Source organism: Fictibacillus sp. NRS-1165 (assembly GCF_050468105.1).
Taxonomy (GTDB): Bacteria; Bacillota; Bacilli; order Bacillales; family Fictibacillaceae; genus Fictibacillus_C; species Fictibacillus_C terrinigri.
This window is the reverse complement of record NZ_JBDPNU010000019.1, coordinates 173,015-288,056: the sequence shown is the minus strand read 5'-3', so window position 1 is coordinate 288,056 and position 115,042 is coordinate 173,015. Positions and strand designations below refer to the sequence as shown.

Here is a 115,042-nt window from a genome sequence, read left to right as displayed (position 1 = left end):
CCTTTTGCGCTTACTTTTGCAGAAGAAATGACCTTTTTGGACTTGTCTTTCACTTTGATCGTTCCGTTCGCTACAGATTTGCCGGTTACCGCTGTGGATTTTGTCGTTACTTTATCCACTTTTGGCATATCCGGAGCCGGCGCTTTTCCCACCACTGCTTTCAGGGCTGCTTTTTCAGAGCCAGAAGCATTGGCGATGGCCACGTGAAGCACTTGGCCTGCTTTTTGAACCGGAATTGTAACGGCGAACGTTCCTAACGCCGGTACCGTTGTTTTTCCGAGCACTTTTTTGCCGTTCATCACGGTCACTTTAGAGCCTTTTGCAGCAATTCCCGATACTTTATCCATGTTATCAAGCACTGGGTTCACTTTTGCGTTTAGTTTAACCGCGCTAAGTGCACTAAACGCATCCAGTCTTCCCCAGCCAGATGCTTCATCATAGCCTGGAACCGGTTTTGGCCCGGCATCCGGTTCGTCATAATAACCATCGCTCGGTTTATCGACTTCACCAAAGCCGATTTCATCCGCACTTTGTGTGAGGATTCGTTCCACTTCTTTTGCTTTTAAACGAGGGTTTTCAGACAGCAAAAGACCAGCGACCGCTGCAACGTGCGGTGTAGCCATCGATGTTCCAGACATGTACGTCACGTTTCCGTTCGGCACAAGGCTTGGAATGTTGGAGCCTGGGGCTACAAGATCAAGGCCTTCACCATAGTTGGAATAGTCGCTGACAACATCCATATCATTGGTGGCGCCGACACCGATCGCGTACTTCGATGAACCCGGATAGCTGACCATGGAATCTCCATCGTTTCCAGTTGCCGCGACAATGGTCGCCCCTTTGTCTGCCGCATATTTCAACGCATATTCAAGCACTCGGCTGTATCCGCCGCCAAGGCTGAGGTTGATCACCTTTGCACCTTTGTCCGCCGCGTATTTAATGCCCTTTGCGATCTGTTCGGTATCTCCTGATCCAGAAGCGTCAAGGACTTTAACCGGAAGAATTTGTGCCTTCTGATTGATTCCTGCCATCGAATAGCCATTGTCTGCTGCTGCAGAGATAATTCCGGACACGTGAGTCCCGTGGCCCATGTCATCCAATGGAGCTGCACCGGAAGTTACAAAGTTTTTCCCAAGGTCTTCACGCACTTTGTCCTTCAGGTCTGCAAGAGTATAATCTACTCCGGTATCAACGACCGCGATCAGTGTGCTGTTCAGGTTCGATTGGCCCGCCAGCTTTTTCATCGGCTCATAGCTGATGTCTGCCCCTTTGACGCCTTCATTTGCCCCTGTATTCTTCAATGACCACTGATCGTTGTATTGCACGTCATTGGACATGGAGTGATAATGCTGAACGGGTTCCACAAATTCAACTCCCGGCAGTTTTGCAAGCTTGGCAGCCGCAGCTTTTACTGAAGCTGCCGTACTTTTTGAAGTCGTGCTGTATTTGCCAGAAGCATTCCCTCCTGCGGCGTTCACCACATACATGTTGCCCAGCACCTTATCTTCAGATTGGAATGCCGATTTGGCAGCGGATTGAATGCCGTACGTTTGAAGCTTGCTGTTGAGTGACTTGCTGGTATAGCCGTCTTTCATTTTAACAATGAGCTTGCTGGACATGTCTTTTTCGTTCTGTCCTTGAGGAACAAGTCCTGCTTTTCCTAAAACATCGGACAGTTTCTCACCTGCAAGCGAAGAAACACCGACCTGTTCGCCGATTCTTTCAATATCACCTTTATAGCTGTCCGGCGCTGCGTTCATCACGATGTCGTACAGCCCCTTGATGGAGCTTCCGTCTTTCTTCGTGAGGACATACGTGCTTTGTGCCCCGTTCGCTGCCAATTCATCAAATAAAGGTTTCAATGCCACAAGGTTGCTGTATACATCCTCGCGAAGATCCTGGCTGAACACCATTTTTCCAACGAGGAACGGTGCGGTTTTATAATAAAGGGAAGACAGGGATTTACCTTCCTCCGTCTTTGAAAGCAAGCCGTCACGCAGCTGGCGAAGCTGTGTTAAAAGGGCATTTCCTGATTTCTGCTGGCCGGCGCTCATTTCTACCGGACACTCTTCTTCCCCGGCCGATTCAACGGATGAAGGAAATTTAAGGCCTTTATAGCCAATCTTGTAATTTACCTGTTTCGCTTCAGCGGCTGCCGGCGGATCATCAGGTGTATCTTCACCGAGGTATTCGACCTTTATGTAATATGGTCCCTGCCATGCGTACGGCACGTTCAGTTTCACAGGTTTATCGGGTGTTTCTGGTGTCGTAAAGCTTCGGTACATACTGAAGGTTTCGTCATTTCCCGCTCTTTCTATGCTTGGATAGACGGAAATGTTTAAATTCGCATCACTAGTCAATGAAATTTGCATATGAGAATCTTTTTGAATATCCTGTTGATTCGGTGTGATCTTGTACCACTGTGTCTGTTCAGGCTGGTCGAGCGTTCCATCCACCGTTTGGTCTTTTTCGAGCGGCGCCGCTTTTTCAAGGGACGATCCGCCCTCAGCATTCGCTACGCGTGCTGCTGCTGGAGAAAACATGCCGGCAATCAGCGCGAATACGAGCAATAAGGCTGTCAAACGCGATGTCTTTCTCATTCTCATTCCAATGCCTCCTTTGTTTATGTTAAAAAATAAATGGGCCCTTTTTTGCCCATAACGCTATTTAAACACATCAGGAAGATTAATAGGCAAAATCTTCTAAAATTTACAGAAAAACATTCTATCTACCTACACAAACGGCTCCATTTTCCTAAAAATGGTAATTTATCCTTACTCCATGACCAAAACTAGCAAACCATGTTTTTTATAAAAATTTACATTCTACTGGATAGCACGTATGCCAGTCCCTTCTATTGATTTTTATGGAAAAGTTTGCTTTAGTTAAATAAAGAATCATAACAAGAATGACGGAGGATCCGCCAAAGAAAGGAAACGATCACCTTGTTCATTACACTAACCATGCTCCTGATCGGACTGATCTGCGGTTTTGTCGGTGTCGGCGGAGCAGGTTTTATCATTGCTATACTCGTGCTTTTTCACATCCCCATCCATACCGCGCTCGGCACATCGCTTGCCGCCATGGCGTTTACAACTCTTTCAGGAGCGTACAGCCACTTGAGGGAAGGAAATATTTCGCTTAAAGCTGGTGTTTGGACGGGCGGATTCGGTGCCATCGCTGCTTACTTCGGTTCCAAGCTGTCCTCCCTCATCCCAGGTGAACATCTGCATTATTTGACGGCTGGCATGCTGCTGCTGTCAGCCGTCCTGTTTATCTTGCGTTTCTTCATGATGAAGCGCAGAGTGGATGAAGTGATCGATGAAACACTCGGCTATCCTACCCTTCTGATAAAGGCGCTTGTTCTCGGTATGACCACAGGCCTTTTATCCGGAGCGTTCGGCATCGGGTCGGCTCCGTTCATCCAGATCGGACTTATGCTGCTTTTCGGCCTGTCCATCCGCCAATCGATCGGAACGACAATGCTCGTGATTCTGCCGATCGCGGCTGGCGGCGGGTTCGGTTACATCATAGAAGGCTATCTTGATCTCATGCTGCTGTTCCAGGTGCTGGCCGGCACGATGACAGGGGCCTATCTTGGGGCTAAACTGACGAAGTTCGCACCAAAACCAGTGCTGAAAACGGCGATGGTCGCGACGCCGGTCGTCGCTGCCCTGCTCATATTGTTCGAGTAGCTGTTTTTGCGGGATTTTGCAGGAAAAGGGGAAAAGAGCGATTCTGAAGCGTTTGCTTCAGTCAATCGCTCTTTTTTTGTTTGAGAGCGCAGAAAATTTGGTGGAACTTAGAAAACCTTCGTTAGTTTTTTGAGGAATACGCGCCGATTGGGGTAAACTACGCGTCAATCTAACACAAATACACGCCAATCTATCGATTTATGTTCAATCTGTGGATACACACAATCATTTGACATCGCCGCAGCAGCCATCCCACGGCACAAAAAGAGGAGGCACCCTGGGAACCTCCCTAAAACCTCTATATTAACTTGCTGACATCGAGATAGCCTTTGCCTTGAGTATTGCCCGGAAATCCCCAGTCTTTGGCGCTATCCAGCAGCTTTTCTTTTACCTCATCCGGTGACAGATCCGGATTCTGCTGAAGAACGAGTGCCGCCGCACCCGCGCAGATCGGCGTTGCCATGGATGTGCCGGAAAGTGAGCAATAATCCTCATCTACACGGCTGCTCTTTGAGAGCTTGTCCAAGTAAGAACCAGGCGCACGCAGTGAGACAATGTTAACGCCCGGCGTCAAAAGGTCGGGCTTTGTTAAGCCATCAATCGTTGGTCCTCTGCTCGAAAAATCGGCAGGAATATCATCGCTCCGATCTACCGTATTGAGATCGTCCATCGCACCTACCGTAATGACTTTTGGGCTGATTCCAGGACTGGAGATGGTATTATCATCCGGGCCTTCGTTACCGGCAGCAACACAGACAACCAGCCCCTGCTGCCATGCTTTTTCGACTATTTTTACGACTGGATCCTCTGCAGCGGGCTGTGTCGCCTCGCTTCCAAGAGACATGGAGATGATTCTAATGCCATACTTGTCTTTATTATCGATGCACCATTGCACACCGGCAATAACAGCAGACAGTGAACCAGAGCCCATCTTGTCCAGCACCTTTACACCAACAATATTGGCTTCCGGCGCAGGACCTTTGTATTTTCCATCTGACAAGAAGCCGTTTCCAGCCGCATCCCCCGCACAGTGTGTGCCATGCCCGTTATCATCATAGGCATCTGTTTCTTCGTTCACTAAATCCTTGAACGCTGTGATGCGGCCTTTGAGATCGTCATGGGGATAGACCCCAGTATCGACAATCGCAATTGTCACATCTTTTCCGGTGACTCCGGATGAATTCAGGACATCCGCCCGAATGGAAGGTGAAGCTTTGTCCAGCAGTGCTTTTACTTCGCGGTCATGATGTATTTTTTTAATATGAGTGCAGTTATTTAAAAGGTCCTCTATCCCATTGGCAGTTATTGTCGCAGCACAAAAGGGAATGCTTGAGAACTGATGATGGACCGCACACTTGCGATGTCCTGAAAGGATCTGATGAACCTGTTCCAGCCCTAGGGTGCAAGCGTCGCCTTCTTCATAAAATTCTATGATCACCGGCAGTTTATTTCTCTTTTTTAATCGGTTTTCGAGCGTGCTGTGAAGAAAACAAGGAACTTTTTTAAACGGCCGATATAGATTTACGAGCTGTAAACGCATCGACCGGTCCAGCTTATTGGCATGCTGGCGAACCATTTTTACCATAGAAAAACCAAACACCGTTTTTTCCCCCTTTGTTTAGAAGTTGTACTATTCTATGAAAAGTACTGAAAAGGGAAACGGTGTTCGTCCAAACTTTTACTAGATTTGTCGAAAATGATAGAAGTGCCCTCTAATAGACAGCTAGATAATCTTATTTTTTCGCAGGATCCTTCGGCCCATGCCCGCGCAGAATCTGAAGGAGGATATAGATCCCCCGGTTAATTTCAGGTTCTCTGAGCGCTTTTATCAATCCGAAAACCCTGCATTCTTTTCCGCATTGTATAACTTACAGTGAGATGGTCGATGCCTTCAAGGTCGAGCATGCCGAGCCATACTATTAAACGTGGGATGTTATGGAAGATGGTAGAGTTCGGTCTTTGGATGGCTCGTATTCAACTGCCAACGATCGTGCTGTTTGGAGATCATTGCTGTTCAGCATGGCTAAAAAAAGCCCGGCTCACTGTGAACAGTGGACCGGGCTTTTGTGAATTGGGCACTCTAGCAGGGTGTTCCTCTTCTACGTGCTTACACCGCTTGCTATCCTTTAAACCGGTACGAGGGCTTGCCTGCCACGCCTGGTTTACAGCGAAACAGTCCGCCGGCGAGCGGCTGCTTCTTAAGATCTTGCTCACTCAATTCTTTTCTTGCCGTGGTGATGTACAGTTCATCCAGCTTTTCACCGCCAAAGATGCAGCAGGTGACGTTGGAAGCTGGAACCTCGATTGTATCCAAAACTTCCCCGTTGGAGGGATCCACCCTGACCACACCCCAGCCGCCATAAAGGGCGATCCACAGCATTCCTTCTTCATCGATCGTCATGCCATCAGGCGCACCTTGTTTATCCGTAAAATCAATAACGGTTTGCCCCTCGCCTAACTCACCTGTTTCTTTGTTATAACTATAGGCCTTCACCTTCATGGTCGAGGTATCGATGAAATAGAAAAGGGTTTCGTCCGGGCTCCACGCCATGCCGTTGGAGATGGTCAAATCGGTGAATATCTTTTCCACCTTTTTATCTTGATTGAGTACGTACAGCGAGGCCGCCCCTTTTTCCTCATCGAATGCAATCGTTCCGGCTAAAAAGCGTCCCGCCGGGTCACACTTTCCGTCGTTAAAGCGGTTCTCGGGAAGACGAGCCTCGGGATCCGCGATTTTACTCATACGCAAGGATTCATTCCCACCAAGTTCCAGATCATAAAACCCATGATGAGCTGCCAGCAGAAAACCACCGGATTCCTTAAAGGCCAGTGCCCCAGGATATTGATCGAGCCGGTATTTTGTCCTTTTTCCGGACTTTGGCTCAAATACATGAATGCATTTTCCATTTATATCCAGCCAGTACAGCTTACCTTCCCGTTCATTCCAGATCGGTCCTTCCCCAAGCGAGGCTTTTGCATCGTGTATCAAGTCCACTCTAGCTGTCATGGCGGCCATCACCCTGTTACTTCGGAAACGCATTTTTCAATCTCGGAAAGCTCCACTCTCCTGCCTTCTTTATGAGAGAGTGCAGCGGCTTCGTTCACCAGCGTCAGGCCCCGGATGTCTTCTTTCGTGATGGCAGGAGCCGTATGGCTCGTTATCGCGGCGACCCATTGCTCCATCGCTGAAGGCAAGGCTTCTGGAAGCTGATCGGACATGATGACACCTTCTTTTTTTACCCGGTCACTGATCAGCTCTCTCGGCTCTCGGTTTTCCGTCAGCAAGGTTCCTTCGGTGCCGTATAATTCCAGCTGATCCGGACATCCGTAGGAAAGAAATCCTGTCTCAATGGTTCCGAGCGCGCCTGATTCAAACTCAAGGATGACAACTGCATTGTCATCCACGTCATAGCCGTTGGTCTGCTGCAGACGTGCGGTCACTGCTTTTACTTTTCTACCTAAGCGGTTTGAAAGATAGATAGGATGCGCCCCAAGGTCGATCAATGCCCCGCCGCCTGCTTCTTCTTTATTAAAGAATTGCCCAGGAAGCCATCCATTCCTGCTTTCCTCTGTAGGAACTGCACCATGATGGGCCACTCGGCAGCGGATCGATGTCAGTTTCCCGAGGCATCCCTCATCCAATATTTTTTGTGCGTAAAGGTAGAAGCGTTCGGTAAGCCTTGGCAAGGAAACCATCAATTGAACGCCTGCCTCCTCCGCCGCAGAAAAGATTTCATCGCATTCCTTTACGGTCGGAGCAAGCACTTTCTCCGTAAAAATATGCTTGCCGTGGTTTGCCGCAGCGGTAATGATCTCAGTGTGAGCGGTGGTTGGAGCTGCCACAATTACTCCATCGACCGATGAGTTGGATAGCACCTTCCCCAGGTCGGCCTCAAACGGTACGCCAAGTTCTTCCGCCCACTCTTCTCCCCGCTCTCTGTCTTCATCCCAAACGAGAGTAATGTTGATGCCTTTGTTTTCACTTGCTTCCTTCGCGTAATCCGCCGCATGAACATGCCATTTGCTTAATAGTGCCACATTGACCATCTTTTCCAGCTCCCTTTTATGTATGAATAAGTATGAATGTTACCGTACTCCTTAATCCCCTATATACCGACCCTGAAAACGGGGCGGCCAATTATTACCGGTCCATTTCCATGAGCCGGCACTCCATTTTCTTCTTCTCCTCCCCTTTTTCTTTAAAAATACTATATATGGTGCCAGGCACCCCGCTTTTGACCTATTTCAAAAGGCGGTGCCTGGCACCACCATTATGCTTTCTTTTTCTGCTCTTTTAATAGGCGAGCCCTAGCAGCAGGATCGGAAAGAGGAACTGGAAGGTATTCCAGCTGTTCACGAAAAAACACAAATAAAGGTGCCAAGTATGAGGATCCTTTCTTTCCTACTCGGCACCGAATTTCTGAACGTCTATTCGATATGCTGTATATTTTTGAGGGCTTCCTTTCTGCTCAGCGGCTGCAGTCCCGTAGCGTTCACAAACTCGACGACGAAACCGGGGTTCGTCTTCGCGTATTCCCTCAGCGCCCAGCCGATCGCTTTGCGGATAAAGAATTCTTTATTCTCCTTTTGCTGTTCAATGACATATTTTAAAATGTCTTCATCCGTCTCTTTTTTATACCCGAGCTGATAGAGAATAGCGGTCCGGTTCAGCCACATGTTCGGTGAATGGATCCACTTCTCCACCAGTTCCTGTTCACGATGCTTGAACGATTGTATGTAATGGCCCATATGGTGCTTGGCGATGTGATCCACCGTATCCCACCATGACTTTTCAGTGATCGTTGCCTCCAGTGCTTGAAGATCATGTTCCTGTATGTCCTTTCTCAGCTTGTCCACAAAAAACATGCCCGCATACTGCATTTCTCTTTCCCTGTAGTTCCAGCATTTTTTCGTCAGCTCCGGGATGCTCATATCCGGCAGCCCGTACATTTTCACATGATTCCTGATCACCTCTTTCATGATCGGTGACTTTAAGCCGTAGAAGGCAAATTTGTTCTTCATGTATGCCTGCATCTTCACAGCATCCGCCGCGGTCTGCCTGCTCCGTATTTCTTCATGCAAGGTCTCAAGATATGTCATGGCCATTTCCGTTCCCCCTCAACAGTTGTTCCCTAAATTATAACAGAAAGGGTGCCGGTGGGCGGGTGCCTGGCACCATCTTTTGATAGATGTCAAAATGCGGTGCCTGGCACCCTAGGTGAAACCGGCCTGTATGTTCAATATGCACATGTAAGAACCTGTTCCATCCTAAAAAAAGCAGGAGACCTGAGCCAAATGAACACTGGCCTGCATGACGATTACAGCTGGGAGCTGGTAAAAACACTTATGGCATTTCCAGAGGTCATTCAAAAAAGCCTCAGACTCTATGAACCTTCCCAGATCGCCAAGTACTTGATTGACGCAGCACAGGAATTTAACGCGTTTTACAGCCACGTCAGAGTACTGGAGGAGAATGAGGGCCTTGCCAGCCGTGTCTCACTGGTCAAGGCCGCAACCATCGTTTTAAAAGAAGGTTTGCGCCTCCTCGGCATTCAAGCACCCGAACAAATGTAAGGTTTACCCACTCTCTTTATCCCCTGGATAAGAGAGTTTTTTTATGTTGAGTAACTATTCCGAAAAAAACACTTGCATAAATGAACATAAAGTAACATAATTGAACAAAAGATAATGATAAGGATGAACAACATGCTGCCGTTAGAACGAAAACTAGAAATCTTAAAACGAACCGATAAACAAGGAAAAGTTCAAATTGAACAGCTGGTAGAAGAACTCAACGTTTCCGGTATGACGATCAGAAGGGATCTGGCCCAGCTGGCAAAAGAGGGCAAGCTTATCCGGACCCACGGCGGGGCTGTTGCAGTGAATCCGCTCATCCCGGAAACTCCCTACCAAAACAAGTCGATGACAAGGATGAATCAAAAACATCTGATCGCCAAGTATGCAGCAGGTCTGATTCCGGAAGGGGCACAGATTCTTTTAGACTCCGGAACAACAACTCTGGAGATTGCCAAAGTGATCAAATCAAGAGAAGACTTAACGATTGTGACCAACGATTTGAAGATTGCCGCTGAGCTCATTGAAAGCCCGTCGGAGGTCATTTGTACAGGGGGCACGCTGCAGCGGGGGATCGGCTCGTTCGTTGGCCCCCATGCACAGGACCTGCTCCATCAGATCCGAGTGGACCTTCTGTTCATGGGTACACACGCTATCAATCTGGAAAAGGGCCTGACTGCCCCTACGATGGAAAAGGCGCTGATTAAGAGATTGATGACTGCCGCCGCCACAACTACATGGGTCGTGGCCGACTCCCAAAAATTCAACAAAAGCTCTTTTGCTCAGATATGTTCACTGGAAAAGGTAGAAGGCATCATTACCGATGCGGAATTAACACATGAAGATACTGTGCGGTATGGAGAAGTGACCTCCATTTATACCGTAAAAGACAGCGAGGTGAATCATGGATGAGAATTGCAGTGATCTCGGATGATCTGACAGGCGCCAACGCGACAGGAGTACTTTTAAAAAAACAAGGCATATCAACAGCCACCATCCTGCACGGCTTCTCCCCTCAAACCGCCTATAACTATGACGCGATCTGCATTGACACAGACAGCCGCTACACACCGAAGCACGTAGCGTACCAACGGGTTTCAGAGCTTATCGGCAGTCTGTCCGGACAGGGCGTAGAGCTGTTTTGCAAGCGCATTGACAGTACCGCCCGGGGAAACATTGGCGGAGAAATTGACGCCTGCCTTGATACCTTGGGAGAAGATTCCGTTGCCGTTGTTTTGCCGTCCTACCCTGTGTCAGGCCGTACGACCGTAGGGGGCTACCTGCTTGTATACGGCACCCCTGTCCAGGAAACGGATGTGGCTAAGGATCCGCAAGCGCCGCTGAACGAGTCGCATGTTCCTTCCATTATCAGCAGACAAAGCTCAAAGCCAGTGGCCACTCTGGAGATGAATGAAGTGCTGCAAGGGGCGTTTAAACTATCTTCCCTTCTCCAGCAAAAAATAAATGAAGGCAGCCGGATTATCGTAGCCGATGCCGTGAACGAAGAACAGATAGCAGCTGTTGCCAAAGCCATGGCATCCCTTGATGAAACGTTCGTTCCAGTCGATCCTGGACCGCTCACTGCTGCATACGTAAAGGAAAAATACAACGATGCTCCCTTCACACCGAAAATCCTGCTTACGATCGGCAGCTGTACGAAGGTAACCGGAAGGCAGATCCATCATCTTGCTGAAAACCTTCCGCTGCATACTGTCACGATCGATCCGTTAAAGCTGGCTAGGGATCAAAATGGAGAAAGAGACGAAGAGATCGCAGAAGGAGTGGAGGAAGGGCTAAGATTGCTGCAGGATCAGTCTGTCGTGTTGGTGACAACCTTCCAGAAGGATGCCCCGCTGCTCGATCTTCAGGCACTTGCCAAAGAGAAGCACACAACCGAAGCATCGCTTGCCAAGAGAATTACAGACGGCCTTGCGATCGTCAGCCAGAGGATCATTCAAAAAAGCAGAACGAGCATCTCGGGATGTTTTTCAAGCGGAGGAGATGTGACCGCTTCCTTGTGTGCCGCAGGAAAAACGCACGGCATTCAGCTGCTAGACGAGGTCTTTCCGCTGGCCGCCTACGGAAGGTTTATCGGCGGCTACCTCGACGGCCTGCCTGTCGTAACAAAAGGCGGCATGGTAGGCAGTGAATCTGCCATTACAGATTCTGTTTTATTTTTACAGCGGCAGCTTACAACAAAACCACACGAAAAGGAGATATTATCATGACACAATCCAATGCTAAACCAATCATTGCCATTCCTATGGGGGATCCGGCCGGTATCGGACCCGAAATCAGTGTAAAAGCACTTTCGAAGAGGGAAATCTATGACCTTTGCCGCCCTGTTCTGATCGGAACGGCCTCTGTTGTTGAACAGGCGATGACCTTTACCGGTGTATCTCTTCAGCTGAATCCCATCAAGGATCCTGCGGAAGGAAAGTATGAATTCGGAACCATTGATATCGTCAACCTTGAGAATGTAGACATCAGCCAGCTGGAGATCGGAAAGGTCCAAGCGATGTGCGGCCAAGCTGCTTTTGACTATATTGAAAAGAGCATTGCCTTCGCGAACAATGGGCAGGTCGACGCCGTTGCTACCACGCCGATCAATAAAGAATCCTTGAAAGCCGCGAATGTTCCGTATATCGGCCATACCGAGATGCTTGCCGGCCTCACACAGGTGGACGATCCGTTAACGATGTTTGAAGTGCGCTCACTGCGTATTTTCTTCCTGACCAGGCACTTGTCATTGAAGGATGCGATCGGCCAGATTACCGCTGATCGGGTACATGACTATTTAGTCCGCTGTGACGAAGCCCTTCAGCGACTCGGCATCGAGGAACGAAAAATTGCCGTAGCTGGCCTCAACCCTCACAGCGGTGAGCATGGGCTGTTCGGCTCCGAGGAGCTGGATGAGATTGAACCGGGAATCGAGCGTGCAAAGCAGGAGGGCATCAAAGCATTCGGCCCCGTCCCTGCGGATTCCGTTTTCCATCAGGCGCTCCACGGCAAATATGATGCGGTGCTCTCGCTCTATCATGATCAGGGACATATCGCTGCTAAGATGACGGACTTCGAACGCACGATATCGATCACGAACGGCTTGCCGTTCCTTCGTACATCAGTGGACCATGGTACGGCGTTTGATATTGCTGGCCAAGGCATCGCGGGCTCTGTCAGCATGGAAGAAGCGATCAAGCTTGCTGCTCAATATTCTGTTCACTTTCGTACACAGAAAGTTTGAATTTGAAAAACGAGAGAGGATCAACGCCTCTCTCTTCTTTTCAAAAATTTAATTGTAAACGGTTTCTTATAACATTTTCAAAATCAGGAGGGGTTAAAAATGGCTTCAGCAAAATGGGGTAAGATCATACCAGTCGCGTTTGTCATGTACATGCTCGCTTACATGGACAGAATCAATATCGGCGTTCTCATGCCGTACATTCAAAAAGATCTGGACATTTCTGCGTCAGCTGCCGGAGATATTGCAGGAATTTTCTTTGTCGGTTATTTAATCCTGCAGATTCCGGGAGGCATTTTGGCCACAAAGTGGTCGGCGAAAAAATTTATTTTCATCCTGATGATCCTATGGGGACTCGCCGCGATGGCGACTGGCTTCGTTCAGACGGAGGGCCAGCTGAAATTGGTGCGTTTTCTTTTAGGTGTTGCAGAAGGCGGAGTCTGGCCGGCTGTGCTTGTCCTCCTCGCCAATTGGTTTACGTTGAAAGAACGCGCAAGAGCGAATGCGTTCTGGATGGCCTGCCTTCCCGTTTCTGCGGTATTGATGGCTCCCCTGTCAGGCGTACTGCTTAAACATTTTGACTGGCAGACGGTTCTGATTTTGGAGGGTGCTCCCCCGTTGATCTGGGCATTTGTCTGGTATGCTCTTGTCAAAGATAAGCCGGCTGAAGCCAAATGGATGAGTGACCAGGAACGAAAAGAGCTGATGGCTGATCTCGAAAACGAGCAAAAAGGCGCCGTCAAGTCAGCCGGCTATGGCGCAGCATTCAAGAACATGACCGTATGGGGACTCGTCGTGATGTATTTTTTCTGGATGACCGGCTTCTACGGCTATACCTTATGGGTGCCGAGCGTCGTCGGCACGTTTACGAAGGACTCCGCCATTATGGGCTGGCTGACAGCGGTCCCTTTTACATGCGCACTCATCGGGATGGTTCTTAACTCTTATTGGTCTGACCGGCGCATGAATCGCGTCCAGCACGTGGTCATTCCTTTGCTGATCGGTGCTGGTGCGATGGTTGCCGGACAATTTGTGGAATCCCCTGTCCTTCAGATGATCTTGCTATCCATTACAGCGATTGGTGTCTATGCACCATACGGGCCGCTTTGGGCGATTCCTACAGCTATCATTCCTGCTGGCATTGTCGGAGCAGCGCTCGGCTTGCAAAACGCAATCGGCAACCTCGGCGGCTATAACGGTCCAAAGTTTGTCGGGCTGTTTAAAGATTTAACAGGCAGTTTCCACGCGGGATTCTATTTCCTGGCTGCTTCACTCGTACTGGCAGCGATTATCACCCTGATCCTTGGAAGGTCCATTCAGACCAGCCAGAAGGTTTCGCCAGGCTCTTCAAAAATGAATAAGATCTCGTAGCCTAATCGTTGTTTCAGTGCTTCGTTTTAATTTTTAAATCGGAATCGTTACATTCGGAACGAAACATCAATATTAGAGAAGCGGAAAGCCCCGAAGAAAAGCCAAAATGGCTGTTCCTTCGGGGCTTTTTCGTTAATGCAGTAGCTGCTGGACCGTCATACGATAAAGAGCCAGTCCCACTAATTAGCGCAAACTTTATTAAAACAGCCGGCCTTCTTTTGTTTGGTTCCCCTCTATCCTTAGTGAATGAATACTGTGGGCTGCAGTGGCTTGAAATGTTCCATGCTGGCTTGAAGTAAAGGTTTGCTTTCAAGTGATATTTCCGGTCTCGCCATTCAATGGCTAAAGACCCTTCCCCACGAGGATGTCATAGCGAAGAGTACGGATCGGCATGTGTAAAGCACATCGAGTATTTGGCCTGCAGATCCGATAGGATCGCTTACGTTGCTCCGTCCATTATTCAATGGTAAAATATATCCATTTTTGTGACCCTATTTATTCAACGGCATCCTTTGAGCAGGTACACTGTCAATGAACCCCATAAAAAAAGAAAAATTGAAATTTACTAAAATCTTTTGAATTAACCCTTGAAATTTTATGTAGGCATGTTATCATCGAATAATGTATTCGACACCGAATTCGACATTAAACGACATGGAGTAAATATTCATAATATTCTAATTCGGAGGTTTTTTTCGTGTCTAACAAAGTTCAATCTTCACATACATTGGTTATCGGCCTTATGTTATTTGCTCTTTTCTTTGGAGCGGGCAACTTAATCTTTCCGGCGATGCTCGGACAAACCGCAGGAAGCAATGTTTGGATTGCTACCGCTGGTTTCTTGATCACTGGAGTCGGTGTACCGCTGCTCGGCGTTTTCGCTTTTGGTATATCCGGAAGCGACGACCTCCGGGCGATGGGAAATCGTGTACACCCGTGGTTCAGTGCCGTCTACAGTTTTGTTCTTTATCTGGCGATCGGCCCGCTCTTTGCATTGCCAAGAGCCGGAAGTGTTTCGTTTGAAATCGGCGTTAAGCCTTTTTTGCCGGAAAACAGCGGCCATTTGCCGTTATTGGTTTTCACGGTCATCTTTTTCAGTATCACGTGCGTACTATCGCTCAATCCATCTAAAATTGTGGATATTGTAGGCAAGGTTTTAACACCGATCAAGCTTACCTTTATCGGAGTATTAGTGGCAGCTGCTTTTATTCATCCGATCGGACCGATTCAGGCGCCAACGAAGGATTTTGTCCAAAACTCTTTCTTTAAAGGGTTTCAGGAAGGCTACCTGACGATGGACACATTGGCGGCTTTCGTTTTTGGCATCATCATCATCAATGCCATCAAGGAAAAAAGGGGAAGCGATAAAAAAGTCATCGCAAGAACGTGCGCGAAAGCAGCCATTATCGCAGCTGCAGTATTGGCGATCGTATATACATCTTTATCTTATATGGGAGCTTCCAGCGTTTCGAAGCTTGGAAATTTAAGCAATGGCGGAGAGGTTTTATCCGCTGTAGCCAATTATTATTTCGGCTCACTCGGAAATCTATTTTTGGGACTGATGATCACGGTCGCCTGTCTGACGACGAGTGTTGGACTGGTTACCGCATGTTCGGCTTATTTTCACAGCGTTTTCCCGAAAATTTCGTACAAGACACTGGCCATCGTACTTTCAGCGTTCAGTGCATTAACCGCAAATCTTGGTTTGAACGAATTGATCGCAATCTCAGTACCGGTTCTCACCGCGATCTATCCGCTGGCGATCATGCTCATTTTCTTAAGCTTTGCCCACCATCTTTTTAAAGGGCGTGCTGAAGTGTATCAAGGAAGCTTGCTGCTTACCTTTATCGTTAGTTTATTTGATGGATTAAATGCAGCCCACCTGCCGATCGATGGTGTAAATGACTTTTTCACAAGCATCCTCCCTCTCTACGACACAGGGCTTGGATGGATTCTTCCCGCGATCGCGGGGGCTCTTATAGGCTATGTTGTTAGTCTTCTAAGATCGAGTGGCAAGGTTCTTCACTCTCATAAAGAAACCAGAAAAGTATCTTAAACTTAATTTGGATAAAAAAAAGCTGAATGAGCGTTCTCATTCAGCTTTTTTGTGTTCATTTCACCTGTGCGGCGCACCCTCTGCGTAATCAGAAGTCGTAAAGGCGCCCACTGGAGGCATTTGTTCCTGACTGGCCGATTGCCCTCCTCCGCTTATATAGGCATTGGTTGAAGCTACCCATGTTCCATATTCTCCCGCAAGCATCGAAGTTGGTTTCATGGAAAGACGCCCGTTGATCAAATAATGGCGGGTTGAAATCGGTGGATCATCATAGATGAACAGATTTCCTGCAAACGTGGCATAGGGTGAATCAAATGAGATCTGCCTTGAATTTTCTGTCCAATAGCCCTGAATCGGTATAGGGGCTCCCCGGAAATTGATGGTGCCATTGATTTTATTGCCTTCAATGGAGTTGAACACGACTGTTCCCCAAATGAGCGGCCTGCCGCCGACGTCCGCACTGACTCCCCATCTCGATGGGACTGGTAAGGTTATCATTGCGCTACCTCCCCTTTATGTTAAGAAATTCAGTCTTATTGCCAGTATATGTAGCGACAGGGAAATGGCTCATCGCTCGAAAAGTGATTTACTCCTGACGGATCAGCAGCTCTCCCGCACCCATGATCACGCTGCGGCCTCCAAATCTAACTTCCTTGTATTGAAAAATATTAATGCTAGGAGGGGATTGGTTTATGACATTGCTTCAGTATGAGGTTTTTAAGACCATCGTAGAGACAGAAAGTTTTACAAGAGCAGGGGAAAAACTCGGTCTTACTCAATCGGCGGTCAGTCATGCGATCCGGGGATTGGAAGCAGAATTGGAAATAACGTTAGTGAACAGAGGGCGCACCGGCATAACGTTAACGAGTGAAGGAAAGCGGATGATGGAATACATCCAGGAGATTTTGGATCTCACCGAACGGATGAAACAAGAAGCAGGGCTGCTTAACGGTTTAAAAGTCGGAACGATCCGCATCGGTACATTTCCAAGCGTATCGGCTAGCCTGCTGCCTTCGATCTTAAAAAATTTTCATCAAGACTTTCCGGGTATTCATACAAAGATCTACGAAGGGGGATACGAGGAGATCAGGCAAATGATCACTTCAGGAAAGATTGATATCGGTTTCCTCACGTCTTCTGCCTCAGATCACCTTGATTTTATTCCGATTATGGAGGATCACCTCAAGATCCTCCTCCCTGCCGGCCACAAGCTGAAAGGAGAAAAAGAATCAGCATCCATGAGATCAGCAATGAGCCTTTTATCATGCCAAAAGCCGGCTGCGATGAATTGATCAAGGAGCTATTTAAAGAGAACAAAATCCAGCCCCCTATCTTTTGCGAAATTGCAGACAACCAAACGATTATCGCTATCGTGGAAAACGAGCTGGGGGTCAGCATCGTCCCTGAACTGGTTCTGCAGGGTGGTGCCAGAACAAACGCTGCATCTGTCGCCATGAAAGAAAGCTGTTACCGAACCATCGGCTTAGCCGTTCACTCTCTTGACCGGCGGTCACCGGCAGCTGATGCTTTCATTCAACTGGCAAAAAAATCTATTTCTTAAGGCTGCTTTAGTTCTTATCTCCCCTAATTAAACGATATAATAAATTCAATCCTATTTTGTAAGAGGTGGCTATGAGAGAATTACAATCTCCTTTTTACCGAAGCATTAAGCTGAAAAGGGATAAGGTTCCGTCTTTTGGGGAGTTTCCGTTCAACCTGCCAGCCGTTAAGGCGCTGGAGGAATTGGCGCTCCATCCGAACGTGACCTTTGTCGTCGGAGAGAACGGGATGGGGAAATCGACGCTGCTCGAAGCAATAGCGGTCGCCATGGGCTTCAATGCGGAAGGCGGCTCCCTAAACTTTAATTTTACAACGTACGATTCCCATTCCCATCTCGATGATTACCTTACCGTTGTCAGAGGAACCGAGCGGCCGAAAGACGGATTCTTCCTGCGTGCCGAAAGCTTCTATAATGTGGCTTCCAATATTGAAGAGATGGACAATGAGTTTGCGTTCGGTCCAAAAGTTATTGATTCATTCGGCGGAAAGTCCCTTCACGAGCAGTCGCACGGGGAGGCGTTCTTCGCCACGTTCTTGAACCGGTTTCGAGGAAAGGGCATCTATATCCTGGACGAGCCTGAGGCCGCTCTCTCTCCGCTCCGGCAGCTGTCCATGGTCTCACGCATTCATGAGCTTGTCAATGACAACTCCCAGTTCATCATCGCGACTCACTCACCGATCATCATGTCGTATCCATCGGCTAAAATTGTCGAGCTGACCGAAGAGGGCTTGCAGGAGACATCGCTGGAAGAAACAAACCACTATCAGATCATGAAGCAATTTTTTGATGACCGAGACAGGATCATGCATCATTTATTGCAGCCATAAGCCCTCCGGCGAGGGAGGGCTTACTTGCCTGCGATGAAATGATGAACTGCGCGATCCAGTGACTGGTCCGCCTGCCGCAAGCGCTCTTTCTCGTTTTGATGTGTTTGATCCATCATGAAAAGCTCTTCCTCACGCTCCGAAATCATTCGCTTTACTTCTTCCGGATTTGGGCCGCCCTGAATTTTTCGGCGATGGACAAATTCGCGGGGACAGACGATGCCCCTCCACTCTTCTTCAGTTAAAGATGCAGGATAGACCGTGCTGATCCACTCGTTCGCTTCTGTGACTGGTATTTCGTTCAATTCTTTCCCTGCGGATGTACATTTTTTTGAAACGGCGCTCGCAATCTGATGCGCTTTTCTGAAAGGCACGCCTTTATCCCGGGCGAGCACATCCGAAAGCTCTGTAATTGTGATGCAGGATTGGTTCGCACGCTTTGATGTCTTTTGCGCATCCACTTCCATCGTTCGGATGACGGCATGCATGAGCTGCAGAACACGTGAAGCTTTCTCATAGCTGCGGTACAGATGAGGCTGCAGGTCATCTTCGGTATCCACGATGTCACCGAACGGGGTGTTATGGATCATCTGAATGGCCGCCAGTGCTTCACCGGCTGCTGAACTGGCGAGTGAGCGGGAATGCTCGATCGACACCGGATTCCGTTTTTGCGGCATGATGCTTGAAATCTGCACGTATGGATCGGCCACGCGGATCACTCCAAATTCCCGTGTGGCTTGAAGGAGCAGATCCTGAATCCAGCGGCCAGAATTGATCATGAGCGTCATGACAGCGCTCGCTGTTTCCAGGAGATAGTCCCCGCCAGCGATGGCATCATAGGAGTTTTCTACAATACCTCCAAATCCTAAAAGGTCTCGTACGCGGTCTCTGCTGATCGGAAAGCTTGTCGTGGCAAGCGCAGCTGCTCCAAGCGGTGACCGGTTGACACCTTCATAGGCAGACCAGAGCCGGCGAACGTCTCTATTGACGACATCATAGATCGCAAGCAGATAATGGCCAAGCGTTGTTGGCTGGGCGGGCTGAGTGTGGGTATAAGCGGTCATGACCGTCTCAGCATGGTCCTTCGCCTGCTCCAGAAGCGACCCGCCGAGCAGGAGCGCATGTTGGATGAGCGTAAGAATATGCCTTCGCAAGACCAGCCGGTACATCGCTACCCCCATGTCGTTTCGGCTCCGCGCCATATGGACTTTCCCGGCAAGATCTGCCCCTATTTCGTCTGCGAGCCGGCTTTCCATCATAAAAAACAAATCTTCATAGAGCGGGTCATAATTCAGCTGCCGGTAATCGATCTTCCTCACCTTCTCAACGCCGGCAAGAATGGCCTCCGCTTCTTCTTTCCCAAGGATATCCTGTTCTGCAAGCATCACCACATGTGCCCGGTGAATCGCAAACATCTCTTTAAACAGATAGTCCCGCTGATCGTTGAACACATGCCTCAGAAGATGTTCTTCATATGTTTTGCCGGGGAACGACACTCCTTCATCCCGGATAAATTCATCTTTTGTTTTCACGTCTTCGCCTCCTTGTTTTTAGAGAGAGCGCTCTGCTTTAATGCCAAAAAACTTATTGGATATGAACAGCACAAGACCGATTAAGCTGATCTGAATCATTCCATACGCGGCTGCCTGCCCCATATTAAACATTCGGAGCTGGTTCATGATTTCAATGGAGATCGGACGGTTGCTTAAGGTGTACAACAGGACCGAGGTTGGAAATTCCCCAACCGCCTCCACAAAAGCAAGCATTGTACCGGCCATTATTCCAGGCATGACCAGTGGAAGCACGACCCTTCGAAATAAGTAGAACCACCCTGCACCAAGGTTTCTCGCCGCTTCCTCAAGCGAGTCATCCAGCTGCTCAAGCGAAGCATTCGTTGAACGAACGACAAGTGGAATATGGCGGATAAAATATGCCAGCGGCAAAATCCAAAACGTCCCGACCAGGATGTTGCCAAACGTAAAGGGAGATGGTTCGTTAAATGCCAAAATCAGATTCATCCCCACTACAGTGGCGGGAAGCGCCCAAGGGAGCATCACCATGATATCCAGCATATTCTTGCCATAAAATTTTCGTTTCACGAGAACATACGAGGTCAGCACACCGAACACGAGATTTCCAAGCGTCGCAAGGAACGCCAGAATTAAACTATTCCGTACAGGATCCCAGATTTTCGGCTCGGTAAACAGAAATAAATAATTCTCAGTATTAAAAACGGATGGATACGTCTGATACGTCCATGTCCCATCAGGAACAAGGGACAGAATAAGGATTGTTGCATGGGGAAGCAGGAGGATGATTACGCCTAAAACCCCCAGGATCACCATCGACCCCCTCAAAAAAGGATTCTTAATCTCACTTCGATGGGCTCCGATTCCTTTCGTAGCCATTCTGTAATCGCGCCGGTTCTGATACCACCTCATAAACAGGAGAAAGGATATCGAAACGACGGATAAAATAACAGATTGTGCAGCCGCCATCTGCAGGTTGCCGTTTACTTTAGAAAAGTAGATTTGCAGACTCAGCACCCTGAACCCACCTGCCAGCAGGAAAGGTGCGCTAAAGGAAGCCATGGAGGTCATGAATACCAAAAGAGATGCACCGACAATGGCAGGCGTTAAAAGGGGAAGCGTTACTTTTCTAAATACGGTAAACCTTCCCGCTCCAAGGTTATAGGCCGCTTCCTCAAGGGATGGATCAATGCTGCGGATGGTGCTGGAGACTGTCATATAGAAGTACACATACATCGTGTAGGCATGAACAATGAGGATGCCCGAAACCCCGCCGATCTTAAACGGAACATGTTTCAGCCCGAGCAGGTCTTTTATTGCATTTGGCACCAGGCCGGACTCACCATAAAGGAACATAAACGCCATCACTCCGACAAGGGACGGAAGGACAATCGGCAGAATCGCGGCACTGGAAAAGAAGCTTCTCCCCGGAAATTCATACTTATTGAAGATGAAAGCCAGCGGCACGCCGATCAGTGCCGAGAACAGTACACTTAAAAGTGAAATATAGACGGAGTTCCACAGTGCCCGAAGGTTGGACCGACTTTCTGTACCAAAGAAGGTTTCATAGTTTTTAAGGTTCCATCCCCCTTTGTGATGGAAACTCTCGATCAGTGTGCGAAGAGATGGATAAAGGACATAGGCCACCAGGACGAGGATAACCGGAATAAGCAGGAGGAGTGTAAAACGCCGGTCACGGTTTTTCATGTGATCATACTCCTTGCCGGTTGATGCATGACGCGCGGAATCACTCTCACATGGGATTCCGGAAAACGCACCCACACTTTATCCCCCGGCTGAGGCTCACGTCGTGTCTGGTTATTCAGAATAAGGGCCTGAACGGTTTTTTCACCTAACGAGATAAAAAGATTAACAGATGCCCCGGTAAATTGAGCCAGCTCCACGTTTCCTTCATATACATTTTGCAGGTTAAGAGGCTCTTCATCAAACACTTCAACCGCTTCCGGGCGAATGGAAACAGACAGATGATGATCTCGCTCATAAGAAGAGAAAAGAGTCTCGGCCACCACCTTTTTATTCTTGTTTTCCTCCCAGGAAAACTGAAGGGTTTCCCCCGCCTTGCCATCCCAAATGACCGGAATCAGGTTGGTTTCTCCAATAAAGGTAGCCACAAAATCATTGGCTGGTTCATTATAAATTTCCTTAGGTGTTCCTACTTGCTGACACTCCCCAAAGTTAAAAACAGCGATCCGGTCACTCATGGATAACGCCTCAACCTGGTCATGGGTCACATAGATGGTGGTGATTCCATAATCCCGCTGTAAACGAAGGATTTCTGTCCTCATCTCATCCCTAAGACGTGCATCAAGATTACTCAGCGGTTCATCCAGCAGCAGGATTTCCGGTTCGATCACAAGGGAGCGGGCAAGCGCCACCCGCTGCTGCTGCCCCCCGCTGAGCTGGCTCACCTGCCGGCCTATAAATGCTTCAAGCCTGACCTTTTTAAGTGACTGCTCTACCTTTTTCTTGATCTCGGCTGATCCGAGCCTGCGCACCTTAAGGCCAAATGCAACGTTCTCAAATACCGTCATGTGAGGAAACAGAGCATAGTTTTGAAACACCATGCCTGTATTGCGTTTTTCGGGCACTACTCTTGTCATATCACGGTCTCCGAACAGCACTCTCCCGGTCGTAGGGTAATAGAATCCTGCTATCATTCGGAGGGTAGTTGTTTTTCCGCAGCCGCTCGGACCGAGAAACGTAAAGAACTCCCCCTTTTTGACTTCTAGATTCAGCTCCTTAACGGCTTGATAATCTTTAAACGATTTGGTTATATTCTCGAGCAATACAGATGACATTTACTGCTCCCTCTCTTCTGCCTGCCTTATTCTTTTTGCTCTTTTTCCTTGCTCTTAATGTTGTTGTCCCAGTATTCCATCCACTCATTGGATTTTTGCTCAAAAACCTTCCAGTCAATGTCCATCGGCTTAATTTTGGTCTCCTCAATCCATTTCGGCAGTTCGTCGATATCTGTTCGTGTTGGAATGCGGTAATGCTTTTCTGCCAGAGTTTTGTTCGCTTCCTTGGAGTTCACAAACTCATAAAAAGCTTTCGCCGCTTTAGGATGCTTCGCATTTTTGACGAGCGCGATCCCTTCGGTCAGGACAGGCGTGCCGCTCTCTGGGATGACAAAGTCAAACGGGTAGTTTTTTTCTTCTTTAAGCATGACAACATCAGGCATGGCCCATACCGAAACGGTGCCTTCACCCTTTGCTATCTTGCTGTACATGATTTCCGGATTCGCCGAATACTCCTTCGTGTTGGCATCCAGCTTCTCCAGCCATTCATATCCTGGTTTTGTATCCTTTGAATCCTTATAGTCGCGGTAGATCATGGCAGAGAAGATCGTTCTCATCGTACCGGATGCCAAAGGATAGCGGATGACAACCTTGTCTTTCCATTTCGGATCAAGAAGCTCATCCCAGTCCTTTGGAGCTTCCTTCTTGCTGAGCTTTTTATTGTTATACATAATAACTTCTGGAGTTTGGCTCGTTCCGCTCCATGCCCAGTCCTTATCATGGAATTCGTCTTTTAGCGCCTTCGCATACGTTGGTTTGTATGGCTCGAGAAGCGCTTCTCCTTTTGCCTGGTTAAACATTACGGAAGGAGCACCCCACCAGACGTCGGCCTGAGGATTTTTCTTCTCTGAACGCACTCGGTCCAATACTTCCTGTGAACCGATATCAAGCCATTCCACATCAACATTCGGGTTTTCTTTCTCAAATTTTTGTTCAAATTCCTGGAGGATATCCTTGCCATGAGGTGAATAGATGACCACCTTTTCTTCCAGATTCTTGCTCACTTTCCCTCCGCTTGCTTTTTCCGTTTGGTCAGCTGCCATACAGCCGCTTAAAAGAAGGGAAAGGCTAACGGCAGCACCCGCTGCACAGGCCATCACTTTTTTCCCGCCCATGAAAATCACTCCCCATCGTAAAATTAGAGTGAACAGGAGAGAATGAATCCCTCCTATCCACAGTTGATTTACTGCTCTCTTGAATAATCGATCAGGTTGGTGAACAACCGGTAACCGCCTGGGACATTGTTTTGAATTTGACGGTACCATACAAGATTGGTATATAAATAGCTGCCTTTTCCATAGTTCGCCATTAAAATGCCTCCATTAAACGGTGCCTCATTCGGATCCGCCATGCTTACAAATGTCTCGAACTGATCAGACCACTCGCTTGGATAATAGAGGCCCCGTTCTTGAATCCAGCCCTGCCAATCTTTATCCGTGATCTTGTTTGGCGTGTTGAACAGTGGATGTGCAGGCTTCAGCATCGTTACCTTTGCATTTTCATCCGTCACCCTCCACCTTATGGACGGGCTGCCGATCACGAGTTTATATGGAGCGGTTATTTCTGCATCCCATTTGTCTTCAGGCTTATGGTATTGGACAACGAGATGACCCCCATTTTTCACGAAATCCAGCAGCCTGCTGTTATTCTTCAGCAGGTCCTCACGGGAAAGGTAGGCACGGATGCCGATCACAATCGTATCGAACTGGGAGAGATCCATAGCTTCTAATTGCCCCTTATCCAATGAGACAACATTCATGCCCACAGCTCTGAGCTGGGATGACACATTATCAAATCCGCTCTCTACATATCCAATCCTTTTTGACGCGTCGAACTGAAGAGGAAAAGCAGCAGCTTTTGTTCCTGCATCATACAAGTAATAGAAGTTGCCGATATGCGGATAAGAAATATTTTGGACGGACGTGCCCAGTGTTTTGCCATTGACCGTCGCATCAGGCTTAAGGCGATAGCTTCCTTCCTTCACCTGAGCCGGCAATTGGACGGTAAACACGGCCGTTTTGACCTCGCCATGCTTATTGAAGGAAACCTTTTGGCCGTCATTGGCCACTTTCCAGCCATCAGGAACCTTCAAATGCAGGACTGCCTGTTCCTTTCCAGCTGTGTGGTTTTTCGCTTCCATTTTTACTTGAATGGATTTTTTTAAATCGGCAGTGTTAACAACCAGGCTTTCAGGATCACTTTTCACCGAAACGTCAGGCAAAACAGCTGCTGTTTGTTCGGGTTCCACACTTTTTTCCGCCTTTGTTCCATGCACCTTGTAGGTGACACTTGAAGTGATCACTGACGGTTCATAAGGCTGATAGTAAGAGGCATTCTTAGCTGCATTTATACTGAAAGCAAATGTTTTTGCCTCACCTGGTTTTAACTCCGCTCGATGCAGATGCTCCGAAACCTTCCATGTTTTTGGAATATGAAGGGCGGCTTTTACCGATCGAAGGATCTGTTTTCCATTATTTTTTACCGTTACTTTTACTTTTGCAGAGCCTCCCTGTACAAGAACAGGATGGTCAATCACGGTTTTGACGGTCACCTGAGAAGCTTCAGCCGCCAAATTCATCAGCTGGCTTTCCTTAATATCCAGGCGGAAGAGGAGATCATCTTTCGCTTCCCTTGAGAGCGAACTGCGCTTCACACGTTCTTCGAGCTGTCGGGTATGCTTGATCGCAGGATAAACATCCTCTGCAATTGCTTTTCGGTCGGGGTACAGCTCCACCAGATCGTCATAGTCGGATTGGAGATCCTTCAGCTTCTTTTTAACCCCTTTGTCTTTTACTGTACCGGCATACTCCCTTAAATCGTAAGGCAGATGATCAAAAAGGGACTGCTCCGTACCCGGGGCTCCCAGTCTGGAGTTTTCCAGCTTGAGATGAATCATTCTTGGCTCCGCAGGAATGTCACGGCCCATCCCCTGGCTCTTATGGAGAAAGCGTGATTCTTCCCCGATTTGCGGATACGTTTTACCGTAAACATCATCCATCATTCCGATTTGGAAAGAAGTCGTCGCACCTTTTTCATCAGAAGGCAGGTAAAGCTTTTTGAGCCCCCAAGGCTTCAGTCCTTCCTTGATCTGATCGGGGAACACTTTTGGATCCGCCGCATCCTTATAAGCTTTGAGTGTCAAGTAGTTCATCGTACGGTGATGCCCATGCTCTGTATCAACGTCAAGGAACGAAGGCATGATGATGTCCGGACGGTATGTACGAATCAATCGGATGACCCGCTCATAAGCTGTCTGCTCTCCCCATTTGGAGAGCGTTTCTTCTTTGGATTTTGAAAATCCGAAATCATAAATCTCATCGCTCGGCTTACGGCTGAGGTGATAGACCTTTACACCAGTCACCTTTGAAGCCTCGATCAGCTCCCTTGTACGGATAATGCCGAGAGCATCCCCCAGCTCGTTTCCGATTTCGTTCTGCCCTCCTTCTCCCCGATTGGCAATGAGGCTCGCGGTCCGGACTCCTTTTCCACGTGACAGGTAAGCGAGCAGATCACTTCGCTCATCATCCGGGTGAGCACCTGTATTCAAAAAACTGACGATCGTATCGAGCGGCTTTACCGCACTCCAGAGGTCTTTTGGTTTTTCCTCGGCTGATTCTCCCTGGGCATTGGCGGGAACCATCAATACGGACGTCATCAGGACAGACATGACAATGGCAATGATACGTTTCATGAACCCATCTCCTTTTTCACATCTCTTTTAAAACACTTTCCGTTTCCCGGAGCACAAGAGATACGGCACCGACAACCCCAAGATCTTCTCCAAACGCCGTTGTTTTAACAGGGGCCGATACCGATGCAAAATCTTGGATGATGTTCTGAATCCTTGGCATAAACCAATCCGCACTCTTTGAAATGCCACCTCCTAAAAGGACAATTTCAGGATTTATAATTGAAATCACGTTAGCTACTGCAAAGCCAATATGATCAATTACCTCGTTTATCACTTGCAATGCATCAGGGTCGCCTTGCCTGGCTTTCTGAAAAACATCCCTGGCTGTAAAATCTCGTGGAAATGAATGATCAGCCGGTCTCCCTTTCAGTTCATGCTGCATGCTCTGGACAATACCTGGGCCTCCTGTAAACCGCTCTAAAAAGCCATAGCCCTCATGCGGAGGAGGCAGATTTGCTCCCTTCGCTTTTGCTGCATCGGTGACCATATAGCCGATCTCACCTGCCGCCCATGTTGCGCCCCGGTAAAGCTGCCCGTTGATGATGATGCCGCAGCCCACTCCTGTTCCGATGGCGATCAGGACGACATTGCTCAACCCTTTTGCTGCCCCGAGCCATTGTTCACCGATCGCAGCGACGTTCACATCGTTATCAACCAGCACGGGCCATGGAAACAGCGCTTGGGCTTCTTTTCTCAAAGGATAATTCGACCAGCCGAGACTTGGCGCGTCAATAACAATTCCTCTATCCACATCAGTCATTCCTGGAGCACCGATCCCCATTCCAAGGATTTCTCCGTTCGTCATACCTTGTTTTTCTAAAAGCATTTCCACCCGCTCTTTAATCGCGTGTAAAAAACTCGAGTGAATATGGTTTTGTGTTGAAAACTCATCAACGTCCAGCAAGTTTCCATCAAGATCACTGATCCCTATCCTTACTTTTGTCCCACCAATATCCACACCGATCACGTAAGCAGCCCGGCAGTTAAATACAAGCTGAATGGGTTTTCTACCGCCTAAGCTCTTTGAAACACCTATACCGCTCTCTTTAATCCATTTTTCATTAAGCAATTCTTCCACGATTGCAGATACAGTAGGCTTGGAAAGCTGCAGCCTCTCAGCAATTTCAGTACGCGAGAGCGGTCCATCTCCTTTTATACAATGGAGGATGTTCCGTTTGTTCTTTTCTTTAATAAACGCGGTACCGCCCTTGTGTATAAATTTCATCATTTGTCTCCTTCATTAAAGTTTGACCATGACAGGTGACTTCTGCTTTTCAGATTAAAAATAATGGTGAGATATGAAATGGAAAGGATCTGGGTGAGTGGCTGGAGGATCATTGCAGGGTTGGTTAGTAAAGGTTCCTAACTTTCTTATTCATTTTAAAAATTAAAGTCTGAAAATTCAATATATAGTTAATCAATTTCCCAAAATGAGGAAATAGTAGCGGGAGGACCGGAGGATTCTTTCGAATCAATGAGAAAGGAATTGGGTTTTTTGCACTAAAAAAAGAGAAAAGGGAAAAAGCCCTTCTCTCTTTATCTTTTTGGCGCCAGCTCCACCGCCTGACGGAGCGCTTCGGTCATACTTTTTTCATCGGCCAGCCCTTTGCCGGCAATATCGAATGCCGTTCCGTGATCTACGCTCGTGCGTATGATCGGCAGCCCGACGGTGATGTTTACGCCTGCGTCCAGTCCAAGGACTTTGACGGGTCCGTGGCCCTGATCATGGTACATGGCAACGACAATGTCAAAATCCCCGCGGACCGTGCGGAAAAACAGGGTATCGGCAGGAAGCGGCCCTACTGCATTAACGCCTTCTTCCAGTGCTTTTTTCACTCCAGGAATGACTTTCTCTTCTTCTTCGCCATATCCGAACAGTCCGTTTTCTCCGGCATGCGGATTAATACCGCAGACCGCAATCTTCGGAGATTCAATCCCTGATTTTTTCAGCGTTTCATGCGCTAATTTAATCACTCGGTAGACCCGTTCAGGGTTAATTATTTTTACAGCGTCTATGATGCCGACATGGGTCGTGACATGGATTACTTTTAAATTCGGAGCGGAAAGCATCATCGAAAACTCTTTGGTGCCTGTCAACTCGGCCAATATTTCAGTGTGTCCCGGATACTTATGGCCTCCTTTGTGCAGTGCCTCCTTGTTCAATGGGGCTGTGCATATCGCATCGATCTTACCTTTATTCGCAAGGTCGATCGCCTTGCTTAAATATTCAAAAGCGGCATGTCCTGCAAGGGAAGAGACCTGTCCGACCGGGAGATCCGCAGGCAGCAGATCCAAATTCAGAGTGTAAACCGTACCATACTCGAAGTTAAGATGTTCAATCTCCTCTTCTGTAATATTTCGAATCGCAAGGCCGCTGTCCACGAAGCCTTTGGCCCGCTCCAAAATTTTGCTGTCGCCGATCACGAAAGGGCGGCATAGATCGTATATTTCCCGGTTCTCTAGACTTTTTAAGATGATTTCAGGACCTACACCTGCTGCATCTCCCATTGTAATACCGATGATACTTTTATTTTGATTCATGTTGTAACACCTCTCCTGTCATATGGTTCAACGCATGGACTAAAGAATCTTCATTGCCGAATCCCCCGGCCTTAGTTACCGCCCAAAACATGCGTTTTTTATCGCTTAGGATCCCCAGGGGAAGACCCGGCTCCAGCTCAGACCACAGTTCCATTTGTGCCATTCCGGCTTCTAAACATACTGCCTTTGCGGTGTCTCCACCAGTAAGCACCAACCCTGAGATATCAGGAAACCGGTCAAGCAAAGACCGGGCTATGATTCCAAGTTCCTTTGATATCCTTTCACCGATCTGATTCTTATGCAGGCCTAATTCACCGCCAAGCATCCGGGCAGCTTCCCGGTTTTCATGTGAACCATCCACATAGAGGACGAAATGGCGCATACCCGGGACCTGTTTTATGCTTTGAATCAGATTTTGCAGATCATAGGTCTTTTTCATTAAATCTGCTGGCTGCATTTCAATCATGAAGGAATCCGGCATTGTACTCACCTTTTCCAGCTGAACTTTCGTCGTCATGGATAAGCTGGCTGACACAGTAAGGGTTCGGCTTATCTCTGCCTTTGCCTTTTTCTCTCGCTTTGGCACTTCAAGCTTCAGGGCAGCCGGCAAGTACTCGATGAGACCTGCTGATCCCGCCCATAGAAGTTTTTTATGGAGAGAGGCAAAAATTTGAGCTGCTTTTTCCAGATGCTCTTCCTTCTCTGCATCACAAACAAACCACGTTTTCCCTTCATCCATCTCATCAAGCACGTTTGCTAAAACTTCTTTCGTTGAACGGGACAGCAATCCGCTGTCGATTGTGCCGATTTTATGTCCGGCGTACTTCCTCAATAGCGCCGGGATGCTGCTTTCTGTAACGGGCGTTTTTGGATCTTGTCCAAACTCCGTCTGCTCAACAAGTCTGCCGCGAACATATTGGCATCCATTGATCGTTTGCCTCTCCAATTTGGGGTAGGCTGCCGAAATGACAACAATCTCTGGTTGAACCGCGTCACACACAGCGGCCAGTTCGGCACCTATATTTCCACGGAGGGTGGAATCCATTTTCTTATACACATGGACGTCATGCAGGTTCTTCACATGCAATGAAGCCTCATAAACACGATGATACGCTTCTTCTTCGGTTAAAGCCCTGCTGTCAGTATCATAAATGGCTACATCCGTCTCACCATCAGGCTTTGTGTTGTTTTCCAGCCATACGGTCGATCGGAATCCCTGCTTCGATAGTTGTACGCCTGAGTCATTGGCTCCTGTCAGGTCATCTGCCAGTATAAATAATTGCATTGAAGAAAAACTCCTTTAAATTAAAACCGTTTAGTGTGTAAGATTCACATCTGTTGCCGTTTTCTTTGTTCGTTTTGCCAGCCATGCGGTTAAGATCGGTGTCAAAATTGCAGTTACGACAACCGCTGCTGTCACTTGAAGGGTCGCGACCGCAGCTATTTCCTTGTACCCTGTATACACCGCAGCAACCGCCAAAGGAACCGCAGAAGCGTTACCTGCTGTAGACGCAGCTGCTACACCAGCCACACCATCTCCCCCTGTAATCCGGTCGGCCAGGAATAGTACAATTCCAGTAATCACGACAACACCAAGACCAAGAATGATTCCTGAAGCTCCTGCCTGCACCACTTTGGTCAAATCAATTCCCGCTCCAAGAGCGAGTGCAAACAATGGGATGATTACGTCAGAAGCCTTACTCAAGAATGCTCTCATGTCTTCATCAAGGTTACCGAGAATCATACCCAGGATCAAAGGCAGAATCGCAAATACAAAGGCCAATAAAGGAAAACTTGCAAGACCTGCTACACCAAGAATGAGCATGGTGAAAAACGGACCTGATTCCAACGACATAATCGAATAAGCGGCAACGTCTTCATTCCGTTTGCCTAACTGCCCCATCAGCGCCATATATAATCCGCCGTTTGTATCGGAAAAAGCGGCTACAATGGCCAGTGCGGATAATCCTAGGAATAAATGGTTTTGATCTGGAGCGATGGCTTTTATGAGAAGGGCAACAATAAGTGCTGTCCCAATTTTACCAACCCATAAGGAAACGCCCTTTTTTAAGATATACCCGGTTGCTTCAAATCTGATGGTTGATCCGAGACAAACATAGAATGCCGCCAATAAAGCGGACGTACCTGTTAAAAGCCCGCCGGTAAAAGAGCTTTTAAACTCTGGCAGTTCAAACAAATCTGGAAAAAAAGTTTTAATCAGCGCCCCGATCAACAAAGGAACCAACATCATTCCGCCGGGAACACGCTCTATCGTTTTTTTAATTTTCATTTTATTACCCCGCCTTTTGCAATGTGTTTAATTTTTAAACATAAACCCTTACAGAAAACGTTTTCAATTATGATAGTACACCTTATTGTTTTAAATTTGCAATGGAAATGTTTTCATTCGTGCGAAAACGTTTAATTTTTAAACAATTATTTGTTAAAGAATAATGTTGTTATTTGATTTGCCCGAACATTTTACCGAGAGCGAGTGAGTTTTAATGGCGTTAGCGGACATAATTAACCAAATTAGAAATCTTAGCCGAAGAGACCAGCAGCGATAGAAGGAGTTCTTCACAAACTCATTAGGGAGTTCGGGAGAAACAGAGTCTGTATTCACTGATGTTATCAGAACAGAAACACAAAGACGGCTACACCTGCACCTATTGTCAATCCACTAATGTCATTCGGTTCGGTAAATATCAGGTAAAAACTATGATCAATACCATTGAACGTCAAAGATGCCGCTGCAAAGAGTGCGGAAAAACATTCACAGATATGACGAACACTCGTCTTCACAGAACTCATATGCCTGGTATATGGCTTCAGTTCATCGAATGTATGATTGAAGGGTTTTCCCTTCGGAAATCAGCTAAACTCAATGGTGCTCATTATGTGACGCTTTTTTATTGGAGGCATAAAATTCTAACTGCATTGAAACAGATGGATTTTGAACTTTTCGAAGGCATAGTAGAAATGGATGAAACCTATAAATGTTGTAGCGGCTAAATATCTAGACCATTATTTCAGCTGGTTCCAATTCTTAGACACCATCAAACATATAAAAGATAACTTTACGATAACCAAAATGGTTTTAGACAGTCAGTTAACACAACTTATGATAAACTAGGTTTATCAGAATTTTCCGAATAAAAGAACGTTCATTGTTCCGTTAAAGGGCCAGTTTAATTGAACAAGGAATTGGCATGACACCTTAATTAGTGAGCTATCTACAACACGCCGCAAATGAATTTTGACCAAAGGGATTATCTATTAAAGGGATTAAATTGGAGGGAATAGAAAATGGATGTAAAGACACTTTTGTTACAACAATGGGCAAGCTGCTTAGATGAAGAAGACTGGTTTCCACCACTTGAAAAAGTGCTAGAGGATATCACTTTTGAACAGGCAATTTGGAAACCAGCTGATGGGGCAATGAATTCCATTTGGGAATTAGTTTGTCATTTACTTTTCTATGAAAAGAGATTTCTGATGCGATTTCTTGGTGAAACAGCGAATGAACCACAGGCAGAAAATAATGAATCTACATTTCGATTACCAACTGAGACGTTAGAAAATTGGAAGGAAACAAAACAAGAATACTTTTATGTTCATCGTGAACTTGGAAAAATACTAGCAAAATCAGAACATGAAGATTTGTATAGACAGATCCCAGGAGAAGATAATTCATTAGTGCTTGAACTGAAGAGTTTAGCGATGCACGACGCATATCATATTGGGCAAATTGTATTCCTTAGTAAAATGCAAGGAGCTTGGGCGGGAAGACGGAGCTTTTAAAAAAGCTTCATCAGCTTTACAGTTATTCCATTATAGGGGGCTTTAATGGAATAAGAACGGGAACGTCCAAATCGGACGTTCCCATATTTTATGCCTGAAAAACAACAAACTACTTAACAAAGCCTTAAACAAAAAAAGAAGCTGAACTTAACTTTTCAGCTTCCTCCATAGGGTGGCACGGGTAATTCCTAGCCTTTTTGCCGCTCTTGTCTGATTAAAATCTTCTTCCTCGAGCACGACACGTATTATTTTTTCCTCAATCTCGTTTAATGTCCCTTTCAATACTTGATTCATACCTTGTTTGTTCTGATTCGTTGAATTCAACAGCTGCTGAATTCTTTTTTTCTCAAGAATATATCCCTTCTCCAACAGTACGGCATCTTTTATCAGGGCTTTTAGTTCCGCCACGTTTCCCGGCCAAGGATAGTGCTGCAATTCCTCAATGGCATCCTCTTTAATACGAACAGCGGATGTTCCAAGCTGTTGATGATAAAGCGCCATAAAATAAGTGGTGAGCTCCTGAAGATCTTCCTTGCGGTCTCGGAGTGCGGGCATTCTGATCCTCGTTACGTTTTCATGATAACTGAGTCTTCTCAAGGTTTCTTGTTCAGATGGAGAGCATGAAGCGATCACCGTCAGCCCCTGTTCCTTCAGCTGAAAAAGTTCCTGTATAAAGATATCTTCATGCTGTCCTTCCAGCAAGTGAAGCGAATGGACATAAACGGTGGAGATGCTTTCATTGATATCTTCGATCGGGAGTTCAATCAGATCAGCGGCTGATATGGAAGCCAACAGCGAACGATTTTCTCCATTTTCATAATGAAAGTACTTGGCCAGCAATCTCTTCCCCGTCCCTTCTTCCCCTATCAAAAGGATTGGACTTCCTGAAGGGGCTGAAAGCAGTAAAGATAAACACCCTGCCATCGCTTGACTTTGATTAATAAGGAAAGGCCGCTGTGTAATGGCTTCGATTTCAAGGCTCGATCGCTCGTTTAAGGTAACACTCTCCAAAAAGCACACCAAGTAGTTTATCTCCATGATGTTTCTCATATTTATCGTTATTTTAAACTGCTCTTCGCCGTTTTGCATCACCCGATGATACGTTTTGTTTTGAGTGTATTGCTGCAGACGCAGATCTTCCAGCTGTTGATCTGACAACGGCCTTTTTGAAAAAACAGCCCAGTTTTCGTAAACGACTGAACCGTTTTCCGTAAAGACGAGCATGTCGGGCTGTGCAAGTTTCAAAATTTCCCGCTGAAGAGTGGATTCAAGCGATTTCTTTTCCACTAGTTTATATACAGAAACCGCACGTTGGAATGAATCCAATATGGCTTCTTTTCCTGACTGAATCAGTATGCCGTTCAAACCGTTATTTGAAGCCGCATTAACCGTCACCACATCCCCCATGATGAGCTCATATCCCTCTTTTTTGAGCTGCTGAACGAGAGGAACGGTTTCCTGTTCTTCCTCAATCGTAAATACTTCCATTGAAATATCCAATAAATCGGTAATCGCCTGGGCTCCCATCGTAATATTAGAGAAGCCGACAATCGCTTTTTTGCCGTTAAAATCATTGGCGAGCGTGAGAACTCTCAGCATGTCGTAGCCGGAAACATGAACATCAACAACCGGGATATTAACTTCTTCTTCAATTATTTTTGCAGTGCCTCCCCGGCTGATGATCACATCGAACCCTTGCCTTTCAGCTTCTTTCGCGACCGCAGCCCCTTCCTGAAGATTGCCGATTTGAATATGTACATCTAACTCGTCCTGCTCTTGCTTGCATTCCTCAATTAAATTCTTCATCGTGGCATACGGAGCCACAAACAAGGCTTTTATTTTCATATCCGATTACACCCGCAGTATTTTGGTGCCAGACACCGGGATTACACATGTGTGTAATTCGGGTGCCTGGCACCATTATTGTTAACTATCCTTCAACTAATACTAGAGATTTGTCCTCGTAATTGCGTTCGATGTGTTTCTCGCCCCATTCACAAAGGGAATCGAGAATCTCCTTCAGGGACCAGCCGTAATCAGTAAGGAAGTATTCCACTTTTGGAGGGATCTGCTGGTAGATCATTCGTTCGATGACGCCGTCGGCTTCAAGCTCGCGAAGCTGCTGCGTCAGCATCTTTTGTGTGATTCCAGGCATGGAACGTTTCAGTTCACTCGTTCTTTTTGTGCCTTTTGTAAGGTGGCAAAGAATAACGACCTTCCATTTGCCGCCGATGACTTCCAACGCCGCCTCAACCGGAATGTTATATTTCTTCATTCTCGTCTTTCCTCCTTTAATAGTTACTTTTTTATACTATGGATCAAAACAAACCCTATAAGTAATAATCAACCGTATAAGACTTCCCGTATCATACCACAGGTTCACTTCTGTTTCAATACTTCCTGTATAGGCACCTTTAAGTACCTATGGCACCCTCGGGTTCCTACCGCACCAAGAGGTGGCTGCGGTACTTGAAAGTGCGTACTTCTCAATGCTTCCGCTAGGCTCCATAATAACCCTAGTCAGCCGCACAGCATCTTTGGCGCGCCTGTGCGCTGAATTTGCTGACAGCACTCATTTCTATCAAGTTGAAGGGGGATTTATTATGGTTTCAAATACTGTTTCACATAAAACACAGCCATCAGAGAAAAAAGGAACATTCGCGCTTCTCGCACTCGCGATCAGCGCGTTCGGAATTGGAACAACAGAGTTTGTCCCAGTTGGACTGCTTTCATCTTTGGCTGATGACTTAAATGTATCCATTACACTAGCCGGTATGCTTATTTCCGGTTACGCACTCGGTGTTGCATTCGGTGCTCCGATTCTTACGGCAGCTACAAGCCGTTTAAATAGGAAGACACTCTTGCTTCTTCTTATGCTCGTATTTATCGTTGGAAACACGGCGGCATCGTTAAGCCACAGCTTTGCATTATTGCTGGTCGCTCGTGTCATTACCGCTTTTTCACACGGCGTGTTCTTTTCCATCGGATCCACCATCGCCGCCGATCTTGTCCCTCAGGATAAACGCGCGAGTGCGATCGCGATCATGTTTACCGGTCTGACCGTAGCGACCGTAACCGGTGTTCCGCTCGGGACGTTTATCGGCCAGACATTCGGCTGGAGAGCAACTTTCGCTGCCGTTGCCTTGCTTGGGGTCATCGCCTTTATCGCTAGTCTGTTTTTGATTCCTAATCATTTAAAAAGTGCATCAAAAGCTTCATTCAGCGACCAGTTTAAACTGATCACCAACGGAAGGCTTCTGCTCGCGTTTGCCATTACAGCGCTTGGTTATGGCGGAACATTCGTAGCCTTTACGTTTTTGGCGCCTATTTTAGAAAAAATTACAGGCTACCATCCTAAAACCGTAGGCATCATTCTGCTCGTCTATGGTTTGGCGATCGCGATGGGAAATACGATTGGCGGAAAAGCAGCCAACAAGAACCCCATCCGTGCCTTGTTATGGATGTTTATTATTCAAGCCATCGTTTTGTTCGTCCTTTCCTTTACTGCTCCTCTAAAAGTAATGGGAACAGTAACGATCGTCATTATGGGTCTGTTTGCATTTATGAATGTTCCTGGCTTGCAGGTCTATGTCGTTCAGCTCGCTGAAAAATATGTTCCATCCGCTGTCGATGTAGCTTCTGCCATCAACATTGCAGCGTTTAACGTAGGTATCGCCATCGGTGCCTATGTCGGCGGGCTTGTTGTGGATTCCATCGGCTTGATTCATACGCCATGGGTTGGCGGACTGATGGTCGTTGGAGCCGTGCTCCTGACTGCTTGGAGCGGTACGCTCGAACGAAGAACTTCAAATCAATAAGAAAAAGAGGAGTGCTCAGCTGCACTCCTCTTTTTTTACGTTCAAAGACAAAGAATTAAACCAGCTGCTCGCTTTTCTGTCCTGCATACGCCACGGCAATCTTGGCCGCTACTTCTGCATTATGTTTAACGAGTGCGATGTTGGTCTCGAGGCTTTTTCCTTCGGTCAGCTGTTTTATGCTGTCCAACAGAAACGGCGTTACATTTTTACCTGTGATTTTCAGTTCATCTGCCTTTTGAAGCGCTTCCAAAATAACAGATTCAATTTGATCATGATACATTGCGTGGGCAGCCGGCACTGGATTGGAGATGACAATTCCGCCGTTCAGCTTCAGGTCCCACTTCGTCTTCAGCACTTTTCCGACTTCCTCCGGCTCATCCAAGCGAAAATCGACGCCAAAGCCGCTCTCTCTTGAATAAAAGGAAGGAAATTCCTCCGTTTTAAAGCCGACAACCGGCACCCCTTTTGTTTCAAGGTATTCCAATGTTCTTCCGATGTCCAGGATCGATTTTACCCCGGCACAGATCACGCCGACGTTCGTATGTGAAAGCTCTGTCAAATCCGCAGAGATATCCATGGTGGTTTCTGCTCCGCGGTGCACGCCGCCGATTCCACCCGTTGCAAAAATGCGGATGCCTGCTAAATCTGCCGCGATCATCGTAGCTGCGACTGTCGTTGCCCCCATCTTTCCGGAGGACAGGATATACGGAAAATCTCTTCGGCTTACTTTTTCCACCTGCTCGTTCGTTGCAAACTCTTCAAGCTCTTCGTCGTTCAGCCCAATTTTTATTTTTCCATTCATTATGCCGATCGTAGCAGGCACAGCCCCATTGTTTCTGATGATCTGCTCTACTTCTCTCGCCATCTGTACGTTTTGCGGATATGGCATGCCATGTGAGATGATCGTCGTTTCAAGAGCAACAACAGGCTTGCCCATCTCCAATGCTTTTTTCACTTCTTCTGTATAGGTCAGATACTGATGCATTCGGTTTCCTCCACGAGTTGTGTAATGGTTTCTTCTGTCAGATGCGGGTATACGGACATGCCGGTCTGCAAGGTTAATGAAGCCAGTGCCAGACCGTAGCGGCACGCTTTGACAAAACCTTCGTTCTGAAAAAGGCCGAACAGATACCCAGCTGCAAATGCGTCTCCTGCCCCCGTCACATCCACTGTATTCACGGGGAAGGCCGGAAGATGAAGAGATTCATTTTCTGAAGCAGCATACACTCCCTCGCTTCCAAGGGTGATGATGACATTTTTCACACCACGCTCCTGAATGGACTTACTTGCTTTTTTGCAGTCATCCATGCTTTCGATTTTCATGCCGGCAATCATTTCGGCTTCTTCCTTATTTGGCAGGATACTGTGAATGCCATCCAGCGATTTCATCAGCTTTTTGGCCTTAAGGTTCGATACTGGATCAACCATGACAGGTATCCCCTCCAGTTTGCAGCGCTCTGTAATATAGAACAGTGTTTTTTCCGGCAGGTTCGTATCCAGAACGACCATGCTGGAAAGCGCGATATGGGGCCACTTTTCCATGATAAACGGTACTGTCATCTGTTCATAAATGTTCATGTCTGCAAGCGCAACGGCCAGATCCCCGTTTTTTCCCAGGAGTGCCGTATAGGTCCCGGTGGATTGCCCGCTGTCCCGTTGCACCTGGCTGATATTCACCCCATGTTTCCCTGTGTTTTTAAGAACCCAGTCACCTTCCTTGTCGTGGCCGACATAGCTTATGAGACTGACATTGCACCCAAGCCTTCCGAGATTCTCACTGATATTGCGGACGACGCCTCCGCACGTCTCCGTGATGGAAACGGGATTTGATGTTTCGTACTGAATGGACTCCTTGCATAAAGCTTTTCGGTCTAGATGAGCCCCGCCAATACAGGTTATCCCTCTAAGCTCTGGCAAAATATAAGCCCGGCCCTTAATTCTTCCGCTCTTCAACAAGCTGGATATATAACCCGCTACAGCTGAGCGGGACAGGCTGAGTTCATCAGCGATCTCCTGCTGGCTGATAAATGGATTTCTCTGAATAATGCTGATGATTTGAGACTCTTTCGTCATTGAAACACCTTCCTTTTTATCCATAATCTTCTAAATTGCCAACTTTAGTTTATCTCTCAAACAAAAGTTTGTCCATGATTTTATCTGAAAGTTTAGAAAAAAGGGAAGTTAGGAAGTCTTTTCTGTGTGTCTTCTAAGCTTCACCAGAGCCTGCTTTCTCCAAGATTTTACCGCGTGAATGCTGACTCCCTCTTCCTCTGCGATCTCTGTCTCTTTCATTTGGCGGAAAATTTTTTTCACGACCCATTTTCGCTGGTTCAGCGTTAGCCCAGAAAGATAGAACTCCAACATTTCATTTTCAAGAGGAAGAACACCGCCTTCAAAGTGGATCGTTTCTGTCAGCCCGAGACAAAATTCTGCATGAACGGCTTTATATTGAGCTTCCTTTTTTAATTGATCCAGCATTTTTCCTCTCACCGTTCGATAGGCGAATGGCCCGAACTCTCCCTTCCTGCTGTCAAACCTCTTGTAAGCCTCCCAAAGCCCAATGAGTCCTACTTGGTAATACTCATCATAATGCCGGGTAATACCCAGCGAATCAATCTGTGATTTGATTAATGGTTCGAATTGAGCGGCCAAACGGTCAAAATTGAATTCCACCTGTTTCATCCTTAAGAAAGACACGTGCCTTACGTTTTATTCCGCCGGTAATCTAAAGATAATGCTCCGTTTTCAGGCTGTCATTTGATCAAAAGTGCAAAACGGAACAGGAAATATGGTGAAAATGACGTTTTGAATGAAGGTAACGGGGGTTTTCGAAAGGCCTTTATGAGGGGGATAGCCCGAAAGAACCTGTGGATTCCGCCGCTGTTAAAGCTGCTATGGATACGGTGATCGCACAGAACATCTTCATTTCAAACGGCGGTGATTTTGTCAAAAAGAAAGGCGCCCGCATCACAGAACGCACCTCAAGTGATATCGTGCTTCCATAACGCAACAGTTGAAGGATGGAATAAACCCCAATCGGCCGTCATGCCGGTTGGGGTATCTTGCTGAAAGGAGGTAAAAACATGGAAACATGGCTCTCCTTTGTAAGCGATGTGGGCTTTCCAGTGATGGTGACGCTGTATCTTCTGCACAGGATCGAAGGCAAGCTTGATACACTGAGCCAATCCATCATGTCCCTGGCCGAACGGGTGCAAAGATAGCAAAAAAAGCCTGTCATTCTCATCTTGGCTGAGAGACAGGCTTTTAATCATTGATTATTTTTCATATCAATAAGCGTCTTGGCTGTGGCCTTTTTCTTCTGCTTTACGCGGTGCATCCTCTACTCCTTCTGCACCCATCGGCTCCCTGCTGGAGGTGTTTTCCGCATTGGCTTTCTTGAGCCCTTCCTCTACCCTTCTTCCATAATCCTCATCTGCCAAATTCTTAAGAGAAGCGGGCTTGCCGTATTTAATGCTGCAGGTTTTTTGCAAGGGCAATCGCGCCGCAAAGCCCGGCATTATCGCCAAGACCTGGAGGGACGATATAGTCTTGAATGGTTTCCTCGGTAAGCAGCGGATGCTGTACATAGCTGTTGAGCGTCTCAAGCACCTTTTTGCGGACGAGCGGGAAAAGCTGCTGCTGCTTCATCACACCTCCGCCGAGAACCATTTTTTTCGGGGAAAGAATGAGAATATAGTTTACAAGAGCCTGGGCAAGGTAATGGGCCTCAAACTCCCAAACCTTTTCGTTTCCTGCAAGTTCGATCCCCTTCTGGCCCCATCGTTTCTCAACAGCCGGGCCTGCTGCCATTCCTTCCAAACAATCTTTATGGTACGGGCAGCTTCCTTCAAAATGATCTTCGGGATGGCGCCTCACTAGGATGTGCCCCATCTCAGGGTGCGTAAGACCGTGAAGCAGCCTGCTCTCCGTGATTGCACCTACCCCAATGCCTGTCCCAACAGTCATGTAGATGCATGAGTCCAATCCCTTTGCTGCCCCCCACTCCAATTCGCCAAGCGCGGCAGCGTTTACATCAGTATCAAACGCAACAGGAACATGGATATGTTTCTGAATTTCCCCGACCAGGTTGTACTGTGCCCAATGAGGCTTTGGCGTGCTTGTAATGTAGCCATATGTACCGCTGTTCTTATCAAGGTCGACAGGCCCAAAAGAGCCGATCCCCATCGCACCGATCTCTTGATCGCGGAAAAATTCAATAACCTGGCTGATCGTTTCCTCCGGAGTGGTCGTCGGTATGCTGATCCGTTCAAACACCTCTCCGTTTTCATCGCCGATCCCGCAAATAAACTTCGTGCCTCCCGCTTCTATCGCTCCAAGTTTCATATCTTTTCCTCCCCGAGCTTTTATTTGTGCCATTTTATTGGTGCCTGGCAACTGTTTTTTTAACTGCTGTGAGATGCAATAAACGTTGCGTTTCCTTTAAGAGAGAATTTCTTCACAGTAGAAGGCACGATGAAATGGTCACCCTTCTTAAAGGAAGACGTGCCGTTTTGCGTCTCGATCTCTCCTTCCCCATCGAGAACACTGACTAGCATGTACATTGGGTTTTCTAGATTCGAAGAGGTGCCGTCCAGTTCCCAATGGTAAACGGTAAAATAAGATTCTTTAATCAATTTTTTCACCATCAAATCACCCTGTTTATCTTCAACAGGCTGAAAGTGGGCGTCCACATGCGGAATCATCGCTACTTCAATCGATTGTTTAATATGAAGATCTCTCGTGTTGCCTTGATCGTCTTTTCGGTCGTAATCATACACTCTGTAGGTAACGTCAGAGCTCTGCTGGGTTTCAAGAATCATCGTCCCTGCCCCGATCGCATGGATCGTGCCGTTCGGAACATATACGAAGTCACCCGGTTCTATTTTCTTTTTACGAAGAAGCTTGTCCCACTGCCCGTCGTCGACCATCGATTGAAACTCGTCCTTGGATTTTGCATGATGGCCGTAAACGAGCTCGGATCCTTCCTCACAATCTATAATATACCAGCATTCGGTCTTTCCGAACGCCTCATGTTCCACTCGCTGTGCATATTCATCATCCGGATGCACTTGAACAGAAAGATCTGTTTTAGCATCCAAAATTTTAACGAGCAAAGGAAAGTCGTCGCCTTCCTGGCCGGCAAACAGACCCCTGTGCTTTTGCCACGCTTCGTTCAGGGTCATACCTTTTAGCGGGCCATTCAATATTTTGCTCGGACCGTTGGGATGGGCTGAAATCCCCCAGCATTCTCCCGTTGTTTCAGACGGAATCTGATAGCCGAACGTTTCTCTCAGCTTCGTTCCTCCCCATATCCGGTCTTTAAACACCGGCTGCAAAAAAATCGGTTCCGCGTACATACCAACATCCCCTCATAGTTTCATCCAATACAATAGATACAGCTTCTATTTTACCTTATTGAGGAGGGATAGTGAAACGTAGAGCGCGGGGATTTTCGATGGAAAATAAACACACTTTTTCTTAGTATTGAAAGAATGCATGAATCGAGCGGTGCCTGCGGACAATGTGCAGGCGCTGTTTCGTGGTTTTGGGTTTCCTTCTTTCCTTCGCCGGTGCTATTTTCTCGCTGCTATCACTCGGTGTCATATCACTCGGTGTCAGGCACCGTCGTTACACACATATGTAAATGCGGTGCCTGGCACCGCATTTCTTAGCTCTTATATGTTTTGCTTCCCCAATAAAAGATGCTATGGCCGTTCCATCGGATTCGTTCTGCCTTGCCATTGTATCTTTGCTCGTAATGAAGATGTGCACCAGTGGAACCACCCGTGCTTCCTACTGCTCCAATCTTTTGGCCCTGCGAGACCCTCTTTCCGACCGATACATTCACACCGCTTAAATGGCCGTACAAGGTCTGCCAGCCGCCCCCATGGTCAATGACAATGTATCTTCCATAACTGCGGCCACCCAGATTTTTCACTTTAATGACTCTCCCGGCAGCAGAAGCGATCACCGTATCTCCCTCATCATACAGACGGTTGAGATCGACTGCATTTTGTGGATTATGATTCATCCTCGTCTGCCCGATCCAAACTTGTCCTGCCGGAAATGGAATCCGGAAAACGGGAGATGCATCGGCTTTCTTAAATGGTGTCTCAAGCAAAACAGCTGCCGTGCAGATTGGAAGGATAAAGAAAAGCAACTGCTTAATTCTTTTCACTCCTTGTATCCTCCTTTTTCATTTGATGGGATGTGCACTTGTTTAGGCATGTCTTATTTTAGGGTGCAGTAAAATCCGTCAAATTACTGATGGGAAAAGGTGTAAAAAAGGGTGCCAGGCACCGCATATTACACACATGTGTAATGGAGGTGCCTGACACCAAATTAAATAATTCCTTGTTTCCCCAGGGATGACTGAGCGCTGTTTTTTGAAATTAAACTTAGAATAACGTAAGCCGCTAGAGAAAGTACGACTGGCACTACAACGGTATGCATTCCCCACAGGTTCGGAGCGAATGTATCGAGAAGGACGTAGGAAAGTACACCTGTCACGATGGAACCTACAGCACCGGCTGCGTTTCCTCTCTTCCAATAAAGACCAAGGACGACCGGCCATATAAATGCTGCTTCCAGACCGCCAAAGGAAAACAAATTCAGCCAAATCAGCAGGTCCGGAGGATAAAGAGACACGATGAATACCAGGATTCCGATAATGGCAGTCACTGAAAAACTCAAGCGTTTAACCGATTGCTGACTGGCTTCCGGTTTAATGTAATTGATATAGATATCTTTAACAATGGAGGAGCTTACGATCAACAGGATGGCGTTCACCGTTGACATGACCGCAGCAAGCGGTGCTGCGAGCACTATACCCGCAAGCCATCCTGGCAATACCTTCAGTGCGAGCATCGGCATCACCTTATCTCCGATTTCCACTCCTGGTATGACGACTCTTCCAAACACTCCAGTCAAATGCATCCCCAGCATGATGAACCCGATGACAAACGTCCCGATGATCATCGCCTGGTGCATCGCTTTTGAATTTTTATAGGACATGGCCCGGACCGAGATTTGCGGGAGGCCAACGACCCCAATGCCCACAAGCAGCCAGAACGAGGAAACGTAAAGCGGCGTCAAAGACTTGTCCGCGCCGAAGGGTGTGATCAAATTCGGATTCTCAGCAGCAAGGGTCGAGATGATATGGGGAACCCCTCCACCTGCAATGATCGTTCCTGCCAATATAATGAGTGTTCCGACAAACATGACAATTCCCATTAATGTATCTGTAATGACAACTGCACGAAAGCCGCCTGCTATGACATAAACGAGGACGGAAAACGAAAAGATCAGCAGGGCCACAGGGTAAGAAACACCAGTGAACGACTCGATGAGCCGGCCGCCGCCTATCCACTGCGCAGCGGTTGACGAGAACAAAAAGATGCTGATGCTTGCTGCGGACAAAATAACGACCCACTTGTTTTCATATCGTGCTTTCAGAAAATCAATCAGCGTGACCGCGTCGATCTTTCTTGCAACAATGGCAAACTTTTTCCCAAGGACAGCGAGGGTGAAGTAACCCGTAACAAGCTGTGCCATCGCTAGCAGCACCCAGCCAAGGCCGAGCTTATAGGCGATTCCCGGACCGCCGATGAAGCTGCTCGCACTTCCATATGTAGCTACCATGGTCATCGCGAGAACGAAGCCGCCCAGATGCCTGCCGCCCAGGAAATAGTCCTGTAAAAACCCTGAACCACTTTCAACCTTGCGTGAGGTGTACATCCCAACGAGAAACATACCGATCAAAAAGGCAAGTAAAGGAACAATAACTTCCCAGTTCATCTCTTTTCCTCCTTCAGGTTCTCCCGATCAGGTTCATCTTCGAAGGGAACCTCTGTGAAGAAAAATTTAACCATGATATATACGAGGATGGAAAATACGATAAAGCCGGCGACGCAGCTATAGAAGAACCATGCTGGCAAACCCCATATGTAGTGATATTCCTTCACAGGTTTTCCGCCAAGCCCGTAGGAAAAAGCGTACCACCAGATGAAGTTCAGAACGGCAAGCCCGATGCCCATCAAGGCTTCCCGATTGGATATTTTAAATCGCGGATCCATCTTAACAGCTCCTTTCAGAATCCGTCAGTTTTTGTAGATCATTGTGTCTATTATGCCATAATATCCTGTCATTTTCTCGGTGATGTCGTGTACGTGGTGCCTGGCACCACGTTTTGACATTTGTGTAAAGGCGGTGCCTGGCACCACGTTTTGACATTTGTGTAAAGGCGGTGCCTGGCACCATAAACGGCATCTCAAAATAAAACAGCCTAGCTCCTTTAAGCTACGCCGTCGTATTCTTTACTTGATCGGCTCGATTTGACCGCGCAGTTCCCCGCCCGGACTAAACTCCGAAAAAACATTCACATAAACATTACCTTCGTTAATCTCTTCCACAAGCTTAGACAGGGGCTGTCCCTGAAGTGGGCCAATTAATTCTTTATTGGTGATGCAACCTGTTATGATTCCTGTATTCAAGCTGATGCTAGGTTTAATATGGGCCAGCAGATAAGCGACGACAGGACCACTTTTACCTGCTTGTCCCAAATGAACGCGTGCTTGAGTTAACTTCCTTATATTGTTAACCTGAAGCCGGTAGTGGAGCTTGGTTCCATTGGAGCTTAGGACAAATTCAGTGTTTCCAGTTGCCCGGGTACCAACAGGAGGAACTTCATGTTCGCCTTTTAATCTGCATAAAAAATGTTTCAACAACAATCCAGCCACTCCTTTCCGATAGCTATTGACAGTATATTCAGGAGCGGCAATTAAGCTTGTTTATTTATCTAGGTTTAAAAAATAATTTGCATTTTGTTTTGTAAAATTCCCTCGCCTTTGTTCTTGCATTTCCCGGGACATTTTTTTACAAAAACAAACAAAGAAGCGTGATTCCTCTCTTTCCTCGTAAAAAATCCATAAAAACTATCAAAATTTTCAAAAAATATACTATATATTGAGAAAATTAAATAGACACTGTCCTATATCTAGTATAAAATGGGAATATATAGAGATGTTTCTCTGAACGTGAAGTTATAAAACATTTTTCTGTATAGGGGGAATGGATATGACTCAACAAAATATACTAACATTGAAACTTGAGATCGACGCCATCCGCTTAACAATGTACGTAATGAGCACCCGCGTAAACAACCTTGCAGACCCACTTCTTGTACAGTTAAGCCAGTTGCTCGACCAAAAACTAAACGAACTGAACCAATGTGCATAAAGCTGTCACCCTTTTTGGGGACAGCTTTTTTAGTGCTTGGTGCCAGGCACCGCGATTTTACACTTATGTAACAGCGGTGCCTGGCACCAATTAGTAACGAAGGCTAATCTATGAACCGTTCTCGGATCTCGGGTGTGGGGATCATGCAGTGGTCCTTTCTGCCGAACCATCTGTAACGGTTTTTGGCGATCCAGAAATACAGTCCATCGCGCAGCGGCTTAGGGATAACGACAAGGATATAGGCAGCAATCCACAGGCCTCCGAGATCCCTGGCAATCTCGAGTGCTGCCGTGGATTTTTGATAGATGCGGCAATCTTTTATATAAACTAGACTTTCAAAATCTTGTTGAGGAAGACGGAATTCACGGAGCAGCTCCTGACCGGCATCCGATTGCAGAGAACCGAAGGAAATCCGCCCCTTCTTATCCTGTCTGATCAAGAAATTAACAATCCCGTTGCAGAAGTTGCAGACACCATCAAATAATAGAATAGAGCCGTCCCGCTGTTTTTCCACTAACGTTTCCTCCCCTTTTACTTCAAATTTAACCCGTTGCTCAAAACCAGCTCATAAGGACGTTCTCCTCTTTCTCTGAGGAGATCTTGAGCTGGCCCCTCGCCAAGAGGAGAGCAAAAATGAAGTCTGCAGCCGTCCAGTTCCAGTACCGTACATTCAGCCTGAAGGTCATTATCAATGTAGCTCCGCCCTTTGGATAACCCCAGCCATCCCTGCCAGGTCAGTGATGTTTTCTCTGCATCCTCTACGATAATCTTCAAGTGATCCATTCTCAGATCCCCAGCCGGATGTTTGCCGATAAACCCTTTTTCCCGAAGGTCTGTATCGCGTTCCATATCCGGCTCGAGCCAATCTATGAAAAACGGCGGAGACAGCTTGTTTCCCTTGTCATTGCTCGTTATAAATAACAGTTTCCAATTGAGGGTGCTTCCATCTTCACGTTTACGGCTTCCAGGGAAAAGTCTTGTCTCCAAACCTTTCTGCTCCAGCAGGATTTTTAGATGATCAATTCGATCAGTGCGGATGGCAAACTGGCCAGGGCCCTGTTTTTCGGGAAAACTTTGCATCAGCTGGCCGATCAAGGGATTTTGTGTCGCCTTCCGTGCGATTTCTTCTTTTTCGACAGCTAAAAATTCCACATAGGTCAAGCCAAAATAAGAGAGTGTATTATAAGTTCCCCAATCTTTATGGCTGCCGCCCCGGACTGCATGAATGCCTTGTTTTTTCAGGCTATCAATATGATTGTTCAATGCTTTATCGGTAAAATATACAAGATGGTCAAACGCGAGTGCCACACAAACCCCTCCCGAAACTTTTTCTACTTTTAAATTATCAAAATCGGGAGCAAAAAGAAAAAAATTGGTGCCGGGCATCGAATGATCGGTTTATTTTTTTATAGTAAAGAAAAACAGTAATACCACATCACACAGCCTGTCGCAGATTCCATTGGCAATGTCTATGCAAAAAGAGACAAAACAAAAATATTCAAAGTGAAATAAAAAAGCAGGTGCCAGGCACCGCGATTACACACTTGTGTAAGGGCGGTGCCTGGCACCTTTTAAATTAAACCATCTTTTCGCTTTCTGCTTTGTTGCTGACGGCAACCGGTCGTGTTAAAGCACTGGCCACAAGGAGGGCAATGGTGTTGACCAGCAAAGCAACGATGCCAATATTCAAGTCTTTGACGGCTTGCGGCAGCATAGGAAGCAGGATGGCCAGCGTTGTTCCTTTGATCGATACATAGGCTACAACGGCAACACCACAGGCGATTCCTGCAAACGCTCCCTGTTTCGTCACAAAGGGCTTTTTCGACAGGCTTAAAACCAGGGCTGGAAACAGCTGAGTGACGAGGCTGTATCCCATTAATAGCAGCGTTACAATCGTGTCTCCTCCTTTAAACGTGAAGAAGACCGAGATGAGGGCCATGACCGGCACGAGGTATTTAGCCAGCTTAGCCACCTGCTTTTCACTCGCGGAAGGGTAAACCGCTTTATAAACATTTTTCGCAAAGAGGGTTGAAGCCGCCATAAGAAGTAGCGAGCCCGGTACCAATGCGGTAAGCAGCCCTGCCGCTCCGATCAATCCGATGATCCAGGGATCGAACGTTTGCACGGCGAGTTTGAACAGTGATAGATCGCCGTCGGGCCCTTTCAAACCAGGAACCTTTAAGATCGCGGCGAACCCGACAAACATGACAAACAGCAAGACGAGCGAATACAGCGGCATGAAAACTGCATTTTTGCGGAACACTTTTGCATTTTGCGCTGTAAAAGAGGATGCAAACGTATGGGGCCACATGTAAAACCCTAGTGCGGTCAATAAAACGGTTGAAATGAACCAGCTCACGCTCATCCCTTCACTCGGAAGGGCAAGAAAGCCTGGCTTCGCGGCTTCAATAGATTCAAACATCGGCTGAAAACCGCCGTAATGGTGAATGGGAAGATAGATTCCCAGAAATACCACGATTACTAGAATCATGAAGTCTTTTAAAACAGCTGTCCATGCTGAACCGTGGATACCGGAGATCATGACGTACACTGTTACAGTCAGCACACCAGTCCACACTGCGGCAACCGGCGATATCTTCCCATACGAAGCTTCTGATACGATGATTCCTAAACCCTTCAGCTGCAGCACCAAATAGGGAATCATGGCCACTATGCCCACGAGGGAAACAAACACTCCGAGGTAGGGGCTTTTATATTTGCTGACAAAAAAATCAGACTGTGACACGAGTTTGTTTTCGTTGGCATACTTCCAGACCGCGGGAAGCAAAAAGTAAGAGATGACGTAAGCTAGCGCGCCATAAGCCAGAATGTACAATGACGGGCCGCCCTTACCATATGCCCAGCCACTTCCGCCAAGAAATGTAAACGTCGTGTAGATTTCTCCCGCCATCAAAAGAAACACGAACATCGTGCCAAAACCCCGTCCGCCGACGCTCCACTGCTCGAGGTCCATATCTTTCCCCCGTTTGGCACGAACTCCAAGGTACAAGGACACAATTAAAAACAGCGCGAGAATGATCAGTGATGTATTCATTAGTTCTCCTCCTTGTTCGCAGGATCTAATTTATAAATGAGAGCCATCAGAGGGGACGTAATCAAGACCCAAAGCAGGATCCAAAACATTAGAAAGGGCATGCCCAGCACATAAGGTTCCACTTTATTGGCGAAAACCAGGCCTCCAAACATTCCGATAAACGGCAAAATGGCAATCCAGTGAATCAGTCTCATATAACAGCCTCCTCTTTTCTGCTTCCCGGTGCTACAATCTGTGAGGCAACTGCGATGCTGCCGATTTCTGGATGCGGAAGCACTGCATGGCCCCCGTTACGGTGAATAGTCAGGAAAAAAGGGGCCAGAGCCGCCATCATTGGCCCATAAACGATCCCCACCTTACCTTGTGCAAGCGCTGGCTGGAATTGGGTTCCAATCACGGCTTCAACACCATTCATAAAGCCTTCTTGTACTATATCCTCTGCGCCATCATGGAAAGGTTCTTCCGCATGGTGTTGAAACATAAAACGGACCTTAGCTTGCAGCTCGTCCTTTTTCTTCGTTGAATCGTTTCCCGTACCAAACAGAATAGCCGTATGGTTATCGCGGCCGCGCGAATGCATGATACCTGGCCTGCAGGAAATAAAATCAAAATTATTCTCTTCCATCATCGAAAGTGCGTTCATTTCCGCACGAATGGCTATTCGCTGGCTCTCCTTAACTGCTGTTAACGTGCTCATGATTCTCCCCACCTTCCAATTGGTATGCTCGCCATTATATTAGAAGGAAAATCCTTTGCAAAGAATAAATATACCGATTTTTCTGATATTTATACCCATTCTCCTGGTAGGGAAGTACTAAGGAATGGTAGAGAGGTGCCACATAGAAGGTGCCTGGCACCTCTATTACACAAGTATGTGACGGCCGGTGCCTGGCACCCAAATCATAAGAAAAAGGAGGCTGAGGATAATGGATAGGAAGAAAGAAAACTACGAAGAACAAAACAGCACGCACGAACAGAATTTCAGCACGAATGAGGAATTTTCCCAGGATGTAGTCTATGAGGAACTGGAATTATCGGATCAAGCCGTGATCAGCGGAATCGTCCATCATCTTGCCCATCCTGGTGAGACAGAAGTTAACTGCGAAGAAGGAAGCCATTAAAAAAATGGTGCCAGGCACGCCAATTACACACTTGTGTAACGGCTGTGCCTGGCACCATTCAAAGGCACCATTCAAAAAACACCCATTCAATGGGCACGGATCCCTAGGCCCTCACATCACGCTTCTGGAAGACGGCGAAGGTGATCACTAGGAAAACTGCCGTATAGATTGCGAGAATGCCTAATGAAAAAGATAGTGACATGCCTTTTATGAGCTGCATTCCTTCATCAAGATACTGGGTGAGTTCCATGTTCGGGAACAGTGTATATTTTGCCCATGGTTTATTGCTGAATATTGTCGTAAGGATATTCCCGGCAAACGTGACGAACATTGAAACACCGATCGCCACAGAGCTGCTGTAAAACAACGTAGAAATCATGAACGCCAATGCCACAAGCACTGCAAACTCGATGAACTCCAGCCCCATGTTGGCCAATACATAATGAGAGATCAATTTTTCATGGACAACCCCATTCAAATCGGTCAGATACGGCTGATCCATTCCTCCGAATCCATAGAATACACTGCCGATCAGCCAGGTGGAAACGATGAGAACAATCCACAATAAGAAGGCAAATCCAAGGGTTGCAAGCAGCTTGGAGAGCAGTATTTTCCAGCGGCTGTATGGCCGGATCAGAAGCATCTTAACCGTACCCTTGGCAAACTCGGCAGCAACAATATCACTCGCCACTACGATGACAAACAGTCCCAATAGGGAAGACATCGGCGCGAAATCCTTCATGAACTTCCAGCTTGTCGTTTCATATGGTGAGATATCATGCTTTATTGCGTACTCGTTCTGTTTATACTCGCTCTCTAGTGAATCCCTGTACATTTTAGGTGCTTTATCCTTTTTAGCCTGAGCGATTTCCTTTTTCAATCCTTTATTCTGTTCGGTAAGCTCCTGCTTCCAGTTCGTTTTTGCCGATTGGTCTTCTGTAACCTTGCCGTAGATGGCCACGCCAAGAACGATGAGTACAGGAAGGGCTATAAACACCCACGTTCTGACCCTGCTGAAAATTTTGATCCATTCATTAGTGACCAGCGACAGAAACTTCATTCGAATCTCCCCCTTTCCCTGTCATTTCAAGGAATCGTTCTTCCAATGTCTTTTTCTTTAATTGAATGCCATACACCGTAAAACCTGCCATGACCAGTCTTTTATTGATATCGCCAATCGCTTCAGGCTGCTGAATCATTATGACAAGTTCCTTAGCCTCGACCGCAACCGGTAGATCCGGGAGCTGTTCAACAAGGATATCTTTTGCTTTTAAAACATCGCCCTCGACTTGAAAATGCACAGTGGCGTCTGCCTGATCGGTCACATTGGTCACGTCATCAATCCGAACAAGTTTACCGTTCTGGATTACGGCGACACGGTCACACATGAGCTCCATTTCCGCTAAAATATGGCTGGAAACGATGACTGAGGTCCCCTGATCGGCAAGTACCCGCAAATAATGGCGAAGATCATGCATCCCTTGAGGATCCAGCCCGTTTGTCGGTTCATCCAAAATTAAAAGAGATGGATTATGCAAAAGAGCCTGGGCTACACCGAGCCGCTGCCTCATCCCGAGCGAGTAGGTTTTTACTTTTTTATGAATGGCATATTCCATTTCCACCAGCTTCACGACCTCATCGATCCGTTCTTTCGTGACGCCTGGCATGATGCGCGCATATTGCATAAGGTTGTTGTAGCCGGTCAAATAGTCATACATTTGCGGATTTTCAACAATAGCCCCGATCTGTTCCATCGCTTTTTCATAGTGTTTGCGAATGTCCAGGCCATTCACCAGAATTTCTCCTTCTGTTATAGAGATTAAACCTACAATCATACGGATTGTTGTCGTTTTCCCCGCCCCATTTGGCCCGAGCAAGCCAAAAATTTCGCCTTTTTTGACACCAAACGACAGTTTGTCTACTATGCTTTTGCCTTTTATCTGTTTTGTTACCTGTTTTAATTCCAGCGTATATCCAGTTTCCATATTTCCTCCCTGCATCTGTTTGTTCATTTGTTTTACCCCATTTCCAAATACTAACATATACCACTTCCTATTACGGGTCAATTCTTTTAAAAGTTTCATAATTTATAAAAAAGGTGCCAGGCACGCCGATTACACAAGTGTGTAACGGCGGCGCCTGGCACCATATCCTTCTATTGAATCAACAGAAAGGATCCTAAAGATTGCAGCCTGACGTCTCCTTTGAATGTTTCACCTGTCATGGCGTCCATCCAGGTGCCATGCGGCAGGGAGACGCGGTGGCTTACTGTCGTGGAGTGATTCAATAAACATAGGAATTTTTTGCCGGCCTCTCCCGTCCGTATGACCATTTCCACATCATCCGGAAGCTCTATCGTGCTTACGCCAGCCTCAGCAAAAATGTCACGGTACAGCCGGACAAGGTAAAAATCTTCGACCGCTGTTCCGATGTAATACACTTGGCCTTTCCCGTATTTATTCTTCGTGATCGCAGGTGTTCCTTCATAAAAAGCGTCCCGGTAGACAGCGAGAACCTCCGCCGATTTCGGCTCGATCAAGTCACACCACACCGTGGCCGGTGACATGATGTCCCTGATGTTTCCCGCTTTTCCAGTGACCCGGTTCTGCTGGCCAGTCTGAAGAGATTCGTACTCATGGATTTCAATGCCCGCCAGTTCCCCAAGCTCACCCGGCAGTGTATGCTCCGTCACCGCATTGTTCGGTTCTTTGACGCCCGCGCGATAAGAAAGCACAACCGTTCCGCCATCTGCCGCAAACTTTTTCAGTTTTTCGGTGAATTCCGGATTCGTTAAAAAATAAACAGGAACGATGACTGCCTTCAGCCCGTCCAGGCTGCTCTTTGGGGATACCATATCCGTTGCCGCGTTCAAACGATAGGCTCCGGAATAGAAACGAAGCATTTCCTGTTTATGGGTCAACGCATCACTTTGCGGCTGGATGCGCCATGCCCATGCGTTTTCAACGTCATAATACACGCCGACTTCGGCCTTATATGTGGAAGCCACCCATTCATCTCCAATTTTTTTCAGTGCCTCAAAGGTCTCTTTGACCTCTTGAAACTTTCGCCTCGGCTTCCCATCATGATCCAAGATACCATGGCAGAATTCCTCCGTTCCAAAACGAGCGGCGCGCCATCTGAAATAGACGATCGCTTCTGCCCCCCGGGCTATCGCCTGGTACGTCCAGAGCTTGATATGGCCAGGATGGGGAAGATAGCCGATATGGCTCCATCCCTGCGCGCCAGAAAGCTCCTCAAGCACCCAATAACCTTTTCCGTCTTTTGTCGAGCGGCAAAGATCATGCTGCTGTGCGATCTGCGCTGGCGGGATCGGTTCAGCAAGCCCTCCCCAAACCGGATAGTTATCAAAGGAGATGAAGTCGAGATCCTTCGCGATATCCCGCTGTTTTTGCGCAAGCTCGGTGAACACGAAATTATGGGTGATGAACTGCTGATCTGAAATGTGTGCTCTTAAAGTCTCAACCTGGAGCTTGTTGTATGCGGTGTAGCTGTCTGCGCAAAAACGATCAAAATCCAGCAGCAGCCCCGGATTATGTTCCTGGAACACTTTTCTGGGTAGCGGAACCTGTTCCCATGCCGTATAAGTCTGACTCCAGAAGACCGTGCCCCATGCTTCATTCAATGCATCCAGGCTGCCATACTTATGGCGGAGCCATTCTTGAAACGCCAACCTGTCTTCATCACCATAGCTGCGGTCAGATTTTTCATGGCCGTACTCATTGTCTGTCTGCCAGCCGATCACATCAGGATGCTGGCCGTACTTCACCGCCAGTCGCTCAACGATTTTCTTTGTAAATTGCTGATACACCTTGCTGTTTACCGTGTAATGGCGGCGTGCGCCGAAAGATATCTTTACGCCGTTCTCATCAACTGGAAGAATTTCGGGATACCGGTGTGCCATCCATGCGGGCGGAGTCGCGGTCGGTGTGCCGAGGATGATTTTGATCCCGTTTTCTGTCAGAAGATCGATCGCTTCGTCAAAAAGTGTAAAATCATAAACGCCCTCTTCCGGCTCCATGAGCTGCCAGCCGAACTCAGCGATGCGCACCACGTTAACCCCAAGCTCTTTCATCAGCCTTACATCTTCCGGCCATCTTGATTTTGGCCACTGCTCCGGATAATAATCCACTCCCAAATACATGCCCGATCACTCCTTTATCTGTCTATTCTTTCACCGAACCGCCCAAAATACCAGAGATAAACGTTTTACGAGCAGAAAAAAAAGCGCCCTGTAAAGCGCTCATCAAACGTGCGAAATGCTTCTCTAACGAACAAGGATATCCGGCCGGCGCAGATTCTGGCCTCCGAAGGTTACTTCAATGCAGGGCCATTCTCCCGTTTCCGTTAAGATCTCAGCGCCCTCCTTATGTATAAGGATCGTGTCTTCTGACTTTACACCGGGAAGCGACGGATTCCATGTGAACGCCATGTGTTCCTGTACCTTGGTCTCTGAATCCATTGTTGCGATGAACTCTCTGGAGTCATAACCGGTGGGCCCTCCTTGATGGAGAAGTTTCCAATCTTCGGGATGACCCTCATTCTCATACTGATGTATCCCCTTCTTGAAAACTTCTCCCACTGTTGCACCGGGTACTGTGGATGTGATAAATGCCGCATCAATGCGGGAGAGCTTTTCTTTATGGTCAACAAGCTCCTGCCGCAGCGGCCCGAAATGGACCACCCTCGTAAGGTTGGCGACCAGCCCCCCGCGTTCACCACAGATCACGAGCAGTGCATGCTTGTTCAGTTTTTTGGAGGTTGGAACAGGGTGCCGGTAGGAATAAATACGTTCGTCCGTCGCAACAAGCAAGACCTGAGGCCTGATTCCTTTCGATATGGCCTGTTCTGCCACCATTCCGGCAATTTCATATTCTGTCTGTCCAGGCTCGATCCTTCGGCAGACAGATTCCAGGGACCATGCTGCATCCTGACAAAGCTTTCGGTAACGTTCGGCTTCCGTTTCATCCAGGATCGAACGTACAGATCTTAGCGCCCCTGCCATGTCAACATAGTCTTCAAACGGCGTATCCGTCCCCATCACTTTCCCTTTTCCAAGTTCAGCAATGAGATGATCTGATCCCTTATACCATTCATCAGCGACGACCTTCACTTCATGCGGGAAATGCGCGAGCTCTTCTTCCTTTATGCGCCTTTCTTCCATCTTGGTCGTCACCACATAGATCTCGTTTTCAAAAATAACAAGATCAGCCACACCTTCTGTGATGCTAAGTACGATTTGATTCTGGCGCCCTCCAGTTACCCATGAAAAGTGATTTCGTTTTCTGAGCAGCATCCCGTCCAGTCCATTTTCATTCATGATCTTTCTGATCTTATTTAAGGCCATCGTCAGAACCTCCATCGGCATAGCCGTCTGGATGATTCAGGTGCCAGTTCCAAGCGTGCTCCACTATCTGATTCAGATTAGGGTATTTCGGAATCCAGCCCAGTTCGTCTCTGGCTTTTTGAAAAGACGCGATCAGAATCGCAGGATCGCCCGCCCTTCGCGGCGAAGCCACAGCTTCGATTGTCCGTCCGGTAACGCTGCGGCATGTGCCAATCACTTGCTTTACCGAGAATCCTTTGCCGTTTCCGAGGTTGTAAACCGAGCTTTCATTGGTACTCTTTAACTTTTCCAGTGCACGATAGTGAGCATCAGCCAAGTCCATCACATGTATGTAATCCCGAACACAGGTGCCGTCTTCTGTAGCATAGTCCTCTCCAAAAACAGAAACATGCGGCCGTTTTCCAAGCGCAGCTTCAAGAATGATCGGGATAAGGTGGGACTCGGGTGTGTGGTCCTCTCCTATCCTTCCTTTTGGATCCGCGCCAGCCGCGTTAAAATACCGAAGAGCAACGGATTTGAGCCCATAGGCCTGATCTGCCCAATGAAGGAGCCTTTCAATAGCCAGTTTCGTTTCTCCATAGGGATTGGTGGGCTGCGTACGGTCGCTTTCCTGGATAGGAACGTTTTCAGGTTCTCCGTAGACCGCAGCAGTAGAAGAGAAAACAATCTTCTTCACTCCATTTTTCACCATGCGGTCGACTAGATTCAATGAACCTGACACATTGTTCCGATAATAGGAGATCGGGTCTTTGACACTCTCGCCGACAAGCGAGTTGGCCGCAAAATGGATGGCCGCTTCAATGTTATGTTCTGAAAATACAGTGTCCAGCAAGGAGCTGTCATGCAGATCGCCTTCATAGAACGGAACATCCTTCATCACAGCCTTCCGATGCCCTTTCTGCAGATTATCGAACACGATGACTTCCTCACCTTTTTCAAGCAGATACAGTACGGTATGGCTGCCGATATAACCTGCCCCGCCAGTTACCAATATGGCCATTATCTTTTCACCTCGTCTAGTTCTTTTACTCCATCTCCAATTTCACACACATAAAAGTCTGGTGTTAAGCCTGTCAGTTCTTTGTATTGGATGGCAACATTCTTTTGAAAATCCTGAACCTGTCCGGCTTCCACGATTGAAATGGTGCATCCTCCAAAACCTGCGCCTGTCATTCTTGTTCCTATGCAGCCTGGCTGCTTTTCCTGAATGTCAAACAGTGCGTCAAGCTCCGGTCCCGTCACCTCATAATTTTCACGAAGCGACAAATGCGACTCCTTCATATACAAGCCAAACGCATGCAAATCTTTATTCTCCAGTGCTGCTACAGCTTTTTGAACACGGTCATCCTCTGTAACCACATGGCGCACACGCTTTCGGATCGTTTCGTCAGCGAGGTGTGCTTCCACCTTTTTAAACTGACGGGACGTCAGTTCACCGAGAGAGGTTACGCCGTCTGCATACTTCTGGATAATATCGAGACCTTGTTCGCACTGTGTTCTTCGTTCATTGTACTTCGAGTCTGCAAGCCCTCTTCTTTTGTTTGTGTTTGTAATGACCAGCTTGTGCCCTTCGATCTCAAGAGGAATCAATTCGAATTCATGGTTCTTGCAATCGAGAAAAACCGCATGGTCCTTCTTTCCGAACCCGACCGCAAACTGATCCATAATACCGCTGTTTACGCCGATAAATTGATTTTCCATACGCTGGCACAGCTTGGCGAGCTCAAGCATGGGCAGCTCCTCTTTTTCCAATACTGAGAAACCTAGCGCGCTGACCATGCCAATCGATGCCGAAGAAGAAAGGCCTGCTCCATTTGGAATATTGCCCGCGTATAAAATGTCAGCTCCTGATAGCGGGATACCCAGCTTCTGCAATTGGTGAAGTATACCTTTCGGGTAATTTGCCCAGTCATCCGCCTCGTCATAGACAATGGGCTGTTTTGTATCGACAGAGACCTCCAATGGGAAGGTTTCACTCTTCAAACGATATACGCAATCGTTTCTCTGCCGAATGGCCATGTACGTTCCAATGGTTAATGCAGCAGGAAATACGAAGCCGCCATTATAATCGGTATGTTCCCCGATCAAATTTATGCGTCCAGGAGCAAAGAAAAGTCGTACGTTGTCGTTATTTCCCGGAAAATATCTTTTAAACTGTTCCACACATCGGTTCTCCACGCTTATTCCTCCTTATTTATTGCTGTAGCGTTTGATACATTGACGCAAAATTTCTGCATTTTCTTCCACCTTTGTCGGATTGGCTGCTGCCCACCCGCCTGTTTCAGAGGATGAATTAAACTTTAATTTGTCATGAGCACGGAGTGGAGGATAGAACTCAATGTGAAAACGATAAAAATCCTCATATGAATCATCAGAGTTCGACGGGCGCTGATGCATGACCATCATGTAAGGAAAGAGCTTGTCATAGATTTGATCCATGCCGCCAACCATCTCTTGAAGCATGTTTCCCAGCTCTTGTTTTTCTTCTTCACCAAATTCAGTCATGGCCGTCTTTCCTTCTTTGCTGACAATGTAAGCTCCGTACGGATAGTCCGTAAAGAAAGGAATGAACGCAATAAAATGCTCACTCTCCAAAAGGACACGCTCCCCAAACCTCTTTTCTTCCGCAATCATGTCATCAAATAGGTTCCTTTGTTTTTCCACAAAATACTCTTTGCAGGCTTCTAGCTCTGTTTTTACTTTTAAAGGAATAAAAGGATAGGCGTACACCTGCCCATGCGGATGAGGCATCGTAACACCGACTTCTTCTCCGCGGTTTTCAAAAATCATGACATACTCATGGTTTGGATCTTGATCCAATTTGGCGAACGTTTCGGTCCATAGATCCATCAATTTCTTCATATGGTTGGGTGATAAGTCAGGAATCGTGTCATAATGACCCGGAGAATACAGTACCACCTCGCATTTTCCGTAGGCTTCTCTCGTTTGATACAACCCTCCTCCTACATCATCCGGCTTGGGCGGATTGGATGATAGGACGGGAAAATCATTGTGATAAAGATGAACTTCGTATTCATCAGGCACCTTTCCTGAACCAGGGCAAAACGGGCAAAAGTCCTTTGGCATGTGCGGCCTGTTCTGCCGGCTCGCAGCCACCATTGTCCAGTCTTTTAATAAAGGATTATATCGTAGCTCGGCCATACGAGCGCCCCCTGTCTTTTCAATTTATTAATTTAATTAATTAATACTGCTGCCATCTGTAGCTTTTACGCGGAAAAGAATTTCAACAAAGCATGATCATCGGAGTGTGGATGCGAACAAAATCATAGTTGGAACCGCAAAAATCCGAGTCAAACCCTAAAGCCGGAAAACATCCCAATTATTAAGGTACCTTGCCCTTCGTGCTGTAACCACTGTCCGTTACTGCCATCTGCATACTCGCGTGCTTCCTGCTATTCAACTTCCTCCCTGTAACCGCCTTCACTATATCCTGCAGTATACTTTATTAAATTAAATTATTAAGTTTTATCCAGATTAACATAGTCTATCCTTTTTGCAAACCCTTTTCGCCAGTTTTAATAATCTTTTAAAAAAATTAAAAACAGCTGCCCAGAGGAGGGAGAATGGCTGGCTAAAAACAATGTTTTATTCTGTATCCTTTGTATAGTTTGAGATTTCGACCAAGTTGCCATCCGGATCTCTAATATAAAGGGATGTAATAGGGCCCAGCGCTCCTGTTCTCTTGACTGGCCCCTCGATCACCGGGACACCTTTCTTTTGAAAATGTTCAAGTACAGCAATTAAAGGGAGTTCGGTAATAAAGCAGAGATCAGCTGATCCCGGGGTGGGTGCATCAGCTTTAGGCTCAAACTCTTTTCCCGCTTCATGCAGGTTAATTTTTTGGCTGCCGAATATCAGGGCTTTTCTGTTCTGTTGAAAATGGATCGTCTTCATCCCTAATACATCATTGTAAAAATCACATGTCCTGGTTAGATCCTTTACTGTTAAAACAAAGTGATCCAAGCTGGTTACCTTCATGCATTTTCGGTCCTTTCCACACCTGAAAGAGGCATTCAAAACGATTTGATTAACATTTTATCCTATTATACGGATCGTCGAAAGTCAGAAGACTTCTGTTCAGAAGAAAAAAATAAAGGTATAATGTAAATTAATTAATTAAATTAACTTGAGGTGTTTTCATGCAGCGCGGCACGTTTCAATTGATGAAATCATTAAACCGGAACATAATTTTGAATAAAATCCGTCTGGAAGGGCCTATTTCCCGAGCCCAGATCGCCAAGGATACAAAGCTGACACCGCCTACAGTCAGTTCAATCGTTAAGGAACTGATCGAATCAGATTTGATTAAGGAGAGTGTACAGGGTGAATCCAAGGGCGGACGGAAACCTACCATGCTGGTCATTAATGATGACAGTTTCTATGTCATCGGGCTGGATGTTGGCCCCAAGGACATTAAAACCGTCATGACAGATTTGAATGGCAAAGTTCTGGTGTTCCAGGAGAGAGTGTTATTCAGTCCGCTCACAAATGCTGAGCTGCTCGACATCATGAAAGCAGAAATTCAACAGATTATGGACCAGTATAAGGGAGAAGAAGACAAAGTTATCGGCATCGGTGTAGGGATGCACGGAGTAGTGGACGCGGAGCAGGGCCTATCACTCTATGCACCAAACCTGAATCTGAGAAATATCCCGATAAAAGAGGAACTAGAGAACCGGTTCAGCCGTACAGTTAAAGTCGAAAATGATGCGAAGGCGCTTGCACTTGGCGAGGTTTGGTTCGGGAACGGAAACGGAGCGGAAAGTGTAGTCGTCGTTAACGTCGGGAACGGCATCGGAGCAGGGATTGTGGTAGATGGCAAGCTATTTCACGGCGAAAATTTTATAGCCGGAGAAATCGGGCACATGACGATCGATATCGGCGGCAGGCAATGTACCTGCGGCAATTACGGATGTCTTCAAACACTGGCAGCCGGGCCTGCTATTGCAGAAAAGGCACAAAAAGAAGTAGCCATTGGAAGAGACAGCCTTTTGCGCGAGATGGCCGATCATGATCTGGAGAAGATTGACGGAAAAATGGTATTCGAAGGAGCACTCCAAGGAGATGAACTCTGCATTCACGTGCTGAAGTCAACCGGGATCTACCTGGGGATCGGGCTGACAAACTTGATCCACCTTATGAACCCAAAAACGATCATTATAGGCGGAGGTGTCTCCAATGCAGGGCACTTCGTTATGGACAGTTTGAAGGAAACGGTTCAAAAGAAGGTGTTGACTGAAGCGGCAAAGCACACCGATATCAGGCTGTCTATGCTGGGGAACAAAGCAACGGCAATCGGGGCTGTTGCCCTGCTGCTCGTTGAATTGTTTCAGTGAACAAAAAAAGGTGCCAGGCACCCTGAAAGGAATCAGGGCTCTGGCACCTTTTTTTGTTATTTCTTTGTGATCGTTACGTTCTTCTCAACCGTGTTTCCGCCAAGGTCTGTCAGTTCAAGATGAACGGTGTTTTTACCTTTTTTCAGGGAAACTTTTTGGCTGATTTTTTTCGTTAATGCTCTCTTTGCAAACGGCTCTTTAAAGTAATGGCGGTATGCCGCATTGTCGTTTACGAAGAAGCGCATCTCATCATAGTTGTCTGCAAGCGTAATGTTGAGAGTTGCTGTTTTCGTTTTGCTTGAAACGGTTTTTGGTGCATCAACTTTTATCGTCGGAAGCGTGGAGTCGACAATCACCTTGCGGCTGAAGGCCACTCGATTTCCGCTTTTATCGATCGCTTCAACCTTAAACGATTGAATATTATCCGAAGTATAGGTAATTTTTTTGCTGAAGTCGTACTGCTGTTTTGCTGCATTCCATACAAGCTTTACAGGTTTGCCGTCGATCATGAATGACTTAATACCAGATTCATCCGTGACATGTCCGGTTACAGTCACTGTCTTGGAAGAAGTGATGCTTAAGGCTTCGGGAGAATCTACAGAAACACTAGGAACACTAGTATCTTTCCCGCTCATATTGACATTTTTCATCACTGAGTTTCCTGCATAATCGTAAGCAGCAAGGACCACTTTTGCACGGCTAGGGAGGTCATTCAGCTTATATTCGCTGGCAGAAGAATCAAGCGGCTTGGAAAGAACGCTTTTTCCGTTCACTAAAACATCGTAGTAGGCTACGCCTGTTCCCTGGTCGCCAGCCGTCCATGAAAGCGTGTCATTATCCGCGTTCCATTTGGCAGTCACTGCAGGATCCTTCGTATCGACATACACAGGGAACAATGCCTTTTGCCATTTTGCTTTCGGGTAGTCAACCACTGAACTTACTTGGTAGTAGTACAATCCGTCTTTTACTTTAGAACCATTGACCGATCCATCCCAAGCAGCCTCCGTGACAGGAGTATAACCAGGGTCATCACCGTTGTCATAATAGTTCTTCACAACATCGTCTTGTGTATCCAATTTGCGGAGTGATATTTTATTTCGGTCAAGAATCGAGTATTCTACTTTTTTCGCGTTTCTTAGGAAGGAAAGCACAGGGAAAGCTTCATCATAGAGACCGTCTCCATCTGGAGAGAAGGAAACTTTATCTTTCAGCACATTTTTTTTCGATGCATCACTTCCAAGGAATTCAAAGTCTTCGTTGACTTCAGCAACGAGTCCCGTCACTCCATAGAACGTGTTGTCATCGTATACAGGAGCATCGATGATCGGTGCTTTGTCCCATTTTCCATGGAAACCCACGTAAGGAACACTTAGTTCGGGGTGCTTACTGCCCGCATCTATTAATCTTACAAAACCTTCAACAAAGTAGCCGTTTTTGAAGATTTTATCAAGCGGCATGTCATTTGCCCAATCTACCGTATCTTTAAGATCGACCGTAACATTTACAGTGGCTGTGCCTTTCGCTTTAATCGTAATGCTGCTTGCTTTTTTGGAACCGGAAGTAAAAGAAATTGGGAATGTTCCTTTATTCGGATCCTCTGAATCTCTTGTTCCATTTTTAAAGATGCCGTCAGCTTCAAGGAGGTTCATGTTAAGAAGAGCAAGGTCCGTTTGAACCGTTCCGGCAAGCTTGTAAGTTACGTCCTTCGTGCTGTAGTTTTTAAGATTTAACGTAAAGGTAAATTTATCGCCAACCTCTTTTACAGCGGCTTTTCCTTCACCTGACTTTGATTCGGTTACCACTACAGGAGTTTTCATTGCTGCATGAAGGTCCATTACCCCTGCACCCTCAAGGCGTGGAGAATAGTAGTTTCCAGTCTGGCTCTCAGTATTGAACAAGCCATGGTCCGTTTGCGGCCTTGAAGTGTTCATTAGAATATTTTTCGCGAGTTTAACGCGTGCTGCCCCTTTAACTCTGAAATCCTTGTCGATTCTTTCCATCACGAGTGCAGCACCGCCGGCAACATGCGGAGCAGCCATGGAAGTACCACTTTTAACGCCATATTGGTTGTCGTTAAGCGTAGAATAAATTTTTCCGCCTGGTGCCGTGATCTCTGGTTTAAAGTCAAGGTTCGGTGTTACGCCCCAAGAACTGAAATCAGACATTTCTCCAGCCGTCGGGTTATTTGTTGAAACGGCTTTGCCGTCAAAAATGACTTCCAGTTTCTTGCCTTCTTTCGCCTTTGCTTCAAGCTGGTCGCCGTCTGCAATGCTTAGAGAAACGATAGGGATCGTCGGTTTGTTAAGGGCCATGCTGACGTAATCGCCATGATCTACCCTGCCGCGGATAATCACACCTGCAGCGCCTTGTTTTTCAGCTTCTTTCTGAATCATCGAGTAGTTGAAATCTCCGTTTCGGACAACGAAAACGACTTTTCCCTTAACGTCTTTTCCAGTATAGTTGGCAGGGCTTCCGTCACCGGCGTACACTACTTCCATTTTATCTTTTTCAAACGTGTCAATCGGATTTGGAGAATCCTGCTTTTGGTAGGCAATGTACCCCATATCCGCTCTGTCTGCCTTTAAGTTCATCCCTTCGAGTGTAAGCTTGGTGTTCTCAAGGGAAGCGACCTGAAGAGCTTGTCCGATCAATCCAGGGGAACCAACCACTCCTGTATCCGGGTTGGATGGATAAGGATTGCCGGCACCATGTCCTGCGTAAGCAGAGTTTCCTGCAGATATGGCACAAAGAATACCATTGTTTGTCGCATTTTGGATCGCTTTTTCTTCAGGGTCATCGTGCTGAACGAAAGCGGCAGTAGATCCAAGGCTCATGTTGATCACATCAGCGCCGAGGGCAATCGCATCGTCGATCGCTTTAATGTAAATATCACTGAACGTGGACGGCATTCCAGGGTCGTTTCCGAATACTTTAAGCGCCAAAAGCTGTGCTTCAGGAGCTACCCCTTTAATTCCGCCATTGTCTTCGTCCCCGTTGGCACCGACGATTCCCGAAACATGCATGCCGTGCATGGAAGCATCTGGTCCAAGATCGCGGATTTCTTTGTCATGGTCCGCATAGTTGTATCCATACGGTACTTTTTCTGTGAAATAGTTGCCTTTAAGTCCTTTTGAGTCTTTGATGCTGTTCACTTTCCCCGGTGTCAGCTTTACCTTTGTATCAGGGCTGAGCACCATGTCCTTATGAGAAGGATCGATGCCTGTGTCGATGACCGCCACGATTGTTCCTTCTCCTTTATAGCCATAGTCCTGCCATGTTTGCTTCGCATTGACGATATCCTTGCTGTACAGCATGTTCGGCTTGTCCCCTTTGATTGATTCGGGACGCTTATACTCATGCGCAATATGTACCTCTTTTACACCATCAAGTTTTTCAATATCTTTAATATCGCTATATTTGACTTCGCCGCTGAAGCCGTTAAGTACGGTTGTAAAGCTTTCCTTATACGATACCGTGATGTCTTCCTTCGCGATGTCTTCTTTCACTTCTTTTTGTTCACTCGCCAGTTTTTTGTTGAGCGACGTTTTTTCGCCTGTGCTCAGAGCACTGTAGCGCTTGTTTTGGGCCTGTGCGTACTGAATTGCTGGTTTTTGATCAAGTTCTACGACCACACGAACCTTCTCATTTTTTCCGTACTTCTCTTCTTGAGGCAGTTTTTTCAAATCAAGGCCCAGTGGCTTTGTTCCCGCTGCCTTGCTTTGAGACGGCAAGTCCCCCTGGGCATAAGCCAGGTTGGAAAACGTCATGATAAATGCTGTCATCAACGCAATCCGTTTCTTCATCCAGTTTCCCCTTTTCTGTGTATAGATTTTCCTGGGTGAATGATCCTGTTGCCTATCAAACTGAAATTTCCATATTTTTAGTTTAATTCCATTATTCAGAAATCGTAATTTATTTTTTTAGCTCGGTGCCTGGCACCGAGCGTTACATACTTGTGTAATAGGGGTGCCTGGCACCTCATATGCTTGTATGGAAACGGGGGGATTGGACAGCATGGATTCATTGACGATGGCCGTTGTGGGGTTGATTGGTTTTCTTGTGTTAACCGGATTGGTCGGATATGCCCAGACAGGTTACCGCCTGAGGGTGTGGATGAGAGAGCTGCAGGAGCTGGAATCGCAGGGAGCTGCACAGCCCCGTTCCCGCTGGATTCAGCGAGTATGCGCAGATTACAGGCAGTATCATCTCTCAGGTGTTTCTTCCTTAAATACACAGGCATTGATCGAAAAGCACCTTTATCAGGAACGGATTCCTCTTCTTGGACTGCTGCGCGTCCCTGTTGGGAATATTCAAAAGGTTCTTCAGCAGCTGCCCGCCTTTACGATTATCCTGGGTGTGCTCGGCACTTTTATTGGCCTCACCCTATCCCTGCTTTCCATGCAGGATACGCTCTTCAGGCTCGCAAGTTCTGCCGCCGGGCCGAGTATGACCATGAACTCCATCATCTCATCCCTGACCGCTCCATTTGAGGGAATGAGCGTCGCTTTTATTACAAGTATCGCCGGGATCGGAGGATCCCTTATCCTCAACATCCTTCAGGCGGGATTTTTGTCCAGAGGAGCTTCCCTTACGTACCTGCAGGGCAAGGTCATGTCAGATTGCGAAGTTTACCTTGACCACACATTTAACAGTCTTCTGCTGCAAGAAAAGCCCCATGACTCGGCTGAACGGCTGCTTGACCGCCTCGCAACGAAAGTGGAGGAGAGCTTTGAAAGAAGCGTAGGTCATTTTGGCAAATCGATGACTGAATTTACTGCCGGTTTAAAAACCGCCATGGAGGACGTCAAAGGCATATTAGAGGCACAGCGGCTGCACACCGAGTCATTTGCGGCTTCTGCATCTACCCTTGAACAGTTCGGCGTCCAGTTTCATAAAACGATCGAAAAGCAGGATACCATGCATAAAGCGGTCGACCAAAGCATTTCCGTGCTGACCGCCCAGATCAATTCATTCGAGCAGCAGCTGCAAAAAAGCGCAGACCGCCAGAATGCAGGACAGCAAACCTTTGAACTTCTGATTCAGCGGTCAGATAAAGTGCTGGCTGAATCACAGCGACGCTCGGAAGAATTCGCCGGAAACATGGCACGGGCTCTTCAAGAGCAGCTGCAGCACTATGCCAACCAGCATGACGCACTGGAGAGCCGGCTGGGCCAAAAACAGGAGGAATGGTATTACCGCTACTCCGAAAAACAAGGGGAATACGGCAGAGCTGCGGCAGATTTTGCATCTTCCGTCCAGCAGCTTGAAAAGGTCTTCTACAATGCTGTCGAACATATGAAGCGTGATTTTGTCGAGCAGATCCGAAATGTGCTGGAGAGGGAACGGCAGCTCAGCCAGCAATCCGGTCCGCATCGGGGAGACGATATGAGAGATCTTGCCCGTACACTGGAAAATCTTTTCGACGGGCTTTCCCGAGACTTTAATAGCAGCAGCCGGACCCTTGGCGACATGTATCATCTTCTTCAGCGCATGTATCAGGCAGCCGTGGAGCATCAGACAGTCTATGACTCTCGTGAGCGGGACCATGATTCGAGGCTGATCAGTTCGCATGACAGTAAAAGGCGGTGATGTGCCTTGCGTGCGCGTAAAGATGTGTTTGCCGAACAGCATCAGGAAGAAATCTATTGGCCCAGTTTTACGGACATGATGGCCATGATGGTACTCATCATGATCTTCATCGCCATACTCGCATACGTCCAGAGTATTTATAATGCCTATGACCAGTCCCAGATTAAAAATGAGCTGCGTCAGGTCGCAGATGTTAAAAAACACATTTCCGACTTGATTGAAAAACAGCTTCAACAGAATGTAGGAAAAGATAAAGTGGTCCGCGGTCCGAACAATACGATATCTGTAGAAGGAAACATTTTATTCGATACGGGGAGCGCCGAAGTCAGTGCACAGGGCAAGAAGGTGCTGAAGCCTTTGGCCGACTCACTCGCCGCCATCATAGACGAGAAGGATATGAGTAAATATCTTTATATTATTCTGGTGGAAGGCCATACTGATTCGGTGCCTTATGATAACTGGTCCTTGTCCACCGAGCGAGCAGTAGCGGTCGTAAAATATCTTGCACAAGCCAATCCCAAGCTTGCCCGCCTTCCTTACGCCCAGTATCTGGCTGCCACAGGCTACAGTGAATATAAACCGATCGCCAAGGGAAACTCCGCTGCAGCCCTGCAGAAGAACCGCAGGATCTCCTTCCAGATCATTTTGGATGATAATAAATGGCAGAATAAGCTGAAGGATATTGTTAATCAGCAGTAACAGAGCCAGCATGCTGGCCAGAACCCTATTTACTTGCGCTTCGGCACACAAAGCCATCAAAAAAAACGAAGGGAAACCCTATCCCTTCGTTTTTTCAGTGTTCAGCATGAGCTGGTAGAAGTGGACATCCTGCCACTCATTGAATTTGTAGCCTACTTCTTTAAAGTTGCCGGCAAATTCAAAGCCAAACTTTTTATGAAGTTTCACACTCGCTTCGTTCCCGCCTGTAATGCTGCTGATCACCGTATGATAGCCAAGATCGGCCGCTCTTTTCAAAATATCTTCCATTAAGGCGTTGCCGATTCCTTTGCCGCGGAATTCAGAAGATATGTATAATGATAATTCAACCGTGCGGGAATACGCCGCTTTATCTCTGAACGGGCTAAGACAGCTGTATCCCGCCACTTTGCCGTCCAGTTTCGCAACAATCAGCGGATAACCGGCGCCGTATTTTTCAAACCAAACCTTTCTTTCTTCTAGTGTTTGCTCTTCTAAATCAAATGTAGCCGTCAGCGTTTTTATCGCATCATTATATATGTCCAAGATTGCCGGCAAATCGCGAAGAAGCGCCTCTCTTATATTCACCACGTTATTCCTCCTCATGTCTGTTAAAAAACTTGATGTCTATGTTTACTGTACCAGAGTTTTTCGCAGAACGACAAAACAAAAACGAAGGGAAATTATTCCTCCCTCCGCCGTTTTTTCCTATTTTTTCGATCGTTCTGATGAGATCAGAAAAGCTTCCAATATATATCGCTTTGGAGCTGCACCGATATAATTGAACGGATAGCACGTACTGACCGTTAGCACTGCACGCGGTTTTGGGACGATCACCGTGCGGTCATTTTTATCGACGATGCGCACCTTCCTTATTTTATACGTAAAGGTTCCTGCTGATGTGGCCACTTCCAGCCTGTCGCCTTTTCCTACTTTTCCGAGGCTGCGGAACACGGTGTCACGGTGGCCGGAGAGAACAGAGTTGTCCTTTTCACCAGGAAGAACGCTGTCTTTAAAGTGGCCGACTCCCTTTTCAAGTTCATCTTCATTGGTACCGTGATAAATTGGCAGTTTGGCTTCAAGTTTCGGAATGTAGAGTGTGCCCATCTTTTCACCGATCGCCGGCCGGTTAGCATAAAGAGGCGCTTCACGTTCTTCCTCGTATTTTTTTGCCTGTTTTTTTTCAGGTTCGTGCAGTGCTTTTGACTCTACTTTTTCACCGGCAAAATAACCTCGAGTGTAGCCGATCATATTTTTCGAAAATATTCCAAGGCCGATGACAATGATGACAATTGAAAAAGAAAGAAGAACAGCCTTTTTGGGCCGTCTTCCTCCTTCTTTCCGTCTTCGATCCATTAGGACATCCTTGCTCTTCTATAAAGGAATTGCCCCGCTCCGGCAATCGCTAAACCGGCAAGTGCCAAGTCAAGGTGGTTGGAAGCCGTTTCAGGCAGTTTTCCGCCAGTTACGGTTCTTGGCTTTTGCTTTTTAGCCACCGGCGCCGGCGCGGACAATTTCACTTCCTGTTTCACGGTTTGGGTGACCTTGTTTACTGTTTGTGCACTGTTTTTAACTATATCTGATGTGATTTTCAAGTCAGCAAGCAATTTTCCGTTCAAGTCGAACAATTGGATCAGAAGATAATCTCCGTCCAATACTTCCATCTGCATCAGCTCTCCTGCAGATACCGGCGTTTTCTTGCTGCCGTCGACAATGAAGAAGCTGGCTTTCATTTGGAAAATCGACATAAGCTCTTCAAATGCTGTTCCCACTTCCTGAATCTGAGCTTTGGTTGCTTTCTCAGGGTTGATGCTCATCATGCGTTCAGCGATGGACTCCAGCCTTTTTTCTGTGTCTGGGGAGTTAAGGTCCTTTTCAATGGACATCAGATGGTCCTGCAGGTTTTGAATCTCGGCATGAGTAAGATCCACCTCTGCCAAAGCCCCTTCAATTTCTTTTTGAATTTCTTCAAAATCAGGCATTTCTTCTACCGGCTCCTCTAGTTGCATAACGGTAAAATACAGGTCATCTACATAAATATAATCCTCGATCGCCTCTCCGTTCCTCGCTAAAAGATCCTTAAGCTGCTGCTCGTCCAAGTCGAAATCTGTATAGATTTCATCAAGGTTGCTGTTGTCGCTTTTGATTACTGGCCCTAAGTTTTCCTTTAATTCATTGATGTCCTCAAAGTCTGACAGATCCATCTCAACGTAGTCGGACAGGTAATGCGTGTAATCCTCATTGCTAATTTCATAGCCTCGTTCTTTGCTGATATGTTCTAAATACGCTGTCAGATCCGCATCCTTTACCGCTGCAAATGCGTTTGCAGGCACAAAATAAAAGGCCAAGAGAACAGCCAGCAAGCTTAATAGAATCTTTTTCATTCTTTCCTCCTTAAATATTTTAGTTTTCCTTATATTAGTATAAATTATTACAATATAATTACATGTTACTTTTGCACTATTTATATATGGAAAATCCTTTCAATGGCCGTAACAATTAGACAAAAAAAAGGCCGCCTCATAGGAAGCGGGGGACAAAAAGATATATAAAAAAGGGGGTACTACTATCATTCCCGAAATCTCTCTTTTTATCCCTTATATTTAAAAAAGTTTTATAGATTTTTTTATGACTCTAAAAACGAAAAAAAGGGTATGACTAGTATGAATGCATCAATGAAGGGAGATTTAACATTGCGTTATTTTATTAATATGAAGAGAGAGTTTAAAGATGAATTCAGCAAGGTGTATACCTTTGATCCGGGGCAGTGCAGGGAAAATGAAGATGAGATTGAGCTCACGTGGTATTGCAGGCTGGGTTAACTGGTCAGAAGACCTCTCTCAACAACAATCTATTCTGCGGGACATGACAGGCGCGATCGAACATCGCGGGCCGGATGCAGACGGCTTTTGGTTCTCGCCGCGAGCTGCCTTTGGCCATCGCCGCCTGATCGTTATCGATCCTGAAGGCGGGCGCCAGCCCATGCTTCATGAACAGGATGAGCGATCACTTGCTCTGACCTATAATGGTGAGATTTACAACTTTATTGAATTAAAGAAAGAATTGGAGGAACGGGGGCATACTTTCCGTACCCATTCAGATACAGAAGTTCTCCTTCATTCCTATATGGAGTGGGAAGAGGAATGTGTCGATCATTTGAACGGGATCTTTGCCTTTGCCATCTGGGACGAGAAGAAGCAGAAGCTGTTCCTGGGACGTGACCATCTTGGCGTTAAGCCTCTCTTTTATGCACAGCGAGGCAGCTCCATTATTTTCGGCTCTGAACTGAAGGTGCTCCTCGCCCATCCGGCCATTGAGCCCGAAGTAGACCGAGAGGGTATGGCAGAAGTATTTTCTCTTGGGCCGATGCGTACACCGGGTGTCGGTGTGTTTAAAGATGTCAAAGAAGTACGCGCGGGACACAGCATTACATTTACAAACAACAAAACGTACGTGAGACAATATTGGAAGCTGCAGAGCAAAGAGCATACCGATACCGTTGAAACAACAGCAGAAAAGATCCAATCACTGCTTGAGGATACGGTGAAACGACAGCTGATTTCCGACCTTCCGCTCGTATCCATGCTATCGGGCGGCCTCGATTCAAGCGGCTTAACAGCCCTTGCCGGAAAAGATTTTAAAGAAGCAGGAAAGATTCTGCACACATATTCCATTGATTTCGCCAACAGTGCAGAGCATTTCCAAACGGATCTGCTGCACTTGGGGCTTGATGAACCATGGGTCAAACGGGTATCTGAACACGTTGGAACGGAGCATCACTCCACTGTACTTGGCGCCAACGATCTTTTGGAAAACTTCTTGAAGCCGCTGTATGCAAGGGATCTTCCAGGACTGGGAGAAATGGAGACCTCTCTTTATCTTCTCTTCAGAGAGATGAAAAAGGACGCTACTGTGGCCCTTTCAGGGGAATCTGCGGATGAGGTATTCAGCGGATATCCTTGGTTCCATCAGGAGGAGTTCCTGAACGGCAGCACGTTCCCATGGCGCCAGAGCCGTGGAAACTTCGGCAATATCCTGTCAGAAGAAGCAAGGGCCTCCATACGGCCTGATGAGTATGCTGACCGCCGTTATCAGGAAGCATTGGCGGAAGTTCCTGTACTGGCCGGAGAGAGCGAACTCGGTGCCAAACAGCGGCAAATGTCCTATCAGTTCATCACACGCTTCCTTCCGTTCATGCTCGACCGTAAGGACCGCATGAGTATGGCGGTCGGATTTGAGGTTCGTGTTCCGTTCTGCGACTACCGTATAGTCGAATATTTATGGAACGTTATTTGGGAAGTGAAAAGCGTCGATAACATCGAAAAAGGGATTCTTCGCCGTGCATTAAAAGGCTATCTTCCTGACGATGTGAGAAACCGCCGCAAAAGTGCTTATCCTACAGCTCAGGATCCCGTCTATTTCGGAGCTATTAAAAACTGGTTGATGGACATTGTGGATGACAGCAATTCACCGCTTCGTCCATTAATTGATGAAAATAAAATCCGAGCGGTCGCTGCAGGAAAAACGGGAATGAGCGACGGACAAGCCACTAAACTGATGGAATATCTCATTCACGTCAACACCTGGCTGAAGGACTATCACATCAAACTTGTATAAGGCAATGAAAAAAGCACACTCTCAGGGTGTGCTTTTTTCTGGGTTTTATTGTTCATCAGAGGATTGAGAATCAGTGCTTGTTTCTTGATCCTGTGTATTTTCATCTGTAGTCGTTTGATCCGCTTGCTTTTCATCATCCACTTTTTGTTCTGTTCCTGTTCCACTTTCCTTCTTCTCGGTGTCGCTGTTGTTACATGCTGTCATTAACATAATCGCCATAAGAGAAGCCCCAATTTTCATTAAGAAACTTTTATTCATCCCAAAGTTCTCCCTTCGATTAGTTCAGATTTGAACCGCAGCGCTGCACCATTTACCAGCGGCTCTATCCCCACTATAGCAGGAAAACATCCGTTTTAGACGCGATTTACCAATACCTTACATATCCTTTACAGTGCCTTAAACTTCTTGATATTGGGTTAAAAAAGAGGAACAGAAAAGGTGCCAGGCACCGGCTTTTGACATATGTCAAAAAGCGGTGCCTGGCACCTCCCCTAAAAGGAACTATCGCCCAACAGCAAATGTTATTTCAGCGTCCATAGCAAGCTCGCCGTCAACGGTTGCTGTTACTTTTCCCTTACCGATGCCTCTTCGGATTTGAAGCAGTTCAACTTCCATCAGCAACGTGTCTCCCGGTCGTACCTGGCGCTTCCATCTCACTTTATCCGCACCGGCAAACATGGCGATCTTCCCTTTGTATTCATCCAAAGACAAGAGCGCGACCGCTCCGGTTTGCGCACATGCTTCCAGAGTCAGGACACCTGGAAAGATATTATAATCAGGAAAGTGCCCATTGAAGACTTCCTCATTCGCCGTGATGTTTTTCTTGCCAACCGCACGTTTTCCCGGCTCGAGCTCTTCAATCGTATCAAGAAGCAAAAATGGGTAACGGTGTGGAATGATTTCTTTAATCTGTTCAATGTTTAATTTCATACCGAGATACTCCTTCTCTTTCTGGTTTACGGTTCTATTGTTTCTATGGATCTCTGGACATTATACATGATAGAAAAAGGTTAATCCAATGGGCAGTGTCTCCCTGTTTTCCGATCCACCGTTTAGCCAAAATAAAAAGAGAACCTCGGCCCCCTTATCTCTTCACATGGCTCTTTTCGCTAAACTACTTATCTTTGTTCACCAAATCCGAGATATGCGTCCATGTCTCTTTTTTGAACACATCCCCTGCTTTTCCGTCGCCTACGACCGAATAGCCAATCACGGCTCCCACGACCAGGCAGATCACCATAAGTACAACAATCACAATCAGGCGGAGCCAGATCGGAAAACGGCGTCTTCTTGACGTCCCGGTCTCCTGCTCTTTCTTTTTGCTTTCCCGCGACTTAGGTTTCTTTTCCTTAACCTCTTCCTCTTCGTTCATAGCTGCCATTTTATTTTTTCGGTATTCTTCCCTGCTGAGCTCGTTTCCCATTTTTTATCACCTGTTAACGAATTCCGTTGACGAGCCCCATCATTTGGTCTGCCATTGTAATGGTGCGTGCGTTAAACTGGTAGGATCGCTGCATATTGATGATATCCGTCATTTCATTTCCTGCATTTACGTTGGACATCTCAAGAGCACCCTGCATTTTTACGCTGGCCGGGTTTGCCGCCCGAAGCACTTGATTTGAATTTACACCAGCCGGAATTCTAAAATTATGCCCCACCGCTTCAAGCAGCTGGGGATGGACAGCATCAACAACCGCCAATCTGCCGCTGTTGACCACCCTTCCATTACTTAACGTTACCGAAATATTTCCGTTTTGTCCAATAGAAATTTCCTTGTACCCGGCTGGAATCCGAATCGGCCCTTTACCCCCCATTACAGCTTTGCCATCAGAGGTTACGAGTTCAAGATCGTTCTGCCCTTGAGCCGTTTTTAAATAAAACGCACCGTCACGGGTGTACTCGGTTACAGCCTTTCCGCCGCTGTCCCTCGTCTGGACCTGAAAAAAAAGCCCAGGGCTCAACAGAGCGATATCGAGCGCCCGTTCTGTCGTCTTGATCGCTCCCATCTCCAGGCTGATTGCCGTCGAACTGGCTCTTGCCCCGCTTCCCGCACGAATTCCTACAGGAGTATGCCGGCCAGCCTCATCCTTATTACTAAATGTATTATTAAATTTATTATCAATCTGCTGAAAAAGAAGGTCAGAGAATTGGACATTTCTTCTCTTAAAACCATTCGTATTGCTGTTCGCCATATTGTGGGCTGTTGTATCAAGTTTCTGCTGCAGCTGGCCCATGGTCACTGAAGCATTAATCATGGATGTATTCAACGCATGTCCCTCCCTATCCGATCTTTCCTACTTCGTTTGCTGCCTTTTCCATGCTTCGGTCATAGGCCTGAAGCACTTTTTGATTGGCCTCAAATGAACGGTAGGCTTCCATCATTTCTGTCATGGATTGTTCAGCATCTACGTTGGAACGTTCAACAAATCCTTGTTTTACCTGATAAGCCACCTGTGGATTGCCTGCAGCCGCCTCCGGTTGTTGATTGCCCTGCGGGCTGAATAAACCATTCCCCTCTTTCACCAGATCCATTGGGTTTGTAATCAGCGCAATTCCAAGTGTACCGGCACTGCGTCCCTGATCGAGAATGGCTCCATTTCCGCTCACTGTGAAATTCTCGTCCGAAACGGTTATGTGTTTTCCTTTGATATCAAGGACATAATATCCGTCCGTGGTCACGAGTTCATTATTGGCATCGACGGAAAAATGCCCGTTCCGGGTGTAGCGGGTTCCCCCATCTGCTGTTTCCACCATATAGAACAAAGAACCAGGTTTGCCTGTTTTTTTATCTATCGGGACGGAACCCTGAATCAGGGCAAGATCGGTGTTCACACCGCTTTCCTGCAGATCTCCCTGTACAAAGTTCGGGATCGCTTCTTGCATATAGACGCCCGTAGCCAGCTGGCCGCCCTGTTTCTGGCCCGCACTGGTTAACGGCGTCTTTCCGTTGGAGTCGATCCGTTCTAAAAGCATGGAAGGAAACGTCCTGAGAGTTGACTGATTAGCCTTATAGCCTGGTGTATTGGTGTTCGCAATGTTGTTGCTCAGCATTTCCTGGCGCCGCGGGCTGAGCAATCATTCCGGCAGCCGCAGTATAGAATCCTCTTAGCACACTGGTTCCCCCTCTAATCCGCACAATTCTTCTTATCTTTGTTATCGGCGAAAACTATTGGATGTTTATACTTACACAAAAAAAGACCCGTTTTTTCATAAAAACGGGTCCTTCATCATAGTAAGTGATTTATTTTATTCTGCGCTTTGGAAGCTTATCCATATGTTCTAGCATCAGGCCTGTTCCGTTTGCTACAGCCTTCATCGGCTCCTCGGCAATAAAAATAGGAACTTTCAGCTCTTGGGCAAACAACTGGTCGATCCCGTGAAGCAATGCCCCTCCGCCTGTTAAGATGATTCCTCGGTCAATAATATCGGCAGACAGCTCAGGAGGCGTCTTTTCGAGAACGCTTCTTGCTGCCTGAACCATCATCATGACAGGTTCAAGCAAAGCTTGTGTGATTTCCTCGGAACGGATGGTAACCGTTCGCGGAAGGCCAGTCACCATGTCGCGCCCGCGAATATCCATCTCCTCATCTCGAGCACCAGGGAAGACGGTGGCCACGTTCAATTTAATGTTTTCCGCTGTTCGTTCTCCGATCAACAGCTTATATTCTTTCTTGATGTAGTTCAGGATTTCACCGTCAAGCTTGTCCCCCGCCATTTTAATGGAAGAGGCTGTAACGATATCCCCCATGGATAATACAGCGACGTCTGTCGTACCGCCGCCGATATCCACAACCATGTTGCCGCTCGGCTGGAAAATGTCCATACCGGCCCCAACCGCTGCCACTTTCGGTTCTTCTTCCAGATAAATCGCTTTTCCTCCGCATTTTTCAGCGGCTTCACGAATGGCTTTTTGTTCAACAGAGGTAATGTTCGCAGGGGTGCAGATGAGAATTCTCGGTTTGGTAAACATGCCCTTTACATTTATTTTATTGATAAAATGCCTCAACATTTGTTCTGTCACTTCAAAATCAGCGATAACCCCATCTTTTAAAGGACGGATCGCCACGATGTTACCTGGTGTACGTCCCACCATCCTGAAGGCTTCTTCCCCCACAGCGAGCGCTTTCCCCGTGTTTGTGTCAATCGCCACAACAGATGGCTCGTCCAGTACAATCCCTTTTCCTTTTACATAAATCAGTACATTGGCCGTACCGAGGTCAATCCCAACATCCCTTGAAAACATTCATATATCCTCCCTGCATGCTCAGCACAAAACTTTACAAAAATCGTCAATTTTCGAATTTCTATCCAATAAAACATTCTATCATAAGTTTTGTTGAACCGGGAAAAAATATGTTAACTTTTTTGAACATTTTCCTGAACAAACAACAGCGGCATGCAAATATGCACGCCGTGTGAGGTGAATATCTTATTGTACGACTTCCTCTGCACCCTTTTTGTATTTGACCCGTGTTGCTTCACCACCCCTTAAATGCCTTATGGACTTATGGTACTCTAAAATCTCTTTCACATTGTTCGCCAAATCCGGGTTGATTTCAGGTAATCGTTCCGTCAGATCTTTATGAACGGTGCTTTTTGAGACACCAAATTCTTTTGCGATCATACGCACTGTTTTTCTTGTCTCCACGATATACCTTCCTATCTTGATGGTTCGTTCTTTGATGTAATCGTGCACACCACTCGCCTCCCCAAATTGGATGTGAGAGATGCGATAGAGACTTCTATGTTCAAGCTACGCGACCTGTCCTTGTGTGTCGTCTCCATGAAGTCAGAGTGTCCCGTCCCCTTTTCACCGCAGCCATACTACGTCTTCTCACCGCTCACCCTCAAAAGAATTGTAGGTTTTGTAACATCTTATTAAGACGAACGTACTTATATGCCAAAATCTCAAGAAGGACAAGGGAAAAAAGAAAAGCTGAGGCGCCCGGTCAGAGAATAAAGACGGTATACTCGCGAACAGGGGCGTGAAGCCACAAAAAAATTACTTGCAGTTCGACATGATTACTCACGAAAATGACTCCATTACTCACAGTTACGGCCAGTTTACTCACGGTTTTCAAAGCTTTACTCACAAAACACCTCATTTTCATTTACAGGAGATCAAAATAAAAACAGCCTGCACATGGCAGGCTGTCTTTTCATTTTGATCAGTTATCGTTGCTGGATGACTGTTCAGAGTTTTCGCTTGTTGAAGAAGATTCTTTCTCTTTGTTTTTTTCAGGAGCGGCATTGCTGTCCTGAACACTGTCAGATTTACTTTGTTCAACTGAAGCTCTGTCTTCCTTTTTGCTCGCTTGTTCTTCTTTGTCCACCAGCTTCTCAATTTGTGAAGCCGATTGGTTCCATGCAGATACTGGATCTACAGCGATCCCGTCTTTGCGGATTTCAAAGTGAGCATGGATTTTCGCGTCCTTGTCATACAGGTTTTGGCCTGCTGAACCGACAACTTCACCCTGGTTCACTCTGTCGCCTTCTTTCACTTTTACAGAAGCGAGAGAAGAGTAGTGAGTGATAAGGCCATTCGTATGCTCGACTTCAACAACATAGCCCAGCTCAGGGTCTTTCACTGACTTTGTAACATTACCACTCATGGCAGCAGTGACATCAAATGTTTTTCCGCTCTCAGCAGCAAGATCGATTCCTTTATTTTGGTAGTAGATATTATTATAAAATACGAGAGCAGCTTCTTGTTCCTTTGCAGATGCATCAGGATCAAAGAATTCTTTTTTAATCGCTACGCTGTTAGGATCCTTTGCCGGCATCTTGAATACTTCTTTAGAGACACTGACCGGAACGGCTTTATCATTTTTGTCAAAAGCACTGTTCGGCTCATCCTTTGAATTAGATGCATCATTTTGATACCACAAAACGGAAGCTAGAACTACTGCGGCAAATGCGAGATAGACTGCCGGGTATACCCATCGTTTTTTCATAAATCTGCCCATTTTCCTGCTTTTTAGCGGAACTGTTTTTTGGGATTGTTTTTCTTCATCTTTCATTTTTATCATCACCTCAGCAATCATTCTGAACAGGATTCAGAAAATATATACTTTGGTGTGAAAAAAAATGGGATATTATTTTTCGACAAAGACTGGAATACTATGCATGATTCCTAAAACTTTATTTTTCTCCGATGGATGATGAAGGAGAGTAAAGCTAAAGACCCGGCGTTTTTCACCGGGTCTTCAACGTTTAGTCCTTTACAGTAGAGCGGCCGGAATGAGGCTTATAATCCGATATGGACACTCCTTTAAAATAGTATTTGACGATTTGTTTGTAGTTCTTGCCGTCCTTCGCCATTCCGTTTGCCCCATACTGGCTCATACCGACTCCGTGGCCGAATCCTTTCGTCGTGGCGATGACTTCTTGTTTCTTTTTCGTAAGTGTAAAATCGGCAGATCGAAGACCAAGCTTCTCACGGACCTCTTTGCCTTTAAAGCTTTTTCCGTCAATGGCCATGCGGGCGATCCGGTTACCCGCTGTCCTTTGGATCACCTTGCCAACCTCGCCGTCTTTTTGGATCACGACTCCCAGCTGCTTCTCAACATCAAGGAGAGGGATTTCCTGTTTTTGCTCAAACTTGGGTGTGTCACGGTCCCATGGACTCTTTACACTTTTTAGATAGGGATACTTCGTGCCCCAGTAATCCTCGCTGTTTTCGGTATAACCGTTGCTTGTTGAAAAGAAACTCGCGAAGATCGGTTTTCCGTCGTACGTTAAAATTTTTCCTCTCGTCGCCGCCACCGCTTTGGTGATCTTCTCCATCTTTTCTGGATATTCGTCTCCCCATTGCTTCTTCAGCTCATCATCATTTTTGTAGACCTGATGGAGGATGGAGTCTGTAACGGCCGCACCGCCTGGAAGGTTCCCCCCTTGATCGGTGTTGTCTAACATCCTCGCGATGTAAGTTCTGGCTGTTAACGCCTGAGCCTTTAAGGCCTCTAGTTTGAAGTCAGCTGGCATTTCAGAGGCAACGACTCCTTTGACGTATTCTTCGAGTGCAACCTTTTCCACCTTTTTCTCAGCTGTCCGATAGACAGGTACAGCCAGTGTGGATGATAGACTTGGAAGAGCCGCCCGTTTCATCTCCTTCGGTTTCGTTTCTAGCAGAAATGATGTTTTGGAAGAGTAGGGCAGCACGAGCAGAGACGGAAGAAGAACAGTGACTACTACAAAAACAGAGACGAAGAAGGTAATCGGCTTCATTTTCATGAACATTCTGCCTGGCCTCCACTGATTTGATTAGTCTTTACAATTTATGGAGGGGAACAAACTATTAGAACTTGTTTTTCCTTTCATCCTCTGAGATGGCTTTTCAATCTCATAGAAAAAGCCCTGCCAGGTGCCTAGCAGGGTCCTTGCTTTTTAATAGACGCCGACCGCATCAAAAGATTTGTTGACGGAATTTACTTCTGCAGAACCCGCGCCATACAGGTCAGCAGCAGCCTGAACGAGTGCGGCTCTAGCCTGGCTGAATGTGGCGTTCGCCGTGAGATATACCGTATTGGCGCGGTAATAGATTGCTCCAAGCTTGCTGTTGCCGATGCCAGAAACCGTTACGTCGTAGTGGGTTCCTCCAACGGCAAGCAGATAGGCCTGTTTATTGATGATTCCGCTGTTCGTATGGACTCCGCCATTGTCACTCGTTCCAGTGTAGCGTTTGGAATAGTGGTCAGGGTCACCGTATTTCGCAGGGTCGCTCATTGAACGAAGGGCATCATTCGGTGTGTTCGGCGTATAGATATCTTCCCCGATTTGATAATCTGGATTACGGTTATCGTAGAACTCGACCAGCGTTCCAAAGATATCAGAGATAGCCTCATTTAAAGCACCGGATTCATTTTGGTACACGAGATTGGAGCTTCGTTCGGTTACCGCGTGGGTTAATTCATGGCCTACTACATCCAGACCGCCGGATAGCGGAATAAAGGCAGTACCGTCACCGTCTCCATAGACCATTTGCGCCCCGTTCCAGAAGGCATTGTTATATTTCCGGCTGAAATGGACTGTGGATTTGAGCGCTGCACCATTGTTATCAAAGGAGTTGCGTCCAAATACATTTTTGTAGTAGTCATATGTCACTCCTGCATAGTAATGAGCATCTACTGCTGCACCGTCATATACGGCATTAAAGACGTTGTCAGTATCAGCCCATAATGAACCGGGAAGGGACTGGCGGTTCTTGCCGTCATATGTAAAGATCCCGCTTCCTCTTGTATTATCCTGCAAGTAGTAGGTTGAGCCTGATAACAAAGTTCTCAGCGTTTTCGAGTCGCCAAGCACACCTTTTCCTGTGCCGGTTGTATTGGTTCCGGTTAAGGTTCCGCCTGGTTTGGAAGCAGCGCCCCCGCCATTTGCCTCATCGAGATTATTATATTTGTTCACAATCCTGCCTGTTGCAGCTTCAACAAAATAGTTATAGTTCCCCGGCGTTGGAGACAGGAAATTTAAATTTACGAGATAGGCATAAACAGCTTTATCGCCTGAGGTGTAGACAACAAGATCGGCTGTAGGTGCCTTCTCATAATCAGGAGTATATCCAAGATCCTTAACAGCTTTGGCAATCGCCTTCTTGGCAGAAATTTTCTTTGTATTTTCCAGGCTGCTCTTTTGATCAAGGTTCGGTACAACTGAACCTGAAACTACTGTCAGAACTCCGTCTCTATCAACATGTGCGACCTGGGTAGAACCCCAGACAGGAACTCCCTTATACTTCTGCTGCAGACGCAAAATCGTGGAGCCTAGCTTGTCCTTCTGCTGAGACTGCACCTCAAAAGAATCCTCTGCTTTTTGAGACCCGAGCTTGTATGCACTCTTATGCTCATTTAAATAACCAAGAACAACGGCTTCAGCATTATGGCCAGTAGCTTTCGTCAAACTGCCAGATACGAATTCAGGTGTACCTTTTTGTTCGCTGACCTTGTAACTCGACAGAACATTTTTTGGTGCTGCTAAAGACGTTGCCGGTGTAAGAGCAGTTGCTGCCAAACCAATAGTTAGACCAAATGCCAGAGCCTTTTTCTTCACGATCACATCCCCTTTGTCTTATATAGAATGGCCTTGCTTGACTCTATATTACTTGATTTTCCTTTAATTTCAAACTATTCTCAAAATTTTGAATATATCATACTAGAATTTTTTCATTCCTTTCATCAGCTAGGCCTTTTCAATCACTTTTATTAATGGAATTTCTCATGCTCTTTTTACTACACCTTTAGAAAACACAATTAAAAAAGGCTTCCTGCAATTGCAGGAAGCCTTTTAGCATATGAATTAAGCAAGATTAGATTTTAATGATACCGATGATTTTTCCTCTGTTGGAACAACTTTCGATTCTTCGTTGACACGTTCGATGTCAGCTCCGAGATCACGAAGTTTTTCTGTAAATCCTACATAGCCGCGGTCGATATGCTTAAGCTCAGTGACGCGAGTATATCCGTCCGCTACAAGGCCAGCAAGAACAAGTGCTGCTCCTGCACGCAGGTCTGTCGCCGCAACCTCGGCTCCCTGTAATGAAACAGGTCCGTTGATTACAGCAGAACGGCCTTCAATTTTAATATCTCCATTCATGCGGCGGAATTCCTCCACATGCATAAAACGGTTTTCAAACACAGTTTCGGTAATGACACTTGTACCGTTTGCCCGAAGGAGCAGTGCCATCATCTGTGACTGTAAATCAGTCGGGAATCCAGGGTGAGGCATGGTTTTAATGTCCACTGGTTTTAATTCTTCTGATCCAATTACACGAAGTCCGGTTTCTTCGTCTTTAATGGTAACACCCATTTCTTCCATTTTTGCAATTAATGGGCGAAGGTGCTCGGCAATCGCTCCTTCAACAAAAACGTTACCGCCAGTAATCGCTGCAGCAACCATGTACGTACCGGCTTCGATACGGTCAGGAACCACAGCGTGAACTGCACCGGAAAGCTCTTCTACACCTTCAATGCGGATCGTACCTGTTCCTGCACCTACTACTTTTCCTCCCATGGAGTTGATATAGTTGGCGAGGCAGACAATCTCAGGCTCTTTTGCTGCATTTTCAATGATGGTTGTTCCTTCAGCAAGGGCAGCAGCTGAGATGATATTTTCTGTAGCTCCTACACTTGGGAAATCTAAATAAATTTTTGCGCCCTTAAGCCGGCCATCGATGCTTGCTTCAATAAACCCATTCCCGATTTTAACAGTAGCACCCATCGCTTCAAAGCCTTTTAAGTGCTGATCAATCGGGCGGGATCCAATGGCACAGCCGCCAGGAAGCGCGATTCTCGCCAAACCTACACGCGCAAGCAAAGGCCCCATTACTAAGAAGGATGCACGCATTTTACGAACATATTCAAACGGCGCTTCTGTTTTTAGAGCACCAGAAGCATCAACTTCGATCTCGCCATTCTCAAATTTAACTTCAATATTTAAATAACGCAGTACCTCGTTAATCGTATATACATCAGCAAGGGTCGGCACATCTTTAATCGTGCTTGTGCCTTTACTGGCTAAAATGGATGCTGCGATGACAGGCAGTACGGCATTCTTTGCTCCTTCTACCTTGACAGAGCCTTCTAACCGCCTACCACCACGGACAATGATTTTTTCCAACGATATTCCCCTCCGCGTCCAATTTCTATATTAATATTCAGACGTAATTATTGGTGTTCCAATTGTGACGGCAGTTTGGCCGCCCATTCCTTGATTTCTGATTGCAATCTGCAGATTCATTGCTTTGTGAGCTGTGTTCAATTTCTCATCCCAATGCTTAGTATATGCCGAGATTGATACAAACGTCTCTTCCTTCAGTTCTTCGACAGGAACAGCGGAGAACGTTGTCATGAGCTCAAGTGCTTGTTTATACAAACCAACGTCCATTGTATCACTATGTATCCCGGTGACACAAGAGAAAGTTGCAGTTTTTCCTTCAAAGTAGGTAGCGATCCTACTCTGAAACGATCTTGCAAATTGCTGGAATTGATTTTTATTCCAGCTCCTCCCTTCGACCGCATAAACAAGATACGTTGCCAGCTTTCCTTTTTGGGGGTAGGCTACCAGCGTAAGGCGCTCTTTTATACTCCCTGCCTCGGAAAATCGCACCCCGGACATTTTCAAATGTTCTTGTTCGTTGATTGCGTTCCATTTATAACCTTTAGCAGCCTTCTTTAATAATGCCGCTTTTTGTCGATACCCATTTACATCCGATGTAAAACCTGCACTACCTTTCGTGTAAACCGACCATTTTTTCATGATCACACCGTGCTGGTCCATCGCCTGCTTCATGTCCAAAATCTTCGTTACATTTGCCGTTTCTTTCGCCTGCACACTCGCATAAGAATGAACCAAAAATATAATAGCAAAAAATAGAATAATGTTCTTTTTCATTTTATTCCACCCGTCCTCTCCTGTATGTCTCATTCTTGCCAGAGGACGGTCCATTATTCATGGAAGTTGCAGTCATATTCCGACAGAAACTTCAGGTATTTACTTTGTTCAACAGTGAACAATCTTTTGCTGTATAGTGGGCTGCGATAGTTAATAGGTAAATGTTAAATTAAAATAAATATTTAAGCTGTGTGGAATAATTCAAATACGTGAGAAAGAAGCTGCTTACGAGGCTGGCAACTGCGATCGTCACAAGGACGAATAGCACTCGTGCCTGGATCACTTTGCCTTTTTTGATGTATGTGTCAAATCTTATTGCCTGCATGGCCCACCATGTGATGACGAGAAAAAGCAGGTAAACAAGGATATGTAGCAGCGCTTGCTGCCCGGCTTGTTCAAACAACTCGGTTCCTCCTTGCCACAAGGCCTGATCGGCCAGGTGTTTACTAAACAACACCATGATAACACACATCAACAGAAAGTAGCATAAACTGAATTTTACCATAAAGGAACAGACAAAAGACCTATTTTTAACCATGTTCCCAATTTTGACATAACTATCAAATCCAAGGGTATCTTTTTACAGAAAAAGGGGTCTGCATCACTGCAGATCCCTTATTTTTGCTCCATAACCTGGAAAAAATCGTTGAACTGAAATTCATTGTAAAAGAAGTGCAGAGCCGCTCCCGGGAAGATCCCGAAGAACAACGTCGCTGCCGCGCATACAGCCGTTACAACCAGGAGGCCTTTCTTATGCTGTATCCTGGGTCCTTCCTGCCCCGTGCGGAAAAACATCTGGCCGATGATATTGAAATAATAGAAGTAGGAGACGACCGTCGTAGCCATCAGGATACCCGCTAATATGTAATGTCGGGGATTTGTTCCAAGAGCATTCATAAAGATGCCGAATTTACCGGCAAACCCTGCTGTTAACGGAATGCCTGCCAATGAAAGAATGAAGATCGTCATGGCCACCGCAAGCCACGGAGAACGCTTATACAAACCTTCAAAACCAGATATATCGTTCGTCCCTGCTGCTGCCGTTACTGCCTGAATGACGGCAAATGCACCAATATTCATAAACAGATACGCCAAAAGATAAAACCAGGTGGTTTCAAACAGCAAGGCCGAAACGGATACGAATGGAACAAGAATATAGCCGGCCTGCGCAACCGAAGAATAGGCGAAAAGCCGTTTAATGTCCCGCTGCCGGAGGGCGATCACATTTCCGGCGATCATCGTTGCCCCAGCTAGGACAGCGAGATACGGCTGTACTTGAAGCAAGAGCTGATCTCCTTTTATGCCTGGCGCCGAACTGAAGCACAAGAGGAAGAAGCGAAGGATCAGCGCAAATCCCGCTGTCTTGGAAACGACGCTTAAAAAAGCGGTTACAGGAAGCGGAGAACCCTGATAGACATCAGGTGCCCACATATGAAAAGGAGCGGAAGCGATTTTAAAGGTAAGACCGGCAAATGTGATAAAGAAAGCAAACACAAGTAAAAACTGATTCTGCAAAATGCTCGTATCCCTCAGAGCCGCTCCGACCGCATACAGGTTCGTTTCCCCCGTCATCCCGAAAATGTAGCTCATTCCAAACAATGTGACCGCTGTTGAAATTCCGCCTGTTACCACATATTTAAAAGCGGCCTCATTTGACTCCATTTTCCGCTTTCTCAAACCGGCCATGACATAGGAAGAAAGGGAAAGGAGCTCCAGGCCGATAAACAAGGTGATCATATCTGCGCTGGAAGCCATAACCATGGCTCCAAGCAAGGCGGTGAGGAGCAGATAATAAAATTCCCCACGGTACTCCTCTTCTTCCTTCATTTGATAGTCGTAAGCTAAAACCAAGATCAGCCCTGTTCCCAAAAGCAAAATCAGCTTAAATGCCTTCGAGAAGGAATCCAGCCGATACATATCATGAAACAGTGATGCACCCGGATCGCCAAACTGAAGGTATAAAAAAATGAAAGATGCTGCGATTCCCGCTATGGCCAATATCCCGAGAGGACGGCGGCTTTTCGTCCCTGTCATAAACAGGTCGAGCAAGGACAGCAGAAGTGCTGTGCCTAAGACAACAAATTCAGGCGCCATGATTCCCCAGTTCATTGAAGTTAACGTTTGAAGATCCATCTAGCTACCCCCTTAAGCCTAACAAGATTGTGTCTAAAACCGTGTGTAAAGGTTCGCTAAGCATTCCCGGATAAATGCCGATAACGAGCACGAGGCCGAGAAGAACAAAGGCCGGAATCTTTTCGCGAGCCGTCATATCACGTCCAACAGGATAAGATTCTCTCGTTGGCCCAAAGGTTACGGAGAGAACAGCGCGCAAAACATATACCGCCGTCAATACGATTCCGAGAGTCCCGACTGCAGCAATGACCGGCATCACCTTGAAAAGCCCGAGAAAGGCCAGAAATTCACTGATAAACCCCGACATGCCCGGAAGCCCAAGCGACGCCAGTCCCCCGGCGAGAAGGACGCCTGCAGTGACCGGCATGGCGCCTGCAAGCCCGCTGTATTCTTTTAAATCTGAAGAACCCGTCCGTTCGTACAGCACTCCGATCAGGAAGAACAGCAGAGCGGAGATCAATCCGTGAGAGATCAGCTGAAATATGGCTCCCTTTAATCCGGCTTCATTCATGGCGGCAAAGCCGATCAGTACGATTCCCATGTGAGAGACAGAAGAGTAGGCCAGTACTTTTTTCAAATCCGTCTGTACAATGGCAAGAAAAGCACCAAAAAGAAGGTTGATCACTCCCAGGACCGCGATCCAAACCGCCAGCTGTTTAAATTCAGCAGGAAAGAATCCGATTCCGAACGTAAAGAGCCCGTATGCTCCAATCTTCAAAAGAATCCCTGAGTGGATCATAACGATGGAAGGCGGTGCTTGAACGTGCACCCTTAGCATCCATGTATGAAGGGGCACAATCGGCAGTTTAATCCCAAAAGCGACCAGCAGAGCAATAAGGACTGACATGCGGAACGTGCTTCCGAGACCCGGATGGCCATTTGTGCTGAGTATTTTCGCAAGTTCCCCATAATTGAGCGTTCCTGCTCTCATAAAAAGGGCTACGAATACAATGAGCAGAATGGCAGAACCGATTCCGTTATAGATCAAGAAGCTGTATGCCGCCTTTTCCCTGTCCGCATACCCCCACCTGCCGATCAGGAAGAACATCGGAATCAGCGTGATCTCAAAGAAAATGAAGAAGAGAAAGAGATTTTGAGCGGCGAACACCCCTAACATACCGAGCTCCAAGATCAGAAAGAAGATGAAATAACTTTTCCAGTCATGCTTTACGGTCCATGAACCTACGGCTGCCAGAACAGAAATAACAGCCGTGAGCAGCATGAGGACAAGTGACAGGCCATTAGCGCCCACTTCATACCTAATAGAAAAATAGGCGGCATCTCCCGATTGAAGCATTTTATAGGAGATCCAGTTCACCTGTTCAGCAAGCTGGATTCCAGAAGCCGAACGGTCAAAGGAGGCTGCTGCGATGACCGCGATCAGCATGGGAAGAAGTGCACCGAGCAGGCCTGCGAGTTTTAGGGCTCTCTCATTTTTGGAAGACAGTAAACTTAGAGCAAGAATACCGGCCAGCGGAGAAAACACCAGGATGGAAATCAGGTGGCTCATGAGAAATACCCCCCTGCCGCAGCAAAGAATAGTAGGATAATAACGAGGCCTGCAACAGCGACGGCACCGATTCTCTGCACCTGGCCATCGTACATATAGGAACCTCTTTTACCAAGCCATTGAATGAGGCTTACCGTTCCGTTTACAGCCCCTTCAACGAGGTACCGGTCAACATAGCTCCAAAGGTAGCTAAATCCCGTTGTTCCTCTGACAACCGTCGCGTCATAGGCCTCATCCACGTAATACTTGCGGTAAACGATCGTGCTGAGAGAAGGCAGAGAACGCGACAGCCAATTTCTCGACAGTTTCTTTTTACCGTACATGAGATAGGCCAGTAAGATTCCAGCCAAGGATACCGCCGTAGCAAGAATCGGAATCCAAATCGTCCCATGCTCTCCTTCTGCAGCGAACCGGACAGGGCCGTGGCTTAAATAATCTGCTAAAAAGGTTCCGAACCATGGGGTATTTAAATAACCAGCCAAGACAGCCAGGACACCGAGAACCGCCATTGGAAGGATCATCGGGCCATCGGATTCCCCCACCTTCCCATGCTCTTGGCTTGGGCTTCCTGCGAATACCATAAAAAACAGGCGGAACATATAAAAGGCGGTAAAAAAGGCAGCGAGTACAGCGAGAACAAATAATCCATATCTTCCATCCCCGTAGGTTGCCATTAAAATTTCATCTTTACTGAAAAAACCGGAAAAGAGCGGAAAACCGGAAATGGAGAGTGCTCCAATCAAAAATAAAGGAGCTGTAATTTTCAGCTTTCTCCAAAGACCGCCCATCTCTTCAATATTTTGTGTATGTACAGCATGGATTACACTCCCCGCAGCCAGGAACAGGAGAGCCTTAAAAAACGCGTGAGTCATCAGATGGAAGACTCCGGCTGTATAGCCGCCGGAACCGAGGGCGAGCATCATGTAGCCAAGCTGGCTCACGGTGGAATAGGCGAGCACCCGTTTAATATCCTTCTGCATCAGACCGATGGATGCGGCAAATATAGCGGTAATCCCTCCAACAACGGCGACGGTGGTCATGGCCGCAGAGGAAGCTTCAAAAAGCGGATACATGGCGGCCACGAGATACACACCTGCAGCGACCATCGTTGCTGCGTGGATCAGCGCAGACACTGGCGTTGGACCTTCCATCGCATCAGGAAGCCATGTATGAAGCGGAAGCTGCCCCGATTTACCGACTGCTCCTACAAAAATAAGAATGGCGATCAGCGTTATCATATCCGAGGAAATCGTTCCGTCGGCTATCGCTTTGAAAATCTCATCGTATTCAAAGCTTCCAGCCTGCCAGTATAGGAGGATGATACCGATAAAGAGTCCAACGTCTCCGATCCTGGTCATGATAAAGGCTTTTTTCGCGGCGGCTTTCGCTTCCGGCTTAAAATAATAGTATCCGATGAGAAGAAACGAACCTAAGCCGACCAGTTCCCAGAACATATAGACCTGAAGCAGGTTAGGGGACAGAACAAGCCCCAGCATCGCAAAGGTAAAAAGACCCAGGTAGGCAAAAAACACATGGAAACGGTCATCTCCATGCATGTAACTCTTCGAGTAGACATGTACAAGAAAGCTTACGAGCGTTACGATGACAAGCATCAACGCATTCAGCGGATTGATTTCGTATCCCATCGTTACGGCATGTTTTCCGATCGACAGCCATACTCCTTCTGCCTTGTAAGATTCCCCGCCCCATTGGCCGAGCATGACAGCAACAGCCAGCATCAAGGATAGCAAGGTTGCTCCGATACCGGCGTAGGCAGAGGCTTCTTTTAGTTTTTTTCCAAAAAGTAAAAGAAGGATGAAGGATAGCAGCGGTAACAGTGGTATCAGCCAGGCATTCTGCATCATCTTTTCCAACCCCTTTTTAGCGCTTCATAATATCCATTTCATCCACATTAACGGTCTTGCGGTTTCGGTACAGGGCCATCAGAATGGCCAGCCCTACCGCCGCTTCAGCAGCCGCAACGGTGATGGTAAAAAGTGAAAAGATCTGTCCGGTCAGGCCGGGTTTGGCGCCATACTTAGCAAAAGCAACAAGGTTAATGTTAACTGCGTTCAGCATCAGTTCAATGGAGATGAGCACGATGACTGCATTTCTTTTCGTCAGCGCTCCAAACAGCCCGATGCAGAACAGGATCAGGGCCAGTACAAGGTAAACGGACAAAGGAATACTATTCATTTTTCAGCCTCCTTCTCTTCGTCCCTTTTCGCAAGCACAATCGCTCCGATCAAGGCCACCAATAGAAGGACAGACGTCAGTTCAAATGGAATGATGTATTTTGAGTAGAGTTCGACCCCAATTTTTTTCGTGTTCTCAATGTGTAAATCAGCCGCCGGTGACCCGAGGCTGAGACGGTTTATGCCAAAAAACATAATCAGGAAAAAGAGTGCTACTCCTGCTCCTGACAATAAAACGGTCATCCTTGGCATCTTTGATTCCGTATCCCGTTCATGGCGGGTGAGCATGATCCCAAACAGCATGATGATCGTGATGGCACCAGAATAGATCAGCACCTGGACGGCAGCCACAAATTCTGCCGACAGCGTGATGTAGATGCCGGCGATGGCCAGGAACGTGAACACCAGCGCCACCACCATATGAACCACGTTTGACAGATTAATCATCAGTACACCGCCAGCTATGGCAGCCAAGGCCAGGATAAAGAAAGCAATCATTTCTCCTGTCATGCTTTATTCTCCTTCCTCACGTTGCTGTCGTTCTCATCGAGCCAAAGCAGATCTTTGAACAGTTCATCCCGGCTGTACTCCGCCAGTTCGAAATTGTTGGTCATGACGATTGCTTCAGTCGGGCAGACTTCTGTACAAAGATCGCACAGAATGCAGATCTCAAAATTGATGTCATACGTATCAATGATTTTCCCTTTTTTCCCAGGGTCGGGATGGGGCTTGCCAGTCAGCTGAATACAGTCTGTCGGGCAAATGTTCGCACACTGATTGCAGACGATACATTTTTCCGGATAGAATTTCTGAATGCCCCGGAAACGGTCTGGCATCTGAAGAGGGACATCCGGATATTGTGTTGTCACATTCTGCTTCGTCAAATTACTGAGCGTATATTTTAAGCCCTTTGCAAGACCTTTCACCTCACACCACTCCTTTTTTGCTAGACCTATCTTAAGAAGAGTTCTTTCACAACGGCACTGACAAAGATGTTGAGTAAAGCGACCGGCAATAGTACTTTCCACGCAAACTCCATGAGCTGATCGGCTCTCAAACGAGGCATTGTTCCCCGGATCCATATCATAAAGAAGACGATCACGCTGAACTTCAGGGCGAACCAGATGATCCCCGGAATAAAGCCCAAAAACGGGATCGGCTTCCATCCGCCAAGAAAAAGGACGGTCGTTAAAGCAGCCATGGCAAAAAGATATACATACTCCGTAAGCATAAAGAAAGCCCAGCGAAAGCCTGAATATTCTACGTGATAGCCGGCGACCAGCTCAGATTCAGCTTCCGGCAGGTCGAACGGAGTACGGTTCAGCTCAGCGATGGAGGAGATGAAAAAGACGATGAAGCCGAGCGGTGACAGAAAGATATAAGCCACCTTTTCCTGTCCGTTCACAATGTCGGTCAAATTAAGGCTTCCACTGAATAAAATCACCCCGATCACCGAGATGACCAGAGGAATCTCATACGAAATCATCTGGGCCGCAGACCGCATTCCCCCTAGAAGCGAGTATTTATTGTTGGAAGCCCATCCGGCCATTAAAATGCCTACCGTGGTAACACCTGATATGGCTATGTAATACAGAAGGCCGATGCTGAGATCGGAAAACTTCAGGTGCTCAGAAAAAGGAATCGCCGCTAAAACCATGAACGCCGGAGCAAAAGCGAGAACCGGCGCCAGAATAAAAAGCGGTTTATCGGCAAGCTTCGGTATGGTGTCTTCCTTGATCAGCAGCTTCAGCACATCTGCCACGGTCTGAAGAAGACCGAAACGCCCGCCGACCCGGTTTGGCCCCGGGCGAAGCTGCATGAACCCCAGTACTTTTCGCTCTGCCAAAATGGCATACGTGACAAATCCGAGAACGATAACCAGCAGGCAGGCTCCTAAACCGAAAAAGATGGCCGCATGGATCCAGCCTGGAGGCGAGGATAACAAATGATTCATCATCAGCCGTCCACCTCCCCTAACACGATGTCGATTCCACCCAGTATGGTAATCAGGTTTGAAATGTTTTCCCCTACAAGGAGCTTTGGCAATATTTGAAGGTTATAAAAAGACGGCCTTCTGAATTTCAGGCGGTAGGGCTCCTTTTTCCCTTCCGAAGCAATATAACAGCCGATCTCCCCGCGCGGCGACTCGATCCGGACGTATGCCTCTCCTTTTGGCGGCTTGATGATCTTTGGCACCTTCGCCATGATCTCCCCGTTTTCAGGAAACTGCTCCACCGCTTGCTCCACAATTTTTAAGGATTCTTCAATCTCTGCCATCCGGCACTGATAGCGGGCCCAGGCATCCCCGCTGTCAAAAGAGGGAACATCAAAGCTGAACCGGTCATAGATGGAATAGGATTCGTCTTTTCTCAAGTCCCAGCTAATCCCCGTACAGCGCAGGTTAGCGCCGCTCAGTGAGTAATCGAGGGCCTCTTCCTTCGAATAAAACCCAACACCTTTTACACGGTTCAGGAAGATTTCATTGCCGGAAACGAGGTCGTGATATCCCGACAGCTGCTCGCGCATGTAAGGAACAAATTCCCTGATTTTCTCGATCCAACCTTCCGGGGCATCCCATTTTACACCGCCAATCCTCATGTAATTGAACGTAAGACGTGCCCCTGATATTTCGTTCAGCAGCCCGATGATCGCCTCTCTTTCCCTGAAGGCATATAGAAAAGGGCTCATTGCTCCGATATCCAGAAGATATGTTCCAAACCAGACAAGATGACTGGCAATGCGGCCAAGCTCCATCACAAGAACACGAAGATATTCCGCCCGTTCAGGGATTTCAAGGTTCATCATCGTTTCCACCGCATGGCAGATCACATAATTGTTCGTCATGGCCGCAAGGTAATCCATCCGGTCGGTATACGGAATAATTTGTGTATATTGAAGATTTTCCGCGAGTTTCTCTGTCCCGCGATGAAGATATCCAATGACCGGTTGAGCTTCAATAATGGTCTCTCCGTCGATTTTCAGCACGATCCGGAACACCCCATGGGTGCTCGGATGCTGTGGGCCGACATTCAGCAGCATTTCCTCCGTGCGGATCACCGGCTACACCTCCACATCATACGGTTCATAATCTTTTCGAAGCGGGTGACCCACCCAATCGTCGGGCATCATGATTCTCGTTAAGTTCGGATGCCCGATAAAAGTTATGCCCAGCAGGTCGAAGGCTTCCCGTTCCGGCCAGTCAGCCCCCGCCCAAAGAGGGGCGAGCGAATCGATCACTGCTTCTTCTCTGTTGATTTTTACTTTTAATGCAACGGGACTGCGATGCGAGTAGGAATAAAAATGGTTGTAGACTTCTAGATGAGTTTCAAAATCTGTGGCGTGAAGTTCTGACAAATAATCAAAACGAAGTTCTTCGTGGTGTTTTAAAAGCTGTGCAACTTTAAAATATGTATCCGGTTTGGCAACGAGGGTCGGAACGTCCCTGGAGAGCCGGTTGATGTAGCTGTCTTCAAGTACATCCTCTCCCAATGCCTTTTGGATTAAGCTGACATAACGATCAAGGAGCGGCTGCAGGGGGGATGGTTTTTGTTCCTCAGCAGGCTCCTCAGCCTTCGTCGTGGCAGTTGCCGCTTTTGCTCTTGCAGCGGCGGCGGCTTTCGCCTTGGCGGCCGCAATTGCCTTTGCTTTTTCATCGGAAAGGCCAGATGAATCTCCCGCTCCCTCTCTCGCTGCTTTTGCTTTGGCAGCAGCTGCCGCTTTTGCCTTCGCTGCTGCGGCGGCCTTTGCTTTCGCTGCCGCCTTTGCCTTTTCATCGGCTGCGGGATCAGATGGGTCTCCCGCTCCCTCTCTCGCTGCTTTCGCTTTGGCAGCAGCTGCCGCTTTTGCCTTCGCTGCTGCGGCGGCCTTTGCTTTGGCTGCCGCCTTTGCCTTTTCATCGGCTGCGGGATCAGATGGGTCTCCCGCTCCCTCTCTCGCTGCTTTCGCTTTGGCGGCAGCTGCCGCTTTTGCCTTCGCTGCTGCGGCGGCCTTTGCTTTCGCTGCGGCCTTTGCCTTTTCATCAGCCAGAGAATCATTGGTACTTGGTGCTTCTTCTTTTTCTCTTAATGCTTTTGCCTCTGCAACCGCCTTTTTCTTTCGCTCTTCAATGCTCATTTCCTGGGAAGAATTTTCGTTCTCCTCTTTTTTCTCGAGCGCTCTTTGTTTGGCAAGCTCCAGGGCCTTCGCTTTCGCCTCAGCTGCAGCCTGCTTTTTTAATTCAGACTCTGGAGATTGTCCATCGTTTTCGCTAGGCATGCCTTACATCACCTTCTTCCCAGTCTTCGCTTCGTAACGGATCTTCTCCTGCAATTTGTTGATTCCATAGATAAGGGCTGCAGGATTTGGCGGACAGCCGGGAATATAAACATCAACAGGAACGATTTGATCTACTCCTTTAACGACAGCATATGACTTGATATAAGGTCCTCCTGCTGTAGCGCAAGAGCCCATGGCGATCACCCATTTCGGTTCCGGCATTTGATCATAAAGCCTTTTAAGAACTGGAGCCATCTTTTTTGTTACCGTTCCGGAGACAATCATGACATCCGACTGTCTTGGGGAGGTCCGGAATATGCTGCCGAAACGGTCCAGGTCATAGTGGGATGATCCTGTTCCCATCATTTCTATGGCGCAGCAGGCAAGGCCGAACGTAAGCGGCCATAGTGAATTGCTTCTTGCCCATGCTTTAATCTGTTCCAAAGTAGTTAAAAAGATATTGCGTTCAAGCTCAGCTTTTTCTTCAGGCGAAATATCCGACAGTTTCAGATCCATTTCAGCACCTTCTTTTTCCAGGCATATACGAGGCCAAGGGCGAGCATCACAATAAAAATCCCCATTTCAATGAGAGCAAACGCGCCGAGATGTTCATAGGCGACCGCCCATGGATATAAAAATACGGTTTCTACATCAAAGATGACAAACAAGAGGCCAAACAAATAATATCTTACATTAAACTGGATCCAGCTTTGATGAAAGGGTTCTATTCCGCTCTCATATGTGGTTGCTTTCTCTTTTGTCGGTTTATACGGGCGGAGCAGGCGCCCTGCCGTTAATGCCCCAACCGGCAAAAGAATACCCAAGGCGAGAAAGACGGTTACAACAAGGTAATTGTTTTGGTAAACATGTGTTAAGTCCATCCATTACCTCCCTAATCATCAGAATTTTTTAAACATTATGTAATCGTATTCATTATAGCAAATTCCAAAATTTGTGTCGACACAGGAGGGAGACTGGCACTGGTTCATTACTATACTCCTATTATATGTGCTTGTTCGGGGGATAGAATGAGGGTGAACGCAAAGAGACTGGAATGGACTTTGCCCATTCCTTGTCTCTGCGCTGAAGGGATGGATTTTAGAGGGTCTCTTTTAGCGACAGTATGTCTGACAACGGTAAATAGGAGGGTGTTTATGAGGATCAGAAAGGAAGCTGAACTGGAGTGGGCGATACAAAAATATGATGTTATGGCGAAGGGCTGCCAGTATTACAGCAAGATCAGAAACATGTTCCATGAGGCAAGAGGGGAAGAAGATTATGATAAAAATTTTCAATGCATTGGGAGAGATAGAGAGTTTTCCCTATTCGAGGAAAGCCTTTCTTAATACAGCCGAACATGTTTGGGGTTATTTCAAAAAGGCGGCTACACAGGAAGAAAAGAATCGATTCTTTTATCTGCTTGCCCCCTGCCGTTCCATACCGGGCGGCTTTTTGCTTTCTCAGCCTGAATCTGCAAAGCTATTGAGCTATATTAGTGTGTCGTATCCCAGCCCTTATTTGGGGAATTCTGCTTTATTGAAAAAGGTGCCAGGCACCCGCCTTTGACATATGTCAAAGAGCGGTGCCTGGCACCTAAAAAGATTAGATTGCTTCTGTGCTGTAGCTCATTTGGCGTTCGAGTTCCTCTGTGTGCTGCTTGGTTTGCTCAGGTGTCCAGCTTAAGTGTTTGGCCATCAAAGCAATTCCTTTTTCTTTCCATTGGCGTACGTAAGCAATGTCAAAGTACATCGCACTTGTACGGCGGATGAAGTAATCCGCAGGTGTTGTCGCCATCTCTTCGTCCATTGCATAGATCAATGTGGCATAGACGTTGACCGGCAATTTATTGAGATCGGCTTCTTTTTGGCCGTCCCGGATGATCTCAAACAGACGGTCAACATTGGAACCGTATTTCTTTACGAGTTGTTCCGCATCTTCCTTGCTTAAGCCGAGGTTTTGGCCCTCCGATACTTTTTGGCGGATATATTCAGGGTAGTGGCTGCTTCCTCCTACGTTCCCGCCTGATAGAACAAGGTGTTTCGTATTGCTTGTGTCGTATTTGATTCCTGCTTCCTCTTCAAGCTGGCCAGCTACGATATCTGCTACTTTTTCTGCCATTTTACGATATCCGGTTAACTTGCCGCCAGCAATCGTGATCAATCCTGAAGGTGAGAAGAACACTTCGTCTTTCCTTGAAATTTCAGAAGGATCCTTTCCTTCTTCGTGAATCAATGGGCGTAATCCAGACCAAGAAGATTCGATGTCTTTTTCAGTCATTTTCACGTCCGGGAACATGAAATTGATCGCTTTTACGACATAATCAACATCATCATGCGTAATTCTTGGATTTTTTAAATCCCCTTTGTAATCCGTATCTGTCGTACCGACATACGTTTTGCCTTCACGAGGAATCGCAAACACCATTCGTCCGTCTGGTGTGTCAAAGTAAACCGCTTGGCGGAGCGGGAAGCGCTCCTGGTCAATCACAAGGTGGATTCCTTTTGTATGGTGAATTCTTTTTCCTTTTTTGGATTTATCGATATCGCGCAGTTCATCGACCCACGGACCCGTTGCGTTTACAATTTTCTTCGCATGGATTTCGTGCACTTTGCCGGAAACTGTGTCTTCAGCTTTTACACCCAGTATCTTGCCGTCGTTGTCATAGATGAAATCTATGACTTTAATGTAGTTGACTGCTTTTCCTCCGCGGTTCACCGCTTCTTTCATGATCTCAAGGGTTAGACGGGCATCATCTGTTTTATACTCTACATAATAACCGCCGCCAAGCAGTTCTTTATTTTTCAAAAGGGGTTCGCGGTTCATGGTTTCGTCCTTGCTCAGCATCTTTCTGCGTTCTTTTCGTTTGACGCCTGCCAAGAAGTCATACACCTTTAAACCAATGGATGTAGAAAACTTGCCGAACGTTCCTTTTTTATAAAACGGAAGAAGCATCCATTCTGGTGTAGTAACATGCGGGGCATTTTCATAAACGATCGCACGTTCCTTCCCCACCTCTGCAACCAGACCGACTTCAAACTGTTTTAAGTAGCGAAGTCCCCCATGGACAAGTTTAGTAGAACGGCTGGACGTGCCTCCGGCAAAGTCCTGCATTTCCAAAACGCCGGCTTTCATTCCGCGAGTCGTGGCATCAAGCAGAATTCCTGCCCCTGTTACTCCGCCCCCGATGACTAACAAATCAAGGGAAGCGTTTTTCATATCTTCTATATATTGTTCCCTTTTATTGCTTGAAAATTGATTACCCATATCACGCCACTCCTTCTTTTTTCCATCTATTTATTCTTTTCCTAAACTACGTCATTTAAAGCGTTTTTTTGTAGGGAGAACAAAAAAAAGAGACCACAATATCCCTGAACCTATCTCAGGGTATTGTGGTCTCTCCGTAGCTCCGACCATTATTAACTTAGTGCTATCATAACAAGTTATGATGAAATTTGCAAATGTTGCGCTTTTATTTAAAAACTCGTGCTGCCTCAACGGCTTTTTTCCAGCCCTTGTAAAGGTCTTCGCGTTCTTTTTCTTCCATGCTGTAATCAAAGTCTTTTTCGACCTTCCATTTGTCAGCAATGGCTTCGCGTCCGCTCCAGAATCCTGTCGCAAGACCTGCAAGATATGCCGCTCCTAAGGCTGTCGTCTCGTTGATCTCCGGACGTTCTACCGGAACACCGAGAATATCCGCCTGGAACTGCATGAGGAAATTGTTCTTTACCGCTCCGCCATCTACACGAAGCTTTTTCAGTTCAATGCCGGAATCAGCTTCCATAGCTGTTAATACATCACGAGTCTGGTAAGCAAGTGACTCCAGTGTTGCGCGAACAAAGTGTTCTTTTTTCGTTCCGCGTGTCAAACCGAACACAGCTCCTCGTGCTTCGCTATCCCAATATGGCGTTCCGAGACCGACGAAGGCCGGTACCACATATACCCCATCAGAAGAGGTTACACGTTCAGCAAGCTCTTCACTTTCGGGAGAAGTGCGGATTAGCTGTAGACCGTCACGAAGCCATTGAACAGCTGATCCCGCTACAAAAATACTTCCTTCAAGCGCGTATTCCACTTTTCCATCAATGCCCCACGCGAGTGTCGTCAATAGTCCATGCTCTGAACGCACTGCTTTTTCTCCGGTATTCATCAGCATAAAACAGCCGGTTCCGTACGTATTCTTCGCCATTCCTGTTTCAAAGCAGGCTTGCCCGAATAGCGCGGCCTGCTGGTCACCGGCAATCCCTGCAATCGGAATACTTTCACCAAAGAAGTGATAGTCGATTGTATGACCGTACACTTCTGACGAGGATTTCACTTCAGGAAGCATAGAAGAAGGAACACCAAGGATATCAAGCAGTTCCTGGTCCCATTTCAAATCATAGATGTTGTACATCATCGTTCTGGACGCGTTGGAATAATCAGTAACGTGGGCTTCCCCGCCGGTCATTTTCCACAAAAGCCATGTGTCGATCGTTCCAAAGAGCAAATCGCCTTTTTCTGCTTTTTCACGTGCCCCTTCCACATTATCCAGGATCCATTTGACTTTTGTACCTGAGAAATAAGCATCGATCAGCAAACCGGTCTTGTCTCTGAATAGGTCGTTATGGCCTTGCGCCTTCAATTCTTCACAAATATCTGCCGTCTGCCGCGATTGCCATACGATCGCATTGTAAATCGGCTTCCCGGTAGTTTTATCCCATACTACCGCTGTTTCACGCTGATTTGTAATTCCTATGGCCGCTATTTCTTTAGGAGAAGTATTCGTTCCTTCGAGCACCTGTGCTACTACCGCAAGGATGCTTCCCCAGATCTCCTGGGCGTTATGCTCAACCCAGCCTGGTTTCGGGAAGTGCTGTGTAAACTCTTTTTGCGCTACGGAAACCACTTCGCCTTCTTTATTAAAAAGAATGGCTCGTGAGCTGGTTGTTCCCTGATCTAGTGATAATACGTATTTCTTTTCCATGGAAATAACTCTCCTTTGCAAAATTACTGGTTTTTCTTTGTTATTATGTTTTTGGTTAGTTCTTGATTCTTTCACCATGGCTAAACCCCTGTGTGCCGCTTTTTCCTGCAAAGTGAGCGGCTGCCAGCACCAATGCGGAAAATACCGTCCAGCTCCAAAAGAATGCGGTTACCTTGCCTTCGAACAGTGCCTGATAGAATAATGCGCCGAAAACGCCTCCCAAAATTGGCCCGACAACAGGAATCCAGGCATACTTCCAGTTCGACCCGCCTTTGCCGCTGATCGGCAAGAAGAAATGCGCCAGTCTCGGACCGAGGTCACGCGCCGGGTTAATCGCGTAACCGGTTGTGCCCCCCAGTGACAAGCCGATCGCTACGATTAAAAATCCGACGATCAAAGGATTGAGCCCTTCTGTAAACTTATTCGCCCCGATGGATAAAAGTCCTACAAGCAAAACCGCTGTTCCTATAAACTCACTTAACAGATTCGATAATGTATGTGGAATGGCTGGATCAGTAGAGAAAACACCAAGCTTTACAGCAGGATCCTCCGTTTGTTTCCAGTGAGGTAAAAATTGGAAATATACGATAATGCCGCCTAGGAAGCCACCAAGCATCTGAGCTGCAATGTATCCTGGAACCTGAGACCAGCTGAATTCGCCAATCGCAGCCATTCCTAAAGTAACTGCTGGATTCATGTGCGCTCCACTGAATTTTCCAACAGCGTAAACTCCCATGGTAACAGCAAGGCCCCAGCCAAGTGCAACGACGATCCAGCCCCCGCCTTCTGCCTTTGATTTCTTTAAGCTAACATTGGCAACAACGCCTCCGCCAAAAATAATTAAAATCATTGTTCCGATCATTTCTCCGAGTATCGGTGACATCCCCAACACACTCCTTCCAAATTAGACAAAAGAATGAAAACTTTCTCTTAGCGGAAAAAAAGACCAGCAAAAAATTCCCTTATTTTGTGTAAGGGCGTCCGCTGATCTCCGATTCTCCGTCAAATTATTAACTTGTCTAATATTTAATCACAGCTTGAAAACGCTGTCAATGGGTAAGGATATGGGAATTTCATGAAATGTCTAATCTACCAGAGTTCTTTATCGGAAGTGGTTACTGCCACCGCTCCGCCTTTGATCGCCAAGTCAATCTCTTCTCTCGTTCGGATCAACCCGCCAGCAAACACAGGAATCCCGGTTTTTTCATGAACTTCCGTGATGATGTTCGGCATCAATCCAGGCAAAACCTCAATGAAATCAGGCTGTGTTTTTTCGATGATCTTGTAGCTGGTTTCAAGTGCGATCGAATCGAGAAGAAATAAACGCTGAATGGCCGTCAAACCCTTCTTTTTTGTCGTTGTGATCACATTCGTACGGGTTGAAATGATGCCCGCTGGTCTGATTTCCTGACAAATAAATTCTGCTGCATATTCATCTGCCTTTAACCCGCTTATTAAATCCGCATGGATAAACAGCTTCTTTTTGGCCTGTCCGGCGATTTTCACCATGTTTTTCAACTGGGCGATATGGCTGTCCAGAATCACGATGTAGGTATACTGGCTGTTCAACAATTGTTCGAGTTCTTTCCATTTTCGGACCGCCGGTAAAATGGTTTGGTTTTGAAAGCTCATTTTTTTTCCTCCAAAATGCGGGTTTCCTTTATTATATACTCTTTCGCAACAAAAAAGAAAACCGTCCTTACAGGAGGGGTTCAAACCGATCATGAAAATAGAAAAACCTCCCCGGCCAAAACCAGGGAGGCTGCTTGCTTTTTTATCTGCGGCTCGCGACATCAATACGGTTAACCGCACGCCGAAGAGCAAGCTCTGCTCTTTGGTGGTCGATATCGTTTTGACTCGTTGCCGCCAAACGGCGCTCAGCACGCTCTTTAGCTGCTTGCGCACGTTCCATTTCAATCTCGCTGGCTAGCTCAGCCGATTGAGCAAGAACGGTTACTTTTTCAGGCCGGACTTCGATAAATCCACCGCTAACGGCCACATATTGTGTTCTTCCATCCTGATGCACACGTACAGCACTGATGGTTAAAGGAGCAACCAACGGAATATGTCCTGGCATAACACCCAGCTCTCCGCTTTTCGCTTTTGCGCTGACCATATTCGCCGTTCCTTCAAACACTGGACCATCAGGGGTGACTACACTTACTTCTAACGTTTTCATTTCGTCTTACCCCCTTATAGGTTTAGACCATTGTCTTCGCTTTTTCAACAACTTCATCAATAGAACCTACAAGACGGAATGCATCTTCTGGAAGGTCATCGTGCTTGCCATCAAGGATTTCTTTGAATCCTCGGATCGTTTCTTTAACTGGTACATACGAACCTTTTTGACCAGTAAACTGCTCGGCAACGTGGAAGTTTTGAGAGAGGAAGAACTGGATACGGCGCGCACGCTGTACAACCAATTTATCTTCTTCAGATAACTCGTCCATACCGAGGATCGCGATGATATCTTGTAATTCTTTATAGCGCTGCAATGTTTGCTGAACTTGGCGTGCCACATTGTAGTGTTCTTCTCCAACAACTTCAGGAGTAAGTCCGCGTGAAGTGGATGCCAATGGATCTACCGCAGGGTAAATACCCATAGCTGTCAATTTACGCTCAAGGTTAGTCGTTGCATCCAAGTGGGCAAACGCTGTTGCCGGAGCCGGGTCAGTATAGTCATCAGCAGGTACATAGATCGCCTGGATGGATGTTACAGAACCCTTTTTCGTGGATGTGATACGTTCCTGCAATTGACCCATCTCTGTTGCAAGAGTCGGCTGGTAACCTACCGCAGATGGCATACGGCCAAGAAGGGCAGATACTTCAGAACCTGCTTGCGTGAAACGGAAGATGTTATCAACGAAGAACAATACGTCTTGTCCTTCTTCATCACGGAAGAACTCAGCCATTGTAAGCCCGGATAGTGCTACACGCGCACGCGCTCCAGGCGGCTCGTTCATCTGTCCGAAAACCATCGCTGTTTTCTTAATAACACCGGAATCAGTCATTTCGTGGAAAAGGTCATTTCCTTCACGAGTACGTTCACCAACACCAGCAAATACGGAAAGACCGCCATGCTCTTGTGCGATGTTGTTGATCAATTCCTGGATGAGTACAGTTTTACCTACACCCGCACCACCGAAAAGACCGATCTTACCACCCTTAACGTAAGGAGCGATAAGGTCAACGACTTTAATTCCTGTTTCAAGGATTTCAGTACGAGTTGTAAGGTTTTCAAAGCTTGGTGCTCCGCGGTGAATCGGATCACGGCGAACGTCGGCAGGAACCGGTTCACCAAGGTCGATGTGGTCACCAAGCACGTTAAATACACGGCCTAGTGTCGCACTTCCTACAGGAACGGAGATCGGTTTGCCTGTATCATTGATTGCCATTCCACGTACAAGACCGTCTGTAGAATCCATCGCGATGGTACGGACAGTGTTGTCACCTAGGTGAAGGGCTACTTCAAGAGTTAATTGAACGCCTTCAGCGTCAACAGTTAATGCATTCAAAAGTTCCGGAAGACTGTCATCAAATTTAACGTCAACAACAGGTCCTAGAATCTGAGTTATATAACCTTTATTCATCGTTTCCCCTCCTAACTTCTGGCACTGGTTTGTGCCGGCATGCCTGAATGAGGCATAAAAATCTATTCGAGTGCCGCAACCCCGCCGACAATCTCGGTAATTTCCTGAGTGATGGCAGCTTGACGTTCACGGTTATACGTAAGCGTAAACTGGCCGATCAATTCGTTTGCATTGTCAGTTGCATTTCTCATCGCTGTCATACGAGAAGCATGCTCCGCTGCTTTAGCGTCCAATAACGCTCCGTAGATCAAGCTTTCAGCATACTGTGGAAGCAAGACTTCTAGAATCTCTTCTTCAGAAGGCTCGTACTCGTAAGAAGCAGTTGATGTGCTCGCTCCATCAAAGTCAGCCAGCGGAAGGACTTTCTTTTCCGTCAGCTCTGACTGGATGGCACTGACGAAATGGTTATAGTACATGTAAAGCTCGTCAAACGTTTCGTTCGCATATAGATTGACCGCTTTGCTCGCGATCGCTTTAATGTCTGCAAAAGATGGCTGGTCAGCCAGACCGGTAATGCTGTCCAAAACCGGCATGTTTCGGCTCTTAAAGAAGTTAAGGCCTACCTTACCTACAACGATGATCGCATATTCATCAGGAGACTGATGGCGCTCTTTAATCGTACGGAAAACGTGACGAAGAACGTTGGAGTTATAGGCACCTGCCAAACCGCGGTCTGCTGTGATGACAAAATATCCCGTCTTTTTCACAGGACGGCTAAGAAGCATAGGATGGCGTGCGCTCTTGCTTCCTGAAGCGATGCTGGAAACCACCTCCTGAATTTTATCCATATAAGGAACAAATCGTTTGGCGTTTTGCTCAGCACGGTTCAAGGCAGCAGCGGATACCATCTCCATCGCTTTTGTGATCTGCATTGTCTTTTTTGTTGCATCGATTCTAGCTTTAATATCTCGTAATGCCACTCGTATTCACCACCTTTTATTTAAGCTGGTTGCAGGATGCATACAGCATCCTGCAGTTATCTATTAGAAAACATTATTTTACTGTTAACACCGGATCCAGCTTCAGCCGCCAGGGACTCGAGACACTTCACTCTCTCACCCCGACACAAAAACCGTGTTGAAGCACAAGAGTTCCAGTGCTTTTCGTCCTTAAACAGCGGCTTCAGTTTTTCTTATGCAAAAACTTTCTTGAACGCTTTGATCGCATTGTCCAGCTCGTCGCCTTCTGGAAGTTTTCCAGTGGTTTTGATTTGGTCAAGAACGTCTTTAGAGTTGGTCTCCATGTAAGCATGAAGCTCTTCTTCAAATCGTGTGACATCTTCAACTGCTACATCGTCAATATATCCTCTTGTGAGGGCATAAAGGCTGGCAACTTGAAGTTCTACGCGAAGCGGTTTGTGAAGGCCTTGTTTAAGCACCTCAACCGTACGCGCACCACGGTTAAGTTTTGCTTGAGTCGCTTTATCCAAGTCAGAACCGAACTGAGCAAATGCTTCAAGCTCACGGAAAGAAGCCAGGTCAAGACGGAGTGTACCGGATACTTTGCTCATTGCCTTGATCTGAGCGGATCCCCCTACACGGGATACGGAGATACCTGCGTTGATCGCAGGACGTACACCGGAGAAGAACAGGTCAGACTGCAAGAAGATCTGTCCATCAGTAATGGAGATTACGTTTGTCGGGATATAAGCCGATACGTCACTCGCTTGTGTTTCAATGAACGGAAGCGCCGTGATTGAACCGCCGCCTAGATCGTCGTTTAGTTTCGCTGCACGCTCAAGAAGGCGTGAGTGAAGGTAGAAAACGTCCCCTGGGTAAGCTTCGCGGCCTGGAGGACGGCGAAGAAGCAAGGAAAGTTCACGGTAAGCTGCTGCTTGTTTAGAAAGATCATCATAAATGATCAAAACGTGTTTTCCATCCCACATGAACTCCTCAGCCATGGATACACCAGAATACGGCGCCAAGAAAAGAAGAGGAGCAGGCTGGGAAGCACTTGCAGAAACAACAATTGTGTAATCAAGAGCTCCATGCTCGCGAAGTGTTTCAACAACGCCAGCAACCGTAGACTCTTTTTGCCCGATGGCAACATAGATACAAATCATGTCTTGATCTTTTTGGTTGATGATCGTATCGATCGCTACTGCTGTTTTACCAGTTTGACGGTCTCCGATAATCAGCTCACGCTGTCCGCGTCCGATTGGAACGAGGGCATCGATCGCTTTGATACCTGTCTGAAGCGGCTCATGTACAGACTTACGAGCCATAACTCCTGGAGCTTTTTGCTCGATTGGGCGTGTTTTTACCGTTTCTACAGGCCCTTTTCCGTCAAGAGGAAGACCAAGCGGGTTAACCACTCGTCCTAAAAGTTCAGGTCCAACCGGAACCTCCATGATTCGCCCTGTACGTTTCACTTCGTCCCCTTCACGGATTTCCTGGTAAGGTCCGAGAATGATGATACCTACGTTGTTTTCCTCAAGGTTCTGGGCCATACCCATAACACCGTTAGAAAATTCAACAAGCTCACCAGCCATAACATTATCCAATCCATGCGCACGGGCAATACCGTCACCGACTTGAATAACTGTACCGACATCGTTTACTTCGATTTCAGACTGATAGTTTTCAATCTGTTTCTTTATTAAAGCACTGATTTCTTCAGCTTTAATGCTCATGAATTTCACCCCTATCTTTTTAGCCTTGCGTAGCGGCTAATTGACGTTCAATACGCTCTAATTTTCCGCGGACACTTCCGTCAAAAATACGGTTGCCGATGCGGATTCTTACGCCCCCCACGAGGCTTTGGTCAATAATATTTTCAATGCGCAGCCGCTGCTTGCCTGCTGGTTTCGCAAACGTTTCCTCAAGCTGGCGTTTTTCATCTTCAGATAACAAACGGACAGAGTAGACAGTTGCATCAGCAATGCCGCGCGATTCATTTGCTAATTCAATGAATTGGCCGGCCATCTCTGTGATCAAACCTTGGCGGTTGCGGTCGATGAGCAGGAAAACCGTGTTCAGGACCGATGCCGAAATATCCGTGCCAATGATGTCTTTTACGATTTGTTTTTTCTGTTTTTCAGAAATTTTCGGGTGGTTTAAAATCCTTTCAATATCATGGTTTTGTTCCATGATGCTTTTTACGAGGCGAAGCTCAGCTTCTGCCTTATCAAGATTCTCTTTCCCTGCTACTTCAAAAAGCGCTGATGCGTAACGTTTTGCAATTACTGTCAAATCTTTGCTCATCTAGCTTCGCCTGCCTCTTGAAGGTAATCCTGGATTAACTTCTCCTGGCTGCGCTCATCTAGTTCTTTCGCAATGACTTTAGAAGCAATCATAACGGATAGAGAAGCGACTTCGTTACGGAGAGTAGCCACAGCTTTTTCTCTTTCACTGGCAATGTCAGCAAGCGCTTCTTCTTTTACACGGTTTGCTTCGCCGCGGGCAGCCTGAATGATCGCTTCCCCTTGGACTTCACCTTGTTTTTTCGCATTTTCGATGATCGCTCTTGCTTCTTCGCGCGCTTGTTTTAATTCTTGAATTTGTGCAGCGAGATGCTGTTCCGCTTCCTTGCGGCTTGTTTCTGCTGCTTCGATTTCATTTGTTATATAAGATTGACGCTCTTTCATGATGCCCATTAACGGACCCCATGCATACTTGCGTAACAAGAGCATTAAGATTATGAATGCTAGTAACTGGAAGAGAATATCTCCGCCGTTAACACCACCGGTTGCAGCACCTAAAATTAAGGATTGCACGGTATTTCCTCCCTTCAATAGGTCATACATAAGGAATGGCGAAGAAAAGTTCCAGTTTTGAAACATGCTTCGCCATTATTGAGATCTTTTTAAATCTGCTGTTATTACTTCCCAAGAACGATAAATGCAATAACAACACCGATGATAGGAAGTGCTTCAACTAACGCAACCCCGATAAACATTGTTGTTTGAAGCGTACCGCGTAGTTCTGGCTGACGAGCAACCCCCTCAACTGTACGTCCTACGATAAGACCGTTACCAATACCTGCACCTAGTGCTGCTAGACCGATTGCAATTGCTGCTGCAATAAGATTCATTTTTGTATTACTCCCTTCTATTCCCCTGTAAATTTTATTTTTTTGTTCCCGGCTATTTGGCCGGAAACGGAAATTATATTAATTAATGGTCATCAGCCACTTTATGGGCTAAATAAACCATTGTTAACATGGTAAAGATAAATGCCTGGATAGCACCTACGAAAACCGAGAACCCTTGCCATACAATCAATGGGAAGATTCCCAGGATACCAGCAAAGATACCTTGGTGTGAGAGACCCACGAGAAGGCCGAGAAGAATTTCACCGGCATAGATGTTACCGTAAAGCCGAAGACCCAGCGTAAGTGTGTTTGCGAATTCTTCAATCAGCTTTAATGGGAAGAAAAGCTTGAATGGTTTGAAGAACTCTGAACCATATGCTTTAGCACCCTTTAACTTCACTCCATAATAATGGCTTAAAACCACTACCATAACAGCGAGCGTCAATGTGATCGTCGGGTCTGCTGTCGGGGACTTCCACCATAATTCATGTCCGAAAGCTACTGCAAACGGCAGTCCCAGCATATTGGAGACAAAAATGTACATAAGCAGCGTGAGTCCTAACGTTAGAAAGCGTCCGCCGGTATGCCAGTCCATTGTGCTATTAATGATTCCTTTTACAAAGTCCACTACCCATTCTAGGAAGTTTTGCATTCCGCCCGGTCTCATGGACAAGGCACGGGTAGCCAGTACAGCAATCAGGAAAACAATAAGTGATGAAACTGTAATCATCAATACGTTAGACAGGTTAAATTGCAAACCCATAAACGTATGTATCGGAGCTTCGTGTTCCACCTGTGTTCACCTCTTTTCCTTTGGAGTACGTATGGTTTTAGTTAGTGAATCTATTAACATGATAATATAGACCGTCATCAATCCAATTACCACACTTAACAAATTGAAGAATTGCGGGAATCTCATGGCAATTAGCGCCGCGAGACCTCCCATGAGAAGTCTTGATAATGAGCCCATTGTCCTGACTTTCTGCTGGTTAATGACTGCTTGTCCGAGCCGCTCGATACTGGAGTACATACTCCAGAGATTAAATAGACTGAACAGGGTGCCGAATGATAAACCGAGGAAGATGGATTTGTAGGACGTTACTCCGTATCCGAGGACAAAAAAAGAGAGCATAAAGAGTGTATACTTTATGTATCTTCTGTAGGTCATGGTGTACTCGGTCATTTGCGTTCTTCTCCTGATTGGTTGGATAATAAACGGATCATGCCATAAACTCCGGCTCCAAGCCCTAGAAACAAGCCAATGATGAGGAACAAAGGACTTGTTCCCGTGAAGCGATCCAGCCACATACCGCCGAAAAGTCCAAGCAATATACCTCCAACTAGTGTTGACAATATACCTGACATTAATGCCATTGCTTTATAAGGCCGTTTCCCGGTGCTCATCGCATGGACTCCTTCCGAAATATAAGCAAGAGTTCAAAATATTAGGAAACGCGCTAGTCTCCTAGTATGAAAACCTTACCATATTCCCTTTGTAAGGATACAATAGCGGTACCTCGGTGTCAACGCAATTAGGGGTTAAATATCGTATAAATTGTGGAAAATCTGTCACAATTCCTATATGTTTATTCAAATGCTCTATAATATTGCTATTCCTTAGGAAAATCGCGGGATATTTCACCTTATTAATTGTTCATTTATGTATAATTTTTATGTTTTTGCTAACACTTTTGAGTGATAATCGATTCTCGAGGAGGCTATCACTTGAAGCTCAATAAAACTGGATTTTTATTCGCTTTTTTTCTGATGGTTTTAGGGGCATGCATGAATAATAATGCAACCGATCGGAAAAACAATGTTGAACCCCATCAGGCCGGCTACTACGAAGACCAAAACCGGAACAATCGGGCCAACATGTCTACCGAGCCGATGCGCCAGGATTATGCGAAATGGGGAAAAATTGCCCTGGAGCGCACGAAGGAAAAGTATCCAAACAGCACGATCAGCGACTACCAGTACGACACACGCCGTGTCAATGCCGATGGTACGGTTATTGATTTCTTTGACTTCATCGTAACGGAGAACAGAGTGGAAAAAGACGTTAAAGTGAAGGTACTGCATGATCCGGACAACGGAAAACTTATTTCCGTGGGGTTTGAGGAGATCAGCTGATTTTGTTAAAAACGGCCCTTTCGTTTGTTTCTGGATGCCCAGGAGTGAGCGGAGGGGTATTTTTGCGTTTTCTGGACAATAAAGTGACGGTGGGGCCAACTTAAGCTTTTATTATGAAATTCCTGATTTTATTATCAAAAATCTCTTTTTAATATTGAAAAAACCGATCTATTATCGAAACGGACGCATTTATTATTGTAACGGTGATACACGCCCCCCATCGACACATTCGGTACATTCATTTTGCCTGACGGGCAAAAAAAAGAAGCAACTGGAGACTTTCCAGACGCTTCTTCAACTTCAATTATTTTGTTCCGAAAAGGCGGTCCCCTGCGTCACCCAGACCAGGAACGATGTAACCGTGATCATTGAGTTTCTCATCGAGGGCTGCCAAATAGATATCAACTTCAGGATGGTCTTTATGGATCAGTTCGATTCCTTCTGGAGCAGCAACAAGACACATCAGCTTGATGCTTTTCGCTCCACGGCTCTTAAGGGATGTGATGGCTGCAGCGGCTGAGCCTCCAGTTGCGAGCATCGGATCGATTACGATAAAGTCGCGCTCTTCTACATCGGAAGGAAGCTTGACGTAGTATTCAACAGGCAAAAGGGTTTCAGGGTCGCGGTACAAACCGACATGCCCTACTTTCGCTGCAGGAATCAATTTTAAGATGCCGTCTACCATTCCAAGGCCGGCACGAAGAATCGGTACAAGTCCGAGCTTTTTCCCAGCGATGACTTTCATTCGTGCTTCGGCTACCGGAGTTTGAATCGTAACCTCTTCAAGCGGAAGATCACGCGTGATTTCAAAAGCCATCAACCCCGCTACTTCATCTACAAGCTCACGAAATTCCTTTGTTCCTGTTCCAACGTCACGAATATGTGTTAATTTATGCTGTATCAATGGATGATCCAAAACCAAAACATTACCCATCCTGCTACCTCTCCTTTTTGACAACGGGTTCTACAACTCCCGAGCTTCTTTTCTTTGCACATAACCTCTTCAGCATTTTACAGAAAAAGAAGGACTACTTCAAGTTCTAAAAAACTTCCAGTAAAAAATGTCATTGTAAAGATCGTATAAAGATTGCAAGAGTTCCCTCAAACTGGTTCCTTACCTTGTTACCATTGAAGTATTAACACGGAGAAAGGAATGATAAGGTGAACAACAATCAGCCTCGCGATCCTGTCTATTTTAATGAAATTCACTTTTTAAGAGCTTTTGCATGCATCGGGGTGCTCCTTGTCCATATTTCGGCTGCTTATTATAACCATCATGGACAAGTCTTTAACTGGTTTACGTTCGGCATCAACCAGCTTGCACGTTTTGGAACGCCGACTTTTGCAGTGATCAGCGGATTTTTGCTGTTTTTTCAGGTCAGGAGAAGGGGTTTTTATGCAAAATCGTTTATCAAATCGAGGACGGCAAAAATCATTATGCCCTTTTTGATTTGGAGTCTATTCTATTTATTGATCACCAAGTATGTAGTTCATGGCTCCATTCCGGCTGACCCTAAAGAATTTCTTATAAAGTTTACTCTCGGCGAGTCGTTCTACCACCTTTATTTCATGGCAATCGTCATCCAGTTTTATCTGTTATTTCCCGTATTTCAGCTTATTAAGTCCACAAAGGCATGGGGGATTACGCTTTTCGTAACCTTTTGTATCAACGCTTATTTTTCCAGACTGAAAGATTTTTCTTTCTTTGAAAACAGGATGGATATGCTCATCATGGACCGGGTTTTTCTGCTATCCTGGATTTTTTTCTTTATGTTTGGAGGCTTCATGGCCTACCACTGGGACAGCGTAGTACGATTTACGAAAAATCGGCTGCTGCTTCTTTCTGCACTCAGCGTCCTCGTCTATGCAGGAGCTATTATGGAATATAAAATCATGGGATCTGTCGCCTCAAAGCGCATGACCAATTTAATCAACATTCCGGTATTATGCCTTGCTAGTATTGGTCTATATGTCATTATTCAAAAGCTGCCCTTTATACGTGACCGTTTATATACAGTAGGAACCCTTTCTATGGGTATTTATCTTGTTCACCCGGTTGTTATTCTTTTTGTGAGCAAAGTGATGCCGAAACAGGGCTGGCAAACCGAAACCCTGCCGTTCATGTTTGTACTTGTTTTGGCCCTCACTGTATTTCTTGTAAAACTGATTCAGCTGATGCCTTTCTATCAATATGTGATCCCCGTACCACGGCCAAAAGGAAAGCTCCATCATGGGCGAAGAGACGCGGCTTAACCCTTTAAAACAAGCTGTCAAGATGAAAAAAAGCAATCCTTTTAAACGGATTGCTTTTTTAGCATGATCATACTGACAGTGATGACAGCAAAAGCGGCAAAGGCAAGCATGGGGATCGTGACGAACCCAAGCCAGTTGATATAGTCCTGTGAGCACGGCACACCCGATGTGCACACTTCAAACTCCTGGAGTGCAGGAATTTTCTGCAGTGCGATATGATAGCCTGACACAATGACACCTAAACCAGAGAGAGGCAGCACATAACGTGCAATTCTGCTGTCATGGGTATAGAACGCTACACCGAGAATGACGGCAAGCGGGTACATGAGAATTCTCTGGTACCAGCAAAGCGTACACGGGATGTAATGCAGTACCTCACTGAAATAAAGGGAGCCGATCACCGCGATGAGGGAAGCGAGCCAGCTCAGCAACAGCGGCTTGTTCATCTTACTTTTTCCCCTTAGCGGCTTCTTCTACTTGTTTCTTAAAATCTCCGTACGTGCTTCCCGTGAACTTCTTGCCGTTCACAAACAGCGTCGGGGTGGAGTCCACGCCAAGCTTGCTTACGAGCGCCTCGTCCGTTTTTACATCCTCATCATGATTGGAGCTGCCGAATGCCTTTTTCACCTTGGCCGCATCCTTCTCAGAGGTAGCCTCCGCAAGCGTCTTCACCAGGAAGTCCTCTGTAAAAATGTCCTGTTTTTCATATTTATGGTCTATCGGCTGTTTTTTGTAAAGCAGCTCATGGAACTTCCAGAAGCTGTCGTTGCCAAGTTCTGAATAAACGGTTTCCGCAAACTGCGCCGAACGCCTTGAATCCACGTTAATGAACGGATAATGGATAAAATAAAACTTAATTTTTCCCGTTTTAATTAAATCTTTATCGACTTCCGGGAAGAATGTCATGTTGAAGTTTTTACATACCGGACATTTATAATCTCCAAATTCGATGACTTTTACATCGGCCGACTCATCACCCAGGAAAGGCTGGCCTTTATAATCAATCGAGGCACTCTGATCGGAGTCTTTCCCCTTATCGCCAAAATTCCCTGCAAATAAGACGACAATGATACCTGCAGCAATAATGCCGATCACCCAGAAAATCCAGCTTGAAGATTTTTGGTTTTTGCTGCGCACATAATTCCTCGGTTTTGCCTTGCCTTTTGATTTTGGTTTTTGCTTAGCCATCTTTTCACCTCTACTACCTTAAATTTATTTACTAACTATTCAATCACAGACCAATTCTACTTAAGAGTATACAAGTTTTCTGCAATTTACAAATGAACATTCTCTTAACTTTATAGGATTTTGGGTGGGGGTGCCGTTCTTTAAGATCAAAAAAAGACGCCCTCTCCAGGACGCCTTTCTCCATTCTCTTTTCTTACTCGTAAAGTTTATACTTTCCGGCAAGGTCTGCTACACGATCGCTCGCTTCCTTCAATGTTCCTTCATCTTCAGGATTTTTCACAACGAGAGCAATCAGGGATGCAATTTCATCCATGTCTTCAAGTCCGAAGCCGCGGGATGTAACAGCAGCTGTTCCGATACGGATTCCGCTGGTGACAAACGGGCTTTCTTGATCGAATGGAATGGTGTTTTTGTTAACGGTAATCCCAACATCATCCAATGCTTTTTCCGCAATCTTGCCGGTAATGCCCAGCTTGCTGACGTCGATCAGAATCAAGTGATTATCCGTGCCTCCGGAGACAAGAGTGATTCCTTGTTTTTCAAGGGATTCAGCCAGCCTTTTTGCATTATCAACAATTTGTCCTGCATAGGCTTTGAAGTCCTCGCTCAACGCTTCGCCGAACGCGACAGCTTTAGCCGCAATCACGTGCATAAGAGGTCCCCCCTGGATTCCAGGGAAAATGGATTTATCAATCTTCTTGGCAAACTCTTCTTTACACAAAATCATTCCGCCTCGAGGACCGCGCAATGTTTTATGTGTAGTTGTTGTTACAAAATCAGCGTAAGGCACCGCATTCTCATGAAGTCCCGCTGCCACTAACCCAGCGATATGAGCCATATCTACCATGAGGTAGGCTCCAACTTCATCGGCGATCTCACGGAACTTTTTGAAATCAATTGCTCGTGGATATGCGCTCGCACCTGCAACAATGACCTTCGGCTTGTGCTCAAGCGCTTTTTGGCGGACATCCTCATAGTTGATCAAATGAGTGTCTTTGTCCACTCCGTACTCGACAAAGTTATACAATACGCCGGAAAAGTTAACCGGGCTTCCGTGGGTCAAATGACCTCCGTGGGAAAGATTCATACCGAGAACCGTATCACCTGGTTCTAATACGGTAAAATACACAGCCATGTTTGCCTGTGCACCGGAGTGAGGCTGAACGTTGACATGTTCCGCTCCAAAGAGCTTCTTGGCACGGTCTCTTGCTAAATCTTCGGCTACGTCAACATATTCGCATCCTCCGTAATAACGGCGACCTGGATATCCTTCTGCGTACTTATTGGTCAGTACGGACCCTTGAGCCTCCATTACCGCTTGACTTACAAAGTTTTCTGATGCAATAAGCTCAATTTTATTCCGCTGACGACCTAGTTCGTCCTGTATAGCAGCAAAAACTTCTTGATCTTGAACAGCTAGCTTTTCCAAGTGTGTGCATCCCCCTCGTGTAAAAGTCCTTAATTCAAACCCATTGTAACACAGCCTCCAGGGGATTTGTTATGTCTCTTTTAATTTAAAACGGAGTAGGCGCTTCCAATTTTTTTAGTATAGCAAAAACAGTCCCCTCCAAAAAGAGAGAACTGCTTCTGTCTATTATTGTTCGAGCCTTTTTCTTTGGAAATCTGCGATCTTTTTATAATCGTCCTCCAGGCTGCGTGATACAGAGAGGAAGATGGACATGAGCTCCTGATACGTTTCGACATTGTCAGGATTAGGCTTATGCTGATGTGTGCTGCCGACCATCTCAGACACGATGGAGAAATCATCAATTTCTTCCAACGCATATAATCCAAGGATGACCGCACCAAGGCATGAGCTTTCAAAGCTTTCCGGAATGGTCACATCCTGATTGAAGATGTCAGCCATCATCTGGCGCCAAAGCTCAGAACGGGCAAAACCTCCTGTTGCCTGCACTCCTTTAGGAATGCCAATCAGTTCTTGAAGGGCGAGCATCACACTGTACAGGTTAAAAATAACTCCTTCAAGCACCGCTCGAATCATATGCTCTTTTTTATGGTAGAGCGCCAGCCCGAAAAACGACCCTCGCGCATCAGCGTTCCAAAGCGGTGCCCTTTCTCCTGCCATGTACGGATGAAATAAAAGTCCGTCAGCACCTGGAGAGACCCTTTCTGCAATCCCTGTCAGCATTTCGTACGGATCCACTCCAAGGCGCATAGCCGTCTCTGCCTCAGCAGCGCCGAACTGGTCTCTCACCCAGCGGAACGTCATTCCTCCGTTGTTTACAGGACCACCAATCACCCAATGCTTATCTGTCAGGGCATAACAGAAGGTTCTTCCTTTTTGGTCGGTGACCGGGTTGTCACTTACCGTACGGATTGCACCGCTCGTGCCGATCGTAACGGCGACAACACCCGGCTCGATGGCGTTCACCCCAAGGTTGGAAAGGACACCGTCACTGGCACCGATGATAAAAGGAGTTTCCGTTCGGATGCCCAGACTGTCGGCAAGTTCAGACGCAAGCCCTTTCACAGCATGGGTCGTTGGAACGAGGGTTGAGAGTTTTTCACTCGTAATGCCGGCAATATTCAACGCTTCCTCATCCCATTCCAATTTTTCCAGATTCATCATTCCTGTTGATGAAGCGATGGAATGGTCGATCAGAAACTCACCGAAAAGCTTGTAAAAGACGTACTCCTTAATCCCGATGAACTTGTGGGCAAGCGAATACGCTTCATTCAGTTCATGCTTCATCCAAAGCAGCTTCGAAAGCGGGGACATCGGATGAATCGGTGTACCGGTCCTTAAGTAAACCTCATGCCCGTTCAATTCATTCTTAATGATTTCCGCGTAGGAAGCGCTTCTGTTATCTGCCCACGTAATGCTCTTCGTCAATGCGTTTCCTTTAGCGTCCACCGCAATGACACTGTGCATCGCTGAACTGAAGGAAATCAGTTCAAGATCATCCGGAGAAATGAGACTTTCCGCCATATTCTGTTTTATACAAGTAATCACAGCCCTTAAAATCTCCTCTGGCTCCTGCTCTGCAGTTGACGGCGTGGGACTTAGCAGCGGATAGCCAACTGTATGCTGTGAGACGACCGTTCCTTTTCGGTCAAATATAACCGCTTTTGTGCTCGTCGTCCCGATGTCTACACCCATCAAGTACTTTTTTGAATCCATACGTACCATCCTTTCCGATCTTGCACTTGCCTGACTATAGCTTAGTATGTTACCAAGATTGATTAGAAATTACGATAAAAAGAAAAGCGCGAGCGCCCTGCTAAGGTTCGACAAGAGTGAAGCGACCAATGATGAAAAGAAGATCATACTTTTCATCTATCGAGAACCTATGCTGAAAACAAGAACATGTTTTCAGCCTGGGCGCTGAGCCAGACTCAAAAAGAGAGGGTGACAATTTTAGAATCAGTCACCCCCTTGGCTCCGAGATTATTTTTTTACCACTGCATGGCCGCCGAATTCATTGCGGAGAGCAGCAACTACTTTACCTGTGAACGTATCGTCCTCAAGAGAACGGTAGCGCATCATCAAGGAAAGCGCGATAACCGGTGCCGGAACTTGGAGGTCAAGAGCAGCTTCAACTGTCCATTTTCCTTCTCCAGAAGAGTTCATCACACCTTTAATGCCTTCAAGCTTAGGATCTTTAGAGAATGCGTTCTGAGTCAATTCCATGAGCCATGAACGGACCACAGAACCGTGGTTCCACATTTTCGCAACAGCTTCATAGTCATAATCAAACTGGCTTTTCTCCAGAACTTCGAATCCTTCAGCAATTGCTTGCATCATGCCGTATTCGATTCCGTTATGAACCATTTTCAAGAAATGTCCGCTTCCAACTTTTCCTGTATAAAGATAGCCGTTTTCC

General features: G+C 46.6%; 113 protein-coding genes and 2 pseudogenes (2 of these 115 cut by a window edge). 26 read left to right on the top strand and 89 right to left on the bottom strand.

The window, feature by feature from the left end; all coding sequences use genetic code 11:
* Positions 1-2,606, bottom strand: the 5' portion of a protein-coding gene (locus ABHN01_RS08465) for a S8 family serine peptidase (protein WP_429875154.1). It extends 109 nt beyond the left edge of the window; the window shows 2,606 of its 2,715 coding nt (coding positions 1-2,606); its start codon is at positions 2,604-2,606; the stop codon falls past the left edge of the window.
* Between the two features lie 339 nt (positions 2,607-2,945).
* Here ABHN01_RS08465 and ABHN01_RS08460 point away from each other — a divergent pair, with 339 nt between their 5' ends.
* A complete protein-coding gene (locus ABHN01_RS08460; protein WP_429875153.1) occupies positions 2,946-3,695 on the top strand; it encodes a sulfite exporter TauE/SafE family protein in 750 nt (249 codons plus the stop codon).
* A 298-nt stretch (positions 3,696-3,993) separates the two neighbouring features.
* Here ABHN01_RS08460 and ABHN01_RS08455 read toward each other — a convergent pair whose 3' ends face one another.
* The 5 genes from ABHN01_RS08455 to ABHN01_RS08435 form a co-directional block, all read right to left on the bottom strand.
* A complete protein-coding gene (locus ABHN01_RS08455) occupies positions 3,994-5,295 on the bottom strand; it encodes a S8 family peptidase (protein ID WP_429875152.1) in 1,302 nt (433 codons plus the stop codon).
* A 133-nt stretch (positions 5,296-5,428) separates the two neighbouring features.
* Positions 5,429-5,560: a DUF1641 domain-containing protein gene (locus ABHN01_RS08450; protein ID WP_429875176.1), complete on the bottom strand. Its 132-nt coding sequence runs from the start codon at positions 5,558-5,560 to the stop codon at positions 5,429-5,431.
* Between the two features lie 254 nt (positions 5,561-5,814).
* The gene (locus tag ABHN01_RS08445; protein WP_429875151.1) at positions 5,815-6,702 is read right to left on the bottom strand and encodes an SMP-30/gluconolactonase/LRE family protein; all 888 of its coding nucleotides are present in this window, start codon (positions 6,700-6,702) and stop codon (positions 5,815-5,817) included.
* A gap of 8 nt (positions 6,703-6,710) precedes the next feature.
* On the bottom strand, positions 6,711-7,742 hold the full coding sequence (locus tag ABHN01_RS08440) for a Gfo/Idh/MocA family protein (RefSeq protein ID WP_429875150.1): 1,032 nt from the start codon (positions 7,740-7,742) through the stop codon (positions 6,711-6,713).
* 381 nt (positions 7,743-8,123) lie between these two features.
* Positions 8,124-8,801 (bottom strand): DNA alkylation repair protein, encoded by a 678-nt coding sequence (locus ABHN01_RS08435; protein WP_429875149.1) that lies wholly within the window; start codon positions 8,799-8,801, stop codon positions 8,124-8,126.
* A gap of 45 nt (positions 8,802-8,846) precedes the next feature.
* Here ABHN01_RS08435 and ABHN01_RS08430 point away from each other — a divergent pair, with 45 nt between their 5' ends.
* From ABHN01_RS08430 to brnQ, 6 genes are all read left to right on the top strand, one after another.
* Positions 8,847-9,269 carry a DALR anticodon-binding domain-containing protein gene (locus ABHN01_RS08430; RefSeq protein WP_429875148.1) on the top strand — a complete coding sequence of 141 codons (423 nt, stop codon included), beginning with the start codon at positions 8,847-8,849 and terminating at the stop codon, positions 9,267-9,269.
* Between the two features lie 132 nt (positions 9,270-9,401).
* Positions 9,402-10,181, top strand: coding sequence for a DeoR/GlpR family DNA-binding transcription regulator (locus ABHN01_RS08425; RefSeq protein WP_429875147.1), 780 nt, complete (start codon positions 9,402-9,404; stop codon positions 10,179-10,181).
* Positions 10,178-11,497: a four-carbon acid sugar kinase family protein gene (locus ABHN01_RS08420; RefSeq protein ID WP_429875146.1), complete on the top strand. Its 1,320-nt coding sequence runs from the start codon at positions 10,178-10,180 to the stop codon at positions 11,495-11,497. Before ABHN01_RS08425 ends, ABHN01_RS08420 begins: the two co-directional genes overlap by 4 nt.
* Complete coding sequence (pdxA, locus tag ABHN01_RS08415; protein WP_429875145.1) at positions 11,494-12,513, top strand: 4-hydroxythreonine-4-phosphate dehydrogenase PdxA; 1,020 nt, start codon at positions 11,494-11,496, stop codon at positions 12,511-12,513. The genes ABHN01_RS08420 and pdxA (ABHN01_RS08415) overlap by 4 nt, the downstream gene beginning before the upstream one ends.
* Positions 12,514-12,612: 99 nt before the next feature.
* Positions 12,613-13,881, top strand: a complete 1,269-nt coding sequence (locus ABHN01_RS08410) for an MFS transporter (RefSeq protein ID WP_429875144.1) — start codon at positions 12,613-12,615, stop codon at positions 13,879-13,881.
* Positions 13,882-14,578: 697 nt separating this feature from the next.
* The gene (brnQ, locus tag ABHN01_RS08405) at positions 14,579-15,937 is read left to right on the top strand and encodes a branched-chain amino acid transport system II carrier protein (RefSeq protein ID WP_429875143.1); all 1,359 of its coding nucleotides are present in this window, start codon (positions 14,579-14,581) and stop codon (positions 15,935-15,937) included.
* A 60-nt stretch (positions 15,938-15,997) separates the two neighbouring features.
* Here brnQ and ABHN01_RS08400 read toward each other — a convergent pair whose 3' ends face one another.
* Complete coding sequence (locus ABHN01_RS08400) at positions 15,998-16,435, bottom strand: hypothetical protein (RefSeq protein WP_429875142.1); 438 nt, start codon at positions 16,433-16,435, stop codon at positions 15,998-16,000.
* 194 nt (positions 16,436-16,629) lie between these two features.
* Here ABHN01_RS08400 and ABHN01_RS08395 point away from each other — a divergent pair, with 194 nt between their 5' ends.
* From ABHN01_RS08395 to ABHN01_RS08385, 3 genes are all read left to right on the top strand, one after another.
* Positions 16,630-17,229, top strand: a complete 600-nt coding sequence (locus tag ABHN01_RS08395; protein WP_429875141.1) for a LysR family transcriptional regulator — start codon at positions 16,630-16,632, stop codon at positions 17,227-17,229.
* Positions 17,202-17,498 (top strand): LysR family transcriptional regulator substrate-binding protein, encoded by a 297-nt coding sequence (locus tag ABHN01_RS08390; protein WP_429875140.1) that lies wholly within the window; start codon positions 17,202-17,204, stop codon positions 17,496-17,498. Before ABHN01_RS08395 ends, ABHN01_RS08390 begins: the two co-directional genes overlap by 28 nt.
* A 71-nt stretch (positions 17,499-17,569) precedes the next feature.
* On the top strand, positions 17,570-18,325 hold the full coding sequence (locus tag ABHN01_RS08385; protein ID WP_429875139.1) for an AAA family ATPase: 756 nt from the start codon (positions 17,570-17,572) through the stop codon (positions 18,323-18,325).
* A 20-nt stretch (positions 18,326-18,345) separates the two neighbouring features.
* On the opposite strand, the gene argH is transcribed toward ABHN01_RS08385, so the two are convergent.
* The 9 genes from argH to ABHN01_RS08340 form a co-directional block, all read right to left on the bottom strand.
* Entirely contained in the window at positions 18,346-19,854 is a 1,509-nt protein-coding gene (gene argH / locus ABHN01_RS08380; RefSeq protein ID WP_429875138.1) for an argininosuccinate lyase, read from the bottom strand.
* An 18-nt stretch (positions 19,855-19,872) separates the two neighbouring features.
* Positions 19,873-21,558, bottom strand: a complete 1,686-nt coding sequence (locus tag ABHN01_RS08375; RefSeq protein ID WP_429875137.1) for an ABC transporter permease — start codon at positions 21,556-21,558, stop codon at positions 19,873-19,875.
* Positions 21,555-22,670 carry an ABC transporter ATP-binding protein gene (locus tag ABHN01_RS08370; protein ID WP_429875136.1) on the bottom strand — a complete coding sequence of 372 codons (1,116 nt, stop codon included), beginning with the start codon at positions 22,668-22,670 and terminating at the stop codon, positions 21,555-21,557. The genes ABHN01_RS08375 and ABHN01_RS08370 overlap by 4 nt, the downstream gene beginning before the upstream one ends.
* Before the next feature lie 26 nt (positions 22,671-22,696).
* The gene (locus tag ABHN01_RS08365; RefSeq protein ID WP_290397836.1) at positions 22,697-23,785 is read right to left on the bottom strand and encodes an extracellular solute-binding protein; all 1,089 of its coding nucleotides are present in this window, start codon (positions 23,783-23,785) and stop codon (positions 22,697-22,699) included.
* A 68-nt stretch (positions 23,786-23,853) separates the two neighbouring features.
* Entirely contained in the window at positions 23,854-26,361 is a 2,508-nt protein-coding gene (locus ABHN01_RS08360) for a PIG-L family deacetylase (protein WP_429875135.1), read from the bottom strand.
* 16 nt (positions 26,362-26,377) lie between these two features.
* A complete protein-coding gene (locus ABHN01_RS08355; RefSeq protein WP_429875134.1) occupies positions 26,378-27,586 on the bottom strand; it encodes an ROK family transcriptional regulator in 1,209 nt (402 codons plus the stop codon).
* Between the two features lie 311 nt (positions 27,587-27,897).
* Complete coding sequence (gene pdxA, locus ABHN01_RS08350) at positions 27,898-28,902, bottom strand: 4-hydroxythreonine-4-phosphate dehydrogenase PdxA (RefSeq protein WP_429875133.1); 1,005 nt, start codon at positions 28,900-28,902, stop codon at positions 27,898-27,900.
* Positions 28,889-30,187, bottom strand: coding sequence for a four-carbon acid sugar kinase family protein (locus ABHN01_RS08345; RefSeq protein WP_429875132.1), 1,299 nt, complete (start codon positions 30,185-30,187; stop codon positions 28,889-28,891). The genes pdxA (ABHN01_RS08350) and ABHN01_RS08345 overlap by 14 nt, the downstream gene beginning before the upstream one ends.
* A gap of 30 nt (positions 30,188-30,217) precedes the next feature.
* Positions 30,218-31,192, bottom strand: coding sequence for a 2-keto-3-deoxygluconate permease (locus ABHN01_RS08340; RefSeq protein WP_429875131.1), 975 nt, complete (start codon positions 31,190-31,192; stop codon positions 30,218-30,220).
* Positions 31,193-31,406: 214 nt separating this feature from the next.
* On the opposite strand from ABHN01_RS08340, the pseudogene ABHN01_RS08335 reads away from it, so the two are divergent.
* Together ABHN01_RS08335 and ABHN01_RS08330 are read left to right on the top strand one after the other, a co-directional pair.
* Positions 31,407-31,896: pseudogene (locus ABHN01_RS08335) on the top strand (transposase); the annotation flags it as partial.
* A 312-nt stretch (positions 31,897-32,208) separates the two neighbouring features.
* Entirely contained in the window at positions 32,209-32,703 is a 495-nt protein-coding gene (locus ABHN01_RS08330) for a DinB family protein (RefSeq protein ID WP_429875130.1), read from the top strand.
* A 147-nt stretch (positions 32,704-32,850) separates the two neighbouring features.
* Here ABHN01_RS08330 and ABHN01_RS08325 read toward each other — a convergent pair whose 3' ends face one another.
* Both ABHN01_RS08325 and ABHN01_RS08320 read right to left on the bottom strand, forming a co-directional pair.
* Positions 32,851-34,548 (bottom strand): PrpR N-terminal domain-containing protein, encoded by a 1,698-nt coding sequence (locus tag ABHN01_RS08325; RefSeq protein WP_429875129.1) that lies wholly within the window; start codon positions 34,546-34,548, stop codon positions 32,851-32,853.
* Between the two features lie 85 nt (positions 34,549-34,633).
* Positions 34,634-34,978 (bottom strand): winged helix-turn-helix transcriptional regulator, encoded by a 345-nt coding sequence (locus tag ABHN01_RS08320; RefSeq protein ID WP_429875128.1) that lies wholly within the window; start codon positions 34,976-34,978, stop codon positions 34,634-34,636.
* 328 nt (positions 34,979-35,306) lie between these two features.
* Between ABHN01_RS08320 and ABHN01_RS08315 the strand changes: the two genes are divergently transcribed.
* Entirely contained in the window at positions 35,307-36,521 is a 1,215-nt protein-coding gene (locus ABHN01_RS08315; protein WP_429875127.1) for an MFS transporter, read from the top strand.
* A 55-nt stretch (positions 36,522-36,576) separates the two neighbouring features.
* Here the strand turns inward: ABHN01_RS08315 and ABHN01_RS08310 are convergent, their stop codons facing one another.
* The 3 genes from ABHN01_RS08310 to ABHN01_RS08300 all read right to left on the bottom strand — a co-directional run bounded on the left by ABHN01_RS08310 (position 36,577) and on the right by ABHN01_RS08300 (position 39,194).
* The gene (locus ABHN01_RS08310; RefSeq protein ID WP_429875126.1) at positions 36,577-37,506 is read right to left on the bottom strand and encodes a pseudouridine-5'-phosphate glycosidase; all 930 of its coding nucleotides are present in this window, start codon (positions 37,504-37,506) and stop codon (positions 36,577-36,579) included.
* Positions 37,491-38,594 (bottom strand): carbohydrate kinase, encoded by a 1,104-nt coding sequence (locus ABHN01_RS08305; RefSeq protein WP_429875125.1) that lies wholly within the window; start codon positions 38,592-38,594, stop codon positions 37,491-37,493. Before ABHN01_RS08305 ends, ABHN01_RS08310 begins: the two co-directional genes overlap by 16 nt.
* Positions 38,595-38,702: 108 nt before the next feature.
* The gene (locus tag ABHN01_RS08300; protein WP_429875124.1) at positions 38,703-39,194 is read right to left on the bottom strand and encodes a sigma factor; all 492 of its coding nucleotides are present in this window, start codon (positions 39,192-39,194) and stop codon (positions 38,703-38,705) included.
* A 191-nt stretch (positions 39,195-39,385) separates the two neighbouring features.
* On the opposite strand from ABHN01_RS08300, the pseudogene ABHN01_RS08295 reads away from it, so the two are divergent.
* Positions 39,386-39,526: pseudogene (locus ABHN01_RS08295) on the top strand (DUF2922 domain-containing protein); the annotation flags it as partial.
* 78 nt (positions 39,527-39,604) lie between these two features.
* On the top strand, positions 39,605-39,742 hold the full coding sequence (locus tag ABHN01_RS08290) for a YvrJ family protein (protein WP_290397821.1): 138 nt from the start codon (positions 39,605-39,607) through the stop codon (positions 39,740-39,742).
* 66 nt (positions 39,743-39,808) lie between these two features.
* On the opposite strand, the gene ABHN01_RS08285 is transcribed toward ABHN01_RS08290, so the two are convergent.
* The 7 genes from ABHN01_RS08285 to ABHN01_RS08255 form a co-directional block, all read right to left on the bottom strand.
* Complete coding sequence (locus tag ABHN01_RS08285; protein ID WP_429875123.1) at positions 39,809-40,012, bottom strand: hypothetical protein; 204 nt, start codon at positions 40,010-40,012, stop codon at positions 39,809-39,811.
* Positions 39,990-40,865, bottom strand: a complete 876-nt coding sequence (locus ABHN01_RS08280) for an ROK family protein (protein ID WP_429875122.1) — start codon at positions 40,863-40,865, stop codon at positions 39,990-39,992. Before ABHN01_RS08280 ends, ABHN01_RS08285 begins: the two co-directional genes overlap by 23 nt.
* A 59-nt stretch (positions 40,866-40,924) precedes the next feature.
* Complete coding sequence (gene manA, locus ABHN01_RS08275; RefSeq protein WP_429875121.1) at positions 40,925-41,878, bottom strand: mannose-6-phosphate isomerase, class I; 954 nt, start codon at positions 41,876-41,878, stop codon at positions 40,925-40,927.
* A 311-nt stretch (positions 41,879-42,189) separates the two neighbouring features.
* The gene (locus ABHN01_RS08270; protein ID WP_429875120.1) at positions 42,190-42,699 is read right to left on the bottom strand and encodes a M23 family metallopeptidase; all 510 of its coding nucleotides are present in this window, start codon (positions 42,697-42,699) and stop codon (positions 42,190-42,192) included.
* A 164-nt stretch (positions 42,700-42,863) separates the two neighbouring features.
* Positions 42,864-44,318: a sodium/pantothenate symporter gene (gene panF / locus ABHN01_RS08265; protein ID WP_429875119.1), complete on the bottom strand. Its 1,455-nt coding sequence runs from the start codon at positions 44,316-44,318 to the stop codon at positions 42,864-42,866.
* Entirely contained in the window at positions 44,315-44,596 is a 282-nt protein-coding gene (locus ABHN01_RS08260; RefSeq protein WP_429875118.1) for a YhdT family protein, read from the bottom strand. The genes panF and ABHN01_RS08260 overlap by 4 nt, the downstream gene beginning before the upstream one ends.
* Positions 44,597-44,836: 240 nt before the next feature.
* The gene (locus ABHN01_RS08255; RefSeq protein WP_290397814.1) at positions 44,837-45,250 is read right to left on the bottom strand and encodes a CHRD domain-containing protein; all 414 of its coding nucleotides are present in this window, start codon (positions 45,248-45,250) and stop codon (positions 44,837-44,839) included.
* Between the two features lie 346 nt (positions 45,251-45,596).
* On the opposite strand from ABHN01_RS08255, the gene ABHN01_RS08250 reads away from it, so the two are divergent.
* Positions 45,597-45,758, top strand: a complete 162-nt coding sequence (locus tag ABHN01_RS08250; RefSeq protein ID WP_290397813.1) for a Spo0E family sporulation regulatory protein-aspartic acid phosphatase — start codon at positions 45,597-45,599, stop codon at positions 45,756-45,758.
* 103 nt (positions 45,759-45,861) lie between these two features.
* Here ABHN01_RS08250 and ABHN01_RS08245 read toward each other — a convergent pair whose 3' ends face one another.
* From ABHN01_RS08245 to ABHN01_RS08225, 5 genes are all read right to left on the bottom strand, one after another.
* Complete coding sequence (locus ABHN01_RS08245) at positions 45,862-46,272, bottom strand: thiol-disulfide oxidoreductase DCC family protein (RefSeq protein ID WP_429875117.1); 411 nt, start codon at positions 46,270-46,272, stop codon at positions 45,862-45,864.
* Between the two features lie 17 nt (positions 46,273-46,289).
* A complete protein-coding gene (locus tag ABHN01_RS08240) occupies positions 46,290-47,066 on the bottom strand; it encodes a VOC family protein (protein WP_429875116.1) in 777 nt (258 codons plus the stop codon).
* A gap of 268 nt (positions 47,067-47,334) precedes the next feature.
* Positions 47,335-48,813 carry a sodium:solute symporter family protein gene (locus ABHN01_RS08235; protein ID WP_429875115.1) on the bottom strand — a complete coding sequence of 493 codons (1,479 nt, stop codon included), beginning with the start codon at positions 48,811-48,813 and terminating at the stop codon, positions 47,335-47,337.
* The gene (locus ABHN01_RS08230; RefSeq protein ID WP_429875114.1) at positions 48,813-49,007 is read right to left on the bottom strand and encodes a DUF3311 domain-containing protein; all 195 of its coding nucleotides are present in this window, start codon (positions 49,005-49,007) and stop codon (positions 48,813-48,815) included. The genes ABHN01_RS08235 and ABHN01_RS08230 overlap by 1 nt, the downstream gene beginning before the upstream one ends.
* Complete coding sequence (locus tag ABHN01_RS08225) at positions 49,004-49,510, bottom strand: M20/M25/M40 family metallo-hydrolase (protein ID WP_429875113.1); 507 nt, start codon at positions 49,508-49,510, stop codon at positions 49,004-49,006. The genes ABHN01_RS08230 and ABHN01_RS08225 overlap by 4 nt, the downstream gene beginning before the upstream one ends.
* Before the next feature lie 229 nt (positions 49,511-49,739).
* Between ABHN01_RS08225 and ABHN01_RS08220 the strand changes: the two genes are divergently transcribed.
* A complete protein-coding gene (locus ABHN01_RS08220; protein WP_429875112.1) occupies positions 49,740-49,934 on the top strand; it encodes a hypothetical protein in 195 nt (64 codons plus the stop codon).
* A gap of 103 nt (positions 49,935-50,037) precedes the next feature.
* Here the strand turns inward: ABHN01_RS08220 and ABHN01_RS08215 are convergent, their stop codons facing one another.
* The 8 genes from ABHN01_RS08215 to ABHN01_RS08180 form a co-directional block, all read right to left on the bottom strand.
* Positions 50,038-50,994 carry an ABC transporter permease gene (locus ABHN01_RS08215; RefSeq protein WP_429875111.1) on the bottom strand — a complete coding sequence of 319 codons (957 nt, stop codon included), beginning with the start codon at positions 50,992-50,994 and terminating at the stop codon, positions 50,038-50,040.
* Positions 50,969-51,919: an ABC transporter ATP-binding protein gene (locus ABHN01_RS08210; RefSeq protein WP_429875175.1), complete on the bottom strand. Its 951-nt coding sequence runs from the start codon at positions 51,917-51,919 to the stop codon at positions 50,969-50,971. The genes ABHN01_RS08215 and ABHN01_RS08210 overlap by 26 nt, the downstream gene beginning before the upstream one ends.
* Positions 51,920-52,089: 170 nt before the next feature.
* On the bottom strand, positions 52,090-54,096 hold the full coding sequence (locus ABHN01_RS08205) for a beta-galactosidase (RefSeq protein ID WP_429875110.1): 2,007 nt from the start codon (positions 54,094-54,096) through the stop codon (positions 52,090-52,092).
* Positions 54,097-54,219: 123 nt separating this feature from the next.
* On the bottom strand, positions 54,220-55,299 hold the full coding sequence (locus ABHN01_RS08200) for a M24 family metallopeptidase (protein WP_429875109.1): 1,080 nt from the start codon (positions 55,297-55,299) through the stop codon (positions 54,220-54,222).
* Positions 55,286-56,299 carry a UDP-glucose 4-epimerase GalE gene (gene galE, locus ABHN01_RS08195; RefSeq protein WP_429875108.1) on the bottom strand — a complete coding sequence of 338 codons (1,014 nt, stop codon included), beginning with the start codon at positions 56,297-56,299 and terminating at the stop codon, positions 55,286-55,288. The genes ABHN01_RS08200 and galE overlap by 14 nt, the downstream gene beginning before the upstream one ends.
* On the bottom strand, positions 56,299-57,477 hold the full coding sequence (locus ABHN01_RS08190) for a galactokinase (RefSeq protein ID WP_429875107.1): 1,179 nt from the start codon (positions 57,475-57,477) through the stop codon (positions 56,299-56,301). Before ABHN01_RS08190 ends, galE begins: the two co-directional genes overlap by 1 nt.
* A gap of 12 nt (positions 57,478-57,489) precedes the next feature.
* Positions 57,490-58,461: a galactose-1-phosphate uridylyltransferase gene (gene galT / locus ABHN01_RS08185; RefSeq protein ID WP_429875106.1), complete on the bottom strand. Its 972-nt coding sequence runs from the start codon at positions 58,459-58,461 to the stop codon at positions 57,490-57,492.
* 444 nt (positions 58,462-58,905) lie between these two features.
* Positions 58,906-59,298, bottom strand: a complete 393-nt coding sequence (locus tag ABHN01_RS08180; protein ID WP_290397802.1) for a VOC family protein — start codon at positions 59,296-59,298, stop codon at positions 58,906-58,908.
* Between the two features lie 161 nt (positions 59,299-59,459).
* On the opposite strand from ABHN01_RS08180, the gene ABHN01_RS08175 reads away from it, so the two are divergent.
* Positions 59,460-60,656: an ROK family transcriptional regulator gene (locus ABHN01_RS08175; RefSeq protein ID WP_429875105.1), complete on the top strand. Its 1,197-nt coding sequence runs from the start codon at positions 59,460-59,462 to the stop codon at positions 60,654-60,656.
* A 56-nt stretch (positions 60,657-60,712) separates the two neighbouring features.
* Here the strand turns inward: ABHN01_RS08175 and ABHN01_RS08170 are convergent, their stop codons facing one another.
* Positions 60,713-64,459 (bottom strand): S8 family serine peptidase, encoded by a 3,747-nt coding sequence (locus ABHN01_RS08170; RefSeq protein ID WP_429875104.1) that lies wholly within the window; start codon positions 64,457-64,459, stop codon positions 60,713-60,715.
* 211 nt (positions 64,460-64,670) lie between these two features.
* Between ABHN01_RS08170 and ABHN01_RS08165 the strand changes: the two genes are divergently transcribed.
* Positions 64,671-66,245 carry a hypothetical protein gene (locus ABHN01_RS08165; RefSeq protein ID WP_429875103.1) on the top strand — a complete coding sequence of 525 codons (1,575 nt, stop codon included), beginning with the start codon at positions 64,671-64,673 and terminating at the stop codon, positions 66,243-66,245.
* A gap of 6 nt (positions 66,246-66,251) precedes the next feature.
* Positions 66,252-66,944, top strand: a complete 693-nt coding sequence (locus ABHN01_RS08160; protein ID WP_429875102.1) for an OmpA/MotB family protein — start codon at positions 66,252-66,254, stop codon at positions 66,942-66,944.
* A gap of 78 nt (positions 66,945-67,022) precedes the next feature.
* On the opposite strand, the gene ABHN01_RS08155 is transcribed toward ABHN01_RS08160, so the two are convergent.
* From ABHN01_RS08155 to ABHN01_RS08145, 3 genes are all read right to left on the bottom strand, one after another.
* Entirely contained in the window at positions 67,023-67,532 is a 510-nt protein-coding gene (locus ABHN01_RS08155) for an N-acetyltransferase family protein (RefSeq protein WP_429875101.1), read from the bottom strand.
* A 117-nt stretch (positions 67,533-67,649) separates the two neighbouring features.
* Positions 67,650-68,297 (bottom strand): class D sortase, encoded by a 648-nt coding sequence (locus ABHN01_RS08150; protein WP_429875100.1) that lies wholly within the window; start codon positions 68,295-68,297, stop codon positions 67,650-67,652.
* Positions 68,297-69,325 carry a processed acidic surface protein gene (locus tag ABHN01_RS08145; protein WP_429875099.1) on the bottom strand — a complete coding sequence of 343 codons (1,029 nt, stop codon included), beginning with the start codon at positions 69,323-69,325 and terminating at the stop codon, positions 68,297-68,299. Before ABHN01_RS08145 ends, ABHN01_RS08150 begins: the two co-directional genes overlap by 1 nt.
* A 279-nt stretch (positions 69,326-69,604) precedes the next feature.
* Between ABHN01_RS08145 and ABHN01_RS08140 the strand changes: the two genes are divergently transcribed.
* The gene (locus ABHN01_RS08140) at positions 69,605-69,763 is read left to right on the top strand and encodes a hypothetical protein (protein WP_429875098.1); all 159 of its coding nucleotides are present in this window, start codon (positions 69,605-69,607) and stop codon (positions 69,761-69,763) included.
* Entirely contained in the window at positions 69,726-71,558 is a 1,833-nt protein-coding gene (gene asnB, locus ABHN01_RS08135; RefSeq protein ID WP_429875097.1) for an asparagine synthase (glutamine-hydrolyzing), read from the top strand. The genes ABHN01_RS08140 and asnB overlap by 38 nt, the downstream gene beginning before the upstream one ends.
* A 45-nt stretch (positions 71,559-71,603) precedes the next feature.
* Here asnB and ABHN01_RS08130 read toward each other — a convergent pair whose 3' ends face one another.
* The 24 genes from ABHN01_RS08130 to ABHN01_RS08015 form a co-directional block, all read right to left on the bottom strand.
* Positions 71,604-71,816, bottom strand: a complete 213-nt coding sequence (locus tag ABHN01_RS08130; protein ID WP_290397792.1) for a hypothetical protein — start codon at positions 71,814-71,816, stop codon at positions 71,604-71,606.
* A gap of 243 nt (positions 71,817-72,059) precedes the next feature.
* Entirely contained in the window at positions 72,060-72,488 is a 429-nt protein-coding gene (fabZ, locus tag ABHN01_RS08125; protein ID WP_053356504.1) for a 3-hydroxyacyl-ACP dehydratase FabZ, read from the bottom strand.
* A gap of 184 nt (positions 72,489-72,672) precedes the next feature.
* The gene (locus ABHN01_RS08120; protein WP_290397791.1) at positions 72,673-72,981 is read right to left on the bottom strand and encodes a DNA-directed RNA polymerase subunit beta; all 309 of its coding nucleotides are present in this window, start codon (positions 72,979-72,981) and stop codon (positions 72,673-72,675) included.
* Positions 72,982-72,994: 13 nt separating this feature from the next.
* Positions 72,995-73,825, bottom strand: coding sequence for a flagellar hook-basal body protein (locus ABHN01_RS08115; RefSeq protein ID WP_429875096.1), 831 nt, complete (start codon positions 73,823-73,825; stop codon positions 72,995-72,997).
* A 13-nt stretch (positions 73,826-73,838) separates the two neighbouring features.
* Positions 73,839-74,609 carry a flagellar hook-basal body protein gene (locus ABHN01_RS08110; RefSeq protein ID WP_429875095.1) on the bottom strand — a complete coding sequence of 257 codons (771 nt, stop codon included), beginning with the start codon at positions 74,607-74,609 and terminating at the stop codon, positions 73,839-73,841.
* 190 nt (positions 74,610-74,799) lie between these two features.
* On the bottom strand, positions 74,800-75,801 hold the full coding sequence (locus ABHN01_RS08105) for a rod shape-determining protein (RefSeq protein ID WP_290397788.1): 1,002 nt from the start codon (positions 75,799-75,801) through the stop codon (positions 74,800-74,802).
* Positions 75,802-75,987: 186 nt separating this feature from the next.
* The gene (gene spoIIID / locus ABHN01_RS08100; protein ID WP_026677325.1) at positions 75,988-76,254 is read right to left on the bottom strand and encodes a sporulation transcriptional regulator SpoIIID; all 267 of its coding nucleotides are present in this window, start codon (positions 76,252-76,254) and stop codon (positions 75,988-75,990) included.
* A gap of 472 nt (positions 76,255-76,726) precedes the next feature.
* Entirely contained in the window at positions 76,727-77,578 is an 852-nt protein-coding gene (locus ABHN01_RS08095; protein WP_429875094.1) for a peptidoglycan DD-metalloendopeptidase family protein, read from the bottom strand.
* A gap of 193 nt (positions 77,579-77,771) precedes the next feature.
* Complete coding sequence (gene spoIID, locus ABHN01_RS08090) at positions 77,772-78,797, bottom strand: stage II sporulation protein D (RefSeq protein ID WP_429875093.1); 1,026 nt, start codon at positions 78,795-78,797, stop codon at positions 77,772-77,774.
* A gap of 147 nt (positions 78,798-78,944) precedes the next feature.
* Positions 78,945-80,606 (bottom strand): M4 family metallopeptidase, encoded by a 1,662-nt coding sequence (locus ABHN01_RS08085; protein ID WP_429875092.1) that lies wholly within the window; start codon positions 80,604-80,606, stop codon positions 78,945-78,947.
* Between the two features lie 246 nt (positions 80,607-80,852).
* Positions 80,853-82,172, bottom strand: coding sequence for a UDP-N-acetylglucosamine 1-carboxyvinyltransferase (gene murA / locus ABHN01_RS08080; RefSeq protein WP_429875091.1), 1,320 nt, complete (start codon positions 82,170-82,172; stop codon positions 80,853-80,855).
* Between the two features lie 30 nt (positions 82,173-82,202).
* Positions 82,203-82,946, bottom strand: coding sequence for a YwmB family TATA-box binding protein (locus ABHN01_RS08075; RefSeq protein ID WP_429875090.1), 744 nt, complete (start codon positions 82,944-82,946; stop codon positions 82,203-82,205).
* A 169-nt stretch (positions 82,947-83,115) separates the two neighbouring features.
* Positions 83,116-83,349, bottom strand: coding sequence for a DUF1146 family protein (locus ABHN01_RS08070; protein WP_290397782.1), 234 nt, complete (start codon positions 83,347-83,349; stop codon positions 83,116-83,118).
* A 212-nt stretch (positions 83,350-83,561) separates the two neighbouring features.
* A complete protein-coding gene (gene nuoN / locus ABHN01_RS08065; RefSeq protein WP_429875089.1) occupies positions 83,562-85,079 on the bottom strand; it encodes an NADH-quinone oxidoreductase subunit NuoN in 1,518 nt (505 codons plus the stop codon).
* A gap of 4 nt (positions 85,080-85,083) precedes the next feature.
* On the bottom strand, positions 85,084-86,589 hold the full coding sequence (locus tag ABHN01_RS08060) for a complex I subunit 4 family protein (RefSeq protein ID WP_429875088.1): 1,506 nt from the start codon (positions 86,587-86,589) through the stop codon (positions 85,084-85,086).
* A complete protein-coding gene (gene nuoL / locus ABHN01_RS08055) occupies positions 86,586-88,454 on the bottom strand; it encodes an NADH-quinone oxidoreductase subunit L (protein ID WP_429875087.1) in 1,869 nt (622 codons plus the stop codon). Before nuoL ends, ABHN01_RS08060 begins: the two co-directional genes overlap by 4 nt.
* Positions 88,455-88,470: 16 nt before the next feature.
* Positions 88,471-88,785: an NADH-quinone oxidoreductase subunit NuoK gene (nuoK, locus tag ABHN01_RS08050; RefSeq protein ID WP_290397778.1), complete on the bottom strand. Its 315-nt coding sequence runs from the start codon at positions 88,783-88,785 to the stop codon at positions 88,471-88,473.
* Complete coding sequence (locus ABHN01_RS08045) at positions 88,782-89,294, bottom strand: NADH-quinone oxidoreductase subunit J (protein ID WP_429875086.1); 513 nt, start codon at positions 89,292-89,294, stop codon at positions 88,782-88,784. Before ABHN01_RS08045 ends, nuoK begins: the two co-directional genes overlap by 4 nt.
* Positions 89,291-89,710, bottom strand: a complete 420-nt coding sequence (gene nuoI, locus ABHN01_RS08040; RefSeq protein ID WP_290397776.1) for an NADH-quinone oxidoreductase subunit NuoI — start codon at positions 89,708-89,710, stop codon at positions 89,291-89,293. Before nuoI ends, ABHN01_RS08045 begins: the two co-directional genes overlap by 4 nt.
* Positions 89,711-89,736: 26 nt before the next feature.
* The gene (nuoH, locus tag ABHN01_RS08035; protein ID WP_429875085.1) at positions 89,737-90,741 is read right to left on the bottom strand and encodes an NADH-quinone oxidoreductase subunit NuoH; all 1,005 of its coding nucleotides are present in this window, start codon (positions 90,739-90,741) and stop codon (positions 89,737-89,739) included.
* Complete coding sequence (locus tag ABHN01_RS08030; protein WP_429875084.1) at positions 90,741-91,841, bottom strand: NADH-quinone oxidoreductase subunit D; 1,101 nt, start codon at positions 91,839-91,841, stop codon at positions 90,741-90,743. The genes nuoH and ABHN01_RS08030 overlap by 1 nt, the downstream gene beginning before the upstream one ends.
* A gap of 3 nt (positions 91,842-91,844) precedes the next feature.
* Positions 91,845-93,038, bottom strand: a complete 1,194-nt coding sequence (locus tag ABHN01_RS08025; RefSeq protein WP_429875083.1) for an NADH-quinone oxidoreductase subunit C — start codon at positions 93,036-93,038, stop codon at positions 91,845-91,847.
* A 3-nt stretch (positions 93,039-93,041) separates the two neighbouring features.
* Positions 93,042-93,554: a NuoB/complex I 20 kDa subunit family protein gene (locus tag ABHN01_RS08020; RefSeq protein ID WP_283891432.1), complete on the bottom strand. Its 513-nt coding sequence runs from the start codon at positions 93,552-93,554 to the stop codon at positions 93,042-93,044.
* Positions 93,545-93,919, bottom strand: coding sequence for an NADH-quinone oxidoreductase subunit A (locus ABHN01_RS08015; RefSeq protein WP_429875082.1), 375 nt, complete (start codon positions 93,917-93,919; stop codon positions 93,545-93,547). Before ABHN01_RS08015 ends, ABHN01_RS08020 begins: the two co-directional genes overlap by 10 nt.
* Before the next feature lie 273 nt (positions 93,920-94,192).
* Between ABHN01_RS08015 and ABHN01_RS08010 the strand changes: the two genes are divergently transcribed.
* Both ABHN01_RS08010 and ABHN01_RS08005 read left to right on the top strand, forming a co-directional pair.
* A complete protein-coding gene (locus ABHN01_RS08010; RefSeq protein ID WP_429875178.1) occupies positions 94,193-94,384 on the top strand; it encodes a hypothetical protein in 192 nt (63 codons plus the stop codon).
* Positions 94,293-94,604 carry a DUF1722 domain-containing protein gene (locus tag ABHN01_RS08005; RefSeq protein WP_429875174.1) on the top strand — a complete coding sequence of 104 codons (312 nt, stop codon included), beginning with the start codon at positions 94,293-94,295 and terminating at the stop codon, positions 94,602-94,604. Before ABHN01_RS08010 ends, ABHN01_RS08005 begins: the two co-directional genes overlap by 92 nt.
* A gap of 36 nt (positions 94,605-94,640) precedes the next feature.
* Here the strand turns inward: ABHN01_RS08005 and ABHN01_RS08000 are convergent, their stop codons facing one another.
* The 14 genes from ABHN01_RS08000 to ABHN01_RS07935 form a co-directional block, all read right to left on the bottom strand.
* Positions 94,641-96,302, bottom strand: coding sequence for a glycerol-3-phosphate dehydrogenase/oxidase (locus tag ABHN01_RS08000; RefSeq protein ID WP_429875081.1), 1,662 nt, complete (start codon positions 96,300-96,302; stop codon positions 94,641-94,643).
* A gap of 205 nt (positions 96,303-96,507) precedes the next feature.
* Positions 96,508-98,001: a glycerol kinase GlpK gene (gene glpK, locus ABHN01_RS07995; protein WP_290397769.1), complete on the bottom strand. Its 1,494-nt coding sequence runs from the start codon at positions 97,999-98,001 to the stop codon at positions 96,508-96,510.
* A 55-nt stretch (positions 98,002-98,056) separates the two neighbouring features.
* A complete protein-coding gene (locus ABHN01_RS07990; RefSeq protein WP_290397768.1) occupies positions 98,057-98,884 on the bottom strand; it encodes an MIP/aquaporin family protein in 828 nt (275 codons plus the stop codon).
* Between the two features lie 206 nt (positions 98,885-99,090).
* A complete protein-coding gene (locus ABHN01_RS07985; protein WP_290397767.1) occupies positions 99,091-99,633 on the bottom strand; it encodes a glycerol-3-phosphate responsive antiterminator in 543 nt (180 codons plus the stop codon).
* 142 nt (positions 99,634-99,775) lie between these two features.
* Positions 99,776-100,180 carry a F0F1 ATP synthase subunit epsilon gene (locus ABHN01_RS07980; protein ID WP_290397766.1) on the bottom strand — a complete coding sequence of 135 codons (405 nt, stop codon included), beginning with the start codon at positions 100,178-100,180 and terminating at the stop codon, positions 99,776-99,778.
* A 22-nt stretch (positions 100,181-100,202) separates the two neighbouring features.
* Positions 100,203-101,591, bottom strand: coding sequence for a F0F1 ATP synthase subunit beta (atpD, locus tag ABHN01_RS07975; protein ID WP_290397765.1), 1,389 nt, complete (start codon positions 101,589-101,591; stop codon positions 100,203-100,205).
* 62 nt (positions 101,592-101,653) lie between these two features.
* Positions 101,654-102,517 (bottom strand): ATP synthase F1 subunit gamma, encoded by an 864-nt coding sequence (gene atpG / locus ABHN01_RS07970; RefSeq protein WP_290399009.1) that lies wholly within the window; start codon positions 102,515-102,517, stop codon positions 101,654-101,656.
* Between the two features lie 206 nt (positions 102,518-102,723).
* Positions 102,724-104,223 carry a F0F1 ATP synthase subunit alpha gene (atpA, locus tag ABHN01_RS07965; RefSeq protein ID WP_290397764.1) on the bottom strand — a complete coding sequence of 500 codons (1,500 nt, stop codon included), beginning with the start codon at positions 104,221-104,223 and terminating at the stop codon, positions 102,724-102,726.
* 19 nt (positions 104,224-104,242) lie between these two features.
* On the bottom strand, positions 104,243-104,794 hold the full coding sequence (locus ABHN01_RS07960; protein WP_429875080.1) for a F0F1 ATP synthase subunit delta: 552 nt from the start codon (positions 104,792-104,794) through the stop codon (positions 104,243-104,245).
* On the bottom strand, positions 104,791-105,336 hold the full coding sequence (gene atpF, locus ABHN01_RS07955; protein ID WP_429875173.1) for a F0F1 ATP synthase subunit B: 546 nt from the start codon (positions 105,334-105,336) through the stop codon (positions 104,791-104,793). The genes ABHN01_RS07960 and atpF overlap by 4 nt, the downstream gene beginning before the upstream one ends.
* 74 nt (positions 105,337-105,410) lie before the next feature.
* Positions 105,411-105,623 (bottom strand): F0F1 ATP synthase subunit C, encoded by a 213-nt coding sequence (gene atpE, locus ABHN01_RS07950; protein ID WP_061973519.1) that lies wholly within the window; start codon positions 105,621-105,623, stop codon positions 105,411-105,413.
* A gap of 82 nt (positions 105,624-105,705) precedes the next feature.
* Complete coding sequence (atpB, locus tag ABHN01_RS07945) at positions 105,706-106,416, bottom strand: F0F1 ATP synthase subunit A (RefSeq protein ID WP_062238317.1); 711 nt, start codon at positions 106,414-106,416, stop codon at positions 105,706-105,708.
* Between the two features lie 6 nt (positions 106,417-106,422).
* The gene (locus tag ABHN01_RS07940) at positions 106,423-106,806 is read right to left on the bottom strand and encodes an ATP synthase subunit I (protein WP_429875079.1); all 384 of its coding nucleotides are present in this window, start codon (positions 106,804-106,806) and stop codon (positions 106,423-106,425) included.
* Entirely contained in the window at positions 106,803-107,027 is a 225-nt protein-coding gene (locus ABHN01_RS07935) for an AtpZ/AtpI family protein (protein ID WP_248254407.1), read from the bottom strand. Before ABHN01_RS07935 ends, ABHN01_RS07940 begins: the two co-directional genes overlap by 4 nt.
* A gap of 321 nt (positions 107,028-107,348) precedes the next feature.
* Between ABHN01_RS07935 and ABHN01_RS07930 the strand changes: the two genes are divergently transcribed.
* Complete coding sequence (locus ABHN01_RS07930; protein WP_429875078.1) at positions 107,349-107,756, top strand: DUF3889 domain-containing protein; 408 nt, start codon at positions 107,349-107,351, stop codon at positions 107,754-107,756.
* 304 nt (positions 107,757-108,060) lie between these two features.
* On the opposite strand, the gene upp is transcribed toward ABHN01_RS07930, so the two are convergent.
* Positions 108,061-108,690 (bottom strand): uracil phosphoribosyltransferase, encoded by a 630-nt coding sequence (gene upp, locus ABHN01_RS07925; RefSeq protein WP_290397758.1) that lies wholly within the window; start codon positions 108,688-108,690, stop codon positions 108,061-108,063.
* A gap of 227 nt (positions 108,691-108,917) precedes the next feature.
* Here upp and ABHN01_RS07920 point away from each other — a divergent pair, with 227 nt between their 5' ends.
* The gene (locus tag ABHN01_RS07920; RefSeq protein WP_429875077.1) at positions 108,918-110,009 is read left to right on the top strand and encodes an acyltransferase; all 1,092 of its coding nucleotides are present in this window, start codon (positions 108,918-108,920) and stop codon (positions 110,007-110,009) included.
* Positions 110,010-110,050: 41 nt separating this feature from the next.
* On the opposite strand, the gene ABHN01_RS07915 is transcribed toward ABHN01_RS07920, so the two are convergent.
* The 5 genes from ABHN01_RS07915 to gnd all read right to left on the bottom strand — a co-directional run.
* Entirely contained in the window at positions 110,051-110,455 is a 405-nt protein-coding gene (locus ABHN01_RS07915) for a disulfide oxidoreductase (RefSeq protein ID WP_429875076.1), read from the bottom strand.
* Position 110,456: 1 nt separating this feature from the next.
* Positions 110,457-111,197, bottom strand: a complete 741-nt coding sequence (locus ABHN01_RS07910) for a DsbA family protein (protein WP_290397755.1) — start codon at positions 111,195-111,197, stop codon at positions 110,457-110,459.
* Positions 111,198-111,390: 193 nt separating this feature from the next.
* Positions 111,391-112,626 carry a serine hydroxymethyltransferase gene (gene glyA, locus ABHN01_RS07905; protein ID WP_429875075.1) on the bottom strand — a complete coding sequence of 412 codons (1,236 nt, stop codon included), beginning with the start codon at positions 112,624-112,626 and terminating at the stop codon, positions 111,391-111,393.
* Between the two features lie 165 nt (positions 112,627-112,791).
* Positions 112,792-114,339 carry a gluconokinase gene (gntK, locus tag ABHN01_RS07900; RefSeq protein ID WP_429875074.1) on the bottom strand — a complete coding sequence of 516 codons (1,548 nt, stop codon included), beginning with the start codon at positions 114,337-114,339 and terminating at the stop codon, positions 112,792-112,794.
* 267 nt (positions 114,340-114,606) lie between these two features.
* Positions 114,607-115,042: the end of a phosphogluconate dehydrogenase (NAD(+)-dependent, decarboxylating) gene (gene gnd / locus ABHN01_RS07895; RefSeq protein WP_429875073.1), read on the bottom strand. 461 nt of this gene lie beyond the right edge of the window; the window shows 436 of its 897 coding nt (coding positions 462-897); its start codon lies off the right edge, out of view; its stop codon occupies positions 114,607-114,609.

What these genes read in the sequence shown, in the direction of transcription:
- ABHN01_RS08400 (WP_429875142.1), bottom strand. Translation starts at nt 16,435, where the DNA reads ATGATAACCTTACCAGTCCCATCGAGATGGGGAGTCAGTGCGGACGTC.
- nuoN (WP_429875089.1), bottom strand. Translation starts at nt 85,079, where the DNA reads ATGGATCTTCAAACGTTAACTTCAATGAACTGGGGAATCATGGCGCCT.
- ABHN01_RS08140 (WP_429875098.1), top strand. Translation starts at nt 69,605, where the DNA reads ATGAATGCATCAATGAAGGGAGATTTAACATTGCGTTATTTTATTAAT.
- ABHN01_RS07960 (WP_429875080.1), bottom strand. Translation starts at nt 104,794, where the DNA reads ATGAGCAAAGATTTGACAGTAATTGCAAAACGTTACGCATCAGCGCTT.
- ABHN01_RS08000 (WP_429875081.1), bottom strand. Translation starts at nt 96,302, where the DNA reads ATGGGTAATCAATTTTCAAGCAATAAAAGGGAACAATATATAGAAGAT.
- ABHN01_RS08310 (WP_429875126.1), bottom strand. Translation starts at nt 37,506, where the DNA reads ATGCATCAGTATCTGACCTATACAGAAGAAGTGAAAAAAGCATTGGAG.
- manA (WP_429875121.1), bottom strand. Translation starts at nt 41,878, where the DNA reads ATGTACGCGGAACCGATTTTTTTGCAGCCGGTGTTTAAAGACCGGATA.
- ABHN01_RS08325 (WP_429875129.1), bottom strand. Translation starts at nt 34,548, where the DNA reads ATGAAAATAAAAGCCTTGTTTGTGGCTCCGTATGCCACGATGAAGAAT.
- ABHN01_RS08445 (WP_429875151.1), bottom strand. Translation starts at nt 6,702, where the DNA reads ATGACAGCTAGAGTGGACTTGATACACGATGCAAAAGCCTCGCTTGGG.
- upp (WP_290397758.1), bottom strand. Translation starts at nt 108,690, where the DNA reads ATGGGTAATGTTTTGGTTTTGGATCATCCATTGATACAGCATAAATTA.
- ABHN01_RS08365 (WP_290397836.1), bottom strand. Translation starts at nt 23,785, where the DNA reads ATGGGCGGGAAAAAAGTGATGGCCTGTGCAGCGGGTGCTGCCGTTAGC.
- ABHN01_RS08025 (WP_429875083.1), bottom strand. Translation starts at nt 93,038, where the DNA reads ATGCCTAGCGAAAACGATGGACAATCTCCAGAGTCTGAATTAAAAAAG.
- ABHN01_RS08390 (WP_429875140.1), top strand. Translation starts at nt 17,202, where the DNA reads ATGCCAAAAGCCGGCTGCGATGAATTGATCAAGGAGCTATTTAAAGAG.
- ABHN01_RS08015 (WP_429875082.1), bottom strand. Translation starts at nt 93,919, where the DNA reads ATGGACTTAACACATGTTTACCAAAACAATTACCTTGTTGTAACCGTC.
- ABHN01_RS08420 (WP_429875146.1), top strand. Translation starts at nt 10,178, where the DNA reads ATGAGAATTGCAGTGATCTCGGATGATCTGACAGGCGCCAACGCGACA.
- galT (WP_429875106.1), bottom strand. Translation starts at nt 58,461, where the DNA reads ATGGCCGAGCTACGATATAATCCTTTATTAAAAGACTGGACAATGGTG.
- panF (WP_429875119.1), bottom strand. Translation starts at nt 44,318, where the DNA reads ATGAACTGGGAAGTTATTGTTCCTTTACTTGCCTTTTTGATCGGTATG.
- ABHN01_RS08170 (WP_429875104.1), bottom strand. Translation starts at nt 64,459, where the DNA reads ATGAAGAAACGGATTGCGTTGATGACAGCATTTATCATGACGTTTTCC.
- ABHN01_RS08095 (WP_429875094.1), bottom strand. Translation starts at nt 77,578, where the DNA reads ATGAAAGATGAAGAAAAACAATCCCAAAAAACAGTTCCGCTAAAAAGC.
- ABHN01_RS08345 (WP_429875132.1), bottom strand. Translation starts at nt 30,187, where the DNA reads ATGCAATTATTTATACTGGCAGATGACCTGACAGGAGCCAATGACTCA.
- ABHN01_RS08175 (WP_429875105.1), top strand. Translation starts at nt 59,460, where the DNA reads ATGCAGCGCGGCACGTTTCAATTGATGAAATCATTAAACCGGAACATA.
- nuoH (WP_429875085.1), bottom strand. Translation starts at nt 90,741, where the DNA reads ATGATGAATCATTTGTTATCCTCGCCTCCAGGCTGGATCCATGCGGCC.
- ABHN01_RS08225 (WP_429875113.1), bottom strand. Translation starts at nt 49,510, where the DNA reads ATGAGCACGTTAACAGCAGTTAAGGAGAGCCAGCGAATAGCCATTCGT.
- ABHN01_RS08130 (WP_290397792.1), bottom strand. Translation starts at nt 71,816, where the DNA reads ATGAATAAAAGTTTCTTAATGAAAATTGGGGCTTCTCTTATGGCGATT.
- ABHN01_RS08320 (WP_429875128.1), bottom strand. Translation starts at nt 34,978, where the DNA reads ATGAAGAAATATAACATTCCGGTTGAGGCGGCGTTGGAAGTCATCGGC.
- ABHN01_RS08145 (WP_429875099.1), bottom strand. Translation starts at nt 69,325, where the DNA reads ATGAAAAAGATTCTATTAAGCTTGCTGGCTGTTCTCTTGGCCTTTTAT.
- ABHN01_RS08360 (WP_429875135.1), bottom strand. Translation starts at nt 26,361, where the DNA reads ATGAAACGTATCATTGCCATTGTCATGTCTGTCCTGATGACGTCCGTA.
- atpE (WP_061973519.1), bottom strand. Translation starts at nt 105,623, where the DNA reads ATGAATCTTATTGCAGCAGCAATTGCAATCGGTCTAGCAGCACTAGGT.
- ABHN01_RS08120 (WP_290397791.1), bottom strand. Translation starts at nt 72,981, where the DNA reads ATGGGAAACGAGCTCAGCAGGGAAGAATACCGAAAAAATAAAATGGCA.
- ABHN01_RS08355 (WP_429875134.1), bottom strand. Translation starts at nt 27,586, where the DNA reads ATGAAATTTATACACAAGGGCGGTACCGCGTTTATTAAAGAAAAGAAC.
- ABHN01_RS08005 (WP_429875174.1), top strand. Translation starts at nt 94,293, where the DNA reads ATGAGGCAAGAGGGGAAGAAGATTATGATAAAAATTTTCAATGCATTG.
- ABHN01_RS08260 (WP_429875118.1), bottom strand. Translation starts at nt 44,596, where the DNA reads ATGGATCCGCGATTTAAAATATCCAATCGGGAAGCCTTGATGGGCATC.
- ABHN01_RS08305 (WP_429875125.1), bottom strand. Translation starts at nt 38,594, where the DNA reads ATGACGAAAGAGTCTCAAATCATCAGCATTATTCAGAGAAATCCATTT.
- nuoK (WP_290397778.1), bottom strand. Translation starts at nt 88,785, where the DNA reads ATGAATAGTATTCCTTTGTCCGTTTACCTTGTACTGGCCCTGATCCTG.
- ABHN01_RS08205 (WP_429875110.1), bottom strand. Translation starts at nt 54,096, where the DNA reads ATGTATTTGGGAGTGGATTATTATCCGGAGCAGTGGCCAAAATCAAGA.
- ABHN01_RS08180 (WP_290397802.1), bottom strand. Translation starts at nt 59,298, where the DNA reads ATGAAGGTAACCAGCTTGGATCACTTTGTTTTAACAGTAAAGGATCTA.
- ABHN01_RS07940 (WP_429875079.1), bottom strand. Translation starts at nt 106,806, where the DNA reads ATGACCGAGTACACCATGACCTACAGAAGATACATAAAGTATACACTC.
- ABHN01_RS08045 (WP_429875086.1), bottom strand. Translation starts at nt 89,294, where the DNA reads ATGACAGGAGAAATGATTGCTTTCTTTATCCTGGCCTTGGCTGCCATA.
- ABHN01_RS08395 (WP_429875141.1), top strand. Translation starts at nt 16,630, where the DNA reads ATGACATTGCTTCAGTATGAGGTTTTTAAGACCATCGTAGAGACAGAA.
- atpF (WP_429875173.1), bottom strand. Translation starts at nt 105,336, where the DNA reads ATGTATGACCTATTGAAGGGAGGAAATACCGTGCAATCCTTAATTTTA.
- ABHN01_RS07935 (WP_248254407.1), bottom strand. Translation starts at nt 107,027, where the DNA reads ATGAGCACCGGGAAACGGCCTTATAAAGCAATGGCATTAATGTCAGGT.
- ABHN01_RS08290 (WP_290397821.1), top strand. Translation starts at nt 39,605, where the DNA reads ATGGAAACATGGCTCTCCTTTGTAAGCGATGTGGGCTTTCCAGTGATG.
- ABHN01_RS08230 (WP_429875114.1), bottom strand. Translation starts at nt 49,007, where the DNA reads ATGAGACTGATTCACTGGATTGCCATTTTGCCGTTTATCGGAATGTTT.
- ABHN01_RS08075 (WP_429875090.1), bottom strand. Translation starts at nt 82,946, where the DNA reads ATGAAAAAGAACATTATTCTATTTTTTGCTATTATATTTTTGGTTCAT.
- ABHN01_RS08440 (WP_429875150.1), bottom strand. Translation starts at nt 7,742, where the DNA reads ATGGTCAATGTGGCACTATTAAGCAAATGGCATGTTCATGCGGCGGAT.
- ABHN01_RS07910 (WP_290397755.1), bottom strand. Translation starts at nt 111,197, where the DNA reads ATGGCTAAGCAAAAACCAAAATCAAAAGGCAAGGCAAAACCGAGGAAT.
- ABHN01_RS08435 (WP_429875149.1), bottom strand. Translation starts at nt 8,801, where the DNA reads ATGGCCATGACATATCTTGAGACCTTGCATGAAGAAATACGGAGCAGG.
- ABHN01_RS08010 (WP_429875178.1), top strand. Translation starts at nt 94,193, where the DNA reads ATGAGGATCAGAAAGGAAGCTGAACTGGAGTGGGCGATACAAAAATAT.
- atpA (WP_290397764.1), bottom strand. Translation starts at nt 104,223, where the DNA reads ATGAGCATTAAAGCTGAAGAAATCAGTGCTTTAATAAAGAAACAGATT.
- spoIID (WP_429875093.1), bottom strand. Translation starts at nt 78,797, where the DNA reads ATGTTCATGAAAATGAAGCCGATTACCTTCTTCGTCTCTGTTTTTGTA.
- ABHN01_RS08340 (WP_429875131.1), bottom strand. Translation starts at nt 31,192, where the DNA reads ATGAAAATTAAAAAAACGATAGAGCGTGTTCCCGGCGGAATGATGTTG.
- ABHN01_RS08215 (WP_429875111.1), bottom strand. Translation starts at nt 50,994, where the DNA reads ATGAAGTTTCTGTCGCTGGTCACTAATGAATGGATCAAAATTTTCAGC.
- ABHN01_RS08410 (WP_429875144.1), top strand. Translation starts at nt 12,613, where the DNA reads ATGGCTTCAGCAAAATGGGGTAAGATCATACCAGTCGCGTTTGTCATG.
- ABHN01_RS08250 (WP_290397813.1), top strand. Translation starts at nt 45,597, where the DNA reads ATGACTCAACAAAATATACTAACATTGAAACTTGAGATCGACGCCATC.
- ABHN01_RS08315 (WP_429875127.1), top strand. Translation starts at nt 35,307, where the DNA reads ATGGTTTCAAATACTGTTTCACATAAAACACAGCCATCAGAGAAAAAA.
- ABHN01_RS08200 (WP_429875109.1), bottom strand. Translation starts at nt 55,299, where the DNA reads ATGGCCTTAAATAAGATCAGAAAGATCATGAATGAAAATGGACTGGAC.
- glpK (WP_290397769.1), bottom strand. Translation starts at nt 98,001, where the DNA reads ATGGAAAAGAAATACGTATTATCACTAGATCAGGGAACAACCAGCTCA.
- ABHN01_RS07990 (WP_290397768.1), bottom strand. Translation starts at nt 98,884, where the DNA reads ATGTCACCGATACTCGGAGAAATGATCGGAACAATGATTTTAATTATT.
- atpD (WP_290397765.1), bottom strand. Translation starts at nt 101,591, where the DNA reads ATGAATAAAGGTTATATAACTCAGATTCTAGGACCTGTTGTTGACGTT.
- gntK (WP_429875074.1), bottom strand. Translation starts at nt 114,339, where the DNA reads ATGGATTCAAAAAAGTACTTGATGGGTGTAGACATCGGGACGACGAGC.
- ABHN01_RS08235 (WP_429875115.1), bottom strand. Translation starts at nt 48,813, where the DNA reads ATGAATACATCACTGATCATTCTCGCGCTGTTTTTAATTGTGTCCTTG.
- ABHN01_RS08370 (WP_429875136.1), bottom strand. Translation starts at nt 22,670, where the DNA reads ATGTCATCTGTATTGCTCGAGAATATAACCAAATCGTTTAAAGATTAT.
- ABHN01_RS08210 (WP_429875175.1), bottom strand. Translation starts at nt 51,919, where the DNA reads ATGGAAACTGGATATACGCTGGAATTAAAACAGGTAACAAAACAGATA.
- ABHN01_RS08150 (WP_429875100.1), bottom strand. Translation starts at nt 68,297, where the DNA reads ATGGATCGAAGACGGAAAGAAGGAGGAAGACGGCCCAAAAAGGCTGTT.
- ABHN01_RS08280 (WP_429875122.1), bottom strand. Translation starts at nt 40,865, where the DNA reads ATGAAACTTGGAGCGATAGAAGCGGGAGGCACGAAGTTTATTTGCGGG.
- ABHN01_RS08385 (WP_429875139.1), top strand. Translation starts at nt 17,570, where the DNA reads ATGAGAGAATTACAATCTCCTTTTTACCGAAGCATTAAGCTGAAAAGG.
- ABHN01_RS07985 (WP_290397767.1), bottom strand. Translation starts at nt 99,633, where the DNA reads ATGAGCTTTCAAAACCAAACCATTTTACCGGCGGTCCGAAAATGGAAA.
- ABHN01_RS08375 (WP_429875137.1), bottom strand. Translation starts at nt 21,558, where the DNA reads ATGAAAAACCGTGACCGGCGTTTTACACTCCTCCTGCTTATTCCGGTT.
- ABHN01_RS08330 (WP_429875130.1), top strand. Translation starts at nt 32,209, where the DNA reads ATGGATGTAAAGACACTTTTGTTACAACAATGGGCAAGCTGCTTAGAT.
- ABHN01_RS08020 (WP_283891432.1), bottom strand. Translation starts at nt 93,554, where the DNA reads ATGGATCTGAAACTGTCGGATATTTCGCCTGAAGAAAAAGCTGAGCTT.
- ABHN01_RS08220 (WP_429875112.1), top strand. Translation starts at nt 49,740, where the DNA reads ATGGATAGGAAGAAAGAAAACTACGAAGAACAAAACAGCACGCACGAA.
- ABHN01_RS08165 (WP_429875103.1), top strand. Translation starts at nt 64,671, where the DNA reads ATGGATTCATTGACGATGGCCGTTGTGGGGTTGATTGGTTTTCTTGTG.
- nuoL (WP_429875087.1), bottom strand. Translation starts at nt 88,454, where the DNA reads ATGATGCAGAATGCCTGGCTGATACCACTGTTACCGCTGCTATCCTTC.
- pdxA (WP_429875133.1), bottom strand. Translation starts at nt 28,902, where the DNA reads ATGAATCAAAATAAAAGTATCATCGGTATTACAATGGGAGATGCAGCA.
- ABHN01_RS07915 (WP_429875076.1), bottom strand. Translation starts at nt 110,455, where the DNA reads ATGAACAAGCCGCTGTTGCTGAGCTGGCTCGCTTCCCTCATCGCGGTG.
- ABHN01_RS08105 (WP_290397788.1), bottom strand. Translation starts at nt 75,801, where the DNA reads ATGTTTTCAAGGGATGTTGGGATTGACCTCGGTACGGCCAATGTACTG.
- pdxA (WP_429875145.1), top strand. Translation starts at nt 11,494, where the DNA reads ATGACACAATCCAATGCTAAACCAATCATTGCCATTCCTATGGGGGAT.
- ABHN01_RS08110 (WP_429875095.1), bottom strand. Translation starts at nt 74,609, where the DNA reads ATGCTGAGCAACAACATTGCGAACACCAATACACCAGGCTATAAGGCT.
- ABHN01_RS07980 (WP_290397766.1), bottom strand. Translation starts at nt 100,180, where the DNA reads ATGAAAACGTTAGAAGTAAGTGTAGTCACCCCTGATGGTCCAGTGTTT.
- galE (WP_429875108.1), bottom strand. Translation starts at nt 56,299, where the DNA reads ATGGCCATATTGGTAACTGGCGGGGCAGGTTATATCGGCAGCCATACC.
- ABHN01_RS08060 (WP_429875088.1), bottom strand. Translation starts at nt 86,589, where the DNA reads ATGAGCCACCTGATTTCCATCCTGGTGTTTTCTCCGCTGGCCGGTATT.
- fabZ (WP_053356504.1), bottom strand. Translation starts at nt 72,488, where the DNA reads ATGAAATTAAACATTGAACAGATTAAAGAAATCATTCCACACCGTTAC.
- asnB (WP_429875097.1), top strand. Translation starts at nt 69,726, where the DNA reads ATGAGATTGAGCTCACGTGGTATTGCAGGCTGGGTTAACTGGTCAGAA.
- ABHN01_RS08425 (WP_429875147.1), top strand. Translation starts at nt 9,402, where the DNA reads ATGCTGCCGTTAGAACGAAAACTAGAAATCTTAAAACGAACCGATAAA.